Annotated in this window: 109 protein-coding genes (1 of these 109 cut by a window edge); 60 read left to right on the top strand and 49 right to left on the bottom strand. The window is 66.9% G+C overall.

All coding sequences use genetic code 11. From position 1 onward, the window contains the following. The 3 genes from AC5FRV_RS12250 to hmgA all read right to left on the bottom strand — a co-directional run. Positions 1-168: the 5' end (the start) of a hypothetical protein gene (locus AC5FRV_RS12250; protein ID WP_493561378.1), read on the bottom strand. It extends 228 nt beyond the left edge of the window; only the first 168 of its 396 coding nucleotides appear in the window; the start codon lies at positions 166-168; its stop codon lies beyond the left edge, outside the window. A gap of 66 nt (positions 169-234) precedes the next feature. After that, positions 235-360, bottom strand: coding sequence for a hypothetical protein (locus AC5FRV_RS12245; RefSeq protein ID WP_493561377.1), 126 nt, complete (start codon positions 358-360; stop codon positions 235-237). A 127-nt stretch (positions 361-487) separates the two neighbouring features. Then, positions 488-1,699: a hydroxymethylglutaryl-CoA reductase (NADPH) gene (gene hmgA, locus AC5FRV_RS12240; protein WP_493561376.1), complete on the bottom strand. Its 1,212-nt coding sequence runs from the start codon at positions 1,697-1,699 to the stop codon at positions 488-490. A gap of 219 nt (positions 1,700-1,918) precedes the next feature. On the opposite strand from hmgA, the gene nadA reads away from it, so the two are divergent. The 3 genes from nadA to nadC are packed head-to-tail and all read left to right on the top strand — an operon-like array spanning position 1,919 to position 5,418. Beyond that, positions 1,919-3,040 carry a quinolinate synthase NadA gene (gene nadA / locus AC5FRV_RS12235; protein WP_493561375.1) on the top strand — a complete coding sequence of 374 codons (1,122 nt, stop codon included), beginning with the start codon at positions 1,919-1,921 and terminating at the stop codon, positions 3,038-3,040. Positions 3,041-3,043: 3 nt separating this feature from the next. After that, positions 3,044-4,594 carry an L-aspartate oxidase gene (locus AC5FRV_RS12230; RefSeq protein ID WP_493561374.1) on the top strand — a complete coding sequence of 517 codons (1,551 nt, stop codon included), beginning with the start codon at positions 3,044-3,046 and terminating at the stop codon, positions 4,592-4,594. Next, positions 4,594-5,418, top strand: a complete 825-nt coding sequence (gene nadC, locus AC5FRV_RS12225) for a carboxylating nicotinate-nucleotide diphosphorylase (protein ID WP_493561373.1) — start codon at positions 4,594-4,596, stop codon at positions 5,416-5,418. Before AC5FRV_RS12230 ends, nadC begins: the two co-directional genes overlap by 1 nt. A gap of 38 nt (positions 5,419-5,456) precedes the next feature. On the opposite strand, the gene AC5FRV_RS12220 is transcribed toward nadC, so the two are convergent. From AC5FRV_RS12220 to AC5FRV_RS12210, 3 genes are all read right to left on the bottom strand, one after another. After that, positions 5,457-6,128: a DUF8127 domain-containing protein gene (locus tag AC5FRV_RS12220; RefSeq protein WP_493561372.1), complete on the bottom strand. Its 672-nt coding sequence runs from the start codon at positions 6,126-6,128 to the stop codon at positions 5,457-5,459. A gap of 133 nt (positions 6,129-6,261) precedes the next feature. Then, positions 6,262-8,238, bottom strand: coding sequence for a HEAT repeat domain-containing protein (locus AC5FRV_RS12215; RefSeq protein WP_493561371.1), 1,977 nt, complete (start codon positions 8,236-8,238; stop codon positions 6,262-6,264). Continuing rightward, on the bottom strand, positions 8,216-8,581 hold the full coding sequence (locus tag AC5FRV_RS12210; protein ID WP_493561370.1) for a hypothetical protein: 366 nt from the start codon (positions 8,579-8,581) through the stop codon (positions 8,216-8,218). Before AC5FRV_RS12210 ends, AC5FRV_RS12215 begins: the two co-directional genes overlap by 23 nt. Before the next feature lie 155 nt (positions 8,582-8,736). On the opposite strand from AC5FRV_RS12210, the gene AC5FRV_RS12205 reads away from it, so the two are divergent. Then, positions 8,737-9,384, top strand: a complete 648-nt coding sequence (locus AC5FRV_RS12205; RefSeq protein WP_493561369.1) for an RNA 2'-phosphotransferase — start codon at positions 8,737-8,739, stop codon at positions 9,382-9,384. Positions 9,385-9,540: 156 nt separating this feature from the next. Further along, entirely contained in the window at positions 9,541-10,392 is an 852-nt protein-coding gene (locus AC5FRV_RS12200) for a hypothetical protein (RefSeq protein WP_493561368.1), read from the top strand. A 686-nt stretch (positions 10,393-11,078) separates the two neighbouring features. On the opposite strand, the gene gpmI is transcribed toward AC5FRV_RS12200, so the two are convergent. Continuing rightward, the gene (gpmI, locus tag AC5FRV_RS12195; RefSeq protein WP_493561367.1) at positions 11,079-12,599 is read right to left on the bottom strand and encodes a 2,3-bisphosphoglycerate-independent phosphoglycerate mutase; all 1,521 of its coding nucleotides are present in this window, start codon (positions 12,597-12,599) and stop codon (positions 11,079-11,081) included. A 144-nt stretch (positions 12,600-12,743) separates the two neighbouring features. Here gpmI and AC5FRV_RS12190 point away from each other — a divergent pair, with 144 nt between their 5' ends. The 3 genes from AC5FRV_RS12190 to AC5FRV_RS12180 all read left to right on the top strand — a co-directional run bounded on the left by AC5FRV_RS12190 (position 12,744) and on the right by AC5FRV_RS12180 (position 15,188). Beyond that, positions 12,744-13,166: a DUF7522 family protein gene (locus tag AC5FRV_RS12190; protein WP_493561366.1), complete on the top strand. Its 423-nt coding sequence runs from the start codon at positions 12,744-12,746 to the stop codon at positions 13,164-13,166. A gap of 52 nt (positions 13,167-13,218) precedes the next feature. Further along, positions 13,219-14,466, top strand: coding sequence for a DNA double-strand break repair nuclease NurA (locus AC5FRV_RS12185; protein WP_493561365.1), 1,248 nt, complete (start codon positions 13,219-13,221; stop codon positions 14,464-14,466). Between the two features lie 578 nt (positions 14,467-15,044). Then, positions 15,045-15,188: a hypothetical protein gene (locus AC5FRV_RS12180; protein ID WP_493561364.1), complete on the top strand. Its 144-nt coding sequence runs from the start codon at positions 15,045-15,047 to the stop codon at positions 15,186-15,188. A gap of 39 nt (positions 15,189-15,227) precedes the next feature. On the opposite strand, the gene AC5FRV_RS12175 is transcribed toward AC5FRV_RS12180, so the two are convergent. The 4 genes from AC5FRV_RS12175 to AC5FRV_RS12160 form a co-directional block, all read right to left on the bottom strand. Next, complete coding sequence (locus AC5FRV_RS12175) at positions 15,228-16,136, bottom strand: hypothetical protein (protein WP_493561363.1); 909 nt, start codon at positions 16,134-16,136, stop codon at positions 15,228-15,230. After that, positions 16,133-17,110 (bottom strand): ATP-grasp domain-containing protein, encoded by a 978-nt coding sequence (locus AC5FRV_RS12170; protein ID WP_493561362.1) that lies wholly within the window; start codon positions 17,108-17,110, stop codon positions 16,133-16,135. Before AC5FRV_RS12170 ends, AC5FRV_RS12175 begins: the two co-directional genes overlap by 4 nt. A 61-nt stretch (positions 17,111-17,171) precedes the next feature. Further along, complete coding sequence (locus AC5FRV_RS12165) at positions 17,172-17,519, bottom strand: DUF7113 family protein (protein ID WP_493561361.1); 348 nt, start codon at positions 17,517-17,519, stop codon at positions 17,172-17,174. Positions 17,520-17,603: 84 nt separating this feature from the next. Then, positions 17,604-18,398: an endonuclease/exonuclease/phosphatase family protein gene (locus AC5FRV_RS12160; RefSeq protein WP_493561360.1), complete on the bottom strand. Its 795-nt coding sequence runs from the start codon at positions 18,396-18,398 to the stop codon at positions 17,604-17,606. A gap of 79 nt (positions 18,399-18,477) precedes the next feature. Between AC5FRV_RS12160 and AC5FRV_RS12155 the strand changes: the two genes are divergently transcribed. The 5 genes from AC5FRV_RS12155 to AC5FRV_RS12135 all read left to right on the top strand — a co-directional run bounded on the left by AC5FRV_RS12155 (position 18,478) and on the right by AC5FRV_RS12135 (position 22,273). Beyond that, complete coding sequence (locus AC5FRV_RS12155) at positions 18,478-20,349, top strand: ATP-binding protein (protein WP_493561359.1); 1,872 nt, start codon at positions 18,478-18,480, stop codon at positions 20,347-20,349. A gap of 83 nt (positions 20,350-20,432) precedes the next feature. Continuing rightward, a complete protein-coding gene (locus AC5FRV_RS12150; protein WP_493561358.1) occupies positions 20,433-20,675 on the top strand; it encodes a hypothetical protein in 243 nt (80 codons plus the stop codon). Positions 20,676-20,864: 189 nt separating this feature from the next. After that, entirely contained in the window at positions 20,865-21,137 is a 273-nt protein-coding gene (locus tag AC5FRV_RS12145) for a type II toxin-antitoxin system HicB family antitoxin (RefSeq protein WP_493561613.1), read from the top strand. 48 nt (positions 21,138-21,185) lie between these two features. Next, entirely contained in the window at positions 21,186-21,488 is a 303-nt protein-coding gene (locus AC5FRV_RS12140; protein ID WP_493561357.1) for a hypothetical protein, read from the top strand. Between the two features lie 356 nt (positions 21,489-21,844). Then, positions 21,845-22,273: a universal stress protein gene (locus AC5FRV_RS12135; RefSeq protein ID WP_493561356.1), complete on the top strand. Its 429-nt coding sequence runs from the start codon at positions 21,845-21,847 to the stop codon at positions 22,271-22,273. A gap of 30 nt (positions 22,274-22,303) precedes the next feature. Here the strand turns inward: AC5FRV_RS12135 and AC5FRV_RS12130 are convergent, their stop codons facing one another. The 3 genes from AC5FRV_RS12130 to deoC form a co-directional block, all read right to left on the bottom strand. Beyond that, positions 22,304-22,750: a universal stress protein gene (locus AC5FRV_RS12130; protein ID WP_493561355.1), complete on the bottom strand. Its 447-nt coding sequence runs from the start codon at positions 22,748-22,750 to the stop codon at positions 22,304-22,306. A gap of 63 nt (positions 22,751-22,813) precedes the next feature. Then, entirely contained in the window at positions 22,814-23,782 is a 969-nt protein-coding gene (locus AC5FRV_RS12125; protein WP_493561354.1) for an aldo/keto reductase, read from the bottom strand. An 86-nt stretch (positions 23,783-23,868) separates the two neighbouring features. Beyond that, on the bottom strand, positions 23,869-24,516 hold the full coding sequence (gene deoC / locus AC5FRV_RS12120) for a deoxyribose-phosphate aldolase (protein ID WP_493561353.1): 648 nt from the start codon (positions 24,514-24,516) through the stop codon (positions 23,869-23,871). Between the two features lie 751 nt (positions 24,517-25,267). Between deoC and AC5FRV_RS12115 the strand changes: the two genes are divergently transcribed. Next, positions 25,268-26,101: a DUF63 family protein gene (locus AC5FRV_RS12115; RefSeq protein ID WP_493561352.1), complete on the top strand. Its 834-nt coding sequence runs from the start codon at positions 25,268-25,270 to the stop codon at positions 26,099-26,101. Positions 26,102-26,185: 84 nt separating this feature from the next. On the opposite strand, the gene AC5FRV_RS12110 is transcribed toward AC5FRV_RS12115, so the two are convergent. Beyond that, the gene (locus tag AC5FRV_RS12110) at positions 26,186-26,365 is read right to left on the bottom strand and encodes a hypothetical protein (protein ID WP_493561351.1); all 180 of its coding nucleotides are present in this window, start codon (positions 26,363-26,365) and stop codon (positions 26,186-26,188) included. A 78-nt stretch (positions 26,366-26,443) separates the two neighbouring features. After that, positions 26,444-27,970 carry a hypothetical protein gene (locus tag AC5FRV_RS12105; RefSeq protein WP_493561350.1) on the bottom strand — a complete coding sequence of 509 codons (1,527 nt, stop codon included), beginning with the start codon at positions 27,968-27,970 and terminating at the stop codon, positions 26,444-26,446. 310 nt (positions 27,971-28,280) lie between these two features. On the opposite strand from AC5FRV_RS12105, the gene AC5FRV_RS12100 reads away from it, so the two are divergent. Both AC5FRV_RS12100 and AC5FRV_RS12095 read left to right on the top strand, forming a co-directional pair. Further along, a complete protein-coding gene (locus tag AC5FRV_RS12100; protein WP_493561349.1) occupies positions 28,281-29,006 on the top strand; it encodes a nucleoside phosphorylase in 726 nt (241 codons plus the stop codon). A 108-nt stretch (positions 29,007-29,114) separates the two neighbouring features. Continuing rightward, complete coding sequence (locus AC5FRV_RS12095) at positions 29,115-30,599, top strand: HPP family protein (protein WP_493561348.1); 1,485 nt, start codon at positions 29,115-29,117, stop codon at positions 30,597-30,599. A gap of 24 nt (positions 30,600-30,623) precedes the next feature. Here the strand turns inward: AC5FRV_RS12095 and AC5FRV_RS12090 are convergent, their stop codons facing one another. Continuing rightward, positions 30,624-31,808, bottom strand: a complete 1,185-nt coding sequence (locus AC5FRV_RS12090) for an NAD-binding protein (protein ID WP_493561347.1) — start codon at positions 31,806-31,808, stop codon at positions 30,624-30,626. Between the two features lie 115 nt (positions 31,809-31,923). Here AC5FRV_RS12090 and AC5FRV_RS12085 point away from each other — a divergent pair, with 115 nt between their 5' ends. The 4 genes from AC5FRV_RS12085 (at position 31,924) to surE (ending at position 36,215) form a co-directional block, all read left to right on the top strand. Next, entirely contained in the window at positions 31,924-33,159 is a 1,236-nt protein-coding gene (locus AC5FRV_RS12085) for a potassium channel family protein (protein WP_493561346.1), read from the top strand. Continuing rightward, entirely contained in the window at positions 33,156-35,021 is a 1,866-nt protein-coding gene (locus AC5FRV_RS12080; protein WP_493561345.1) for a cation:proton antiporter regulatory subunit, read from the top strand. The genes AC5FRV_RS12085 and AC5FRV_RS12080 overlap by 4 nt, the downstream gene beginning before the upstream one ends. 68 nt (positions 35,022-35,089) lie before the next feature. After that, on the top strand, positions 35,090-35,368 hold the full coding sequence (locus AC5FRV_RS12075) for a ubiquitin-like small modifier protein 1 (RefSeq protein ID WP_493561344.1): 279 nt from the start codon (positions 35,090-35,092) through the stop codon (positions 35,366-35,368). A 61-nt stretch (positions 35,369-35,429) separates the two neighbouring features. Continuing rightward, on the top strand, positions 35,430-36,215 hold the full coding sequence (gene surE, locus AC5FRV_RS12070) for a 5'/3'-nucleotidase SurE (RefSeq protein WP_493561343.1): 786 nt from the start codon (positions 35,430-35,432) through the stop codon (positions 36,213-36,215). A gap of 34 nt (positions 36,216-36,249) precedes the next feature. Here the strand turns inward: surE and AC5FRV_RS12065 are convergent, their stop codons facing one another. Further along, positions 36,250-37,155 carry a GNAT family N-acetyltransferase gene (locus AC5FRV_RS12065; protein ID WP_493561342.1) on the bottom strand — a complete coding sequence of 302 codons (906 nt, stop codon included), beginning with the start codon at positions 37,153-37,155 and terminating at the stop codon, positions 36,250-36,252. 120 nt (positions 37,156-37,275) lie between these two features. Continuing rightward, a complete protein-coding gene (gene gatD, locus AC5FRV_RS12060; RefSeq protein ID WP_493561341.1) occupies positions 37,276-38,532 on the bottom strand; it encodes a Glu-tRNA(Gln) amidotransferase subunit GatD in 1,257 nt (418 codons plus the stop codon). 272 nt (positions 38,533-38,804) lie between these two features. Here gatD and AC5FRV_RS12055 point away from each other — a divergent pair, with 272 nt between their 5' ends. Together AC5FRV_RS12055 and AC5FRV_RS12050 are read left to right on the top strand one after the other, a co-directional pair. Next, the gene (locus tag AC5FRV_RS12055; protein WP_493561340.1) at positions 38,805-41,129 is read left to right on the top strand and encodes a receiver/sensor box histidine kinase; all 2,325 of its coding nucleotides are present in this window, start codon (positions 38,805-38,807) and stop codon (positions 41,127-41,129) included. A gap of 128 nt (positions 41,130-41,257) precedes the next feature. Further along, positions 41,258-41,830 (top strand): DUF8526 domain-containing protein, encoded by a 573-nt coding sequence (locus AC5FRV_RS12050; protein WP_493561339.1) that lies wholly within the window; start codon positions 41,258-41,260, stop codon positions 41,828-41,830. Between the two features lie 29 nt (positions 41,831-41,859). Here the strand turns inward: AC5FRV_RS12050 and AC5FRV_RS12045 are convergent, their stop codons facing one another. Together AC5FRV_RS12045 and AC5FRV_RS12040 are read right to left on the bottom strand one after the other, a co-directional pair. Further along, positions 41,860-42,603, bottom strand: a complete 744-nt coding sequence (locus AC5FRV_RS12045; RefSeq protein WP_493561338.1) for an ArsR/SmtB family transcription factor — start codon at positions 42,601-42,603, stop codon at positions 41,860-41,862. 166 nt (positions 42,604-42,769) lie between these two features. Then, entirely contained in the window at positions 42,770-43,873 is a 1,104-nt protein-coding gene (locus AC5FRV_RS12040) for a hypothetical protein (protein ID WP_493561337.1), read from the bottom strand. 313 nt (positions 43,874-44,186) lie between these two features. On the opposite strand from AC5FRV_RS12040, the gene AC5FRV_RS12035 reads away from it, so the two are divergent. The 4 genes from AC5FRV_RS12035 to AC5FRV_RS12020 all read left to right on the top strand — a co-directional run bounded on the left by AC5FRV_RS12035 (position 44,187) and on the right by AC5FRV_RS12020 (position 47,943). Further along, positions 44,187-44,534, top strand: a complete 348-nt coding sequence (locus tag AC5FRV_RS12035) for a DUF5802 family protein (RefSeq protein ID WP_493561336.1) — start codon at positions 44,187-44,189, stop codon at positions 44,532-44,534. A 70-nt stretch (positions 44,535-44,604) separates the two neighbouring features. Continuing rightward, positions 44,605-45,498, top strand: a complete 894-nt coding sequence (locus AC5FRV_RS12030) for a Vms1/Ankzf1 family peptidyl-tRNA hydrolase (RefSeq protein WP_493561335.1) — start codon at positions 44,605-44,607, stop codon at positions 45,496-45,498. Between the two features lie 394 nt (positions 45,499-45,892). Next, positions 45,893-46,909: an N-acetyltransferase DgcN family protein gene (locus AC5FRV_RS12025; RefSeq protein WP_493561334.1), complete on the top strand. Its 1,017-nt coding sequence runs from the start codon at positions 45,893-45,895 to the stop codon at positions 46,907-46,909. Positions 46,910-46,911: 2 nt separating this feature from the next. Beyond that, positions 46,912-47,943: a dipeptide epimerase gene (locus tag AC5FRV_RS12020; RefSeq protein WP_493561612.1), complete on the top strand. Its 1,032-nt coding sequence runs from the start codon at positions 46,912-46,914 to the stop codon at positions 47,941-47,943. A 48-nt stretch (positions 47,944-47,991) separates the two neighbouring features. On the opposite strand, the gene AC5FRV_RS12015 is transcribed toward AC5FRV_RS12020, so the two are convergent. From AC5FRV_RS12015 to AC5FRV_RS12005, 3 genes are all read right to left on the bottom strand, one after another. Next, on the bottom strand, positions 47,992-48,903 hold the full coding sequence (locus AC5FRV_RS12015; RefSeq protein WP_493561333.1) for a dihydrodipicolinate synthase family protein: 912 nt from the start codon (positions 48,901-48,903) through the stop codon (positions 47,992-47,994). A gap of 120 nt (positions 48,904-49,023) precedes the next feature. Next, positions 49,024-50,835: a glutamate-cysteine ligase family protein gene (locus AC5FRV_RS12010; RefSeq protein ID WP_493561332.1), complete on the bottom strand. Its 1,812-nt coding sequence runs from the start codon at positions 50,833-50,835 to the stop codon at positions 49,024-49,026. Positions 50,836-50,904: 69 nt separating this feature from the next. Continuing rightward, entirely contained in the window at positions 50,905-51,417 is a 513-nt protein-coding gene (locus AC5FRV_RS12005) for a gamma carbonic anhydrase family protein (RefSeq protein ID WP_493561331.1), read from the bottom strand. 266 nt (positions 51,418-51,683) lie between these two features. On the opposite strand from AC5FRV_RS12005, the gene AC5FRV_RS12000 reads away from it, so the two are divergent. From AC5FRV_RS12000 to AC5FRV_RS11985, 4 genes are all read left to right on the top strand, one after another. Next, positions 51,684-52,322 carry a TasA family protein gene (locus tag AC5FRV_RS12000; RefSeq protein WP_493561330.1) on the top strand — a complete coding sequence of 213 codons (639 nt, stop codon included), beginning with the start codon at positions 51,684-51,686 and terminating at the stop codon, positions 52,320-52,322. Between the two features lie 88 nt (positions 52,323-52,410). Continuing rightward, on the top strand, positions 52,411-53,019 hold the full coding sequence (locus AC5FRV_RS11995; RefSeq protein WP_493561329.1) for a TasA family protein: 609 nt from the start codon (positions 52,411-52,413) through the stop codon (positions 53,017-53,019). Further along, positions 53,006-53,596: a signal peptidase I gene (locus AC5FRV_RS11990; RefSeq protein WP_493561328.1), complete on the top strand. Its 591-nt coding sequence runs from the start codon at positions 53,006-53,008 to the stop codon at positions 53,594-53,596. Before AC5FRV_RS11995 ends, AC5FRV_RS11990 begins: the two co-directional genes overlap by 14 nt. Beyond that, positions 53,593-54,450, top strand: coding sequence for a hypothetical protein (locus AC5FRV_RS11985; RefSeq protein ID WP_493561327.1), 858 nt, complete (start codon positions 53,593-53,595; stop codon positions 54,448-54,450). Before AC5FRV_RS11990 ends, AC5FRV_RS11985 begins: the two co-directional genes overlap by 4 nt. A 664-nt stretch (positions 54,451-55,114) precedes the next feature. Here AC5FRV_RS11985 and AC5FRV_RS11980 read toward each other — a convergent pair. Further along, positions 55,115-55,480: a DUF5658 family protein gene (locus tag AC5FRV_RS11980; RefSeq protein WP_493561326.1), complete on the bottom strand. Its 366-nt coding sequence runs from the start codon at positions 55,478-55,480 to the stop codon at positions 55,115-55,117. Between the two features lie 226 nt (positions 55,481-55,706). Beyond that, the gene (locus AC5FRV_RS11975) at positions 55,707-56,144 is read right to left on the bottom strand and encodes a universal stress protein (protein WP_493561325.1); all 438 of its coding nucleotides are present in this window, start codon (positions 56,142-56,144) and stop codon (positions 55,707-55,709) included. 270 nt (positions 56,145-56,414) lie between these two features. Between AC5FRV_RS11975 and thrS the strand changes: the two genes are divergently transcribed. The 7 genes from thrS (at position 56,415) to AC5FRV_RS11940 (ending at position 65,081) form a co-directional block, all read left to right on the top strand. Beyond that, positions 56,415-58,340, top strand: coding sequence for a threonine--tRNA ligase (gene thrS, locus AC5FRV_RS11970; protein WP_493561324.1), 1,926 nt, complete (start codon positions 56,415-56,417; stop codon positions 58,338-58,340). Between the two features lie 80 nt (positions 58,341-58,420). Then, complete coding sequence (locus AC5FRV_RS11965) at positions 58,421-60,328, top strand: SLC13 family permease (RefSeq protein ID WP_493561323.1); 1,908 nt, start codon at positions 58,421-58,423, stop codon at positions 60,326-60,328. An 81-nt stretch (positions 60,329-60,409) separates the two neighbouring features. After that, positions 60,410-60,616: a Sp36 family protein gene (sp36, locus tag AC5FRV_RS11960; RefSeq protein ID WP_493561322.1), complete on the top strand. Its 207-nt coding sequence runs from the start codon at positions 60,410-60,412 to the stop codon at positions 60,614-60,616. Further along, a complete protein-coding gene (locus AC5FRV_RS11955; RefSeq protein WP_493561321.1) occupies positions 60,609-61,631 on the top strand; it encodes a DUF7972 family membrane protein in 1,023 nt (340 codons plus the stop codon). The genes sp36 and AC5FRV_RS11955 overlap by 8 nt, the downstream gene beginning before the upstream one ends. A gap of 92 nt (positions 61,632-61,723) precedes the next feature. Next, the gene (locus AC5FRV_RS11950; protein ID WP_493561320.1) at positions 61,724-62,644 is read left to right on the top strand and encodes an ABC transporter ATP-binding protein; all 921 of its coding nucleotides are present in this window, start codon (positions 61,724-61,726) and stop codon (positions 62,642-62,644) included. Continuing rightward, positions 62,637-63,425: an ABC transporter permease subunit gene (locus AC5FRV_RS11945; protein WP_493561319.1), complete on the top strand. Its 789-nt coding sequence runs from the start codon at positions 62,637-62,639 to the stop codon at positions 63,423-63,425. The genes AC5FRV_RS11950 and AC5FRV_RS11945 overlap by 8 nt, the downstream gene beginning before the upstream one ends. A 66-nt stretch (positions 63,426-63,491) precedes the next feature. Further along, positions 63,492-65,081: a COG1361 S-layer family protein gene (locus AC5FRV_RS11940; RefSeq protein WP_493561318.1), complete on the top strand. Its 1,590-nt coding sequence runs from the start codon at positions 63,492-63,494 to the stop codon at positions 65,079-65,081. Here AC5FRV_RS11940 and AC5FRV_RS11935 read toward each other — a convergent pair. Next, a complete protein-coding gene (locus AC5FRV_RS11935) occupies positions 65,078-65,947 on the bottom strand; it encodes a PspA/IM30 family protein (protein ID WP_493561317.1) in 870 nt (289 codons plus the stop codon). The two genes, AC5FRV_RS11940 and AC5FRV_RS11935, sit on opposite strands and share 4 nt — an antisense overlap. Before the next feature lie 62 nt (positions 65,948-66,009). Here AC5FRV_RS11935 and AC5FRV_RS11930 point away from each other — a divergent pair, with 62 nt between their 5' ends. Further along, positions 66,010-66,585 (top strand): alpha/beta hydrolase, encoded by a 576-nt coding sequence (locus AC5FRV_RS11930; RefSeq protein WP_493561316.1) that lies wholly within the window; start codon positions 66,010-66,012, stop codon positions 66,583-66,585. A gap of 209 nt (positions 66,586-66,794) precedes the next feature. Here the strand turns inward: AC5FRV_RS11930 and AC5FRV_RS11925 are convergent, their stop codons facing one another. Next, entirely contained in the window at positions 66,795-67,772 is a 978-nt protein-coding gene (locus AC5FRV_RS11925; RefSeq protein WP_493561315.1) for a DUF4097 family beta strand repeat-containing protein, read from the bottom strand. 465 nt (positions 67,773-68,237) lie between these two features. Here AC5FRV_RS11925 and pyrG point away from each other — a divergent pair, with 465 nt between their 5' ends. The 6 genes from pyrG (at position 68,238) to AC5FRV_RS11895 (ending at position 75,281) form a co-directional block, all read left to right on the top strand. Next, complete coding sequence (pyrG, locus tag AC5FRV_RS11920) at positions 68,238-69,890, top strand: CTP synthase (RefSeq protein WP_493561314.1); 1,653 nt, start codon at positions 68,238-68,240, stop codon at positions 69,888-69,890. Between the two features lie 264 nt (positions 69,891-70,154). Further along, complete coding sequence (locus AC5FRV_RS11915; protein ID WP_493561313.1) at positions 70,155-71,957, top strand: endo-1,4-beta-xylanase; 1,803 nt, start codon at positions 70,155-70,157, stop codon at positions 71,955-71,957. Positions 71,958-72,080: 123 nt separating this feature from the next. Beyond that, entirely contained in the window at positions 72,081-73,343 is a 1,263-nt protein-coding gene (locus tag AC5FRV_RS11910; RefSeq protein ID WP_493561312.1) for a PKD domain-containing protein, read from the top strand. A 143-nt stretch (positions 73,344-73,486) separates the two neighbouring features. Beyond that, positions 73,487-73,924: a DUF5518 domain-containing protein gene (locus AC5FRV_RS11905; RefSeq protein ID WP_493561311.1), complete on the top strand. Its 438-nt coding sequence runs from the start codon at positions 73,487-73,489 to the stop codon at positions 73,922-73,924. A 122-nt stretch (positions 73,925-74,046) separates the two neighbouring features. Beyond that, the gene (gene guaA / locus AC5FRV_RS11900; protein WP_493561310.1) at positions 74,047-74,964 is read left to right on the top strand and encodes a glutamine-hydrolyzing GMP synthase; all 918 of its coding nucleotides are present in this window, start codon (positions 74,047-74,049) and stop codon (positions 74,962-74,964) included. Beyond that, complete coding sequence (locus AC5FRV_RS11895) at positions 74,961-75,281, top strand: DUF7126 family protein (RefSeq protein WP_493561309.1); 321 nt, start codon at positions 74,961-74,963, stop codon at positions 75,279-75,281. The genes guaA and AC5FRV_RS11895 overlap by 4 nt, the downstream gene beginning before the upstream one ends. A gap of 79 nt (positions 75,282-75,360) precedes the next feature. Here AC5FRV_RS11895 and AC5FRV_RS11890 read toward each other — a convergent pair whose 3' ends face one another. Beyond that, positions 75,361-75,996, bottom strand: coding sequence for a MogA/MoaB family molybdenum cofactor biosynthesis protein (locus AC5FRV_RS11890; protein WP_493561308.1), 636 nt, complete (start codon positions 75,994-75,996; stop codon positions 75,361-75,363). Positions 75,997-76,210: 214 nt separating this feature from the next. On the opposite strand from AC5FRV_RS11890, the gene AC5FRV_RS11885 reads away from it, so the two are divergent. The 3 genes from AC5FRV_RS11885 (at position 76,211) to AC5FRV_RS11875 (ending at position 77,651) form a co-directional block, all read left to right on the top strand. Then, positions 76,211-76,360, top strand: coding sequence for a hypothetical protein (locus AC5FRV_RS11885; RefSeq protein ID WP_493561307.1), 150 nt, complete (start codon positions 76,211-76,213; stop codon positions 76,358-76,360). 296 nt (positions 76,361-76,656) lie between these two features. Next, positions 76,657-76,950 (top strand): DUF7977 family protein, encoded by a 294-nt coding sequence (locus tag AC5FRV_RS11880; protein ID WP_493561306.1) that lies wholly within the window; start codon positions 76,657-76,659, stop codon positions 76,948-76,950. Positions 76,951-77,273: 323 nt separating this feature from the next. Continuing rightward, positions 77,274-77,651, top strand: a complete 378-nt coding sequence (locus tag AC5FRV_RS11875) for a hypothetical protein (RefSeq protein WP_493561305.1) — start codon at positions 77,274-77,276, stop codon at positions 77,649-77,651. A 177-nt stretch (positions 77,652-77,828) separates the two neighbouring features. Here AC5FRV_RS11875 and AC5FRV_RS11870 read toward each other — a convergent pair whose 3' ends face one another. Next, positions 77,829-78,392, bottom strand: a complete 564-nt coding sequence (locus AC5FRV_RS11870; protein WP_493561611.1) for an NUDIX hydrolase — start codon at positions 78,390-78,392, stop codon at positions 77,829-77,831. Between the two features lie 103 nt (positions 78,393-78,495). Then, positions 78,496-79,419, bottom strand: coding sequence for a diacylglycerol/lipid kinase family protein (locus tag AC5FRV_RS11865; RefSeq protein WP_493561304.1), 924 nt, complete (start codon positions 79,417-79,419; stop codon positions 78,496-78,498). A gap of 54 nt (positions 79,420-79,473) precedes the next feature. On the opposite strand from AC5FRV_RS11865, the gene AC5FRV_RS11860 reads away from it, so the two are divergent. Next, positions 79,474-80,157: a PHP-associated domain-containing protein gene (locus tag AC5FRV_RS11860; RefSeq protein ID WP_493561303.1), complete on the top strand. Its 684-nt coding sequence runs from the start codon at positions 79,474-79,476 to the stop codon at positions 80,155-80,157. 6 nt (positions 80,158-80,163) lie between these two features. On the opposite strand, the gene AC5FRV_RS11855 is transcribed toward AC5FRV_RS11860, so the two are convergent. Next, positions 80,164-81,087: a mechanosensitive ion channel family protein gene (locus tag AC5FRV_RS11855; RefSeq protein ID WP_493561302.1), complete on the bottom strand. Its 924-nt coding sequence runs from the start codon at positions 81,085-81,087 to the stop codon at positions 80,164-80,166. Positions 81,088-81,209: 122 nt separating this feature from the next. Between AC5FRV_RS11855 and AC5FRV_RS11850 the strand changes: the two genes are divergently transcribed. After that, the gene (locus tag AC5FRV_RS11850; protein ID WP_493561301.1) at positions 81,210-81,887 is read left to right on the top strand and encodes a DUF2270 domain-containing protein; all 678 of its coding nucleotides are present in this window, start codon (positions 81,210-81,212) and stop codon (positions 81,885-81,887) included. Between the two features lie 75 nt (positions 81,888-81,962). On the opposite strand, the gene AC5FRV_RS11845 is transcribed toward AC5FRV_RS11850, so the two are convergent. Beyond that, entirely contained in the window at positions 81,963-82,376 is a 414-nt protein-coding gene (locus tag AC5FRV_RS11845) for an Lrp/AsnC family transcriptional regulator (RefSeq protein WP_493561300.1), read from the bottom strand. A gap of 102 nt (positions 82,377-82,478) precedes the next feature. Between AC5FRV_RS11845 and carA the strand changes: the two genes are divergently transcribed. From carA to AC5FRV_RS11820, 5 genes are all read left to right on the top strand, one after another. Beyond that, on the top strand, positions 82,479-83,525 hold the full coding sequence (gene carA / locus AC5FRV_RS11840) for a glutamine-hydrolyzing carbamoyl-phosphate synthase small subunit (RefSeq protein WP_493561299.1): 1,047 nt from the start codon (positions 82,479-82,481) through the stop codon (positions 83,523-83,525). 74 nt (positions 83,526-83,599) lie between these two features. Beyond that, positions 83,600-84,466, top strand: coding sequence for an amidohydrolase family protein (locus tag AC5FRV_RS11835; protein ID WP_493561298.1), 867 nt, complete (start codon positions 83,600-83,602; stop codon positions 84,464-84,466). Positions 84,467-84,574: 108 nt separating this feature from the next. Continuing rightward, a complete protein-coding gene (locus tag AC5FRV_RS11830) occupies positions 84,575-86,257 on the top strand; it encodes an outer membrane protein assembly factor BamB family protein (RefSeq protein ID WP_493561297.1) in 1,683 nt (560 codons plus the stop codon). Between the two features lie 260 nt (positions 86,258-86,517). Continuing rightward, a complete protein-coding gene (locus AC5FRV_RS11825) occupies positions 86,518-86,754 on the top strand; it encodes a hypothetical protein (protein ID WP_493561296.1) in 237 nt (78 codons plus the stop codon). A gap of 121 nt (positions 86,755-86,875) precedes the next feature. After that, on the top strand, positions 86,876-87,994 hold the full coding sequence (locus AC5FRV_RS11820) for an ATP-binding protein (RefSeq protein WP_493561295.1): 1,119 nt from the start codon (positions 86,876-86,878) through the stop codon (positions 87,992-87,994). Between the two features lie 68 nt (positions 87,995-88,062). On the opposite strand, the gene AC5FRV_RS11815 is transcribed toward AC5FRV_RS11820, so the two are convergent. The 4 genes from AC5FRV_RS11815 to AC5FRV_RS11800 all read right to left on the bottom strand — a co-directional run bounded on the left by AC5FRV_RS11815 (position 88,063) and on the right by AC5FRV_RS11800 (position 94,504). Then, on the bottom strand, positions 88,063-89,994 hold the full coding sequence (locus tag AC5FRV_RS11815) for an RICIN domain-containing protein (RefSeq protein WP_493561294.1): 1,932 nt from the start codon (positions 89,992-89,994) through the stop codon (positions 88,063-88,065). A gap of 196 nt (positions 89,995-90,190) precedes the next feature. Continuing rightward, positions 90,191-93,436 (bottom strand): carbamoyl-phosphate synthase large subunit, encoded by a 3,246-nt coding sequence (gene carB / locus AC5FRV_RS11810; protein WP_493561293.1) that lies wholly within the window; start codon positions 93,434-93,436, stop codon positions 90,191-90,193. A gap of 116 nt (positions 93,437-93,552) precedes the next feature. After that, a complete protein-coding gene (locus tag AC5FRV_RS11805) occupies positions 93,553-94,176 on the bottom strand; it encodes a hypothetical protein (protein ID WP_493561292.1) in 624 nt (207 codons plus the stop codon). A 97-nt stretch (positions 94,177-94,273) separates the two neighbouring features. Then, on the bottom strand, positions 94,274-94,504 hold the full coding sequence (locus AC5FRV_RS11800; RefSeq protein ID WP_493561291.1) for a hypothetical protein: 231 nt from the start codon (positions 94,502-94,504) through the stop codon (positions 94,274-94,276). Between the two features lie 115 nt (positions 94,505-94,619). Here AC5FRV_RS11800 and AC5FRV_RS11795 point away from each other — a divergent pair, with 115 nt between their 5' ends. After that, on the top strand, positions 94,620-95,228 hold the full coding sequence (locus AC5FRV_RS11795) for a peptide-methionine (S)-S-oxide reductase MsrA (RefSeq protein ID WP_493561290.1): 609 nt from the start codon (positions 94,620-94,622) through the stop codon (positions 95,226-95,228). 46 nt (positions 95,229-95,274) lie between these two features. Here the strand turns inward: AC5FRV_RS11795 and AC5FRV_RS11790 are convergent, their stop codons facing one another. Continuing rightward, positions 95,275-95,805: a DUF5815 family protein gene (locus tag AC5FRV_RS11790; protein WP_493561289.1), complete on the bottom strand. Its 531-nt coding sequence runs from the start codon at positions 95,803-95,805 to the stop codon at positions 95,275-95,277. Positions 95,806-95,914: 109 nt separating this feature from the next. Between AC5FRV_RS11790 and AC5FRV_RS11785 the strand changes: the two genes are divergently transcribed. Then, the gene (locus AC5FRV_RS11785) at positions 95,915-96,568 is read left to right on the top strand and encodes a YIP1 family protein (protein ID WP_493561288.1); all 654 of its coding nucleotides are present in this window, start codon (positions 95,915-95,917) and stop codon (positions 96,566-96,568) included. Here AC5FRV_RS11785 and AC5FRV_RS11780 read toward each other — a convergent pair. The 4 genes from AC5FRV_RS11780 to AC5FRV_RS11765 all read right to left on the bottom strand — a co-directional run bounded on the left by AC5FRV_RS11780 (position 96,565) and on the right by AC5FRV_RS11765 (position 99,312). Further along, on the bottom strand, positions 96,565-97,185 hold the full coding sequence (locus AC5FRV_RS11780; protein WP_493561287.1) for a stage II sporulation protein M: 621 nt from the start codon (positions 97,183-97,185) through the stop codon (positions 96,565-96,567). The two genes, AC5FRV_RS11785 and AC5FRV_RS11780, sit on opposite strands and share 4 nt — an antisense overlap. Before the next feature lie 141 nt (positions 97,186-97,326). Then, positions 97,327-97,740, bottom strand: coding sequence for a DUF7124 domain-containing protein (locus AC5FRV_RS11775; RefSeq protein ID WP_493561286.1), 414 nt, complete (start codon positions 97,738-97,740; stop codon positions 97,327-97,329). Positions 97,741-97,782: 42 nt separating this feature from the next. Beyond that, positions 97,783-98,001 (bottom strand): hypothetical protein, encoded by a 219-nt coding sequence (locus tag AC5FRV_RS11770; protein WP_493561285.1) that lies wholly within the window; start codon positions 97,999-98,001, stop codon positions 97,783-97,785. Positions 98,002-98,049: 48 nt separating this feature from the next. Further along, positions 98,050-99,312, bottom strand: coding sequence for an NAD(P)/FAD-dependent oxidoreductase (locus AC5FRV_RS11765; RefSeq protein ID WP_493561284.1), 1,263 nt, complete (start codon positions 99,310-99,312; stop codon positions 98,050-98,052). Between the two features lie 125 nt (positions 99,313-99,437). Between AC5FRV_RS11765 and AC5FRV_RS11760 the strand changes: the two genes are divergently transcribed. After that, on the top strand, positions 99,438-100,022 hold the full coding sequence (locus AC5FRV_RS11760; protein ID WP_493561283.1) for a DUF6149 family protein: 585 nt from the start codon (positions 99,438-99,440) through the stop codon (positions 100,020-100,022). A gap of 71 nt (positions 100,023-100,093) precedes the next feature. Here the strand turns inward: AC5FRV_RS11760 and AC5FRV_RS11755 are convergent, their stop codons facing one another. Then, a complete protein-coding gene (locus AC5FRV_RS11755; RefSeq protein WP_493561282.1) occupies positions 100,094-100,846 on the bottom strand; it encodes a DUF2071 domain-containing protein in 753 nt (250 codons plus the stop codon). Positions 100,847-100,920: 74 nt separating this feature from the next. Then, a complete protein-coding gene (locus AC5FRV_RS11750) occupies positions 100,921-102,258 on the bottom strand; it encodes an NAD(P)/FAD-dependent oxidoreductase (protein ID WP_493561281.1) in 1,338 nt (445 codons plus the stop codon). A 117-nt stretch (positions 102,259-102,375) separates the two neighbouring features. Here AC5FRV_RS11750 and AC5FRV_RS11745 point away from each other — a divergent pair, with 117 nt between their 5' ends. Beyond that, on the top strand, positions 102,376-103,113 hold the full coding sequence (locus AC5FRV_RS11745) for a hypothetical protein (RefSeq protein WP_493561280.1): 738 nt from the start codon (positions 102,376-102,378) through the stop codon (positions 103,111-103,113). A 7-nt stretch (positions 103,114-103,120) separates the two neighbouring features. Here AC5FRV_RS11745 and AC5FRV_RS11740 read toward each other — a convergent pair whose 3' ends face one another. From AC5FRV_RS11740 to AC5FRV_RS11730, 3 genes are all read right to left on the bottom strand, one after another. Continuing rightward, complete coding sequence (locus AC5FRV_RS11740) at positions 103,121-103,324, bottom strand: hypothetical protein (protein ID WP_493561279.1); 204 nt, start codon at positions 103,322-103,324, stop codon at positions 103,121-103,123. Between the two features lie 99 nt (positions 103,325-103,423). Continuing rightward, positions 103,424-104,806, bottom strand: a complete 1,383-nt coding sequence (gene larC / locus AC5FRV_RS11735) for a nickel pincer cofactor biosynthesis protein LarC (protein WP_493561278.1) — start codon at positions 104,804-104,806, stop codon at positions 103,424-103,426. A gap of 377 nt (positions 104,807-105,183) precedes the next feature. Further along, positions 105,184-105,597: a universal stress protein gene (locus AC5FRV_RS11730; protein WP_493561277.1), complete on the bottom strand. Its 414-nt coding sequence runs from the start codon at positions 105,595-105,597 to the stop codon at positions 105,184-105,186. Positions 105,598-105,784: 187 nt separating this feature from the next. Between AC5FRV_RS11730 and AC5FRV_RS11725 the strand changes: the two genes are divergently transcribed. Both AC5FRV_RS11725 and AC5FRV_RS11720 read left to right on the top strand, forming a co-directional pair. Beyond that, complete coding sequence (locus AC5FRV_RS11725) at positions 105,785-108,010, top strand: CDC48 family AAA ATPase (RefSeq protein ID WP_493561276.1); 2,226 nt, start codon at positions 105,785-105,787, stop codon at positions 108,008-108,010. A 249-nt stretch (positions 108,011-108,259) separates the two neighbouring features. Beyond that, positions 108,260-108,958, top strand: coding sequence for a hypothetical protein (locus tag AC5FRV_RS11720; RefSeq protein ID WP_493561275.1), 699 nt, complete (start codon positions 108,260-108,262; stop codon positions 108,956-108,958). 13 nt (positions 108,959-108,971) lie between these two features. On the opposite strand, the gene AC5FRV_RS11715 is transcribed toward AC5FRV_RS11720, so the two are convergent. Further along, positions 108,972-109,994 carry an NAD(P)-dependent alcohol dehydrogenase gene (locus tag AC5FRV_RS11715; protein WP_493561274.1) on the bottom strand — a complete coding sequence of 341 codons (1,023 nt, stop codon included), beginning with the start codon at positions 109,992-109,994 and terminating at the stop codon, positions 108,972-108,974. Between the two features lie 69 nt (positions 109,995-110,063). Next, positions 110,064-110,359, bottom strand: a 296-nt coding sequence (locus AC5FRV_RS11710) for a zinc ribbon domain-containing protein (protein WP_493561273.1), incomplete at its 5' end; no start/stop codon positions are given.

The raw sequence follows: 110,359 nt of genomic DNA, 5'->3' as shown, positions 1-110,359 counted from the left end.
GTACGAGTAGAACCCGACGGCGGCCGAGACGGGGCTGAACAGCAGCAAAAAGAGCGGCACGATCCAGTGGAGACCGTACGTCACCGTCGCGATGAGCACGGCGGCGACGGTCGCCACGGGCAGGACGGTGCCGGCCGCCGCGAGCGAGGCGAACTCTCGGGGTTCCATGCCCGGGCGCTCGCAACGCGGGCCCAAAACAGTTAGCAGCGCTCCGGCGCGGTGGCCGTCGTCGCGTCAGACCAGGCCGAACGCCTTCGCTGCGGCGCCCAGCGCGGCGAGCGTGGTGGCGGCGAGCTTCGCGAGGGTCAACAGGCGGTGGGCGAGCGATACCGCGTCGTCGTCGGTTTCGTGGCTGTGCATGCTATCACCTGGAGACGTCCGCAGGTGCTGACCGGCGGACGCCATCACGAACTACCGGTGGCATCGGAATAAACCACAGCCAGCACCGGAGTGAAAGTAAAAGTTGTCGACGTGGCTGACTGTCTCGCTATCGGCCGAGCTCCTCGTGGGCGCTGGAGAGGTGCCGGGAGGCGAGCGCGGCGAGCAGGGAGAGTTCGCCGGCGAGGACGCCGGCGGTGATGACTTCGGCGAGCGCGTCGGCGTTGGAGCCCGGCGGATCGCCACTTCCGCCGTAGCCGAGCACGTCGAGGCCCGCAGCCTGCGTCGGGAGCGAGGTGCCGCCACCGACGGTGCCGACTTCCAGGGAGGCGATGGTGACCGAGGCGTACAGCCCATCCTCGCGGGCGTCGACGGTGGTGATGGCGTTGGAGCCCTCGACGACCTGGGCGGCGTCCTGGCCCGTCGCGAGGAACGCGGCGGCGACGACGTTGGCGGCGTGGGCGTTGAACCCCAGCGCGCCGGCCTTGGCCGACCCGACGAGGTTCTTCCGGGTGTTGGCCTCGGCGATGGCGTCCGTGGTCGTGCCGAACCGCTCCTCGACGTCGTCGTGCGGGATGAGGACGTCCGCGGCGACGGTGCGGCCCCGGCCCTCGACAGCGTTTATCGCGGCGGGCTTCTTGTCCGAACAGAGGTTGCCAGAGAGGGCGACGAGGTCCGCCGGCGTCTCGCTCTCGACGACGTCGCAGGCGGCCTCCGTGGCGATGGTGGCCATGTTCATCCCCATGGCGTCCTTGGTGTCGTAGGAGAAGCGCAGGAAGACGCTGTCCCCGACGACGTAGGGCGTGACGTCCTGCAACTCGCCGTGGCTGGTGGTGGACTCGGCGGCTTCGGCCAGCGCATCGACGTTCTCCCGGACCCAGGCCGAAACTTCGCCCGCCTCGGCGACGTCGTCGACTTTGAACACCGGGGCCCGGGTCATCCCGGACTTCAGGACGCGCGCCGTCGCGCCGCCCGCGTTCCTGATGGCGCTCACGCCCCGGTTGACCGAAGCGACGAGCGCCCCCTCCGTCGTGGCGAGCGGGAGGTAGTGCTCGCCCTCGGCCGCGCCGCCGTCGACGGGGAGCGGTCCGACGACGCCCATCGGCACCTGTGCCGCACCGATCATGTTCTCGATGGCGGAGTCGGCGTCGCTCGCTTCGAAGGTGTAGTCGCCGACGGGGTAGAGGTCGGCCTCGGTCTCGGCTTCGAGGAGCGTCCGCCGGGCCTTCGCCGCCGTCTCGGCGTCGGCGTGGTCTTCGAGTTCGTAGAGGCGCAACTCGCCCTCGCGCACGCGCTGGGCGAGAGACTCGTGGTCGGTCATGCAGGATGGGTCGGTGCGCTGGTTCCTAACAGTTGCCTTCCCATCGAGAACGTCTCCGGACGGGCGAATCGTTCACGCCTCCCGATAACACCGGCGATGGCGATTCGATTCCGAGTTCTGGCCGAGAATACCCACCGGTCCGAACTATTGAAGGCAAAATCTTTTCAATAGTGCGCTTCGTTGGTTTCGAGTACCAACAGGTGTCCCATCGTGCCCGAAATGGAAACAGCTCGCTTCGAGACTGACCTCAGTCTCTTCAAGTACGACAACCTCGAACAGCTCCCGGCGACCTACCGGGAACTCGGGGAGGACGAACGGACCGAGCGCATCGAGGCCGCGCTCGACGAACTCGGCGACGACGTCGTCATCCTCGGTCACAACTACCAGCGACGCGAGATCGTCGAGCACGCCGACTTCATCGGCGACTCCTACCAGCTGAGCAAGGAGGCGGCCGATTCCGACGCCGACTACGTGATCTTCGGCGGCGTGACGTTCATGGCCGAGTCCGCGGACATCATCACCGACGACGACCAGTCGGTGATCCTCCCGAGCATGGAGGCTTCCTGTCCGATGGCGGGCATGGCCGAAGCCCTCCAGGTCGACGCCGCGTGGGCGGAGATCACCGCCGAGACCGACGAACGCATCATCCCCATCACCTACATGAACAGCTACGCCGACCTCAAGGCCTTCTGCGCCGAGCAGGGCGGCCTGGTCTGCACGTCCTCGAACGCGCACAAGGCGTTCGAGTACGCCTTCGAGAAGGGGGACAAGGTCCTCTTCCTCCCCGACAAGCACCTCGGGGAGAACACGGCCCACCGGCTCGGTATCGAGGACGAGATCGTCGAGTGGGACCCCTGGGACCCCGAATCCAAGGACGCGAGCAAGGCCGTCGAGAACGACGTCATCCTCTGGGACGGCTACTGCCAGGTCCACGAGCGATTCAGAGTCGAACACATCGAACAGATCCGGGCGGACCACGAGGACGCGAAGGTCATCGTCCACCCCGAGTGTCGCCGCGAGGTCGTGGAGGCCGCCGACAAGGCTGGCTCGACGGCCACCATCTGCGAAACCGTGGAGAACGCCGACCCCGGCGACACGTGGGCCATCGGGACCGAGATCCACCTCACCCACCACCTCCAGCGCTGGCACCCGGAGGTGAACGTGCTGCCGCTCTGCGGCGAGGCGTGCATGGACTGCAACGCGATGCGCCAGATCGACCCGAACTACCTCACCTGGGTGCTGGAGGAACTGGTCGAGGGCCGCGAACGCAACGTCATCGAGGTCGCCCCGGAGGAGAAGGAACTCGCGCAGGTCGCCCTCGACCGGATGCTGGAGATCTGAGCCATGACCGACCAGAACTCCGCCGAAACGACGGACGTCCTCGTCGTCGGCTCCGGCATCGCCGGCCTCGCGAGCGCACTCGCTGCGGCCCGCGACGGCAGCGACGTCGTCGTCGCGACGAAGGCCAAGCGCCCGGAGGGCGCCTCCTCCTGGTGGGCCCAGGGCGGCATCGCCGTCACGCGCGACGACCCCGAGGGGTTCAAGCGGGACATCCTCGACGCCTCCGACGGCACCGCCGACCCCGACGCCGTGGACGTGCTCGTCGAGAACGCCAACGACGCCGTCCGTGACGTGCTCGTCGATACGTTGGATGTGTCCTTCGATGAGAACGGCGAGGACCTGGACTTCGCCCGCGAGGCAGCCCACAGCGACGACCGGATCCTCCACGTCGACGCCTCGACTGGCAAGCACATCCACGTCCCGTTCCTGAACTACTTGGACGACAACGACTCCGTCGACGTCCGGGACGACACCGCCGCGCTGGAACTGATCCGTCACGAAGGCCGCGTCCACGGCGCGATGCTGGAACACGACGGCGACGTGGAACCGGTCTACGCCGGGTCGACTATCCTCGCGACGGGCGGCATCGGCGACCTGTTCCCGCGCTCGACCAACCCCGCGAACTCCACCGGTGACGGCGTCGGGATGGCCGCGCTCGCGGGCGCGGACGTCGCGGACATGGAGTACGTGCAGTTCCACCCGACGGTCTATCCCGGTGAGGACGGGAATCCCGAGGACGGTCCCTTCCTCGTCAGCGAGGCGGTCCGCGGCGAAGGGGCGCTCCTTCGGAATGGCGACGGAGAGCGCTTCATGCCGGAGTATCACGACGACGCGGAACTCGCGCCCCGCGACGTCGTGGCGCGCGCAGTCGCGGCCGAACGCGACGCGACCGGCGAGGTGACGCTCGACGTCGCGCCGCTCGACTTCGAGTCGGAGTTCCCGGACCTCGCCGCGAAGTGCGAGGAGAGAGGCGTCGACTGGGAAGACGGCATCCCAGTCGGCCCGGCGGAGCACTTCCTCTGTGGCGGCGTCGCGGTCGACGACCGCGGCCGCACCTCGCTCGACCGCCTCTACGCCGTCGGCGAGTGCGCCCGCACGGGCGTCCACGGCGCGAACAGATTGGCGTCGACGAGCCTGCTGGAAGGGCTCGTCTGGGGACTGCGCGCCGGGGAGGACGCCGCAGGCGCCGAAGCCCAGGTCATCGAAGCACCGGAGTTGCTCGAACGCGACCCGGAGCTCCCCGACGACTTCGCCCGTCAGAAGTTCCACCGCCTTCGGCGGGTGATGGACGAGTACGTCGGCCTGGAACGCGACCCCGAGGATCTCCAGCGAGCCCTGGCCGTCCTTCGTCGTCTGAAGGGCGAGGTCGACGCCTACGTCCGGACGCGCACCTCGCGCTCGCTGTACGAACTCCGCCACGCGAGCGTCGTCGCGCTGCTGGTCACCCGCCACGCGCTGGAGAACGACGAGAGCCTGGGCACCCACCACCTCGTCGACGACGCGGCGGAGATAGTGAAGGAGAACGAACACACCGGGCCGACTGCCGACGACTGATGATCCCCGATTCCAAGATAGAGGGCTGGCTGCAGGAGGACCTGGGGCACCACGACGTGACCAACCAGGTGCCCGGCGAGACGACCGGTCGACTCGTCGCCAGGGAGGACGGCGTCGTCGCCGGACTTGACGCCGCCGTCGCAGTGTTCGATTACCTGGACGTCGACGCCGAGACGCCCGTCGACGACGGCGACCGTATCGAGGCCGGCGACGCCGTCCTGCGCGTCGAAGGATCCGCCCAGGACGTCCTCCGCGGCGAGCGCGTCGCAGTCAATATCGCGGGCCACGCCTCCGGCATCGCGACGAAGACCCGGGAGGCCGTCGACGCCGCGAGATCCGTCTGCGATCACGTTCGAATAGCGTGTACACGCAAGACGACGCCCGGACTCCGGGGGATCGAGAAGCGGGCCGTCGTCGCGGGCGGCGGCGACACCCACCGACTGGACCTCTCGCACATGGTGATGGTCAAGGACAACCACGTCGCCGAGATGGGGCTGGAAGCGGCCGTCGCCCACTTCCGCGAGCGAGTCTCCTTTGCGACCAAGATAGAGGTCGAAGTGGAGGAACCGGCGGACGCCCCGCGAGCCGCCGAGGCGGGGGCAGACATCGTCCTGCTGGACAACATGAGTCCTGACGTGACTGAGCGGGCGGTGGACCTGCTCCGCGAGGCCGACAACCTCGGGCGCGACGTACTCGCCGAGGCGAGCGGCGGGATTACCGTCGCGGACGTGCCAGACTACGCCGCGACGGGCGTCGACGTGATTTCGATGGGTAGCTTGACGCACTCCGCCGACACGCTGGATTACTCGTTCCGAACCGGATGAGTCGTCCCGTTCCTTCCCCACGGACCGACCGCGTTCGATCACCCGCGTAGTTCGTCTCGGAGGGCCCGAGCGAGCAGTCCGAACCCCGCGAGGAACCCGAAAAGTGAGGGAATGTAGCTACCCGGTTCCGAGTAGTCAGCCCGGTAAATCGCGTAGTAACTCCCTTCGTACCGGACGATTCGTCCGGTCGCGTCGAGGTCGCGGTGAACAGTCCCGGTACCGTCCGGTACGACTCGCTGGAGCGGTGGTTCGAGGTGGTCGACGTCCCGCGCGATGGCGTCGAGAACCTCTCGGGACGAAACCGGCCGGAGGCCGACAGTGACGTCGTCGTATCGACCCTCGTGTATCCGCTCGTAGAACCGCCCGTCAACGTACGTGTACCGTTCCCCGGGCGAATCGAAGACTCCTGGTGGATCGTCGTACGTGTAATTTCCGTCGACAAGTTCGCGTTCGAGCAGGCACAGCCGAGACCGCTCCCACCCGTAACAACCGAGACCTTCGAATCCCTCAACGAACGATCGATCCCTGTCGTGTTCGAATCCCCCGTCGGTCGGCCGGATCTCGACGGACTCGTAGCGATAGCTCGGTTGCCCATAGCCGCTCACGTACGCCAGGGCGGGCGACGTGACCAGCAGGATGGCGAGGCCGAATCGGAGGAACCGGTACTGTCGCTTTGTGGGGGACCACCCACGGCCCAGGACGCTACCCATAGATCTCTCTTGGCTGACAGTCCGAACGGCCCTCCCTCAACGTTTCGTTTCGAGCCACGGTGGACTACGACTGGGTTATGTCGTCGATGCTCGCGCCGGGCAACCCGTCAAATACATCTCGTGGTTCCCTCGACTACAGTCCGTCACCGCCCGATTCGTCGATCATCGAGACCACTTCGGTCAGTTTGTGATCTGCGCCATCCATCTTCGAGGCGGACTCGATATCTTCGGCGTACGAGGCTAACACCTGCGGATTCTTTCTCGCGATCTTGACGAAATACTGGGTCGCATTGTACCCGGGATCCGTGAGGAGATCGTCAACGAGGCGGTCGAGGAGAGGTTCGACGACTTGAACGCTTCCGGCGGCGGTTTCGACGATCAAAGTTGCTATTTCCGCTGTCGCCTGGTTCCGGTCATCACGGTCTGGGAGATCCGCAAGGGCACTGGTGTCGATCAGGCCCGGGCGGTCGTCGGCGACAACGCCAAGCGGCCAAGCGATGTCCGTACGTGGGAACGGATCCTCCAGCTGCTTGCGGTCGTACCCGGTGATGTTCACGAATCGGTCGAACTCCCACGACCGGTCCGGGTGCTTCGACTGAAGGTGTGACGCGAGCGTCTTACCGAGGTCAGGACTACACGTGGGGTCGTATTCGGCGAGACGTGCGAGTGCAACTGCGGCGTTGTGTCGGCGTTTGGAACGCGCGTCCTCGAAAGAGAGAACCAGGTCCGCGATACGGTCTGCGTGCGGACAGAGTATATCGGGAGCCCAAATCGCGAGCGAGAGTAGCCCCTCCGTGGCGACGCTACACTCGTACGAACGAACCTTGTCGAGCGTGGCCACGAACTCATCGACCAGCGGTTCTGCTGCGGATGGTCGTTCGACGGCGAGTGTGCTGACGAGTTTTACCCCTATTTCTCGGACGCCATCATCCTCGTTGCCGAGCAGTTCCCCGAAGGCGTCGGCTGCAGAGTCGAGTGCCGCTGGATTCTCTCCAGCCACCTGTTCGATAATGAGGCCGGTCACGTGTCCGTCGTATTCGCCTCTTCCGACAGCGTGGGCTGCGTCGGCGAGACGGTCTCCGACGAACGCAGAGCATTCGTTCGCGATCAGAGCCAGCGGGAAGACGCCTTTCGCGTCGTAGGGTTCGTCGTTATCGAGAGAAGCAAGCGTCAGGGCGGGGTCGGGCGCTTGCTCCGGATAGCGGTCGGCGAGTCGGGCGAGACTCGTTGCGGCCGTTCCACGCACGTCGAAGTCGAACGTGCCGAGCTGAGTGACCAGCACGTCGAATGTCTGGTCGACCAGCGCTGGTGACCGCTCTGTGACTGCTTGCAAGGCTTCGATCGCCCGTTGGCGCTGTTTCCGCTCACCAGTTAGCATGTCGACGAGCTCGGTCGCGACAGTTTCGCTGACGTCGTGGTCCTCAAATGCGACCAGTGCTTCGGCAGCACGGAGCCGTACTGGGTCGTCGTCGCCATCGATACGGTCGAGCAGCTCGGCTGTGTAGGGTCGGACCAGCGCCGGCTCGCCCCGTGCTAGGTCGACTATACAGTCAGCCGCCGCCCGACGGACGGTACCCTGATCGTCGTCGAGTCGGTCGAACAGTACTACGACAGCTGATTCGGGGTCGGGGTGATCGCAGACGAGTTCGGCCGAAATGTGATCGCTCGCCCGTCGGCGGACGACATCAGTATCGTCCTCTAGACACGTCGCGAAACCGACCGCCGCGAGTGTTCGGATCCGGTCACCGTCGTCGTACACCGCCGGCGATTCCCAGAGCCTGTCGTCGGGACGGTTCCACAGCACGCCCAGTACGGATTGGCGGATAGTGGAGTCAGGGTCCGTCAGTCTATCCAGTAGAACGTCGAGGTATGGTTTCGGTTGATCGTACTCGACGATGGCGAACGAAGCCATTCCCACCGCGGCGACGAGGTGACCTCGGACGAGCGGGTCGTCATCTCCTAGATGGGCCGCAAGTGGGGAGAGGTGACCATCGAGTGACTGGGCGTCTCCACATGCCTGTTCGAATAGCGTCCGCGCGGCGAGCCGTCGCTGCTCCCGGTCGCCATCTGTCAATCGGTCGAGCGACTCAGAAGGCGGCTGGGATGTCATATTCGCGGGTGAAGTAATCGAATACCGGGGCACCGTAGCTACCCTCGATACTGAATTCGTCCGTTTCGACGAGTCCAGATGGTTCCCGTTCGTAGTACCAACCAGTCGTCGTCATGGCCGTGTCGTAAACGTGGACGAGCAAAGCGCGTTCTATCCGGTCGTCGAGCTCGTGCAGCCTGTTCCGAACCGGAGCGATCCCACCTAACCCTGAAACCACCAGGTATTCGTCGTGAATCTGCTCTGGCTCGTCAAGTTCTTCTGCCGCCTGCAGATCGGTCCGGACGGCGTCGTGGTTCTCACCGGTCGTCGTCTCGACGACGACGTAGTTCTTGTCGGCACCCATACCATCGGGCCAGACAGTGCCGAGAGAAAAGTTTGCGGGGCTGTGGATACTCGCAGATGATTTGCCAGATCTGTGGACTGCGATTCTTCTCCACCAGCCACACTCAGTGGGCGGAAGCCTGGAACTTTTCGCCGCGAGGGGACGACGTGTCGATGATGACTGACTCCGTCTCTACCTGCGACAACCACGGTTACCACGAAGGGTCGACGTGCCCGTTCTGCGAGCGGTCCGGCGAACTCGTTCTCTCGGTCGACCGCCGACGCCGACTCTCCAAGTTCGTCTCGGGCGCGCTGAGACACTTCCCCGGCGACGTCAGAATCGAACTGGACGACGCGGGCTGGACCACCCGCGACGAACTGGTCGCCACCGTGGAGTCGAAGTACGACTGGGCGAACGCCGGCCATCTCGACGCCGTGGTCGCCACCGATCCGAAGGGGCGCTTCGAGCGCGACGAATGGAGAGGCGAGACCATGGTTCGCGCGGCGTACGGCCACTCCGTCGACGTCGACCTGGAGGCGGCGGACGGTTCCGTCCCGGACACACTCTACCACGGGACGGCGCCCCGCAACCTCGAGGCCATCCGCTCGGAGGGGCTCAGGCCGATGGGACGCCAGCAGGTCCACCTCTCCGGGAGTGTCGACGAGGCGCGCGAGGTGGGCGCGCGCCACGACGACGACCCCGTCGTCCTCGAAGTCGACGCAGCCGGCATGCGAAGTGACAGCCTCGACGGCGGTAGACGCGGGCAGTCGACGTACACCACCGAACACGTCCCGCCCTCGTACCTCCGGCGGATCGATCGGTAGCTCCAGCCCCTCGGAATCGGCCGTCGACCCTGTCGATCTTTTAGTCAGAATTCCGAGGAGTACCGGCAGGTCCTGACCCGGACCGGTAGTTTTATTCTCGACATGACGGTGGGTGCGAGTGAGTATTCGTCCGGCCGCGATACCCACCAGTGTGACATGCCGACGGCAGATTCCGACCCAGAAATCGCGGGCAGCGACCCCCTCACCGAGCACCCGGTGCGCGAGTACCTCGGCGAGGACGAGCGCGTCCGCGCGACGCTGACGAACACCCGGGTCGGTATCGAGCGCGTCGACGACGACGACGGAACCGAGCGGATCGAACCCGACGCCGACTACGGGGCAGTCTCGGTCCTGACCGACCGGCGAGCGGCGTTCGTCGTGGGCCAGTCCGGTGGCGACGAGGTGACGTCGATTCCGTACGTCGAGTTCGCGGACGTCGACACCCGGACCGAGATGCTGACGCGCACGCTCGTCGTGGAGACGGAGGCCGGCGCGACCTGGGAGTTCACCGTCCGGGAGTCCGACGCACTCGACGACGCCGTCGAGCACCTGCGAGCGGCCATCCCCGAGCAACTCCTCGCCCGGGCGAGGGAGCACCGCGACGCGGCCGAAGCGGCCGTCGAGGACGGCGACTGCCAGGCCCGCATCGACGCGCTGGAGGCGACGGTCGAGGCGTTCCGCCGTGCGACAACGGTCGTCGACGACCCGGACATCGCCACCGTGGCGACCCGAGACGAGGCCGAGTCCGCCATCGCTGACCTCGTCGAGGCCCACCTCGGACGCGCCCGGGACTGCCGGTCAGTCGGCAACTGGTCTGCGGAGGCCGGCGACGCCGCGGACGCGCTCGACCACTTCGAGGACGCCTGCGACTGCTTCGAGCGCGCCCTCGAACTCGCCGAGCGATACCCACCGGGCGACGCCGACGCCATCGCCGCCGAACACGAGCACCTTCTTGAGAAGTGCGACTCTGTTAAGATCTCCGCGAGCGTATCGAGCGCACTGGATTGAGTCGACATCACTTGCGTCGATTGCTCGAACCTCGACTATCTGTTTCAGAGGACGCGAGTGTAACGATCAGATGGATCTGTGAGAACGGGTGCTGGGGAGACCAGAGAGGGAAACACCTCGAAAGCCCTCGGCGCGCTGGAGTCGCGCGGACCACACTGCGCGCGCTCGTTCCTCGCGTGCTTGCGGGTCCGTGCTTCCTCCACCCCGCCTCGCCCTTTCAGTCCTCCAGGGGCCTCACAGCACCGCAGCCCTGCCCTCCCCCTTCCACGCGAGCGAAGCGAGTGTGGGCTCGAAAGACGAGGTGTGCCGAGTCTTTCGGTGGGTCGGCCGACGAGACGGCCTCCCGGCCAAGCGGTTGCGGGGCGGTCAGGACGCGTGTCGCTCGCCGGACGGCGAGCGACCGGGGAGGGGTGGCGGACTCAATCGTGAGTGCGTTTCATCGCACGAGCGAGGCTGTCCCTGGAGGAATGAAAGGGCGAGGTGGGCTCCGGGAACCCCGGACTGATAAGCACCGCAGCGCAGCGAGGAGCGCAGTCGGTCCGCGGGACCGGAGCACGCCGAGGGCTTTCTTCGTGTTCGTGTCGGTACTGTGTCAGTGCTCTCCGAGTCACCAGATCGTTACAGACACTCCCTGTACTGAACGGTCCCGGGATATAGCGAGACCGCCGATCCCACGCGTTCGCCAGTCACTCCAGCAGCGACGAACCGGTCATCGCCCCGGGCTGCTCGAGCTCCATCAGTTCAAGAATCGTCGGCGCCAAGTCGGCGAGGGCGCCGCCGTCGCGCGCGGTCCGCCCACCACTCGTCCCGTCGGGCGCAAGGTAGATCAGCGGGACAGGGTTGAGCGTGTGGGCGGTGTAGGGGTCGTCGACGGTGCCCATGTCGTCGGCGTTGCCGTGGTCGGCGGTGATCAGGGCGTGCCCGCCGGCGGACTGGATGGCGTCGACGAGTCGGCCGAGTTGCTCGTCCACTGCCTCCACGGCCTCGACGGCGGCGTCGAACTCGCCAGTGTGGCCCACCATGTCGGGGTTGGCGTAGTTGAGGACCAGGACGTCAGGGTCGTCCGATTCGATGACGTCGATGGCGGTGTCGGTCACGACTGGCGCGCTCATCTCGGGCCGGAGGTCGTAGGTCGGGACGTCCGGGCTCTCGACGATTTCGCGGCGCTCGCCGTCGAACTCGACCTCGCGGCCGCCGTTGAGGAAGTAGGTGACGTGGGCGTACTTCTCCGTCTCGGCGAGTCGGAGCTGGGTGTGGCCGGTGTCGGCGAGCACCTCGCCGAGGGTGTCTTCGGGCTGGTTCGGCGGGTAGGCGACGGGCAGGTCGAAGGTGGCGTCGTACTGGGTCATCGTGACGAGCCGAACGTCCGGCGGCGTCGTCGGGACGTCCCAGGCCTCGGATTCGATGTCCGCGAGCATCCGGGTGAGCTGACGGGCCCGGTCCGAGCGGAAGTTGAAGAAGACGGCGGCGTCGCCCTCCTGCATCCCCGGTTGGCCCTCGATAACCGTGGGTTCGACGAACTCGTCGGTGTCCCCGCGGGCGTAGGAGTCGGTGACGGCCTCGACACCCGAAGTCGCCCCGTAGTCGGCCTGGTGGTCGACGATGGCGCCGTAGGCCCGCATCGTCCGGTCCCAGTTCTGGTCGCGGTCCATCGCGTAGTAGCGCCCGGAGACGCTGGCGACGTGGCCGGTGCCGTGCTCGTCGATGTGGTCCTGGAGCGTCTGCAGGTACCCTTCGCCGCCCTTCGGCGAGGTGTCGCGGCCGTCGGTGAAGGCGTGGGTGAGGGCCTCCGTCCCGCGCCGGGCGGCGAGTTCGATCAGCGCGTGGAGGTGTTTCTGGTAGGAGTGGACGCCGCCGTCGGAGACGAGGCCCATGAAGTGGACGCGCCCGTCGTTCTCCTCTGCGTACTCGAAGGCAGAGAGCAGTCGCTCGTTCTCGAAGAAGGTGCCGTCCTCGATATCGTCGGTAATCCGCGTCGAGTCCTGCTTGACGACGCGGCCGGCGCCGATGTTGAGGTGGCCGACCTCGGAGTTGCCCATCTGGCCTTCGGGGAGACCAACCGCCCGGCCGTGCGTCGTGAGCGTTCCGTGGGCGCCGGCGTCCCAGTAGCGGTCGAAGTTCGGCGTCTCGGCGGCGGCGACAGCGTCCCGGACGGTCGAGTCGGGGTTGAGCCCCCAGCCGTCCAGGATGACGAGTCCGACGTGCATGGTCGAGGGGTCGCGTGCCCGCCGTAATATCCCTTCGATGACGCGAACGGAACCGTCGGACAGGCGGCGGAACGTCGGGTCCCAGCCCCACGATCCGCGTCGTGAGCGCCGCAGTTATAGGCCCGGCCGACGAACTACAGCGACATGAGCGACGGGACCGAACTGGACGATGACGACGAAACGGGCGGGAGCATCATCCGGCAGGAACTGGCCGACGAGATCGTCTCGTCCTCGCGCGCCGCGACGAGCGACACGCTCCGGTCGGTGACGTACTTCACCCGCGCGAACTACCAGCAGCTGTACCTCCGCGAGGACCTGGAACGCGACGCCGACCTCGACGAGTTCGTCGGCCACGAGTGGCGCGACTTCAAGGAGACCCAGAACGCCTACCAGACGACCGAACTCGGCCCCTATCACTTCACCGTCCGCGTCTTCGAGAACGGCTATCTCCTCCGGATCACCACCGAACGCCAGGGCGTCATCATCACGACCGACGGGCTGACGATGCGCGAGTACGAAGAAGTCGCGGAAGTGCTCGAACGACTGCTGCAGGAAGAATCCGGCTAAGCGTAGACGGCCGAGAAAACACTTAACCCGAACCCGAAGAAGGGTTCGAGCAATGACCCTGGACCCGGTCCACGTCGACGGCATCGCGCGACTCGCGGGCCGCATCACGCAGGGGGTCGACTCGACCGACCACCGGGACTTCGCCGGCACCGTGTGGAACGACCTGCTCGACCCGCTTCTTTCTGATGGAAAGCCCGTCCTCGAACCGGTGGAGGAGCAGGCCCGGATGCTGGTCGACGTCCAGGACGCGGCGCTTCAGGAGCCCCCGTTCCCAACCCAGCACGGACTGGACTCGGGGACCATCAACCCGACGACGTTCAAGAACGGCATCGTCCTCGACGTGGCCCAGGCGGCGATGGCGTCGGTGCCCTCCGACCTGGACCTCCACCGCGGCCGGACCATCGTCATGACCGCCCACTCGAACGACGTCTCGGTGGCGCTGGGCGAGGAGTGGACGATGCAGGACGAGGGGTACGCCCGCGAACGCATCCTCCAGGTCCCCCGCGTCGACCGGTACGAACAGGACGTCGTCCACGCGCTGGCGCTCTACCTCGCCGAGAGCGAGCACGCGCTGAAAGAGGCCGACCTGGTCGAGGACCTCCTCGTTCTCGACGGTCCCGTCTACCCCACCGGACTCCTCCAGTGGGCCGACCACGACCCGGAACTGGCCGAATTGCTCGTCAAGGACGACGTGCTCGACGTGGTGGCAAACTACGTCGCCCTCGTCGAGGAGTTCGTCGAGCGCGACGCCGCCCTGGCCGGGTTCGTCAAGTCGACGACGTCGAAGGCCATCACCCGCATCGTCCGGAAAGAGCAGGGCAACGCGCCGTGGGCCAACGACGCCGCGTTCTTCCGGCAGGTGCTCGAACGCCACGACGACGAGGGCGAGCGCATCACGGACGCGCTGACGTTCACCAGCTGGTTCCGCTCGCGCGTCGGGACGGACGAGGTGCTCTCGACCAGCGGCGACGCCCTCGGTATCGAACGCGAACTCGACGACGAGGCCTACGAGGTCACCTTCTTCGTCGTCTACGACCCCCGTGAGGACCTGCTGTACAGAGTGGAATCGCCCTACGGCATCACCCGCGACGAGGAGACGCGGGACGCCATCACCCGCCAGGTGCTCGCCGACGTCGCGGCCGAGCGCGGCCCGCCGCTGGCGGTACGCAAGGCCGACGAACTAGCCCGCATCGGGGGCGACGAGAAGGAAGCGCTCCGCGAGGAGATCGAACGACAGTTCGACAGCGAGCAACAGCGGGAATACAACGATAAGCGGTGGGGGGTGGCGTTCGAGGAGTAGGATGGTTCCGACCGCAGGGAGGAACCATCTCAATCGCGAACGGGGAGCGAAGCGACCCGTGAGCAGGGAGGCGCCGAGCGAAGCGAGGGGGCTCCGCAACGACGAGCGGGAGCGACTGAAAGGAGCGACACGCGAGGAGTAGGATGGTTCCGACCGCAGGGAGGAACCATCTCAATCGCGAACGGGGAGCGAAGCGACCCGTGAGCAGGGAGGCGCCGAGCGAAGCGAGGGGGCTCCGCAACGACGAGCGGGAGCGACTGAAAGGAGCGACACGCGAGGAGTAGGATGGTTCCGACCGCAGGGAGGAACCATCTCAATCGCGAACGGGGAGCGAAGCGACCCGTGAGCAGGCTGGGGCGCGACCGCAGGGAGGAACCATCTTCATAGCGAACGGCGAACGGAGTGAGCCGTGAGGAGGCTGGGACGCGACCGCAGGGAGGAACCATCTCAATTGCGAACGGGGAGCGAAGCGACACGCGAGCAGTCGCCGGACAAACGGCCACCCTGTGAAAAACGGCTAATATTAAGTATTATAGGAGTAATATTTTTACCCCTTCACATTCACATGTCGGATGGGCATGAGTTCAGACGAACCAGTCCACTTCGTCGAAGACCTGGAAGAGCGGACGAACGCGTCCATCGCGACGCCGACCACACTCGCCGTGGGCGAGGAGGGCGGTGGCGGTCCGATCACGATGGCGTGTTTCGAGACGGGTTGTTGAGGTATCGATCCCCGAACCGTCGCGACTCCCACCGGTCGCTCACACGAGGCCGGCGAGGGTCGCGGCGACGTATCCCATCATCACGAGGCCGAACAGCGTGACGGCCGTCGAGAGCGTCGCGTATAGCGCACCGACGCTCGGTTCGAGGTTCTTCAGGTCGCGGACGCCTCGGGTGTGGAGGTTCGTCGCGCCGAACCAGTCGACCAGCATCCAGTAGCCGTCGCCGCGGACGAAAGGGTTCAGCGAAAAGAGGAGCCGGACGTACTCGAAAATGGGGAGGACGGCGAGCAGGTACGACGCGGGGAAGACGAACAGCGAGAGCGCCGCGAGGACGAGACACTGCAGACAGTCCAGGAACGGCCCGGCGAGGTTGATCCAGACGCGGACGCTTCGCGGGCAGCGCCAGGCGTCGTTCGTTCGCGTCACGAACGCCGGGAAGACGCCGTTGAGGAGCGTCAGGTCCAGCGACGGGCGGAAGTACGGGCGGGCGGCGAAGTAGTGGCCCGCCTCGTGAACGAGCGCGAGTGCGACGAACACCGGGACGGCGAGGAGCAGGTCAGCGACGACGCCGCCGCCGAGGCTCGGTACCGTCCCGGTGCCGACAGGCATGCCGGTGATCAGGATCCGGTAGCCGACGTAGGCGGTGAGCAGGGCGAACGCGACGCCGAAAGCCAGGAGCCGCGGCCAGAGCGTGACACCGGGCGGTGTCTCGTGGCGGGTGACGGAGCCACCGGAGTGGAGAAAGTCGGCCTCGCGGAGGTGGTCGACGGCCGCGCGCTTCTTCTCGGAGAGGTCCGCGACCCGGCGCTCGCCCGCCGCGACGGCCCTGAGGTCGGCAAGCAACTCGCGGTCGACGCGCTTGTAGTTGCCGTCGTCGTCGCGCAACCACACCAGCCCCTCCGTCTCGCCCCACGTGAACCCGAACGTCCCCTCCGCGTCGTCGCTCATCGGTCGAGGAAGGCGGCGAGGTGGCCGGCGACGTCGGTGCCCGCCCGTTCGTCGAAGGCGGCGAACATCGGCGAGGGGTTCGCTTCGAGGACGGCGAACTCGCCGTCCCGTTCGATGACGTCGACGCCCGCGAAGCGCAGGTCGAGGACGTCGGCGGCGCGGACCGCGGCACGTTCGACGGCCGCCGGGACCGACGCCGAGTCCACCTCGTGCTCGCCGAGGCGGTAGTCGAGTTCCTCGCTCCGGATGTGGCCCGTCGCGACGACGTCGCCGCCGACGACGAACAGGCGGTAGTTCTCGCCCGCGACGCGTTCCTGGAACTGTACGGGGGCGTTGGCGAGGCGGTCGAGACGGTCCGAATCGAGGTCAGCCGGCGTTATCGACCGGGCGTGCCCGCCGCCGCCGACGGGTTTGTAGACGGCGTCGTCGACCCGCTCGACGAACGCCCTCGCGGCGTCGGGGTCGTTCGTCGCCAGCGTGTCGGGCACGGGGATCCCGGCGTCCTCGAACGCGGCGAGCTGGTACGGTTTGAGTCCGTGCACCGACTGGGCCGCGACCGGGTTGACGACCGGGACGCCGCGCGATTCGAGGTGCCTGAGGACCGACGTGACCAGGCCCCGGTACTCCCGGACCTGGTTGACCAGCGAGTACGGGCGGTCGGCCAGGTCGTCCTCGAACTCGGGACCGCGGGGGTCGAGGCCGATGCGTCGGAGGTACACCGACGTGATCCGTTCCGGATTAACTGGCTCACCGACGACGGTCCGGGTCCCCGATGGAGCGGTCTCGGAATCGAAGTTAGAATGGGAATCTGTCTCGGAGGGACCAGTTCCGGAACCGACCGACAGGGAAACCGGCTCCGCTCCGGGCCAGTCTCCCGAGTTCCACAGTTCCCACTCGGCGTCCCGGTCGTCGAGGGCCGCTCCGACCGAACGGACCTGTGGATCGTCCCGCGTTCCTAGAAGCGCGACCACCATGTATCGATCCGAACTGTCGGCCGTAAAATAAAAAGAGCTTTCGCTGGTTCTATCCCGCGCCTCACGCCGTGCCGCCGGCCGCTTCGAACCGTTCGACGGTAACGTCGACGTCCGCCGCTGGTACGCCGACCCGGGCGAACTGCGTCCGGACGTGTTCTTTCGCGGCGGCGACGGCCTGCTCGCGGTCCTCGAACCCCCGGGGCATCGGCGATTCGAAGGCGACGCGGACGTCTTCGTCGCCGAAGCGCTGGACGGCCCCCCCGGAGGCGACCGCGTAGAACTCGTCGCAGACCCAGACGAACGCGGCGTTCTCTTCCGGTGCACCCCGGAACGAGGGCGCGCGCTCGCCGTCCTCGTAGAGCGTCCCCGTCAGCGTCGTTCCACCGGCACTCCCACTGATCTGTAGCATCGTTTGTGCTATGGTACCAGGCGTAACAAGCGTTGCCCCGGTAGCTTTTTGCCAGACGCGTCGACCGACACCCGGCCGGACGGGTCAGCGACGAACGACGTCGGCCACCACGGGCAAGTGGTCCGACGGATAGCGGGTGTCGTCGCGGTCCGTGAGCGCGGCGTACCCGGTGACCGAGCAGTCAGACGGGACGAAGACGTGGTCGATCTTGCGCCCGGGGTCGAGTTCGTGGAAGTCGGTTCGCGTGGTTTCGGGCCCGTGACGGAACGTCGCGGTCTCGGCGGCGGGTTCCAGCTGGCGGCCGTCGCCCAGGTCCAGTCCGTCGAGTCGTGCGTGTGCGGGTTCGCCGGCGAGACAGTTCAGGTCGCCCGTCACCACCGGCGTCGTTCCGTCGGCGAGTTCCCGCACGCGTTCCGCGACGAGCGCCGCGCCCTCGCGTCTCGCCACCTCGCCCCTGTTGTCGAGGTGCGTGTTCACGTGGACGAGCGGACGCTCCGCCGTCGCGTCGTCGAGTCGCGTCCAGGTCGCGACGCGCGGATGGTTGCCGTCCCAGCCGCGGCTCCCCGGTTCGTCGGGTGTCTCCGAGAGCCAGAACGTCTCCGAATCTACGAGGGAGAACCGGTCGGTCCGAACGCCGATGGGCGCGTGTTCGCCCTCGCCGTCGGTCGCCAGCCGCGATTCGCCGACCCACTCGTAGCCGGGTAGCGCCTCCTCCAGATAGTCGAGCTGGTGGGCGAAGGGCTCCTGGAGGCCGATCACGTCGGGCGCGTGGTACCGGATCGTGTCGGCGACCAGATCGCGCCGGTTCGGCCAGGCGTCGTCCCCGTCGTCCGCCGTGTCGAGACGGACGTTGAACGTCATCACGCGCAGGGGATCCATACTCGTGGAATACGGTGCCACGAGGGTAAGCGTGTCGTCGGGGGAAACCGGTTTGTCCGGGGAGCGTGTGCACAGTCCTATGTCCGATCTCGGGGATTTCACGGAATTTGAGGGCGACGACGGCCGCGAGGGCGAACGGAGTGAGCCCTCGGAAGGGGCGAGCGGGGACGAAGGACCCGCGAGCCAGCGGACTGCGGCCGAGGACGCGCCGGGCGGACGAGAATCCGCTGACGACACCGCCACGGACGACTTCGAGGAGTTCGCCGTCGAAGCGACGGGGCAGGACCACGGCCTGGGCGTCCTCTCGGCCTCGGAGGGGCTGACCATCAGCGAGGACGAGATGGAGACCTGCCTGCGGGCCTACGTCACCGTCGGCAACCGCTCGGACGTCCGCATCGGCAAGTACCTGCTGGCGCCCTATCCGGACGGCGAACGGCTGTTCTGCCGGATCACCGGCCTGGAGTACGCCCAGGAGTTCCGCGCCGACGACGCTACCGAGATCCACGCCCGCCGGGCGATGCGTTCCGGCGGTATCGACGAACAGGACTTCAAGTTCATGGCCGAACTCGAACCCGTCGCCGTCCTCTACCAGGACGAGGACGGGCTCAAGCGCCGAATGACCGACCGCGTGCCGAAGCCCGAGACCGTGGTTCGGCAGGCCACCGACAAGAACGAGATCAAGACCGGGCTGAAGATTCCCGAGGACGGCGTGTTCCTGGGCCACCTCTCAGTCGGCGGCGAGAAGGTCCGGACCGCCGCCGAACCGCCGACCATCGACTACCGGCTGAAGGACGACTACTCGGAGGGCGACCCGCTCGTCTTCCGGCACACGCTCGTCGCGGGCGGCACGGGGTCGGGGAAGACCCACGCCTCGAAGAACGTCCTCCGGCAGTACCTCGCCGACGAGCGGACCTACCCCGTCGAGGGCGAGAACCGCGAGGCCGCCCCCTGCGTCGTCATGTTCGACCCGCAGGACGAGTACTCCCAGATGCACGACGACGGCGACCTGTCTCAGGAGTTCGCGCGTCGCTGCGAGCGCGAGGGCATCGCCTACGGCGGCCACGAGCAGACCACCGCGTTCGTCCCGAAGGTCGAGGGCGCGGACTACGCCGCGAGCCACCACCGCGCCGAGCAGGTCGAGTTCACCATCCCCTTCACGATGGTGTACGACAACCCCTGGCTCATCGCCGGCAGCCAGCTCAACGACAACCAGTACAACGCCCTCCAGTTCCTGCTCGACCGCTTCCGCCGCGAGTACGGCCCCGGCGGGACCTACGACCAGTTCCGCACGTTCCTCGACGACCCCGTCCTCAAGGAGGAACTCGACGAACAGGGACGGGTCCACGAGGCCACCTTCGACGCCATCAAGCGGCGCGCCTATGGCTTCGACGGCATCTTCGACCAGGACGCCCGGCCCATCACCGATCTGGTCGACCAGTTCGTCCGCCCCGGCCAGTTGAGTTGCGTCCCGACGTACCACGTCAACAACTCCCGGTCGAAGACCACCGTGGTCCTCGCGCTCGCCGCGATGCTCGTCGACGAGAAGCTCTCGAACAACCCGAACTTCCAGCGCATCAAGGACACGCCCCTGGTCGTCGGGATGGACGAGGCCCACAACTTCCTCACCGGCGCCGACAACGTCCAGGCCCGCCAGGTCATCGGGAAGTTCACCGAGGCCGCGAAACAGGGCCGGAAAGAACGGCTGGGGCTGTTCCTCATCACCCAGGACCCCCAGGACATCGCCGACCCGGTGTTCAAACAGATCAACTCGACGGTCGTCCTCAACCTCGGCGACGAGGACGCCATCTCGGCGGTGAACATCCCGACGAACCTCGAATCGAAGGTCCCCTACATGGAGAAGGGCCAGATGGTCGTCTACTCGCCCGACAACTCCGAACCCGTGGAGATTCAGGGGCTGCCGTACTGCCTGACCCGACACGGACGGGACTAGGGATCAATCGTTCTCTGAAGACTCCACTGGACGCGAAACGAAACCCGCGGTACTAACTCCCCACCCGATCCCAAGGTCATCTAATGCCGAATGGAAAGCCAGGAGACCGGCCAGATACAGACGTTATCGTCCACGGGACCGACGTTTACGACGATCAAGAGATCAACGAGATGATCCGGGAGATCGACCGGCGTACTGACGGGTTCTACGAGCACACCGAGATCGATCTGTATTCAGATTGGGAGAGCGAGTTCTCTGGGGAAGAAAAACAGCTCAAAGAGCGCCTGGCCGAAATACTCGACAATCTGGACGAGAGCGGAGGATAGATCGTCTTCCTACCGTGCTGATTTCTGGGTGAAAGGTGGATGGAGACTACCGACATCGTACGTCGGCCCCTTTCACAGTTCGTTCTTCGAATTCACGAACCAACCCTCGACCTACAGTCACGACGCTGTCACCTGAGCCAGCGGCGCAATCGTCCGAATCCTTATCAGACAGTTCGCACTAGAACGACTATAGCGAGTTCCAAACGCTCGGGTGAGGACGGGGTGGTGCAGGAGATCCGCCTCACGAAGGAGGGCGGCTGGTGGGTAGCCATAGACGTCGAAGCCGGGGTAACTACCCAGGGCGAGACGCGGACCGAAGCCCTGGAAAATCTCGACGATGCGGTCGCTCTGCGGAAGGGCGAAATCGGCCGTGAGCCGACCAACGAGGAACTCCGGACGCTCGGTATCGAACCCGCGGACAACACGACCGGTGACGAGGAACCACCGGACGTGTTGGCTTAAACGAAGGTTCCCCGGCACTTTTTCACCTCATATCGCAATCCCCACCACATGACCGACGAGCGAGACCCGGAGGCCACGCTGCAGCAGTGGAAAGAGGAGATGCAGGGCGAGCACGAGGACGCCATCAGGAACCCCGACCCGGAGGAGGACCACCGCATCGAGGGCGTAACGCAGGTCAACTATCGGATGTACTACGACTACGACGCGGAGAGCGGCGAACTCGTCCGCGCCCGGGAGGAACAGGTTGACGAACTGACCGACCCGGAGCTCCGGTCGTGTTCGTGTGGCGTCCGGGGGATGACGCCCGAGGAGGCACGCGACCACGTCGCAACGGCGCGGGAGCAGGCGTGACCGAGGCCCGTCGGCGAGCACGCGACAGTTATTCGAGGGCACTCACGAGAACCAGACGGCGAGCGGCGCGCTCGCGAGTCGGGAAGACAGGCGGACAATCGGACCGCGGCGAGTCGGAGACTCGCTCCGCGGTCTTGGTTGATGCAGACCGTAACGAGGGAGTACCTCGCTCGACTCCGCCTGTGGCAGACACCTCGGTGAACCCGTGGATATAACTTGCGATAATAATTTTTATTCCGAGCCGAGTCATCTTTTCACGGTGCGGCCAGTGCCGTCGTCCAGGTACTGGACGGTCGGAGCGTCGAGCGGTCTGACAGAGGGGAACTTTCAATGCGACCTGCGTGCGATACGTTCGCATGACAAAACGCATCCTGGTTCCGGTCGACGGCTCGGAGCAGGCTCACCAGGCCTCGGACTTCGTCGTCGGCGAGTTCCCCGACGCGACGCTCGTGCTGTTACACGTGATCAACCCCGCAGAGGCCGGCTACAGCGCCCAGGCGTCGATCCCGTCCTTCTCCGAGGAGTGGTACGAGCGGGAGAAAGAACAGGCCGAGTCGCTGTTCGACGAGATCGAGGCCGAGGCAGAGAGCGCCGGGTTGGCAGTCGAGCGCGTCGTCGAGGTCGGCAAGCCGACGCGAACCATCGTCGAGTACGCCCGCGAGCACGGCATCGACCAGATCGTGATGGGAAGCCACGGCCGTTCGGGGATGTCCCGCATTCTGCTGGGCAGCGTCGCGGAGAACGTCGTCAGGCGCTCGCCGGTTCCGGTCACGGTGACGCGCTGAGTCGCGAATCGGCCGGCCCGCGTGGGCCCATCAGTCGGCGTGGCGAACGATGTGGACGTCGTAGCCAGGGTCCTCCGAGACCGGCGCGCCGACGCTCGACACCGGCGTCGAGACCCGGCCAGCGTTCTCGCTGCCGACGAAGACGATGGAGGCGTCGACCTCGTGGGCGACTTCCCGGATCGTCCGGACGACGTCGGTCGTCACCGACGCCATCGAACTCACGTCTTCGGGGATCTCACAGCGGAACTCCGCGGCGGGCGCGACGGCCGTGACCTGACCGCGCAGTCGCTGGCCGATGGCCTCGGGGTCGTACGGATCCCCCTCGTCTATCCAGCCACGCTCGATGGCGTAATCGGGTTCTTCGGGGACGATACTGAGCGCGAGGACGGACTCGTCGGTGTACTCGGAGAACTCCGCGGCCCGGTGCAGGGCCGCCGTCGAGAGGTCGGATCCGTCGAAGGGGACGAGCAGAACCATACGTTGGGCGTGCAGCGGGTTCCGCTTAACTGTTGGCCGTTGCCGGACCGCGCTCGGTGCCGACTACTCGTGGCCCGCGACCGGCAGCGGTTCGTACGGTTCTTCGAGATACTCGAGGTCGCTGTCGGACAGGTCCAGGTCGACTGCTTCGGCGGCGTCCTCCAGGTGCTCGACGCTCGTGATGCCGACGATGGGCGCGTCGACGGCGTCCTGGTGGAGCAGCCACGACAGCGAAATTTGCGCCATCGAGACGCCCTGGTCCTCGGCCAGTTCCTGGATCCGCTCGTTGATCGCCTCGCCGCCGCCCTGCAGGTACGGCATCCCCGCCAGGTACTCGTCCGTCTCGCCGCGGGTCGTCGACCCGGCCTCCTCGTGGGGACGCGCGGCGACGCCGCGGGCCAGCGGGGACCACGGGATCAGGCCGACGTTCTCGCGCTCGCAGAGCGGGGCCATCTCCCGTTCCTCCTCGCGATAGACGACGTTGTAGTGGTTCTGCATGGTCGAGAACTGTTCGAGCCCCTCCCGCTCTGCGACGCGCAGGGCCTCCTGGAACTGGTGGGCCCACATCGACGAGGCCCCGAGGTGCCGGACCTGCCCCCGACGGACGGCGTCGTCGAGCGCCCGGAGCGTCGTCTCGATGGGCGTGTCGTAGTCCCAGCGGTGGATCTGGTAGAGGTCCACGGTGTCCATCCCCAGTCGGTCCAGCGAGTCCGCCAGTTCCTGCTCGATGGCCTTCCGCGAGAGGCCCTGCCGGTTGGGCGCGTCGGCCATCTCGCCGAACACCTTCGTCGCGACGACCTGTTCGTCGCGGTCGTACTCCGCGAGGACGTCGCCGAGTATCTCCTCGGACTCGCCCGTCGAGTAGACGTTCGCCGTGTCGAAGAAGTTGATACCCAGTTCGATGGCGCGCTCGACGAGTTCCGCGCCCGCCTCGGGGTCGAGCATCCACTCCCGGCCGGTGCCGAAGCTCATGCAGCCGAGACAGATGCGGCTGACGTCCATGCCCGTGTCACCGAGTGTCGTATACTCCATGGGATTACTCCGCTTCCTGGCCCCAAAAACGTCGTGGCTCCCCCGCTATCGCCCTCAGTACGGCACTATTTGCTCAGTACGCCGCGTCACCGGGCTCCGTCCGACTGCGCCTCGCACCACTCGCGGGCGATGACGTCACCGCTAGAGGCGCCGATGCGCGTCGCGCCGGCGTCGAACATGGCCGCCGCCTCGTCCCACGAGCCGATCCCGCCGCTGGCCTTGACCGGGAGGTGTGTCGCCAGCCGCTCGACGTCCGCGACCGTCGCGCCACCCTCCGAGAAGCCCGTCGCCGTCTTGAGGAACGCGGCGTCGGCCTCGGCGACGAGTTTCCCCACCCGGTCGAGCTCCTCGTCGGTCAGCAGCGGCGCCTCGACGATGACCTTCACCGGCACCGGCACGCTGGCGACGACCTCCGCGACGTGCTCGCGGACTGCCTCGTCCTCCCTCGACTGCAGTCGGCCGACGTTGCAGACCATATCTATCTCCTCGGCCCCGTCGCTCCAGGCCTGGCGCGCCTCTTCGCAGACCGCGTCGGTGGCTCCCTGCCCGTGTGGAAAGTCTATCACCGTCACCAGGGGCACGTTGGCGTAGTCTGCCGCCTCGGCGACGTAACACGGCGGGATACACGCCCGCATGCCGTATTCGAGCGCGTCGTCCAGGACTTCCTCGACGTCGCTCCACGCCGTCTCCGGCCCCAGCACCGTGTGTTCGATCCGCGCGGGCACGTCGTCCATGCTCGGTGAGTGGTCGGGTACCACCGTAAACGTCCCGCCCGTGAGTTTCGTGGACTCCGGACCGCGCGTGAGTGTTTCTGTTCCGTTCGATATTGCTTCTGTAACATGTGGTTCTGTTATTTGAGTGCAGGAGGGAACTGTGGGAACAACAAGAGCCCGAAAGCCCTCGGCGCGCTCCGGTCCCGGGGCTCGCTGCGCCCCTCACTCCGTTCCGGTGCTCGCTTCGCCCGGGTTCCCGGAGCCCCCCTCGCCCTTTCAGTCCTCCGAGGCCGGCACACCACAGCAGCCCTGCCCTCCCCCTGGTCGGCCGACGAGACGGCCTCCCGGCCGACCGCCGGGCGGTTGCGGGCCGGTCAGGAAGCGTGTCGCGCCGCGAGGGTGGCGCGTCAGCGCCACCTCACTGCGAACGGCGCCAGCCGTGAGCAAGGCGCGACCGGGGAGGTCTGGTGGTCCTAATCGTGAGCGCGTTTCATCGCGCGAGCACGGCGGTCCCTGGAGGACTGAAAGGGCGAGACGCGGTCGGCGAAGCACGACCCCGCAAGCACCCACGGCGCGCAGCGGGGTCGCGCGAGTCGAGCGCGCCGAGGGCTTTCGAGATGTGTGCGCCGTCGTTGGTGCCAGGGCTCACTGAGACACCCCGAATCGAAACAGACACTCCCTCTCAAACGGTTCACGGATGACGGATAGCGACTGTCCGACGGCCGTCGGACGGGCCGGAAGGTTTTCCCCGGCGGGGAACACCGTCAGGGACATGCTCGTGCTTCCGTCCGGGATGGCGTTGCCGCCGTTGCCCTACCTCCTGGCCCTCGTGGGCGGGTGCGTCCTCGTTTCGGCGCTACTGTTCGCCGTCGAACCCCCGATCGACCAGAAACTCGCGCTCGCGATGGCGCCGTGGATCGCCATCGGCGGCGCGCTCCACGCGTTCTACCAGCTCGGCGCGTTCACGCCGACGTACGCGCCGCTGTTCGGCGCGCCGTCTGTCTACCTGACGACGTTCGTCGTGACGGGGTTCGTCTGGCTCGTCCTCTCGGTGGTCGGCATCGTCCGCGGGAAAGACGACGACATCCACCGGAACATGGGATTTGCCGGTACCGGCGTGCTGACGGTGTTGTTCGTGCTGGTCGCCTACCAGGGGATGGGGCTGGGCGCGTTCGACCCGGTGTGGCCCGCCATCTCCATCGTCGTCGCGCTGGCGCTCACTGTCGTCACGATATTCCTCATCAGTATCTGGCGGACGCCCGTGTTCTTCCGGACGCGCTACGTCGGACCGGTCGTCGTCTTCGCCCACGCCCTGGACGGCGTCTCGACGGCCGTGGGCGCGGACGTCATCGGCGTCCACGAACGGACGCCGATTCCGCGAGCGATCATGGAGTTCGCCGGCCAGTTGCCGACCGCAGAGATCATCGGTGTGGGCTGGCTCTTCGTCGCCGTCAAGCTCGTCGTCTCCGCCGCCGTCGTCGTCGCGTTCAACCGCTACGTCGACGAGGACCCTGTCGAGGCGACGCTCGTGCTCCTGGCCGTCATCGGCGTCGGTCTGGGCCCGGCGATGAACAACCTCTTCCTGTTTCTGGCCGGCGTCGCCTGACGGCTGGCCAGCGTCGCCTGACGGCTGACCGGCGCCACCTGAGGTCCGGCCGACGTCACCCGAATTCGCCGCGCTACCGGGCGCTCACTGGGCCGGCTCTCGAAGACTCACTTCCTTCAGATTGACTTCGGCGTATCCCTCCGAGGCGGCCTCCTCTCGCGCGCGTTCGATGGCGTCGCCGGGTCGCTTCAGGTCCCCGTCGACGGTGTACGTCACCACGTCGGTCCGGTCGTCGACCCAGAGCTGGACGTCGAGCTTTGGCATCGACTGGACGTACTCCGGCAACGAAAAAATGCGTTCGGGTGACCCGGATCGGAGGGTCCTCAGCGTGCCGCTCGTCGATTACGCCAGCGCCCCGAAGATACCGCCGCCGTCCGAATCGTTCCCGTCGGTGTCGTTCCCGTCCGTGTCGTTCCCGTCCGTGTCGTTCGCGCTCTCGTTGTCGTCGCCGCCGAAGATGCCGAAGATACCGCCGTCGTCCGACTCGTTGCCGTCGGTGGCGTTCGCACCGGTCGTGTCGTTCACGTCGGTGTCGTTGGCGTCGTCACCGACGCCGATCCCGTCGGTGCCGTTCTCGTCGGACTCGTCGAGACCCGCGTCCGTCTCGTTGGCGTCGTCGCCGACACCGACGCCGTCAGTGTCGTTCTCCTCGGTCTCGTCGAAGTCGACGCCCGCGTCGGACTCGTTCTCGTCTTCGGCGAGCCCGGCGGTGTCGTTCGCCTCGTCAGACTCCTGCGAGGCGTTCTCGACCGACATCGTGTCGGCGTCGAGCGTCTCGATGGTGGCGCTGTCGATTGTGACGTTGTCGAGCGTCTGGGCCGCGCTATCTTCGCCGTCCTCGCTGGCGTTCGTGCCGGCGGACTCGTTCTCGGCGGACTCGTCGAGACCTGCCTCGGTCTCGTTGGCGTCGCCGAGCGTGTCCTCGCCCTCCTCGGCCTGCCCGCCAGTGAGAGTGTCGACGTTCATCTGCTCGACGGTGAGGTCACCGACGGAGACGTTCTCGACGACCAGTTCACCGCTGTTCTCGGTGTCGTCGTCGCCGACGTCGACGCCGTCGGTGCCGTTGGCTTCGGACTCGTCGAGACCGGCGTCAGTGGCGTTCGCGCCGGTGTCGTTGGCGCTGACATCGACCGAGTCGTTCTCGGTGTCGTTCAGGCCGGCGGCGTCACTGTCGTTCTCCTCGTCCTCGAACTGGCTGCTGATGAAGTCGACGAAGCCGTCGGCGTCCCGGGCGTCGCCTTCCTGCTCGGAGACGTTCAGGTTCTCGACGGTGAAGCTCTCGACGTGCATCTCCTCGATGGTGACGCTGTCGACGTCACCGACGTCGGTCTCGTCGCCAGTCTGAGCGCTGTCGTTCGTCCCGGCGTCCGTGACGACGGTGTCGTTCGCGCCGACGCCCATCGCGTCCGTCGCGTTCGACTCGTTCTCGCCGTCGGACTCGTTGAGATCGAGGCCCTCGTCGGACTCGTTGACCCCGTCAGAACCGTTCAGCCCCTCGGTCTCGTTGAGCACTTCCTCACCCGCTTCCTCGTCGGACGCTCCGACGGAGAGGCCCTGGGCGGAGGCGTTCTCCAGCGAGAGGGTGTCGAACGATACGTTGTGGAGCACGACGGTGCCGTCGTCACCGAGCGTCCGCTCGGAGGCGTTCCCGTCGCTCTGGTTCTCGACCGTCATCTGGTCGATGTGGAGCTCCTCGATGGTCACGTTGTCCACCGACGAGTTCTGCAGCTCCAGCGTGTCGACCTGGGCGTTTGTGACGGTCACTTTCGACGCCTGCGCGTCGTCCGATGCTGTCGCGGCCAACGCTGCGGTGGGCACCGCAGCCATCACGGCGACCGCGACCAGCACGGCTGTTAGTTTGCGTAGCATGCACTGCGAGGGAGGGCCTGAGACCGGATAAACCGGCAAAACCGTTCGAGAAATCAGCGTTGGGATACTTCTCGCCGGAAATCGATAGGATGGGCCTGTCTCGCGCCGGCGTGAGACACCGTGACAGTCAAACGACAGGCCGGACGAGACTAGTGTCGTCTTAGCGGTCACCAGACGGTTCATTGACACCGCCTTAGCAGCAGAAACCGCAGTACGGCGAGCGTATTCGAAAGGCTGATACGGGACCAGATCGCCCGGCGATACCGGCGAAGCATCGACGTTTAAAGGCGTGCCCGCCCTCGCATTCGTCATGGCGAAACAACCGCACCTGCTCGTGGAGTCGGGCGAACTGGCAGACGTCGCGCTCGTGCCGGGGGACCCGGGGCGGGTCGACCGGATCGCGGCCCAGTGCGACGACTCGACGGTCGTCGCCGAGAACCGCGAGTACCGCGTCGTCAACGCGACCTACGAGGGACGAGAGCTGACGATCTGCTCGACCGGCATCGGGTCGCCGTCTGCGGCGATTGCCGTCGAGGAACTGGAGGCTGTCGGGGTCGACACCGTCCTGCGCGTCGGTACGACCGGCGCCCTCCAGGCGGGTATCGAGATCGGCGACATGGTCGTCGCGACGGGCGCCGCCAAGGACGAGGGGACGACGAAGCGCTACGAGGACGCGACGGTGCCAGCCGTCTCGGATTACGAGGTTCTCTCCGCACTGGTCGACGGCGCCGAGGCCAACGACGAGGACGTCCACGTCGGCCCCATCGCGACGGACGACGCGTTCTACGCCGAGACCGAGGAGTACGTCGAGGAGTGGGAGTCCGCCGGCCTGCTCGCCGTCGAGATGGAGGCCGCCGCGCTCTTTACCCTCGCACGACGGAAAGGGATGCGCGCCGGCGCTATCTGTACCGTCGACGGCAACCTCGTCGAAGGGACCCAGAAGGGCGAGACCGACGCCGAGGAACTGCCCCCGAAGGCGAAGAACAACGTCGAGCGAGCCATCGGCATCGCGCTGGACGCGACGACCGAACTCTGAACGGCGCCGTCTCCGTCAGGTACTGAGCGGCCATCCGACACCGGCCGACCGGCCGCCGCGCCGCCGGTCCACGGGACTTTTATCGCCCGTCCGACCAACAGGGAGCCAATGCGTGACCGGCTGTGGGACCGATGGACGTCGTTCGCGCGCCGGGCCCGTCGGTTCGAACGGCGAGAGCTGCGGGAGTTCCGGGCCTGGGTCGAGCGAACGTCCAACCTCGTCCGCCTGTCCGCGCTGGTGTTCGTTCCGCTGCTCGTCGCCACGGTGACGTACCTCTCGAACACCCTCGAGACGCTCTCCTTTCTCCTGTTCCCGCCACTCGCGTCGGGGACCTACACGCTCTTCTCGAACCCGCGGGGGAAGTACGCCTCACCGGTGCGATTCGTCACGGGGCTGACGGTGGGTGCGGGCTGTGGCTGGGGCGCGCTCTGGCTCGCCACCGCGGTCGGCATCGTCGCACCGACCACCGGAAACGGCGTCAGCGTCGTCGCCGCGGCTGTCGCGGTGTTCCTGGCGGGCGCGATCACCTGGGCCTCCGACGTCGAAGAGCCGGCGGCGTACTCGACGGCGCTGCTGGGCCTGCTCGTCCCGCTCGATACCCAGCTCGCATTCGTCACCAGCGTCGGACTCACGTCGACGCTCGTGGCCGTCGTCTTCTGGATCTGGCGCACGGAGTTCTACGAGAAGCGCGCGACGATCCTCTACCAGTCGACGAGCGGCGACGACCACGTCCTCGTGCCGATGCGGGGCGACCACGCACACGCCACGGCCATGCTCGGCGCCCGCCTCGCCGCGGCCCACGACGCCGGCAAGGTCGTCCTCCTCGACGTGGTCGAAGACGAGGCCGCGGCCGCGGCCGAGCGAGCGATCCTCGACCGCCACGACGACGTCACCCTCGCGACGGACCGCCCGAACAGCGACGAGAGGGCCTCGGCAGCCGGCGACACCGAGCCCGACCCAGAGCGCGCCGTCGCCGAGACGGCCGAGACCCTCGAAGACAGGGCCGCCGAGATCGCGTCCGTCGTCGACGTGCCCTGTGAGGTCGTCGTCGCGGTCGACCGCGGGGACGCTGCCGCGACGATCCTCCAGGCCGCCCGGGCGACCGGCTGTGACCTCCTCGCCGTCCCGTACCGGGAGCGTGGGGGGAGCCTCGCGCCGTTCGTCCATGATCTGTTCGCCAGCGAAATCGACGTGCTGGTCCACCGGTCGAACGACGGCCGGACCGACTGGCGCCGGACGATGGTTCCGGTCCGACAGACGAGCCACGTCGCCCACAGCATGGTCGAGTTCTCCCTGCGGCTGGCTCGTGACGCGGGGTCCGTGAGCGTCTGTCACTCCGTCGGCGGCAGCGGGAATCTCCGCCACGCCGAGGAGATGCTCGCCGACCTGGTCGAACCGTTCCGCGGGCCCATCGAGACCCGCATCTCCCGCTCGCCGATCCTGGAGTTCCTCGGAGAGAACGCCCACCACTACGACATCGTTTTCGTCGGCGCGAGTCGGGACCGGAGCGCCGCCTCCCGCTTCGTCTCGCCGCCGACGTTCGAACGGCTGGGCGACCTCGACACCGACGTCGCCATCGTCGACCGCGGCTAGCGGCGGTCTCCAGACGGAGCTTGGTCAGACCTCGTCGTCGACGATGCGGTCGGCGACCGCCTCGGAGTCGTCATCGCCCAGCGCCGACTCGGCGAGGAGGTGGCCGCCGAGCACCGCGGGGCTGATAACCGAATCCGCGCCCGCTCGCTTGAGCTTCCGGACGTTCTCGCGGTCGGTCGCCGCGGCGACGATGCGGACCTCCGGGTTGAGTTCGCGGGCCGTCAGAATGGCCAGCGCGTCCTGGGCGTCGTCGTTCGTCGCGGTGACGACGGCGCGCGCCCGTTCGATACCGGCACGCAGTTGCGGTTCCTCGTCGCTGGGGTCGGCGGTGAGCACCGCGACGTCGCGTTGCTGGAGCGTCGCGGCCGTCGCCGAGTCGGGCGTGACGACGACGAACTCCACGACGCCGGTGAGTTCTTCGAGGATCGGTTCCGTCAGTTCGCCGTAGCCGAGGACGAGCACGTGGTCCTCGAGCAGGTCGAGTTGCGTGTCTGTCATGGTGCCGAGTGCCCTGGTGATGCGGTCCTGGATGGCCGGGCCGAGCACGGACCCGAGCGCGAGCGCGAAACTCGCGGTGCCGACGACGATGGCTGAGAGGGTGAACAGCTTCGCCGACTGCGCTTCCCTCACCGGCGCCATGTCACCGTAGCCGACGGTGCTGGACGTGACAACGGCGAAGTACAGCGCGTCGGTCAGCGTCGAGAGGTTGGTGAAGTCCTCTCTGAGCGCGTAGGCGCCGGCGGTGATATACACCTGCGCCCCCAGCAGCGCCGCGATGGCCGCCTGCTGTGCCGTCGAGAGCTCCAGTTCCCTGTCGAAGAGCCGCCGGTTGATCAGCACCGTCGGAATCGACAGGAGGGAGAGGACGATGAGCGGCAACTCGACGGGCACCGAACCGACGCCGGGAACGTTCACGCTCCCCTGCAAGAGCCCCTGGATGGCGGCCATCGGAAGGAACAACAGGGTCGCGTACCAGGCGACGCGGAGCCGACGCCGGAGGCCGTAGGTGCTCACGAGCAGGAGGAACCCCGTCAGCGCCCCGGTGAAGCCGACGGTCCGCTCGATTGCCTCCGGAATGAACGGGTCCAGCGGTCCCGACACGCCCGGCGCGCTGATATTGGCCACGCCGGTCGCGAACGAGAGGATCGCGACCAGCGTCGGCAACAGCAGCGTCGCACGGACGCCGAACCAGTCGCGTACCCTGTCCATGCACACCTCCTTGCCGTCGGTCACTGTAAAACCCGCTGTCCGGCAGACGGCGTTCACGCGCCGGCCGTCGTGCACTCGCCGGAAACGATAAGCGGCGCCAGCAGAGTGAACAATTATGGCTTCCCTCCCGGTCGAGATTCTCCTCGGCATCTACCTGGGGCTGCTCGTCGGGATCATCCCGGCGCTCGTCTCGTGGGGGCTCGCGTTCACCTTCAAGTACTTCGCCGGCGTCACCATCCCCTCCTTCGGTGTGGCGGTGCTGGCTATCGCGCTGGCGGGCGTCAACGGCGGCCTGCTCGCGTTCGCGGACAAGTCGATCACCTCGGCGCCCAACGCCGAGCGGGTCGTGACCGCCATTCTGGTCGTCACGATGGCGTCGATGTACGCCCACGCGAAGGGCGACCAGATGGGGGCGGAGCTCCCGCGCCGACTCTCGCTGGACAAACTCCGGGAGAAGACGCTCTCGGCGGACGTCGTCGAGTTCGTCGGCGGCCGCGGCGAAGTCCACGTCCGCGTCGTCGGCGAAGTCGCCGACATGGAGGGGTACCCGCCCCTCTCGGAGGAACTTCGGGCCGAGATCCGCGGCGAGGAGTTCACCTTCCCGGCCGACCTGCGGATCTCGGAGCTCGAAGAACGGTTCGAAGAGCGCCTGACGAAGACGTTCGACCTGGGCGACGCCGCCGTCTCCATCGACGAACGGGGGCGGGCGTCGGTCGTCGCCGCGCCGCCGTTCTCGGGCCTGTCGAAGCGCATCGACGACGGCGACCACGCCGTCTCCGTCGACGCGCTGTTGCCGACGGGGCTCGCCCGCGGCGACGAACTGACGGTGATCACGCCGGACGCACAGGCGCGCGGAACCGTCCTGAGCGCCCGGTCGAACGACGCCGAGGCGCCGGCGGTCGATCAGACCGCGGACCCCGTCGACCCGGACGCTGGAGAGGACGACGACCTCCCCGCCAAACCCGTCCGGGCACCGACGACCGACGGTGGCGAGGGGCGGCTCACCGTCGGCGTCACGCGAACGGACGCCCAGCCCCTGCTGCGCGCCAGCGAGGCGAAGGTCGTCGTCGAGTCCCGGGGCACCCGGCGAGAGTACGAACTCGTCTCGCTGCTCCGACGTGCCGACCAGCGGTTCCGCCGCCTGACGGTGGCGGCCAACGGCGCCCTCGCCGGTGCCTCGCTCGGTGACGCAGCGATCCGTGACACGTACGGCGTCGCCGTCCTGGCGGTCCGGAACGGCGGCGACTGGCAGATCGCTCCCGGCGACGAGACGACGCTCGCCGCCGGCGACGAACTGTACGCCGTCGGCTCCCGCGACGGCCTCGACGCGTTCGCGGAGGCGGTCGCATGAGTATCCCGTCGGCCGGAGCATTCACGTCGGCCGGAACAGTCGCTCAGTTAGGCGGGCCGACCACCGAGGGGGTCACGGTGACGGTCGCCGGCGTCATCGGCGTCGCGGTCGTGGCCGGCGCGGTCGCGGGAGCCGTCGCACTCGCGTACCGCTGGTACGTCCGCGAACGCGTGCCCGCCGGGCTCTCGCTGCTCGCCGGCCTCGCCGTCGTCGCGGTGTCGCTCAGCACGACGACGTTGCTGGCCGAGGAGATCGCGCCGGACGGCCGGGACATCGCGCTCGCGACGGCGCTCGTTCACGTCGCCGCGTTCCTGACCAGCGGACTCGCCGCCACCGCCGGCACCCGCGTCGGCGACAGGCTCGGTGTCGATCTGTTCGCAACGACCGGCGTCAGCGACGTCGACGCCGACGTCAGCGAAATCGTCCAGACCGTCGGTCGCGTCACGACGGTCCAGTTACCCGAGGAGGTCGCCGACATCGTCGGCTACGACCCCGTCTCCGAGGAGACCAAGGAGACCCTCGCGGAACGGCGGTTCCTCTTCCCACGTCGGCTCTCGAAGGCCGAACTCCGCGAGCGCCTCGTCGCGCGGCTCAGAACCGACTACGGCGTCGGCCACGTCGACGTCGAGTTCGACGACGACGGCTCGGTCGAGTTCCTCGCCGTCGGTACGCGGGCTGCCGGCATCGGCCCGACGCTCCCGCCGGCGACCAACGCCGTCGCCATCCGTGCCGACCCGGCCCACGCCGCCAGCGCCGGCGACCTCGTCCAGGTCTGGGAGACCGACCCGCTGAAACGCGTTCTGACGGGCGAGCTCCGCGGCGTCGCGGGCGACGTCGTGACGGTGGCCATCGACGCCGCCGACACGCCGAAGCTGAACCCGACCGACCGGTACAAGCTCGTGACCCTGCCCGTCCAGGACCGCCCCGACCGCGAGTTCGCGTCGCTGCTCCGCTCGGCCGACGAGACGCTCGCCACCGTCACCGTCGAGGCTCGCAGCGACCTCGACGGCGTGACGGTCGACGCCCTCGACGTCACCGTCGCCGCCATCACCCGAGAGGACGAACGCCCCGAACCGTTGCCGGCCAGGAACCGGACGCTCCAGCCCGGCGACGTGGTCTACGCCATCGCGACGCCCGAGAACCTCCGGAAAGTCGAGAACGCCGGACGAGGGCCAGGGGGCGGCGTTCCGGACACCGTGGCGGGGAGGTCTGAACCCGTCGAGACAGCCGACGACTCGGACGAGTCACCCGACGAGGAGCAGGCCGAGACGGCTCCGGAAGAAGCCCCGGACCCCGCCGCGGAACTGGACGACGGGGACCACATGGACGACGGAACCGGCGATACCGAGGTCGACGAGCCGGACGCGCCGTCGACCGAGCGGTCGAACGGCGAGGGCGACGAGTCGATCCTCGACGGCGACGCGTTCGCGGACACCGACGACCTCCCCGGGATGGACCGGGAACTGGATGCACCCGACCTATCCGTCGACCAGGAAGCGACGACTGGCGACGAACAGGTCGACGACGGTGGCGCCGACGCGACGGATGACGAGGCCGACGAACCGACCGCCGACGAGACCGACGAACCCATCGTCGACGACCAGTCAAACGCCGAAGCCGTCGAGGAACACGACGACGCCGTCCCCTTCACCCCCCTCGACGTGGGGGAGGACGACCCGCTCGCCGACCCGCTGCTCGGTGGGGACGGCGTCAACGACGATTCCGACGACGGTGACACCGGTTCCGACGAAGACCGTGACGCCGCTCTCGACGATGTCGTCGAAGACAGCGACGACGCTACTGACGACGAGAACGGGATTTCCGACGGGGCGACCGACGGTGACGACGACCGTGACAGCTGACGGCGGCCGCGAGCGCTGACGCACCGGGCCCCGCAACCCTCTTTGTTCCCGGGGACGGCCACTCCGACATGGAGTGGACGCTGTTCGCAACGCTCGCCGAGACGGCGGGCGACTCGGAAGTCACCGTCAACGTCGACGCCCCGGCGACTGTCGGCGACGCGCTGGATGCGCTGGTGGCGGCCCACCCCGGTCTCCAAGACGAGGTGCTCGACGAAGAGGGGGCAGTCCGGGACCACATCCGCCTCCTCCACGAGGGCAAAGACCCGTTCGTCGAGGGTGAGGGACTGGAGACCACCGTCGAAGACGGCGACGAACTCGCGCTCTTTCCACCGGTCAGCGGGGGATAGGTCCGCGCGAATTATGCGCGAACCGATAGGTTCCTCGGAGTAGGTGGCGAATCGGTACGCTATGGCTGCGGATCGGCGCGTCCTGCTGACGAACGACGACGGCATCGACAGCCCCGGCCTCGCCGCGCTTTACGACGAACTCACGGAGATCGCGTCGGTGACGGTCGTCGCGCCCGCCGAAGACAACAGCGGCGTCGGCCGTGCGAACTCTCGCGAGGCCAGCGTCCGTGACCACGAGTGGGGGTACGTCATCGAGGGAACGCCCGCCGACTGCGTCGCCTTCGGACTCCGAGGACTCGACGAGACGCCGGACGTCGTCGTCGCGGGCCCCAACCCCGGCCCGAACGTCGGGATGCACCGACTGGGGCGGTCGGGGACCGTCGGTGGCGCCGCCGAAGCCGCCCACCTCGGAACGCCGGGCGTCGCCGTCTCGGCCTACGACGTGACCGTCGGCCACGTTCACGAACCGGACCGGGAGACGTTCGCCACGACCACGGGGTTCACGGCTTCACTCGTCGCGGACCTGCTCGACGCCGACGCGCTCGAACCGACCGACTACCTGAACGTCCACGTGCCCACGAACCCCACCGAGCCTCCGCGGACGCGCGTTACGCGTCCAGTCGACGACTTCGACGCCACCGTCGAGCGCGACGGCGACCAGCTCTCGTTCGTAGACCGCGTCTACGACCCGCTCCGAGACGACGTCGAGAGCGGCCTCCCGCCCGACGAGGGCGAGACGGATCGCCGGGCCCTCCGTGACCAAGACGTCAGCATCTCGCCACTCACCGTCGGCTTCGACTCGGTCGAACGGGAGGTCCTTCTCGACGTTCTCGACGACGGCGACTAACGATAACGGCACGAGGAAACCAGTACTCACTCCGCTACGTCAGGTCCGCCTCCAGCACGAAGTCGCAGTGCTCGCTGAATCCGACGCGAGCGGCGGCCGCCTCCGCGACGTGGCGGGGCGACTCGGGAATCAGGACTCTGGTCGCGTCGGCTCCCAGATCGTGGGCGTCCGCGCTGATGGCGTCGAACAGTCGCCTCGCGGCCGGCAGGTGGGCCCACGCGCCGACGGCGTACTCCGCCAGCGTCTCGGTGGCGTCGTCCCCAGTGGGTCGCTCCGTGGTCCGGACCCGCACCGCCATCCCGCGCGTGCCGCCGTCTTTCACGGCGAAGACGCGCTCGTCGTCGGCCAGGGCGTGGAGTCGCTCGCGAGAAAGTTCGGAGAGCGTCCAGGAGTGCTCGCTGTCGAGTGCCAGGCCGCCCAGTACGTCCCGCGCATCGCTCCGGGCCCAGTAGCTCCAGGCCGCCGCCCCGTCGTCGACGACCTGAGGGTCCTGCTCCGCGGACTGTGGCTCCGGCTCCGGTTCCGCCCACCGAAAGCTCGTCCGCGGTTCGAACCCCGCCGCCATCGACTGGCCCAGGCCCGCGTCGTTCCACCCGAACACCATGTTGCGCGCGACGGTCGCGCCGCCGTCACTGGCCCACTCGAAGAGGTCCCTGACCATCCGCAGGCCGTGGCCCTCGCCGCGATGGTCGGGATGAACGCGTATCCCCTCCAGCCACGCCTCGTAGTCGGAGAGGAACTTCCCCTGGCAGATACCGGCGACGTCGCCGTCGACTTCGACGACGACGGTTCGCCACTCCGGGCCGTTGGCGTCGACCCAGTCCTGAAACACGTCGGGGATGTAGTCGCCCCGCCCCTGGTCTGCCCAGGTGTCCCGAGTGAACGCTGCGACGGCGTCGTAATCGTCGTGGGTGGCCTGCCGGACGACGGCTTCGGTCATGTCCACCAATTCGGGCGGCGGTCCCTTGAATCACAGTTCGAGAAGAAAGAGGAACCCTGGACTACGGAACTCCCTCCCGACGAGTAAATCCGAGAAAACTGGGAGAGAGGTACTTCGAGGCTACGTCCAGGGAACGGACCGCGTCGTCATCTCGCCGGCGAGCGAGCGCCCCATCGTGTCGGCGACGTCTTCGGCGTTCGCCAGCGCCCACATCAGTTTGACCTTCGCCGTTCCGGGCAGCATATCCTCGCCCTCGACGACGCCGGCGTCGAGCAGGTCACGACCGGTGTCGTACACGCGGTCGCAGACCCGCCCCTCCAAACATTGACTGGTCATGACAACGTGAGTACCGTCGTCGGTCAGGTCCTCGATGGTGTCGATCCAGTCCGTGTTGACGTGGCCCAGGCCGGTGCCCTCGATGACGACGCCCGCGTTGTCGGAACACTGTTCGAGGAAGGCAGGATCGGTGCCGGGCGTGAACTTCACGAGGTCGACGTCGGTGGCCAGGTCGTCGTTCAGGTCGAGGTCCGTCTCGCCCCGCTGGGCGTGCTCGCGGCGGAACGAAACCTCGTTCGGTTCGTCGCTCCCACCGTAGTCGACCCGGCCGAGGGGTTCGGACCCGACCGTCTCGAAGGCGTCGCGCCGGGAGGTGTGGTTCTTGCGCACGCGCACGCCGCGGTGGAGGGCGCAGACGTCGTCGGACTCGCTGGCGTGCATGCAGACCAGCACCTCGGCGCAGTCGCCGAGTGCGGCCTCGACCGAACAGACGGCGTTCATCACGTTGTCGGAGGACGGGCGGTCCGCCGAGCGCTGGCTGCCGGTGAAGACGATGGGGACCGGCGTGTCGAGCATGAAGGCCAGCGCGCCCGCAGAGAACTGCATCGTGTCGGTGCCGTGCATCACGACGACGCCGTCTGCGCCGGCCTCGATCTCCTCGTGGACGGCGCGGGCCAGGTCCTGCCAGACGGCGGGGGTCATGTTCTCCGAGAGGATGTTGGCGACGACGCGACCGCGGTAGTTGGCCATCCCGGCGAGGTCGGGCACCGCCCGGAGGACGTCCTCGGCGTCGAACTGGGCCGTGACGGCACCGGTTCGATAGTCGACGGTCGAGGCGATAGTACCCCCCGTCGAGATCAGGGAGACCGTCGGCAGGTCCTCGTCGAACTCGACGGTGGACTCGCTCTGTTCGTCCTGTGCCCCCTCGACGTCGTACACGTCCGATTCGAGCACGTCGACGCTCGCGGCGTCGCGGTCGACGCCGACGTTGTAGCCACCCTCGAGTTTGAGGACGAGCTGGTCGGGCGTGCTGGAGGGCAAGAGGACGCCCTCGAAGGTCTGGTCCGCGCGGTCGACGCGCACCCGGTCGCCTGCGTTCATGCCCCGGGATACCGCCCCGCCGGACTTGAATCCACTCGTTCGTCGGCCGACGGCGCGGTCGGACTCGCTTCGGGCGCAGCCGGCCGGGTCGCACCGCGAGGACGGAACGACGGAACCGGCAAGGGAGAACGGAACCGAGGAACCGAACGGGGCGAACGAGTCGGCGACAGGTACACCGGTCGGAGCGGGCACGTCACCGACCCGCCGATTAAATTTCACAGTTAGTTGTCAGTCCAAAACAATTATTACCGGATTTCGTGTGCTGGACAGTAATGGAACAGTCGACAGTTGACCGGATCCGCGTCCTCCACGTCGAGGACGACGGGGACTTCGCGGAGATGGTGGCGACCTGCATCGAACGCGAGAACGACCGCCTCGTCGTGGAGACGGCGACGAGTGCCGGCGACGGGCTCGACCGGCTCGAGGATGGCGGTGTCGACTGCATCGTCTCGGACTACGACATGGGTCAGCGAAACGGTATCGAGTTCCTCGAGGCCGTCCGTGAGGACCACCCCGAACTCCCCTTCATCCTGTTCACGGGCAAGGGGAGCGAGGAGGTGGCGAGCGACGCGATCTCGGCTGGCGTCACCGACTACCTCCAGAAGGAGACCGGGGCGGACCAGTACGCGATACTGGCGAACCGGGTGGTCAACGCCGTCGAGCGAGCGCGGGCCGAGCAGGCCAAGCGTCGCCACCTGGATGCCATCGAAGCGGCCCAGGAGGGGATCAGCATCGTCGCCGAATCCGGCGAGTACGTCTACGTCAACCAGGCGTACGCGGACATCTACGGGTACGAGCCCGAGGAGATGCTCGGGGAGTCGTTCACCATCACGTACCCGGACGAGGACATCGAACTCGTTCAGGCGGACGTCATCCCCGACCTGGAGAAGACCGGCGTCTGGTCCGGCGAGACGACCGGCGTGCGCGCCGACGGCACCACCTTCGTCGAAGACCACACGCTCGCGAAGACGAAGGACGGCGAACTCATCTGCAGCGTCTGGGACAAGTCCGAGCGCAAGTCCCGCGAGCGGGCCATCGAGGGGCTTCACTGCACCGTCCGCTCGTTCATGCAGGCGACGTCGTTCGCGGACGTGGCCGAGACCGCCACGGAAGCAGTGCGGGACATCCTCGGCCTGCCCGCGGCCGCAGTCTACCGCTACGACGAGGACGAGGACTGTCTGACGCCGACCATCTGGACCGAGGAGACCGAGGCGATACTCGGCGAACCCCCGGCGTTCCCGCGAGGAGAAGGGATCGCGTGGCAGGTGTTCGAAGACGGCGAACGGCGGGTGTACGACGACGTGTCCACGGCCGAGGACCGTCTGAACGAGGACACGCCGATGCGGAGCGAGATGATCCTCCCGCTCGGCGACCACGGCGTCCTCCTCGTCGGCGTGGACGACGCCGACGCGTTCGAGACGACGGACGTTCCCCTCGCCCAGACTCTCGCCGTTCACGCGACGACGGCGCTGGACGGCATCGCGTCGGAACGCGACCTCCGCGAGGAACGCGAGTTCGTCGACCAGGCGCTGAACGCGCTCGCGGACGTCTTCTACGTGCTCGACACTGACGGGATGTTCCGCCGGTGGAACGACCGGCTCGCGGCGGCGACCGGCTACGAAGACGGCGCCATCGGCGACCTCGAACTGTCGGACCTCTTTCCCGAGGACGACTCCGAGCGGGTCCGGGCGGCCATCGCCACGGCGCTGTCGGAGGGGCACGCGACCATCGAGGCGGACCTCGTGACGGCGGATGGAGACCGAGTCCCCTACGAGTTCACCGGCGCGCGACTCACGGACACCAGCGGCGACGTGACCGGCGTGGTCGGGATGGGACGCGACATCTCCGAACGGACGGAACGCGAACGCCGACTTGAACGGCAGAACGAGCGGCTCTCGGAGTTCGCGAGCATCGTCAGCCACGACCTCCGGAACCCGCTGAGCGTCGCACGCGGTCGCATGGAGATGGTCCAGGAGGAGTGCGACAGCGAGCACGTCGACCCGGTGGTGGGCGCACACGACCGGATGGAGACGATGATAGACGAGATTCTGACGCTCGCACGCGAGGGTGACGCGGCCACGGAACCCGAGTTCGTCCCGCTCGCCGACGTGGCAGCGGACTGCTGGCGGAACGTGGAGACGGACGAGGCGAGCCTCTCGGTCCAGACGGACCTGACGATCCGTGCCGACCGGTGCCAGCTCCAGCAACTCATGGAGAACCTGTTCCACAACGCGGTCGAACACGGTTCGGCGAGCCGTCACGAGTCGCAGACGAGTGACGGCACCGTGAAGTATAGCTCCACGAGCCCTCCTTCGCACGCTCCAGAGGACACCGTGGAACACGACGGGGAGGGCGTGACGGTGACGGTCGGTGACGCCGACGACGGATTCTACGTCGCCGACGACGGCCAGGGAATTCCAGAGCCCGACCGTGACGGGGTGTTCGAAGCCGGTCGTTCAAGCGTCCCTGGTGGCACCGGGCTCGGGTTGCGGATCGTCGAACAGATCGCCGACGGCCACGGCTGGACGGTCGACGTCCACGAGAGCGAGGGCGGCGGCGCTCGGATCGTCCTGTCCGGCGTCGAAACGCGAGCGTGACGTCGGCTCCGGCTCGTCGACGCTGTTCGACGGAGAACACGGGCTTCCAATAGCAGACAGCGAACGGCCTGACCGCGCCGCGATCGGACGGGGAAAGGACCTTGAACGCTCGGTCCGGAGACACGACTATGGCCGAACGGACGGACGAACTCACCCGGAACGGGGACGGCGGCGGGAAGCGCGCCGACGAGGACGTCGTCGGCATCGATAGCGACGAGTTCGGCGTCGACGCTGACGGCACCGTCGCCAGCCCGGACGAACACGGGACGGAGTTCGGGGTCGGTGCGTCGACGTCGACACCGGCCGAGACCACTGACGCAGCGTCCTCACGCGTCGGTCGCGTCAAGCGTCGCGCCAGCAGCGTCTTCTCGCCGACGACCTTCGTCCTGCAACTCGGGGCGGCGCTCGTCGGCGTCTTCGTCCTCGGGAACCTGATCCCACTGGTCCCCTTCGCCGGTTTTCTCGGCATCTTCCTGATGGCCGGCCTCGTGGGGACGCTCTCGGCGAAGCCGCGCTACCTCGAGGCGGCGGCCGCCGGTGGTGCGAGCGGTGCGCTGGCGCTCTTTCTCGGGGCGATGGGGCTCTCCGTCGTCACGGGCGGGATGGTGCCCATCGCCGGTGCCGCCGTCGGCGCCCTGGCGGCGGTCGGCGGCTTCTACGCGGGGCGTGACCTGCGGGACGGCGTGACCAGGGACCTGTAGTCCGCGAAGCGTGGGTCCGGACCCGGCGCTCACTCGCACAGACGCCAGGTCCCGCCGGACTGCTCGACGATTCCCTCGCTGGCGAGCCACTCCAGGGCCTCCTCGACGAACTCTGGGTGGGCCTCGACGTCGCGGCTGATCGTCCGGACGTCACGGTCACCGGTCGCGAGCGCGCCGATGACGGCCGCGTAGAGGCGGCCGTCGTCGGTGCCGTCCTCGACAGCCTCGTCGATGTTCTCCCGGACCTCCGAGAGACTGCCCTGGACCCACCGCTGGGCCAGCGAGAGCTCGTTTTCGAGCTGTTTGAGTCGCTCGAGTTCCCTGGCGTGCCGTTTCAACGCCTCCGTATCGGCGTCGACGTCCTCACCGGCATCGTCGCCGGCGTCGTCGACGCTCGTCGCGCCATCGGCGCCGTCCCCGTCGGTACTGTCCCCGTCAGCGCCGTCGACTTCGATGCTGACGTAGCGACAGGAACTCACGTCGAAGCCCGGGTTCGCGGGGTAGGCGCTCTTCGCGCCGAACTCGTGAGGCGAGACCTGGACCTCGAGGCGGAGATTCCGTGCGATAGAGAAGTACTTGCGCCGCCGGTCGTCGGTGCGACTCTCGACCAGGCCGGCGTCGTCGAGCTTGCCGAGGTGGTCGATGACCGCCTTCGGACTGACGCCCAGGTACTCGCTGATCTCGGTCACGTAACAGGGTTTGTGCGCGAGCAACCTGAGAATGCGACGGCGGTTCGCGTTCCCGAGCAAGTCGAGCAACTCGGCGGAGTCCATTCACCTGAGGATAGTGTCCCAGGACGGAAAAGCGTGTCTCCTCAGACGCGCCGGCGGCCGGCGTCGTCCCGCCGTCGTCTACTGGTTGGTTCGGATGGTGCGAACCGGCCGTCGAAACGGACCAGGTGCGGTCGGATCAGTCGCCGTCGGACCGGGCGTCGTTCGTCTAGAGGCCGAGGAGGTCCCCGACGAGACCGTTGCCGGTACCGTTTCCACCGGCTTCGTTACCGGTGCCGCCGTTGTCGTTCCCGTTTCGGTCCCCGTTCCCGTTTCCGTCCCCGTTCCCGGAGGAGTCGTCGCCGTCGTCACCGGAGTCGGGATCGGCGGCGTCACCAGTGCCAGATCCCGTGTTCCCATTTCCCGGAACGTCACCGCTGGTTCCGGACCCGTTCACGTCGTCGGAGTCGCCGTCAGCGCCGGCGCCGTCGGAACTACTGTTCCCGCTATTCGAGGCGTCACCGGACCCCGTACCGTCGGACCCGGTGCCCACACCCCTGTCGCTAGGGTTTGCGTTCCCACCCCCCGTCGAGCTGCCAGTGGCATTCGTCACGTTCAGGTCGCCGTTCCCGAGACTCACGTTCCCGGTCAGGTTGCCGGCGTCGGTACCGTTCCCGCTGCCGGGGACGACGTCAGGACCGTTCCCGCGCTCACCTGGCAGGCCACGGTCGGCCGGTGGGCCCTGCCCTCCGGCGACGACGTCACGGGCGACGCCCGCAGTCTCCGGGCCGGTCATGTTCCTGGCCTCGGTGCGGAGCGTGTCGAGCCGGGTGTCGTTGATCCCCGCCCTCTCGGCGGCCCGGTCGGTCTCGTCGACGCTCGTCCGGAGCGCCGCGATGCGCCCGGAGAGCTGGCTCGACTGGGCGACGTAGGCACTCCGTGAGAGTGACCCGTTCTCGTATCGCTCCGTGAGGGTCTGGTTCCGCTCCCGGAGACGGTCGAGTCGCTGTTCGAGCGATCCCGCCCGCCGTTCGGCCATCCGGGCCTGTTTCGACTCGTTCGCACGCTCGAACCCGGCCGTCCACATGCCTGATTCGACCGTGTCGTTCGCTTCCGAAGCGCTACTCTGCATAAACGCCGTCATCTGGGTTCCGAACGCGGCCGGCTCGTCGCCACTCCCTCTGTCGGTGGCGTTCGCCTCCGTGGCCGTCTCGTTCGGTTCCTCGACCTGTGCCGCGGGGTCCGCCGTCGTCGCCGCGACGGTGGGGAGCGCTGCACCGGCAACGCCCACCAGGACGACGACTGCGACCACCGCTACCTCCCGAGTGTTCATACTCGATTCATTCTATACCAGACACCTATAAAACGACAGTCACTGTTCTCACCGTTCAGCCCGTCCTCCGGCTCCGTTCGAACCGTTCACCGAGGGGGTGAAACGCCGCCAGGAGTTCGAAGAGCGTTTATCGACGGATTTCAGTCGCTCTGGTCCGCGACGCCGGCTCCCAGCGAGTACATCACGTCTCGCAGATACGTTCACCCTTCGACAGCGCCGACCCGGCCCGGCGACCGACCGGTCGGATTGCCCGACGACAAAACGCTATGGGCGAGTGCTTATGTGTGTTAATGTCTAACACCCAGTGAACAGCATGTTCGAACGATTCTCCCGAGGCTACTACCTCGGGCGGCTGTACGTTCAGCCCCATCCCGAGGGCGAACCGGCGATCTCCCGCGAACAACACGAACAGGTCAACCGCGAACTGTACGCGACCGGCGAAGGCGTCGAGCGGACGGACCATCCGCTCGTCATGAAACTCGACACTCACCACCTCGCCGTCCGGGGGGACGAGTCCGTCCCCGCGGACACGCTCGCGGTCCCGCGCGACCTGCTCGAGGACACCTCCGTTCGCAACCCGCCGGCGCTCCACGAGGTACTCCTGGCGAAAGCCGACCGTGCGGAGCAGTTGCTCCCGGTCGCCGAAGGAACGGCAGTGTAGGGCCGACCGACCCGCGGCCACGGTCGCTCTCCTGCAAGATTTTTACCGTCACACGCCGCCTTTCGAGTCGATGATCGACAGGTTGCTCGGCCGGGCGAGCCTGAAAGCGCGGGTCGAGACGCTGGAGGAAGAGAAGCGTCACCTCGAACGCGAACGCGACGCCGAGTCCGAGCGCCGCGCCGAGGCCGTGAGCGACCGCCAGGCGGCCCAGCAGCGCGTCAACCACCTGGAGGACCGTATAACCGAACTCGAAGACCGCGTCGAGCGGCTCAAGCGCGACGATTCGACCGCCGATTTCCGCCGCCAGGAGGCGGGCGCCGGAGACCGTCGCGACGAAATCCTGGACCGACTCGAATCCGTCGAGACCGGTCCCGAGGGCGTGTTCACCGCCTTCGTCGACGCGGAACACGACCTCCCACCGGCCGTCCGCGACGCCTTCGGCGACCGCGCCGGGCTGGTCGCCCGCGCCACACCCTGCCTGGCCGTCACCGACGACGCCGGGCTGCTGGGCGCCTGTCTGTCCGTTCCCGTCCCACCCGAGCCCTTCGCCTCGTGGGACGACCACGTCACCCTCCAGCGCGAGTGGTTCGAACCCACCGGCGAGTTCGCCCTCGCCCTCGTCCGCTCGGATCTCTTCGCCCTCGGCGAGTACCGGGGCCGCGAGCGCACCGCCTTCCACGGCTTCGACGCCGACCTGAAGAGCCAGCACTCCAAGGGCGGGTTCTCCCAGGCCCGCTTCGAACGCCTCCGCGACGCCCAGATCGATTCCCACCTGGAGCGCTGCAAGGCCGCGCTCGAAGAGCGCGACGCCGAGCGCCTCTTCGTCGTCGGCGAGCGCAGCCTGCTCTCCCAGTTCGACGACGTCGCCGACGTGACGCAAAGTGTGGACGCGACCGGCGACCCGGAGTCCGCGCTTGGGGACGCCCTCCACGAGTTCTGGACCCTTCAGTTGCGCACGTTGTAGTTCGATTTGTCCGGTCTTCGACTGCGAGAACGAACGAGTACGACAGCCCGAAAGCCCCCGCTCTCTCGGGTCGGGGGACCGCGACTGCGCTCCTCGGCCTTCGGCCTGCGGTGCTTGTCGGGTCCGCCTTCCCCGAGACAGCGGCCCCTTTCATTCCCACCCGTTTCTCCTGGCTAATCGGCCGAACCGGGTGGACTGAAAGGGGCGTGCGGTTCGAGGAACCCCGGCGAAGCAAGCACCGCAGCCCGGAGGGCGAGGAGCACAGCGAGCCGCGGGACTCGAACCGCGCGGGGCTTTCAAGTTGTTCTCGGTACCGTTCATCGTCGCGATTCACCTCTCCCGAACTGGGTCTCACCGACGAACATTTAGGAGGCGGGCGGTCGATTTCACAGGTATGAGAGTCGCCGTACTCGCCCACGAATCGTTTCCCGACCGGGCAAAGACAGCCGTGGGGATCCTGCGCTACGGCGACCACGACGTCCGGGCGCTGCTGGACCGGGATACCACTGGCGACCGGGTCAGCGACCACGTCCCGGACCTCCCCGACGTCCCGATCGTGGCCTCGCTCGACGACGTCGAGGACGACCTGGACGCGCTGATCGTCGGCGTCGCGCCCATCGGGGGCGAGTTCGACCCGTCCTGGCGCGACGACGTTCGCCGGGCGCTGGAACGGGGGTGCGACGTCATCGCGGGTCTACACGACTTCCTTGCCGACGACGAGGAGTTCGCCACGCTGGCCGCCGAACACGGCGCAGCACTCCGGGACGTCCGCCGCCCGCCCGACGACCTCACGGTCTCGGAGGGACGGGCGAGCGAGGTCGACGCGCGCGTCATCGAGACCGTCGGAACTGACTGCTCGACGGGGAAGATGACCGCCGCCTTCGAGGTGCGCGACGCGGCGCGCGAGCGCGGCATCGACGCCGCCGTCGTCCCGACGGGCCAGACCGGCGTGATGATAGCCGGCTGGGGGATGGTCGTCGACCGGGTGATATCGGACTTCGCGGCCGGCGCAGTCGAGCAGATGGTCCGCGAGGCCGCCGACGACCACGATCTGCTCGTCGTCGAGGGCCAGGGGGCCATCGCCCACCCCGCCTACTCCGGCGTGACGACGAGCATCCTCCACGGCGCGATGCCCGACGCCCTCGTCCTCTGCCACGTCGCCGGCCAGGAGACAGTCCACGGCTACGAGTCCTTCGAGATTCCCGACCCAGCGAGCTACGCCACCCTCTACGAGGCGATGGCCGCGCCGGTCCGGCCGGCGGACGTGCTCGCCGGCATGGTCAACACGAGCGGTCTCGACGATGGGCCGGCCCACGAAGCAGTCGATTCGTTCGCCGACGAACTTACCGCACCGGCGACGGACCCCGTCAGGTTCGGCGTCGGCGACGACGTGCTCGACGCGCTGCTGTGACCATGGACACGTCCTTCAACTACCACGAGCTACCGGTCGAGGACCCGTTCACCATCGCCCGCGGGACGACCGGCACCACCGACGCGTTCGTCGTTCGACTCGAACGCGAGAGAATCGTCGGCGTCGGCGGTGGCACGCCCAGCGCCTATTACGGCGAGTCCCCCGACTCCGTCGCCGACGTGCTTCCCGACCTCCTCACCGTCGTCGAGGACGTCGACGACCCCCACGCCGGCCAGCGAATCGCCGACCGACTCTCGCGTCGGGCACCCGACGCCCCCGCCGCGCGGGCCGCCGTCTCGACAGCGCTGGCCGACCTCGCTGCGCGCGACCTGGAGGTTCCCCTGTATCGCCAGTGGGGACTGGACCCCGAGATCGCGCCGCCCACGTCCTACACCGTCGGTATCGCCGACCCCGGAGAGATGGCCGACCGGGCCAGTGCGGCCGTCGAGGCGGGGTTCGATCACCTGAAAGTCAAACTCGGCACCGACGACGACCGCGCCCGCTTCGACGCCGTCCGGGACGCCGCACCCGACGCGGAGATTCGGGTCGACGCGAACGAGGGCTGGGACGCTGACGAGGCCATAGCGAAGGCCGACTGGCTCGCCGCGGCGGATGTCGAGTTCCTCGAACAGCCCGTGCCCGCGAGCGACCTCGACGGCCTCCGTCGCGTCTCCGCCGAGACGTCGCTCCCGGTGTGTGCCGACGAGGCCTGCGTCACCGCGAGCGACGTCCCGCGAGTCGCCGACGCCTGCGACCTCGTCACGGTGAAGCTGATGAAGTGCGGCGGCCTCCGCCCGGCACTCGAACAAATCCACGCCGCACGCGCGCACGGCCTGGAAGTGATGCTCGGCTGCATGGTCGAGTCGAACGCCTCCATCGCCCCAGCCTGCCACCTCGCGCCGCTGGTCGACTACGCCGACCTCGACGGGGCGCTCCTGCTGGCCGAGGACGTTTGCGAGGGCATTCCCGTCGAGAACGGCGCGTTCGACCTCGGTGCCGTGGCCGTGGGGACGGGCGCGCGGCTGGTCGAGTGACAGGAAATCGGCAAAATCGTGGGCGGTCTGCCGCGGTCTTCGACGGGTTCAGATCAGGTCGAGCGTACGGAGCGTCCGTTCGAGCTGGACCTCCTCCTGTTCGTCCATCCGCCAGAGGGGGCGTCGCATCGGGCCGGGGTCGAAGTCGACCTCGGGGTGCAGGTCGAGCGCGGACTTGACGCCGCCGAGGTACGGGCCGCGGTCGATGGCCTTCCAGATGTCGAAGACGGTGCTCTGGAGTTCCCGGGCGCGGTTCTCCTCGCCGCTGACGTAGGACTCGTACAGGTCGACGGTGAGCTCAGGGAAGACGTTGGAGACGGCGCTGACGAGTCCGGTACAGCCGATCTCGAGTTCGGCGAACAGCAGCGAGTCCAGCCCGGCGAGGTAGGTCAGCTCGGGGTTCTGGTCGATGGCCTGTCCGAGCCAGGCGACGTCGCCGCTCGAGTCCTTGACGCCGACGATGCCGTCGAGGTCGGCCAGCCGGTCCAGCGTCTCCAGTTCGAGCTTGTTCCCCATCCGCGCGGGGAAGTGGTAGATGTACACCGGGATGTCGATGGCGGCGGTGACCTCCTCGTAGTGCTCGATGATCGCCGTGCTGTCGATAGGGTAGTAGTACGGGATGCCGACGACCGCGGCGTCGGCGCCGTTGGCCTCGGCGTCCCGGGCGTAGGAGACGGTGTTCCGGGTGCTCGGGGCGCTCACGCCGGCGATGACCGGTACTTCGTCACCCACCTCGTCGACGACGGCCTCGATGACGGCCGCCCGCTCGTCGGGCTTGAGCATCGGGAACTCGCCGTTGGTCCCCAGCGGGAAGACGCCGTGGACGCCCCGGTCGACGACGAACCGGGCGTGTGCGGCGGTCGCGTCGAGTGCCAGCTCTTCCTCGTCGGTAAACGCGGTAATCGTCGGCGGGATCACGCCGTGAATCGAAACGTCATGCGTCGGGCCGTTGGTCGTCATCTGTCGAAGCCTTCGAAAACGGGTGATATGAATCTATCGTCACGTTGGCAGCTTGGGGATCCGACGCACAGTCGCGTGGTGGCCACTCTCAGGGGATCTAGCCCGTATCGCGAGAACGAGTTACGACGAGAGCCAGTCGGCGAAGGAGTCCTCGCCCTGGCTCAGTTCGAAGTAGTCCCGCTGCATCTCGCAGATAGCGTCCTCCAGGGAGTGGCCGTCGTCGAGGTGCTCGCGGACGCGACCGATCTTCCACGAACTCGGCGTCTCGCCCGCGGTCCAGCGGCGTTCCAGCGGGTCGAGGAACTCGTCGGCCCGGCGTTCGGGCACGTCCTGTGCGTCGAGACCCGCGCGTGCGAGGGAGAATATCTCGTCGTAGATGACGTCGTGGTCGGTGGTCCGCTCGCCGTCTTCGGTCACCCACGCCAGTTCCGCGTCGAGGCCGTTTCGGGCCGCGTCGTAGAACGAGCGACGCGCGTCCTGCCAGGGGAGCTCGGCCAGCGGATGGCCGGTCGCGACCAGCCCCCGGACGAGGCCGGCGACCAGCACCTGCGTGCCGATGAGGTCCTCGACAGTCGGCTGGGTCGGGATCGGTCGGTACTCGATGCGGAGCGACTCCTGGTCGCCCGCACCGTCGACCGGGTCGCCGCCGACGACGCACCGGAGCCAGCGCCAGTAGGTCCCCCGCTTGTGGTCGAACTCCCAGTGCTCGTCGTGGACGCCCTGGCGGGGTTCGTCGGTGATCCACTCCCGGAGGAACGGGGCGAAGCAGTCGTCCGCGACGACGCGGTCGACGACGTCCTCGCTCGTCTCGATGTCCCTCGGCACCCTGACTTTCGGATTCTCGCTGGTGTTGACGGACTGCTCGAACGCCGCGATGCGGAGTTCGTGGTGGGTCTCGTCGAGCAGTTCGTACGGATCGTCGACCCGATTGTACAGGTCTGCGGGGAGGAGTGGCGAGTTCGCCGTCAGCGCCAGCACCGGTCCGAGCGTGCGGATGGCGGCGTTGTAGTAGTCCGGGAACTCGCCGGCGGTCGGCACCTGCAGGTGGGGCTGGATCGAGGTGGTGAGCGACTCGAAGAGGATGGAAGGGAAGGCGTGCTCCGCGCCGGGCACGGAGAACGATATCTCGCCACCAGCGTGGGCCAAGGCCTCGTTGTCCAGCGCGACGTAGCGGGGATACTGGCGCATGTTCTCTGCGAACACGACGCCGTCACGCTGCTCTACGTCGGTGAAGTAGTCGAGGGTGCCACCCTCGGGCGGGATGGTCCACATCGCGTCGAGCACCATGTCGCGGTTCTCGGCGAGCGCGGCGTCCCGGGCCTTCTTGACGCGCATCTCGACCGACGTCGTCTGGACCTCCAGCCCCGTCGCGCCGAACTGGTCGGGGTCGGTGTTGATCTCCGCGTTGTGGACGCCGAGTTCCTTCGCGGCCGGCCCCTCGAACACCGACTCGGGGAGCGCAGCCAGTTTTCCCTCCCATTCTTCGGGGTCCATGTACGGTTCGTCGACGTCGTCGGGTTCTTCGTCAAGTGCGTCGTCATCTGCGGACTCGTCGCCGTCCACCGCACCGGCGTCGGCCGCTCCGGGGTCTGGCACGGGATCAGCTGGTTCCAGCGACGGATCGAGCGCGGCGCTCGCACTGCTGCTCAGGTCGGCGTCGAGGTCTGCTCCGTCGGCGTCCGCCTCGTCGGCCTCGTCAGTGCCTGCCTCCGCTATCGCGTCGCCGTCTTCGGGGTCGTCCTCGACCGGTTCGGGCTTCTCGTGTATCGCGTAGACTTCGACTTCGAGGCCGACGGCGAAGTCCTCGTTGTCGAATCGCCCCGCCGCGATGGCCTCCCGTAACGCCGCGGCCTGCTCGTCGACGCGCGCGGTGAACTCCGCGTCCGTCTCGTCGGCGAGCGACCGGCGAACCAGGTCGACGACGTCGTCCATGCGCAGTGTATTGACGAGGGGTTGGTTTATACTGTCGGTTGCCACACCCCCGACGGCGCCGCCCGACCCTCACTCGAAGAGGTCCTCGTGACGCGCCGCGAGGTTGGCGTAGTCACCCGACGAGAACGCCTCGAACACCGAATCCGGGTCGATGTTCGTCTCCGATAGCGGCGTCACGGATGCGGGCATCCCCCTGACGAACGACTCCGGCGGGACGTCGTAGCCCGGCGGCACCACCGTCCCCATCGCCACGATGGACCCCGCGCCGATGGTCGCGTCGCTGACGGTGGAGTTGAACCCCACGAGCGCCCCGTCCTCGACGGTGGAGTCGTTGAGCGTCGCGCCGTGGCCGACCATCACTCGCTCGCCCACGTTCGAGACGTGCACCACCGCGTTGTCGCCGATGGCCGTCTCCCGGCCGATGTCGACCGGCCCGACGTCACCGCGCAACACGACGCCCGGCCAGACGTTCGCGTTCGGACCGACGCGCACGTCGCCCACGACCGTCGCCTCGGCGCTGACGTGGGCGTACCCGTGGATCTCAGGCTCGCTCCCTTCGAAGCGGTATTCCCGACTGTCCATGTGTGAATAAACGTGTCGCGAAGCTATAAGGTGTCGCAACGAGACGAGATGTTTATTTTTTACGTGCTTCTGTACCCCGGAAATTCGGGAGGCTAAGAACCCTTCGCCGGTATCGACCCCTGAAACCGAAGGGACTATTATAGGTAAGCGACTGTATATTTGAGACAGACCGAGGCCCGATCGGTAAACAATCGAACACATCCGATCTGGACTTGGTGGGCCTGGTGGGCCCAGTAGCGCGGTCGAAGCGCGGTAGAAGGATCACAATGAACGGGAAGGACATCGAACTCTCACGACGCAGAGTACTGGGTGGTATAGCAACGGTCGGTGCAGCCAGCGCGGCCGCTGGGGCAGGGACGTTTGCGTACTTCAGTGACACCGAAACGAGCGACGGCAATACGATCAATGCCGGGACTCTAGATCTCGGGTCATCTACGGGGGGCACTATCAGCCTCTCAAACGCGGTTCCGGGTGACACAACATCAGTCACCGTCACCTCGACGTATTCCGGATCCGTCGACGCCGAAGTGGACGTCGATTTTTCCGTCGCCGAGGACACCATCACCGAAAACTCCGAGCCCACGTCGAACAGCACCGAACTCAATGCCACTGAGTTCGCGGAATACCTCGAGGTCACGGAAGCGTCGGTTGACATCGGTAGCACCCCGCACGAAGAAGACCTCCTTTCGAGTGTGAGCGACACAAATGGAAACTCGTTGACGGACCTCGCTGACCTGGTGTCGGCAGCATCATTTGACTCGGTGACTGGGAACAACGTCACAGATGGAGAAGACGTATCGGTCACTCTCAGTTTGACTTTCGACGAGAACGCTGGAAACGACGCACAAGCAGATGGCGTGGATATCACTATCGACCTGATCGCCGAGCAGTCGGGCCGGGACTGACTGAATACGTATTGGTCCACACGACTTAGAGCGGGTCGTTAAACGAACGTAACGGTCGCCGAGATACACGATAGAGGATCGTATAGTAATGGTGAAAGACGGGTACCAAATCACGCGAAGGCACCTCCTCGGTGGCCTTGCCACGGTCGCCGGCGCGAGCGCCGCGAGCGGGGCTGGAACGATGGCCTACTTCAGCGACACCGAAACCAGTTCTGACAACACCATCAGCGCGGGGACCCTCGAACTCGATTTTGACAGCAACGGTACCTTCGCGTTCAACACGGCGCTCGCTCCCACGCAGACGACGGAGGAATCGGTCACACTCGTCAAGGGCGGAAGCATCACTGGTTCGCTCGACGTCGACGTCTCCTACTCCGAGAGTGACGGGAACAACAACGACGAGGACGTGAGCGCTCAGGACGTGGCCGAAAGCCTCGAAGTCGAGACGCTCGACTACGGCGGGGACATAAGGGATCAGATCGATTCGAGTGCCGACCCGCCGACGCTTCACGACCTCGCGAACAACGAGCACGGGGCCGACGAGTCCACCCCGAACGACCTGATCAACCTGGCCGACCCCGGCAGTGGCACGCCGTTCACCGTCGGCCTCCGACTCAAGGACGTCGGCAACGAGTTCCAGAGCGACGGCGTCAGCATCACCTTCGACTTCTACCTGAACCAGAATGACGGACAGTAACCCCAGCGATTCGGCGGGCGTCGACTGGCGCCGGATAGCAAATCTCGTGGGGCTGGCCGTTCTCGCCATCGTCGTCTTCCTCTTCGTCGCCGCGGCGGTGCCACAGATAGTCGGCGCTGACGAGAGCTACGTCGTCCTCTCGGACAGCATGTCGCCAGCCATCGAAGCGGGCGCCGTCGTGTTCGTAGGAGAGGTGCCTGCGGACGACATCGGCGAGGGGGACGTGATCACCATCGAGCGAGCGGGCGCAACTGGGGATTCCTCCCGCGTGACCCACCGCGTCGTTGAGGTGGTCGAACGGGACGGCGAGCGCCGGTTCCGGACCAAGGGCGACGCCAACGAGGACCCCGACCCGGGGCTCGTCGCGCCGTCGGAAGTCGTCGGCGTCGTGCAGTTCCACGTCCCCTACATGGGCTACGTCACGTCGTTCGCCCAGACCCGGCTGGGCATCCTCGCGCTCGTCGTCGTCCCGGCCGTCCTCCTGGTAGTCTCCGAAGTCTGGGACCTCCTGACCGCGACGGCGACCACGAGAGAGGAGGACGAGGACGCACCGCCGAGAGGTGACGACGGGTCGTGACTGGGCCTACCCGACCGTTCCGCGATGAGCCCGAAGAAGTCGAGGAGTCGAACGACGACAGGCGGTTGCTGGCCCTGTTGGCGCTCGCGTTGCTCGTCATTCTCGGCGCCGGTATCGGTACCATCGCGTTTCCTGGGACCGGACCCGACGAGGAACCGACGCCCACGCCGGCGCCCGTCACGATCACGCCGACGACGGCGACACCGACGCCGACCCCCGGCGCCGGCCCGCCCGCGGCGACGGTCACACCCGCGGCGACGGCCACGCCCACCGCGACGCCGACGGCGGTCGACACAGCGACGCCGACCGAGACGCGGCGCGACGACCGTGACGAGGCGGACGGCAACGACGACGATGACGACGACCGGGATAGCGACGACGACAGCCCGTCGCGCGTCGACCTGACCGCGGACGGAAGCACTGTCCTGGTGGCGGCATCGGAGCTGGCCCCGGGCCACAGCGGACAGAACGCGGTCACCTTCGAAAACGCGGGCGACGCGAGCGGACGCCTGCTGGTGAACGACACCGTCGTCGTCGACCACGAAAACGGGCTCCTGGACCCTGAGAAGGCCGTCGGCGACGACGCGACCACGGGCGAGCTCTCCGGCGCGCTCGAAGTTCGGCTCTTCGTGACCTACGCTGACGGAACCACCGAGTATCTGTTCGGTTCGGCGAGCCAATACGTGACCTTGCAGTCCCTCGACGGAGCGGACCGGTCGAGCACCGAGACGCTCGGAGCCGGCGAGCAGGCGACCGTCACGTTCGAGTGGCGACTCCCGACGTCGACCGACAACGAGGTCCAGAGCGACGGCGTCGAGTTCGACGTCGACTTCGTCCTGCGACAGACCGCTTGAGTGAGTTTGGGGTTCGGTGTGGTTAGACTTGATTCAGTTGTTCTTTATCGAGATTGTTGCGACGGAATCCGTGTTGCGTACGTGTGTGAAGTGAGTGGATGGTTCTCGGTGGAGTTGATGAAACGAATACCCACAGCAACAACTCGAAAGCCCTCGGCGCGCTCGACTCGCGCGGACCACGCTGCGCTCCTCACTTCGTTGCGGTCCTTACGGGTCCGTGCTTCGCCGACCGCGCCTCGCCCTTTCAGTCCTCCAGGCTCCGCACCGCAGCCCTGCCCTTCCCCTGGTCGCGAGGGCCTCGCTGTTGCTCGGCCACTCGCTCCCGGCCGTGCTATGCGGCCAGGAAGCGTATCGCTCGCCGGACGGCGAGCGACCGGGGAGGAATGGCGGAGTCAATCGCGAGCGCGTTTTATCGCGCGAGCGATGCAGAACCTGGTGGACTGAAAGGGCGAGGCGGGCTCCGGGAACCCCGGACCGACAAGCACCGGAACGGAGTGAGGAGCGCAGTCGGTCCGCGGGACTGGAGCGCGCCGAGGGCTTTCGACGTAGTGTCTCCCCTACTCAGTGGCAATCGCTAACTCACCAAATCGCTCAGTCTTTCACCTGTACTGACCGTTTCCAGGAGTCAGAGAAAGTCGAGATAACAACGCGTCAGGCCGTTTCCTCAGCCGAACAACAGCCCCAGATTCATCCCGGTCACGACGACGCCGAACACCGTCAACACCGCCGGCGGGCCGTAGAACAGCACCGGGTCGTCGTCGAGGACGCCGCCCCAGAGGGAGATACCGATACAGGCGTAGAGGACGAGGAGTTTCAGGCCGAGGAAACCGCCGCCGCCGAACGTCTCGATGGCCAGTCTGATCACCGGGTTTGCCTCGGTAAGCGTCGCGGTGAAATACACCATCGCGATCGTCGTCACCACGTCACCGACGCCGTAGGTGGCGGTGGCGACGAGCCACATGCGGGAGAATCCGTCGACGCTGAAGGAGGAGCCTTCGAGCGTGAGCCAGTTCGCACGTGCTGTCGACATCTGTGTCACCAGTTGGCCACGAGACATATATAGATAGGCATCTCAGTATCAATACTGATATTGTAAAGGTAAGACAGCTGTCGTAATTGGCGACGTGGAGCTGCCGTCCCGTGATTAGTAAACGAAGTTTGAGCTCGGCACTCGGCAGAGATTCCAAAATATCGATATCATTGTTCCAGTACCACCGGCCCGGCATCACCGAATCGGAAGGCCAAATGCACCGGGATCAGTCGATGCGGACCACGAGCACGGGCGCTTCGGAAGACTTCACCACGCGCTCGGTGACGCTACCCAGGTTCGCCACGCGGTCCCGCCCGGTCCGTCCGTGGGTTCCCATCGCGACGACGTCGGCGTCTATCTCCTCGGTGTAGTCGATGATCGTCTTGTGCGGAATGCCGTCGCGCATCTCGGTGACGACGTCGACGCCCGCCTCCTCGGCCGCGACGGAGGCGTCGTCGAGTGCGAGTTCGCCCTCCTCCTCGAGGGACTGGATGACGTCGTCCTGGGTGTCCTTGTCCGCCGCGAGGTATCGTCGCCGGTCGACGACGTAGAGCACGTGGAGCGTCGCGTCGTTGTCGCGCGCGAGTGAGACGGCGTGGTCGATGGTCTCCCGGGATCCCTTGCTCCCGTCCGTCGTCAGCAACACCGTGTCGTAGCGCACCATATCTGAATGGGAGTTCGTCACAGTGGTTGATAGCTCTGGTGCCGGCTCCCAGGAGCCGAGGTCCGGCGGGCCCTCACTTCGTTCGGCCCCGCCCTGCTCACGGCTCGCTTCGCTCACCGTTCGCTCGTTCGGTCGCCCCTCCCTGCGGTCGGGCCGACCCGCTGCTCGCGTGTCGCTAACGCTCCCGCTCGCTCGTTCGGCGGGCCCTCACTTCGTTCGGCCCCGCCCTCTCTCAATACACTTATCCCGACGTGCCGATTTATCCCGGGCATGAGCACGGTCACGGTCACGCTGCCCGACGGCTCCACCCTCGACATGGAGGACGGGGCCACCGTCGAAGACGCCGCCTTCGAAATCGGCCCCGGCCTCGGTCGCGACACGGTCGCCGGCGTCGTCGACGGCGAACTCGTCGACAAACACACGCCGTTGCACGAGGACATCTCCCTGGAGATCGTGACAGACCAGTCCGACGAGTACGTCGACGTCCTGCGACACTCGGCGGCCCACGTCTTCGCCCAGGCGCTCCAGCGAGAGTTCCCCGAGGCGAAACTCACCCTCGGACCGTGGACCGACGACGGCTTCTACTACGACGTCACCGGGGTCGACCTCGACGAGGACGACCTCGAAGACATCCAGGACGAGGCCCAGACCATCATCGAGGAGGACCTGTCCATCGAGCGCGTCATGCTCGACCGCGAGGAGGCTCTCGACCGCTACGAGGACAACGAGTACAAACAGGAGATCCTGGAGACCGAAGCCGCCGGTGAGGACCCGGTCTCCTTCTACGAACAGGGCGAGTTCTACGACCTCTGTCAGGGCCCCCACGTCGAGTCGACCGGCGAGATCGGCGGCTTCGGCCTCCTGGAGATTTCGGCCTCGTACTGGCGCGGCGACGAGACCAACGACACCCTCACGCGGGTGTACGGGACGGCGTTCCCGACCGAGAGCGAACTCGAAGACTACCTCGAACGCCGCCAGGAAGCCCAGGAGCGCGACCACCGGAAGATCGGCCGGGAGATGGACCTCTTCTCGGTTCCGGAGCACTCCCCCGGCTGTGCGCACTACCACCCCAACGGGATGGCCATCCGGCGAGAACTGGAAGAGTACGTCCGCACCAAGAACGACGAGCTGGGCTACGACGAGGTGTGGACGCCGGAACTCAACAAGGCCGAACTGTGGAAGCCGACGGGCCACTACGACGCGTTCAAGGAGGAAGGGGAGATGTTCGCCTGGGAGCAGGACGACACCGAGTACGGCCTGAAGCCGATGAACTGCGCGAACCACGCGTACATCTACGCCAACCAGACCCGCTCCTACCGTGACCTCCCCATCCGCTTCTCCGAGTTCGGCACGGTCTACCGCAACGAACAGTCCGGCGAACTCTCCGGGCTCCTCCGGGTGCGCGGGCTCACCCAGGACGACGGCCACGCCTTCGTCCGCCGCGACCAGATCGAGGAGGAGATCACCGAGACCCTCTCCATCATCGAGGATATCTACGGCCACTTCGGCCTCGAAATCCTCTACAAACTGGAGACGAAGGGCGACAACGCCGTCGGGAGCGACGAGATCTGGGACGAGGCGACGACCGCCCTCCGGAACGCCCTCGAATCGCAGGATCTGGACTACGACGTCGAGGAGGGCGAGGCGGCCTTCTACGGCCCGAAGATCGGGCTCGACGCCCGGGACGCGCTCGGCCGGGAGTGGACCATCGGCACCGTCCAGGCCGACTTCAACATCCCCGAACGTCTCGATCTGTCCTACATCGGGAAGGACAACGAGGAGCACCGCCCGGTGATGATCCACCGCGCCCTGCTGGGATCGTTCGAGCGCTTCATGGGCGTCCTCATCGAGCACTTCAACGGCAACTTCCCGCCGTGGCTCGCGCCCGAGCAGGTCCGCATCCTGCCGGTCTCGGACGACAACATCCCCTACTGCGAGGAACTCGCCGACGAACTCGGGCAGTTCCGCGTCGAGATCGAGGACCGCTCGTGGACCGTCGGCAAGAAGATCCAGCAGGCCCACGACGATAGGGTTCCGTACATGTTGATCATCGGTGACGACGAGGAGGAAGCGGGCGAGATATCCGTTCGCGACCGGAAGGAGCGCGAGGAGAAGAACGTCTCGCTGGCCGAGTTCAGGGAGCACCTCGAAACGGAGGTCGACCAGAAGCGGACCGCCGTGACGTTCCTGGTGTAGGTCCGCCCGACGGCGACGCGATCACCGGATCGAATCGGCACGTACCACGCATTTATCTGGCCTGAGCGTCGTTCCCGTCTATGGCCGCGCTCTCCGTCGACGTCCTCGTCGTCTTCGCCCTCGTTCTCGCCGCGCTCGCGCTGTTCGTCAGCGAAGTGGTCCCGCCGGACGTGACCGCGATCGGCGTGCTCGTCTCGCTGGCCGTCCTCGCGCCCTTCACGGGGGTTTCCGCGAGTAAGGCCATCGAAGGGTTCGCCAGCCCCGCGGTCGTCACCATCATGGCGATGTACATCCTCAGCGCCGGCATCGAGGAGACCGGTATCGTCGAGCGGCTCGGATCCATCATGGCCGACGTCACCGGCGGCGACGAGGGATTGCTCACCGGCGCGACCGTCGCGACGACCGGGATCAGCGCCGGGTTCGTAAACAACACACCGATCGTCGCCGTCTTCATCCCGCTCGTCACCGGCCTCTCGGAGCGATACGGCATCTCGCCGTCGAAGCTCCTCATGCCGCTGTCCTTCGCCGCGATGCTCGGCGGGACGCTCACCCTCGTCGGCACGTCGACGAACCTGCTCGCCAGCGAGTACGCGCGGGAGTTTTTCGACGAACCACTGGGGATGTTCACGGTCACCCCCGTCGGGGCCCTGGTGCTCGTCGTCGGCGTCGTCTACCTCCTGACGGTCGGCCGCCGACTCGTTCCGGAACGGATCCCTGCGGCCGCCGACTTCACCCAGGAGTTCGACATGGACCGGCACCTCTCCCAGCTGGTCGTCCGCGATGACTCGGCGCTCGTGGGTCGGACCGTGAGCGAGGCGCTCGACGACGACCGCGCCGTCCCGGACGGGGGTAGGGTCGCGCACGCGGAATCGGAGAGAACGCCGGAGACAGAGTCCGTCGCGGACGACCTCGACGTCGACGTCCTCCAGGTCGACCGGAACGGGGAGTCCTTCCTCGCGCCGGCCTCGGACGTCACGATACTGGCCGGCGACGTGCTCACCGTCAGAGGAAATCCCCAGGCGGTCAATCGATTCGCCGAGGCGTTCCGGCTCCGACAACTCACCAGGGAGACAGTCACCGAGGACGATCTCTCGGACGGTCCCGGCGACGGGTTCCTCGTCGAGGCCGTGATTCCACCCGACGGCTCGTCGGCCGGCCGGTCGCTGGCCGACCTCCGACTCCGGGAACGCTTCGACACGACCGTGCTGTCGGTCCGGCGCGGAAGGGCGATTCTCCGCGAGGAACTCGACGCAGTGGAACTCTCGCCCGGCGACACGCTGTTGCTCCAGACGACGACCGAGTCCATCCGGTACCTCCAGGAGGCGGGCTACCTCCTCGTCACCGAGGGGCCGCCGGAGGCCGCCGTGTCGTCGGACGCCACCGAGACGCCACGGCTCGATCCGAAGGCCCCCATCGCGCTGGCGACGCTGCTCGGCGTGGTGACCGTCGCGGGCCTCGAACTGGTCCCCATCTACATCGCCGCGCTCGGCGGCGTCGTCGCCATGGTCGCCAGCGGCGTGCTGAGCGCGAACCGGGCCTACGACGCCGTCGGCTGGAACGTCGTCTTCCTGCTCGCCGGCCTGCTCCCGCTCGGTGTCGCCATGCAGGCCACGGGCGGAGCGGCACTCCTCGGCGGCCTCCTCGTCGGCCTCGGCGACGTGCTGCCGCCCATCGCCCTGCTCGCGGCGGTCTACCTCCTGACGGGCCTCCTGTCGAGCGTCATCACCCCCGTCGCGACCGTCGTCCTGCTGACGCCCGTCGCGGTCGACACCGCCAGCCGGCTCGACGTCGCCGGCATGCCGTTCCTGCTGATCGTGATGTTCGCCGCGAGCACGGCCTTCATCACCCCCATCGGCTACCAGACGAACCTGATGGTGTACGGCCCCGGCGGGTACAGGTTCACCGACTTCCTGCGGGTCGGGCTCCCACTGCAACTGATCCTGATGGTCGTGACCACACTCGCCGTGGCGGTGACGTGGCCGCTCTGAACGGTCGCCGTCTCCGACTGGCGCGCGACGGATATGGTACAGGCCAAACAGGTTTCCGGTAGCCTGTCGAACGTCCCGGTAATGACGTCGCCCGCCGAGTGGGAGTACCGGACGTTCGAACCCCCTCGCAAGGAAACCAGGAAGGAGGCAGAGGATCCGGTCGAACGACTGAACGAACTGGGCGCAGACGGCTGGGAACTGGCGTCGACCGTCGACTACGTCGGCGGCGGGACGAAGTACCTCGTCCTGAAGCGTCCCGTCGACGCGGCGGAGGACGAGGATGAGTGACGGCGAGCGAGAGGACGTCAGCACTGCCGACACGATGCGGGGCCGGTCCGGCGAGAGCAGCCTGAAGATCAGGCTCTTGCTCCGGACGAACCGGTTCGTGGTGACCGGCGCCCTCGCCGCGTTCGTCTTCGCCTCCTTCATGCTGTTCGCCGTGCTCCTCGACCCCTCGCTCCAGTCCGAGATACGGTCGACGGACACGATAGAGACCATCTTCTCGGCGATGATCGGCGTCCTCGTCACCGGGACGACGCTGGTCGTCAGCATCAACCAGCTCGTCCTCTCACAGGAGACGGGGCCGCTGGGCGACCAGCGACAGCGAATGAGCGACGCGATGGACTATCGGACCTACGCGAAGGACCTGCTCGGCGACGTCGTCCCCGCCGACCCGTCGGCGTTTCTGGCGGCGCTCGTCGCAGAGGCCGAACGACGTTCAGAGGTACTCGACCGGATCGTGGCCGACGACGACGAGGAACTGGAACGCCAGGTCGGCGAGTTCGTCGACAGCGTCCACGGGAACGCCCAGCACGTCGAAGACCAGCTAGAGGGGGCGCAGTTCGGGACGTTCGACGTGCTGTTCGCCGCACTCAACTTCAACTACTCCTGGAAGATATACCAGGTCGAACGGATGACCGAGACCTTCGACGACGTCCTCGGCGACGACCAGCGTGAGGCGTTCGAGGACCTGCACACGGCGCTCTCGATGTTCGGCCCCGCGCGCGAACACGTCAAGACGCTGTACTTCCAGTGGGCACTCGTCGAACTCTCGCAGTACATCCTCTACGCCGCGGTTCCCGCACTCGCCATCGCCGGCGGAATGCTCGCGTTCGTCGGCGCCGAGACGTTCGGCCCGGCGACGTTCCTGACCGTCCCCGTCGTCACCTGGGTCGTCGGCCTCGCCTTCACGATTACGCTCGTCCCGTTCCTGCTGTTCACCGCCTACATCCTCCGGATCGCGACGGTCGCCAAACGCACCCTCGCCATCGGGCCGCTCGTCCTCCGGGAATCAGAGCGGTGACCACTCGCGGTGAGCGGACGCACGTGGTTCGACTGCCACCGCCGACGAGAACCGACACAACTCCTAAGACCGGCCCCCACGCGTTCTCGCCTATGACGGCCATCGACGTCCAGGGGCTGACGAAGACCTACGGCGAGACCGTCGCCAACGACGACCTCTCCTTCGCCGTCGAGGACGGCGAGATATTCGGCTTCCTGGGCCCCAACGGCGCGGGCAAGACCACCTGCATCCGGATGCTGATGGGATTCCAGTCGCCCACCGACGGCACGGCCACGGTCCTCGGTGCCGACGTCCGCGACGCCGAGGCGCTTCGCGAGGCCCGGGCCGACGTCGGCTACCTGCCGGCCCATCCGAGTTTCGACGGCGACGTGACCGGAGGCGCGTTCCTCGACTTCCAGGCGGACCTGAAGGGCGACGCCCGACGGGCCGAACTCCTGGAGCTGTTCGACCCGCCGCTCGACCGGAAAATTCGGGAGTACTCGACCGGGAACGCGCAGATGCTCGCCATCGTCCAGGCGTTCATGCACGACCCGGACCTGGTCGTGATGGACGAACCGACGTCGGGGCTAGACCCTCTCAAGCAGGAACGCTTCAACGAGTTCGTCCGGGCGGAGCGTGACCGCGGACTGACGGTGTTCTTTTCCTCGCACGTCCTCGCGGAGGTGCGTCGGATCTGCGACCGCGTCGGCATCATCCGTGACGGCCACCTCGTCGCCCTGGAGGACGTCGCCGACCTGCTGGGTCGCGGCGGCAAGCGCGTCCGCGTCCAGACCGCCGAACGGGTCGACCCCCAGGACTTCGCGTTCGAAGGCGTCCTGGACCTGTCGCTGCACGGCGACAGCGCACACTTCACCTTCGCCGGCGACTACGACGACCTGGTCGACCACCTCGACGACCTCACCGTCGTCGACCTGACGGTGGACGAACCGCCCCTCGAAGACGTCTTCATGCACTTCTACGGGGATTCGGCGTCGTCGACGATTGACACCGAATCGGAGGAACGCCGTGTTTGAGATAACCCGCTACGAGAGCCGTCGGCAGGTCCGCGGCACGCTCACGATGGCGGTGGGACTGGGCGCGTTCGCCGCGCTCATCGTCGGTATCTTTCCGTCTATCGAGGCCTCCGGCGTGGACTTTCAGGACTACATCGAGAGCCTCCCCGAGGCGTTCCAGGCGAGTTTCGGCGTCGAGTCGTTCGGCACCATCGAGGGCTTTCTCGCCGTCGAATTCTACCAGTTCGTCTGGGTCCTGCTGCTGGCGCTGTACGTCGCCTACGCGGCGGGCGACGCCGTCGCCGGCGACGTCGAGTCCGGGAAACTCGACCTGCTGCTTGCAACCTCCGTCTCCCGGTCGCGGCTGCTCGTCGAGCGGTTCCTCGCCCTCATGACTCCCGTGGTCGTGCTCAACCTGCTCGTGCCCCTCGTCGTGTTCGGGAGCGTCCTCGCCATCGGCGAGTCCCTCGACCCGGTGTCGCTCGCCCTCGTTCACCTGCTGTCGGTGCCGTACCTGTTCGTGGCCGCGAACGTCGGGCTCCTCTGCTCGGTCGTGTTCTCCCGTGGCGACGTCGCCCAGCGTGTCGCCATCGCCGCCGTCTTCATGCTGTTCGTCCTCGAATCAGTCACCGCCGGCACGAACTTCGAGTGGCTTGCGTCGCTCAGTCCGACGCGGTACTACGACCCGACCGAGATTCTCGTCGAGGAGTCAGTCGACGTCGCCGGCGCAGTCGTGTTGCTGGCGGCCGGACTGGGGCTGTTCGCCGTCACTCGCGGGCTCTTCCTCCGGCGCGACGTGTGACAGACGGCCAACACTTATCACGGGCCCGGACCCATTCGAAAGTATGGACAGGAGCCGGGATACCCGATGAGACGGGCCGTCCTCGTCTCCGTTATCACCTGCCTGATACTCCTGTCGGGAGCCGCCGCGGCCGCCGTCTCTGGCAGCCCCCAATTGACCGTCCAGTTCGTGGACGGGACGCTCGCCCCCGGCGAGGAGACGACCCTCGACGTCGTGGTTCTCAACGAGGGCGAGGTCGATTCGAGTTCGGTGACCAACCCCGCACTGACGAGCGAAGTCACGACCGCCCGCGGGGTGACGGTCAGGGTCGGCGACGGGGACGCGCCGTTCGAGGTGACGACCGGCCGCCAGGCCGTCGGTAACGTTCCCGAGGGCGTTTCGAACCCGATTTCGTTCTCGGTCGCCGTTCCGGCGGACGCCGAAGCGGGGACGTATCGCCTCCCCGTTACTGTCCGGTACAGCTACACGGACTACATCTCCGAGACGTCGGGCACCCGGACCCAGAGCAGCGTCTCCCGGACGTTCCGCGTCCCGGTGACCGTCGAGGAGCGGGCCCGGTTCGCGGTGGTCGACGTCGCGTCCGACGCCAGCGTCGGGTCCGCCGGCACCGCCACCGTCACCGTCGAGAACGTCGGGTCGGCGACTGCCCGGTCGACCCGCCTCTCACTCGCCTCGGCGAACCCGGCGCTGACTGTCGGGGGCGGTGAGAGCGCGTCCCGGTTCGCTGGCACCGTCGAACCCGGAGAGCGCCGGAACCTCAGCTACGACGTCGCGGTGGCCGACGGCGCCGAGGACGGCGAGCAGGCCCTCGCGCTCCGGGCCGACTACCGCGACGACACCGGTCGGGAACGGACTGCAGGCCCGACGTGGTTCGGCCTGGAGCCCGCCGAACCGGTCCGCGCCGACCTCTCGCTCTCCGAGCCGTCCGTGCGGGCCGGGTCGGAGGCCGCCGTGCGTGGCACCGTCTCCGTCAGCGGCGGGCAGACGGCCAGGGAGGCCGTCGTCGTCGTGACGTCGCCGCCCGCGGGCGTCGCAGTGGCCGAGACGCGCGTTCCGGTTGGCGACCTCCGTCCCGGCGACGAGGCCGACTTCGAGATTCCAGTGACGGTTCCGCCCGACGCGAGAGAGGGGCAACGGTCGATGGGGCTCGCGCTGGAGTACGAGTCGGGCGACGGGAGCGCCGAGCGTCGAACCGCCGGGTCGCGCGTCGTCACGGTGCCCGTCACCGACGCGGACGTCGTCGCCCTCCGGGGCGTCAACGCGAGCGTGCTGGTCGACAGCGACGACCGGCTCGAAGTGGCCGTCGAGAACGTCGGCGACCGGGAACTGCGCGAGGTCGAGGCGTCGCTGGCCCCCCGGCCGCCGTTCTCGAGCGCGTCGCCGACCGCATTCGTCGGTCGTCTCGGTCCCGGGGAGTCGAAGACCGTCGGGTTTCACCTGTCGGTGTCGGACGACGCCGTCGAGAGCACGCAGGCGCTTCCCGTGAACGTGACCGCGGAGACGGCCGACGGCGACCGGCTCCACGCGGGCACCCACCGGGTCGCCGTGGACGTGACGCGGGAGGGCCCGACGTCGAGTGACCCGGTGATACTGGCGGTCGGCGTGGTCGTCGTCGCGGCGGCGCTGGGCGTCGGCTGGTACTGGCTCCGGGACTAGGACTGCTCGTCGTCCTTCAGTTCCTCTAGCTCGGCCTCGACCTCGCTGTCGTCGACGTCGGGCGTCTCGACGTCCTCGGTCGTCCCCTCGCCGTTGCCGGCGAGTTCCGCCTCCAGGTCCGCTTCCTCCGCTTCATCCGCCCCCTCCGCCGCTTCGGGCTCGCCGTCACTCTTGCCCATCTCGCTCTTGAGCGTCTCGAGTTCGGCGTCGACCTCGCCCGAGGAGGCCATCTCCTCGAGTTCGCGGTCGATCTGGTCCTGGTCGCTCAGGGCGTCCTCGAACACGCCGGAGTCCTGCAGTTCGTCCATCGCCTGGGAGCGGGCCTCCATCTCTTCGGTCTGTTCCTCGGCCCGCTCGATGGCGCGGCCGACGTCGGCCATCTCGTCGCCGGCGCCGGTCATCGCCTCGTTGACCCGCTTCGAGGCCTCCGCGGCCTCGTAGCGAGCCTTCATCGTCTCCTTCTTGGTGCGGAACTGCTCGATGCGCTGCTGGAGTTCGTCCTTCTGCTCGACGAGCGAGTCCTGCTGGGACTGGAGCTGGGCGATCTGGCCCTCGAGCTCCTCGATCTGGCTCATCTTCTGTTTCTTCTTCTCCAGGGCACGCCGGGCCAGGTCCTCCCGGTCCTGTTCGACGGCCTGCCTGGCCTGGTCGTTGTGCTTCTCGACGTTCTCCTCGAGTCGGCGCTTCTGGATCTCCAGGCGCTTCTTCTGGGTCGTCAGGTCCGCGATCCCCTGCTTGACGTCCTGGAGTTCGTCCCGGAGCTGCTCGTAGGAGTAATCCAGCGTCTCGTTGGGGTCTTCGGCCCTGTTGAGCACGGCGTTTATCTTCGACCGAATGACGTACGACGTGCGCGAGAGGATTCCCATACCTCGGTCTTGGGGCTGACTGACTTAAAAAACTTACATGCGAGTATCACGTGCGCTCGCGTATGGACGCGATCGCGGTCCCCGGCGCGCGGGATGTCCGGGCCACGCTCGACGGTGAGGAGGACGCCGACGCCGTGGTCGTGGCCTGCCCACCGCATCCACAGTTCGGCGGGTCCCGCACGGACCAGCGTCTCCGGGCCGTCAGCGACGCGCTGGTCGACCGTGGGTTCGCCTGTCTCCGGTTCGACTACGGCCCCTGGGACGAGGGGCGCGGCGAACGCCGGGACGCCGTCAACGCCCTGGCGTGGGCCGACGAGCGGTTCGCGGCCGTCGGCCTGTTCGGCTACAGTTTCGGGGCCGGAATCGCGCTCCGGGCCGCTGGAGGCGCGGACCTGGCGCCCGCCGCAGTCAGCGCGCTCGCTCCGCAAGCCGACGCCGTCGACGCCCTGGAGACCGTCCCCTGTCCAGCCCAGATCTGCTTCGGGGAACGCGACGACACAGTAAACTCGACGCCGGTCGCCGAGCGCGCCCGAGCACTGGGAATGCAGGTGCGGGCACTCCCCGGCGACCACCACTTCGTCGGCCAGACGGACCGCGTCGCGGCGGCGGTCGCGGATTTCTTCGCCGACCTGTTCTGACCAGTAGTCAACCAGAAAACATATTACACGTGCTGAAAAACTGCCAGTTGCGTCGGCGGTTCCCCGCTGACGCGCCCACATCGATAGCCCCACCCTGGCCGGCGCGGCACTCCCCCGTGCCTGCCGTCGGCCCTTCGAAGCCTTTTGCGTGAGTCCGTCCGGATACTACCCACTCCGCGCCGGTCGCTGTAGCGGCTGGAGTGAAGCCGTCAGTCCAGCGACTGCAATGTCACGTCCCCGTCGTCGGTGGTTATCCGCAACGTGTGGGTTCCCCCGCCGAACGTAGTTTCGACCCGGTCGACGTCGCCTTCGACGCCGAGCCGTTCGTCGAGCCCGGACGTGTCGACGTCGCCGCCGTCCGTCTCGATAACCAGTCGGGCGTCCAGGTCCGACCCGAGCCGTGCGGTCACGTCTCCGTCGTCGACCTCGATACGGGCGTCGTCGCGGATCGCCGGCACGTCCACCGTGACGTCACCGTCGTCGCCGGTGACCGCGTCGAGCGCACCGGTCGAGCGTGCGTCGACGTCGCCGTCGCCGGTCTCCACCGAAACCGCCCCGTCGACGTCCGACACGTCGGCGTCGCCGTCGTCGAGGTCGATAGTCACGTCACCGCCCACCTGTTCGGCGGTCACGCCGCCGTCGTCGCCGGACACCGTGAGGCCCCCGCCGATGGCCCGGTAGGTGTGGTCGCCGTCGTCCGCCGTCACGGTGACGTCGCCGTTCCTGTTCCGTACGTCGACGTCGCCGTCCTCGACGTCGAGCGTGAGGTCTCCGCCAGTCCCGTCGACGGTCACGTCCCCATCGTCACCGGTGACCTCCGTGACGGCGACGTCCGACGGAACGGAGAGGTGAAGGTGGAGCCACGTCGCCTTGACGAATCGACCGTCACGCTCGTCGACGACCGACACCTCGAACTGTTCGTCCGTCGCCTCGGTCGCCACGCGAACGTTGTCGAAGGCGTCGTCGTTTCCGAGCCCATCGTGTTTCTCCGCTCGAACCCGGAGCGATTCCGCGTCGCCCTCCTCCACGGTCAGGTCACCGAGCGAGTTACTGACGACGACGTCTGCGCCTGCCGGGACGTCGAACTCGTGGGCCTCCGTCGTCGACGACGCGTCGACGCCCACGCAGCCGGCAGTTCCGGTGACTGCGAGGGCCGCCGTCGCACCGAGGAATCGGCGTCGCCTCACGTCTGCTCACCTCCCCTCCGGGTGCATTCGTCGAACTGTCGAACCAGTTGAGGCAACGAAACGGTCGTGATCATACGACGACCTGCGAACCGTGTGACGGTAAAAGCGGGTCGACGGTGAACCGACCGGAAGTTCTGGACAAGAATTATATAGGTGGTCGGGAAGACTGACCTCGGTCACATTCGCCGTTCGCCATTAGCTGTCCCCGACCGAAGGGAGGGGACAGCCTGCTCGCGGGTCACTGCGTTCCCCGCTCGTAATAAGCTGGTTCCTCACTACGTTCGGCGCCAACCTGCTCACGGCTCGCTACGCTCGCCGTTCGCAATAAGCTGGAACCTCGCTTCGCTCGGCGCCAACCTGCTCGCGTGTCGCTGGCGCTCCCGCTCGCAATAAGCTGGTTCCTCACTACGTTCGGAACCAGCCTCTTCCCGAAATTGTTTTGAGCAACCCAACCCCACCGTCGGTATGCCAAAGGATTCTGCGACGAACTACGACCCCGACCTGGGTCGGAAGTTCATCTTCGTCACTGGCGGCGTCATGTCGGGTCTCGGCAAGGGAATCACGGCCGCGAGCACCGGCCGGCTCCTGAAGAACGCCGGCTTCGACGTGACCGCGGTGAAGATCGATCCCTATCTCAACGTCGACGCGGGAACGATGAACCCGTACCAGCACGGCGAGGTATACGTCCTCAAAGACGGCGGCGAGGTCGACCTCGACCTGGGGAACTACGAGCGCTTCCTCGACATCGACATGACCTTCGACCACAACGTCACCACGGGGAAGGTCTACCAGCAGGTCATCGAGGCCGAGCGCGCGGGCGACTACCTGGGCAAGACCGTCCAGATCATCCCGCACGTCACCGACGACATCAAGCGACGCATCCGCGAGGCCGCGGCCGGGACCGACGTCTGCATCGTCGAGGTCGGTGGGACCGTCGGCGACATCGAGGGGATGCCCTACCTCGAAGCGCTCCGGCAGTTCTCCCACGAGGAGGACGAGGACGACATCCTGTTCACCCACGTCACGCTCGTCCCCTACTCGATGAACGGCGAGCAGAAAACCAAGCCGACCCAGCACAGCGTCAAGGAACTGCGCTCTATCGGTCTCCAGCCCGACATCCTGGTCGGTCGCTCCGAAGACCGTCTGGATCCGGACGTCAAGGAGAAGATCGCGCTGTTCTGCGACGTGCCGACGGACGCCGTCTTCTCCAACCCGGACGTCGAAGACATCTACCACGTGCCGCTGATGGTCGAGGAGGAGGGCCTCGACGAGTACGTGATGGAGCGACTCGAACTCGCCGACGAGGCGCTCCCCGAGAGCGAGCGGGATAACGAGTGGCGCGAACTCGTCACCCAGGAGACCGACGGGACGGTCGACGTCGCCCTCGTCGGCAAGTACGGCCTCGAAGACGCCTACATCTCCATCCACGAGTCGCTCAAGCACGCCGGCCTCGATACCGGCGTCGACGTCAACGTCGAGTGGATCCACTCGGAGGAACTCGCCGACGGCTACAACGGCGAACTCGACGAGATGGACGGACTGGTCGTCCCCGGCGGCTTCGGCGCCCGCGGGACGGAGGGCAAGATAGAGGCCATCCGCTACGCCCGCGAGAACGACCTGCCCTTCCTCGGCCTCTGTCTGGGCTTCCAGATGGCCGTCGTCGAGTACGCCCGCAACGTACTGGGCCTCACCGGCGCCCACTCCGCGGAACTCGACGAGGAGACCGACCACGCCGTCATCGACATCCTCCCCGAGCAGAAGGACCTCGACGACATGGGCGGGACGATGCGACTTGGCTCGCACGTCACGGAGATCGAACCCGGAACCGTCGCCAACGAGATCTACGACGACACGTCCTGTACGGAACGCCACCGTCACCGATACGAGGTCAACCCCGAGTACATCGACGACCTCGAGGAGGCGGGCCTGGTGTTCTCCGGTACGTCCGGTCGCCGGATGGAGATCCTCGAACTACCCGACCACTCCTACTTCTTCGGGACGCAGTTCCACCCCGAGTTCCGCTCGCGCCCCGGCCGCGCCAGCCCGCCGTTCGTCGGCTTCGTCGAGTCCATGCTCGCCGAGGACGAAGCCGTCGCGACGACGGACGCCCGCAACTGACTGCCGGCAGCGACCCCGACGGTCCGTTTCGACCGCCGACGTCTCGCCGCTGTCACTGACACCGACGAACCGACCGGCACGGCGCTTCCCCCGGAGTTCGGAACCAGTCTGGTCCGCGATTCGACTTAGCGAGTGTTTAATCTCTGTCGTATATAGTAAAAATATAACATGCCTCGGCAGGAATTTTCAGCCAACCCACTGCGTCGTCCGGCCTCCGGGTGCGAACCCGGGTCGGACGCCAGCGGGCAGCGAGAGAGATTACCGATGACAGAGGACACACACCAGCGAGACGGGGACGTATCGGACGACGACCTGCGCGACGGAATCGACCGGCGCGACTACATGCGAGCGGTCGGCGCCAGTACGGTAGTGGGCCTGCTCGGCGGCGGCGCCGCTGGGACGGCGACGGCCCAGAGCGGATTCGACGAGACGGCGGCCGACCAGCGGATCCGGGACAACCAGACCGGACCGCTGACCGTCGACGTCGTCGACGCGAACGGGGACCCGGTCTCCGGGGCGACGGTCGACGTCGAGATGACGGACCACGACTTCACCTTCGGCACCGCCATCGGCGCCGAAGTACTCATCGACCAGTTCAGCGAGGGCGAGCCGTTCCGCGAAAACCTGGAGGAGCTGTTCAATACGGCCGTGCTCGGCAACGCCCACAAGTGGGCCTTCTGGGAGGACGACCGACAGCGGGCCGACGACGCCGTCGACTGGCTCGAAGAGAAGGGCCTCGACATCCGCGGACACACCTGCGTCTACGGCGTCGACTACGCGGTTCCGGACGACGTCATGCAGGCGGTAGAGAACGACGACGGTGCGACGGTCCGGGAGCGCTCGATGCAGCACCTCCGTGACATCATCACCTACTACGGCGACCGGATCCAGGAGTGGGACGTCGTCAACGAGGTGGTCCACCGGGGGCTGCTTCAGGGCGCGGTGTATCCCGACCGGATGAACACGGACGACTTCGACGCCGGCCAGATCCAGCCCTGGACGTCGCCGCTGCTGGCGGAGTGGTTCGGCGAGGCGGAGTCGGTCATCGACGAGAACGGCCTGGACGTCGACGTCGTCACGAACGACTACAACACGCTGACGTGGGACGTGGAGAAGTACGTCGAGGAGGTCCAGTTCCTCCTCGACCAGGGCGTCGGCGTGGACGCCATCGGCCACCAGGGCCACATCGGAGCCACCGACCACAACGACCAGCCCTGGACCTACGCACGGATCAACGAGGTGTTCGAGCGGTACGCCGATTTCCCGGCGCCCCAGCGCATCACCGAGTTCGACATGTACGGTGACAGCTGGTCCGACCAGCAACAGCGCGCCGACATCTTCCGGCGGTTCCTCAAGACCGCCTACGGCCACCCCGACGTCGACGAGTTCATGATCTGGGGGATGTGGGACGAGTCTCACTGGCAGAACGAGGCCCCCTTCTTCGAAGCGGACTGGTCGGAGAAGCCGCCCCTCGACGTCTGGCGCAATCTCGTCTTCGACGAGTGGTGGACCGACGACTCGGGCACCACGGACGGCAGCGGCAGCTACTCGACGGGCGCCTTCCTCGGCGAACACGAGATAACCGTCACGACCGGCAGCGACTCCGTCACCCGGACGGTGTCTGTCACGAGCAACGCGGGCACGTCCGTCACGGTTTCCGTCGACGGGAACGAGACCGAGACGGAGACAGAGACGGACACTGAGACCGAGACGGAAACTGAAACGGACACCGAAACTGAGACAGAAACCGAGACGGAAACTGAAACGGATACCGAGACTGAGACGGATACCGACGATGGGGGACCCTCCGGCGACCTGATCGCCTCCATCGATCCCGGCGCAACGTCCGGGTCGGTCGGCGATCTGATGCAGTTCTGGATCACCGACGAGACGGGCAATAGCACCTGGATAACTGACCTCCAGTGGGAGCTGGGCGACGGGTCGACCGGCACCGGCTGGTACGCCGACAACCGCTACGGGTCGGCCGGCACCTACACCGTCACCCTCACCGCCACCGATAGCGCGGGCAGTACGTCCACCGACGAGGTGACCGTCCAGATCTCCTGATCGTATCGGGGTCGAATCGAGAACTCGACGCGCGGTTCGATCCCATGGACACGCGGCGGCGGATCACGTTGAACCATCACTAAAATTTATAGGCTTGGTGTGAGGTTTTTGACAGGCAATACCATGCCCAGCGATCGTACGCGGTTCGACAGCGGTACCGCACGCGCAGCCAGCGAGACTCGAGCCTCAGGCGGACGGGAGAAGTCGCGCCGCACCTTCCTCAGGTGTCTCGGGACCGGCCTGGTCGCCGCGGCAGGTGCCGGGGCGAGCGGCTCGGTGGCGGCCCAGTCCAGCGGCCCCGAGGTGACCACCCTCGACATGCGAGTGACCGACGACCCGTCGCTCCCCGTGGTCGACGAACTGTTCGTGTTCGCCCACGGGTGGAACAGCGCTAGCGCCGGCCCCAACATGACCGCGACCGTGGTGGACGGCCTCGCCGCAGCGGGCTACGAACCCAACGCGGCCGTCGCCCTCGTGTACCAGGCGGACGCGTCGGGCCCCAGCGGCGCCATCGAACAGTCGGCGGCCGCCGCCGCGGAGTTCGCGCCGGTCGTCGAGGCGGCCATCGACGCGGGCGCCGGATCGGTCCGGCTCGCCTCCCACTCGCTGGGCGGGCGGGTCGTCCTCGGAACGCTCTCCGAACTCGGCCCTGGCTACGTCGTCGACACCGTCGCACCCATGGGCGCCGCGGCCAACGGCTCGACGGTCACGGAGGGCGGCCAGTGGTACGACGGCGTCGCCGAGAACGCCCGCGAGGTCCGGAACTACCACTCCCGGAACGACCAAGTCATCGGGGACGGCTTCGGCTCGGGCGGGACGAACGGCAATCCGGGCGACACCGCGCTCGGCGCCGAGGGCGTCCCGGACCCATCGGCGGCGCCGGACACGTACACCGACGTCGACGTCACGAACTCCGTCAGCGGCCACGGCGGATACATGAGCAGCCCGGCGGTCACGGGCGACCTCGCGGAGGCGATTATCCAGGACGACGGCGAAAACACGCCCACTGAGACCCCCGACACGGAGACTCCCGAAACGGAGACTCCCGACACAGAGACACCGGATACGGAGACTCCCGACACAGAGACACCGGATACGGAAACTCCCGACACGGAGACGCCGTCCTCCGGTGACCTGATCGCGGCGATCGATCCGGGGGCGACGTCCGGGTCGGTCGGCGACCTGATGCAGTTCTGGATCGCCGACGAGACCGGCAACAGCACGTGGATCACCGACCTGCAGTGGGAGCTAGGCGACGGGTCGACCGGCACCGGCTGGTACGCCGACAACCGCTACGGGTCGGCCGGCACCTACACGGTCACCCTCACCGCCACCGATAGCGCGGGCAATACGTCCACCGACGAGGTGACCGTCCAGATCTCCTGATCGGACCGAGGCCGAATCGAGAACTCGACGCAGGGACCAGAACCATGGGACTCGCGTCAGTAATGGAAGCGACCACGCATTTTTCACTCATTGTCGATAGGACGAAATTATATAACACGTCCGTCTCGATTGACACACAGGATATGACCCTCCCGTCCAGAATTGTCACCTGGCTATTTGACGAGGACGTAACTGTTGCGACGGTACTGGGATTTCTCTCTATTCCATTCACGGTAGCTGTCTCTCTAAATACGGGGCCATCACACTACGATTTCAGCGTCGTGGCAGACGCCGCGTTGGTTGCGGGCCTGTACTACAGCAACCGATCGACCAGCGCCAAGCGCGCCGGGTTTCGAACCGGTGTCATTGGCAGTCTCCCCGCCGCCTGGAACACCGTCGGTATCGTCGCATCTGGGTGGGCGATATCCCCCGGATACGCAGCCCTTGGGGCCGGATTCTCGTTGTTCCTGTTTCTCTTCACCCTCGCTTTCTGTGGCGTCGCCGGTGTCGTTAGTGCGCTGATCGGCAACGCCATCGGTCGCCTGCCGCTGTTTCGTCGCATCGGTCCAGAGGCAGTCTAACCAGGGTACCGCTCCCGGCGGACGTGGTTCCGAAACCGTTTTGCCGCCGCCACTGAGAGCAACAGTATGCGTACATTCCTCCAGCTTTCGTTCTCGGCGACCACCGCGGAGGGGAGCCACTGATGGTCGACGTCGACGAGTTCATCGACGAGAAGATTACGGAGATAAGCGACGCGGTCGGCGACGCGAACGCCGTCATCGCCCTGTCCGGCGGCGTCGACTCCTCGACGGCCGCCGCGCTGGCCTACGAGGCCATCGGCGACCAGCTGACGCCCGTCTACGTGGACACCGGTCTCATGCGAAAGGGCGAGACCGAGGAGATCCGCGAGACGTTCGACTACATGGACTCGCTGCGCATCGTCGACGCCAAAGACCGCTTCCTCGAGGTCCTCGGTGGCGTCACCGACCCCGAGGCGAAGCGCCACGCCATCGGCGAGCAGTTCATCCGCGAGTTCGAGACGGTCGCGAAAGACGTCGACGCCGACTACCTCGTCCAGGGGACCATCTACCCCGACCGCATCGAGAGCGAGGGGACGATCAAGTCCCACCACAACGTCGGTGGCCTCCCGGAGGTCGTCGACTTCGACGGCATCGTCGAACCGATGCGGGACCTCTACAAGGACGAGGTCCGCGAGGTTGCCCGCGAACTCGACCTCGAGGAGATCATCTCCGAGCGAATGCCGTTCCCCGGCCCCGGCCTCGCGGTCCGTATCCTCGGCGAGGTCACCGAGGAGAAACTGGAAGTCGCCCGCGAGGCGAACCACGTCGTCGAGGAGGAACTGGAAGAGCACGACCCCTGGCAGGCGCTCGCGGCCGTCATCGGCAAGGCCACCGGCGTCAAGGGCGACAACCGCGTCCACGGCTGGGTCATCGCCGTCCGCTCCGTCGAATCGCGGGACGGCATGACCGCCCGCGCCCAGGAGGTCGACTGGGACACCCTCCAGCGCATCCAGAGCCGCATCACCGGTGAGAACGAGAACGTCTCGCGCGTCCTCTACGACGTCACCCACAAGCCCCCGGCGACGATCGAGTACGAATGACGCTCCGAGTCACGCTCGTCGGCGCCGACGAGGGCGCCATCGCCGACGCCCTCGAAGCCGAGGGTCACGACGTCCAGATCGCACCGATCGGCAACCGCCCCGGCCTGGAGGAGGCCGGCATCCACGACGCCGACGTCTACCTCCTGACCGACCTCGAACAGGCCACGTCCATCGCCGTCGCCAAGGACCTCGAGGACGACCTCCGCGTCGTCGTGTACGCCGAGGGCTCGCTCCCCGACTTCGCCAGCCGACAGACGGACCTCGTCGTGGACCCGAACCTGCTGGGTCCCGACGCCGTCGCGGAAGAACTGGAGTAACGCCGGCCGACGGCGTTTTTCGCCGGTCGATCCGCCTCGCTTTCTCGCCGTTCGGATCGTCGCGTTGCACCCCGCCGGACTACGCGTCCGACGTGTCGTCACCGCTCGCCAGCGTGGCCAGCCGCTCGGCCTGCTCGACGACGATTTCACTGACGCCGAGCCGGGCGGCGTCCGGGTCACCGGGGAGACAGAAGACAGGCGTCGTCTCCGCGATGCCGGCCGTCGCCCGCGTCCCGATGGCGTCGGTGCCCACCGACTCCGCGTACCGCCGTCGGAACAGTTCGCCGAAGCCCGGCAGCCCCTTGTCGATGAGCGGGTGAACTGCGTCGATAGTGACCGCGCGGGGACCCACACCGGTTCCGCCCGTCGTCACCACGACGGTGACGTCCTCCCGCCGGACGAGCGTGTCGACGGTCTGCTGGACCGAGTCGTGGGCGGTGCGCAGGACTTCCCGGGTGGCGACGTCGTGGCCGGCGGCTTCGAAGGCGTCGACGACGGCTTCGCCGCCCGGGTCGTCGTCGTGCGTGCGCGTGTCCGAGACGCTGACGACTGCCGCCGAAATCGCCGTCGTCTCCTCGTGATCCGCGGTGGCGGCCGCGGGTTCTTCGGACGAATCGGGCTCGTCCGGGTCGGCGTCGCCCTGGCCGTCGACGCTGGCGTCGTCGTCGGTCGTCGATCGACCCCGGTTCGTGTCGCGGGACTGGAAATCGACCATGGAGAATCGTGAACGCCCGCCCGGAAAAGCCTCCTGTGTCTGTCGCACTGTCGAGGAAGGGCGTCGGTATCCTACTGACAGTATCGTCGCACCCTGCAGCAGTCGTCCGCCGTACGACAGTCTCGGGACTTCGTCTCACGAGTGAATTAACATGATGATAAGCTGGTTAATGGCGTATCAAAACGATTATTGTGTTAGTATTTCACGAACAGTTATGGGTGAACGGTTTCACTTCGTCTGTCACGAGTGTACCGAGGAAGGGGTGTACGAGGACCGCGACGAGGCTCTCGACGTGAAGAACGACCACGTCGCAGCGACCGACCATCGGGTCAGCATGGAGAACATCTCTGAGCGGCCCGCCTGATAGTGGTGGTCGTAACTTTGTACCGACGTTCGACGGCACCGGCCACGTCGAACGCCGACGGACTCGCGCTGCTCGACCGTCGAGCCCAGTCTCACTCCGTTCGTCTATCGAGCCCGGCCTCACTCAGTTCGGCCGGACGCCGGGACGAGCGTACAACCACCTCGATGAACCGCTAGGGTTTTCCAGCAGCTACCCCCACGTGGGCGTATGCAACGAGGCCAGCGGGTCTGGCGCGCTCGGCCACAGTTCGTGCCTCGGATTACGACGGAGAATCCGGGCCGCGGGGTGACGGCCCGATGACGGGTGACCGGCGGGAAGATGGCGACGGCAACGACGGGTACGTCCACCGGCCCAGCGGCGAACCGGCCGCGCCCGACGCGGACCGACGGTTCGACTGGCGAGGCTGGGTTCTCGTCGCCACCGTCGCGTTCTCGTTCCTCGTGGTTCCGGGACTGATCCTGCTCTTGCCGGGGTACGCCTCGTCGTTCGGCCTCTCCTTGCGGGACGCCTATCTCGTGTTGCCGCTGTTGCCAGCGTTCCTCCTCGGCGGCGTGGCCGTCTGGTCGGCAGTGCGTTCGCGAGGCGCCTGAGCGACGCCGCCAGTTCGCACTGGCGGAGCCGTTGGGAACGGTCCGACCACAGAGTGACTCGTCTCGTCCCGTCAGCTCCGCCCCCATTCCGATCGTGCAATTTTGCAGATCCCTATTCGAAACGACTTAAAAAATAACGTCAGATTATCAACGAGTGCGAGTGCCTAAATCCGCGAGCTCAGACGCCGTCGTCGCCGACGTCGAATAACGACACGCGTTAAAATCTGTAATCCGAATGGAAAGATGTTAAGTGCCGTTTTGCAAAGACCATTGACCCCCTGAATGCGAACGTGCCGAACGATAACTACACCAGACGACGAATCGTGAAGACAGTGACCGCCGCCGCAGCCACCGTCAGCCTCGCGGGCTGTGGCGAACCGGGCGGTGACGACGGCGACGGGACCGAAACTGACGCGGGCGCCGGCGAAGAGACCGAGACGGAAGCCGGCATGGGCGAAGAGACCGAGACAACCATGGACGAGGAGACGGAGGACGAAGTCGGCCTCGGCGAAGAGAACGAGAGCACGGGAGACGAAAACGACACCCTGGGCGAGGAAAACGAGTCCATGGACGAGAACGAAACCCTCGGCGAGGAGAACGAGACAATGGGAGACGAAAACGAATCCATGGACGAGAACGAAACCCTCGGCGAGGAAAACGAGACCATGGGAGACGAAAACGAGACGAACGAGTCGAGCTAACCTCGCGATCCGCTCTGCCCGAACTGCCCTCCCAGGCACCGAAACCCGCCAGTTTTTCGCGGATCGACGCTCCGCCGGGAGCCGTCAGTACGGCCTCCGGATCGACCGTGTCAGCCGTCGCTCGTCGCCAGCGCTCGGGCCCGCGACGGGAATCGATGACCGGTCGTTACCGGAGAATCACTCGCTCGTGTCCCGGCGAGCGGCGATCTCGAACCAGGGACACAGGCGGAGTTGCCGGTAGTACTTCGGGTTCTCGTTGAAATACTCGTAGGGGACCCACATGAGGCCAGCGACCTCCTCGGGGTCCGGGTCGAGGGTGGTGTCGTGCAACGTGGCCTGGAGGACGGCACAGACCTCCCACTCGAGGCCCGCATTCTCGTAGTAGCGCTTGTACTCGAACCTGTCGGTGACCCGGAGGTCGTCGTACTGGTCGGGAGTGATGCCGAGCTCCTCCTCGAGTCGCTCGCGCGTGGCCGCTTCCTGACTCTGTCCCTCGACGGGGTGGGAGGCGACGGTACCGTCCCAGTGCGTGTCCCAGAGGCGCTTGCCGAACGCGCGCTGGGCCAGCAGGATGTTGTCGTCCTCGTCGAACAGCAGCGCGGTGAACGCCCGGTGCCGGATACCGTCGCCGGTGTGGGCGTCGAGTCGGTTGACCGTTCCCTGCGGTTCGTCGTTCTCGTCGACCGCTACCACGTCCTGGAGGGCGTTGGCGTGGGCTTCCTCAGTGCTGTCCTCGCTCATGAGTGTCTCATCGGAGACGGGGGTCATACTCCCTTCGACTGCGTTCCGACTCATGACGGTCACCTCTCACGTCGGCCACTTAGCCCTCTGGGTACCACGCGGGTTACCTCGATCCCTGGGGCGACGGATCGTAGGCATCCCCGACGGGGAGCCAGAGCGTCCGTTCCCAGACGTCGAAGGTGAGCTGGGACTCGGTGAGGATCTCTCCGTCGACGCTGATGTCGTCGGGTTCGCCCGACAGCTCGATTTCGAGCCGGCGCGTCTCGAACCGACTGACGTGTTCCGCGTCGTTGCCCAGCGCCGCCTGGAGCGACTCCTCGATGAGGTCCAGCGTCGACGTGTCCTCTATCACGGCCACCTCGAGCAGGCCGTCCTCGACGTTTCCCTGTGTGCGGCCGGTGCGCGGGAAACCGCGGCCGTTGCCGACGAACACGATCTTGGCCTCACACGACAGTGGTTCGCTGTCGTCCGGTTCTATCCGGAGTCGCAGGTTGTCGAACTCCCGGAGCGTCTCCGCCGTCGTCATCGCGTAGGCCAGGGTTCCCCACCGCTCCTTGGCTTCGGGTTCGGTGTCCGCGCTGGCCTCGGCCGTCAACCCGGCGACGACGGAGTTCAGAAACGGCGTCTCGTTGACGAGGCCGACGTCTATCCGGCGCCGGTCGCCGTGGTCGATCACGTCGAAGCCGTGTTCGATGCCGGTTACGCCGACGTTTCCCGCGAAGTTGTTGCCGGTTCCGACCGGGACGACGCCGAAGAGCGTGTCCTCGAACGCGTCGGCCCGGGCCAGGCCGCGGACTGTGCGGGTCAGCGTCCCGTCGCCACCGGCGGCAGCGACGACGTCTGCCTCCGCAGCAGCGGTCGCCGCCTTCTCGACGATGTCCTCGGCCGACTCGGTCTCGCGGACTTCGTAGCCCCGTTCGTCGGCGAGCCGGCGAATCTGGTCGCCGTGACTGGCGTCGCCGGACGCGGGGTTGTGGACGAGTATCCGACGGGGCGTTCCCGGTGGGTCGTCGACCGGAGAGGTCACGTCTCTACCCAGGCAGTCCGAACGCAAAAGTGTGTCTGCGCCGTCATGATATCCGTGTACGTCGTCGACCTCCACACCCACACCCGGTTCTTCCACGGCTTCCGGTCGCGAGCGACGCCGTTCGACCCGCTCGGGGCCAGATTGCTCGACGGAGTCGCTCACCGTCGCGACGTCGACGGACTCGGGATCACCAACCACGACTACTGTTATCGGCCCGACTCCGCCCGGTCAGTCGTCGTCCCCGGCATCGAGATAACGACGACCGAGGGCCACCTCCTGGTCGTGGGGCCCGACCCGCCCGAGGCGACCGTCCCGGAGCGGCTGACGCCGGTCGAGGCCGTCGAACTGGCCCACCAGCACGACTGCGCCGCGATCATGGCCCACCCGTTCCGGAACAGCATGTTGCCGGGGAGCAGCGCCGACTTCGACGCCGTCGAGGTCAACGGCAAGCACACCGGCGACGTCGAGCGGGTCGAATCGCTCGCCCGGCAGCGCGAACTCCCGCTCGTCGGCGGGAGCGACGCGCACTACCCCATAGAAGTCGGCCGCGCGGTCACCCTCGTCGACGCCGAGCGGCTGACCCCCCGGAGCGTCGTCGAAGCCATCCGCGACGGACGCGTGGAACCGGCGGTGCGGAACCACCTCACCGACCGGGTGCTTCGCAACCTCTATCGGCGAGTTCACCGGCTCAAGGGCCACGTCGTGGAGAAGACACCAGGCCAGTCGGGGTCGCAGTGACTCCCGTCAATCGGGATCGCGGTGGTCCTCGTCGGTCGACCGATACGCGGTCTCGTCACTGTCGGCTGGGCCCCCCTCGTCGACGGCGACCGGGTCGACCCCGACTTCACCCGATAGCTCCTGGAGGCTCGACTGGCTGAGGCCGACGCCGTTCTCCTGACATCGCTGGACGACGCGCCGGAGAAAGGTCGTCCGGATCCGGTAGCGCTGTGACCGCTTCTCGATGGGGAAGAACGCTCTGGCGGTGACGACGACCTCGGACTCGAGGAGGTCGGTCACCCGGACGGTCGGAGCTGGCACGTCGACGAGTTCGTCGTACTCCGCCGCGACCGTCTCGATAGTGGCGACGGCCTCGTCGATCTCGTCGTGCTGGACCGCGAACTCGTAAGAGAAGCCGACGGGATTGTGGGAGGTGAGGTTGCGGACGACGGTCGTCGAGAGCTCGCTGTTCGGGACGACGATTATCTCGTTGTCGAGCGTCCGAACCCGGGTCACTCGCAGGTCGATGCCGGTGATGATCCCCTCCTCGTCCTCCCACCGGATCCGGTCGCCGATGTTGACGTCGGGGTCCTGGACGAGGAAGGCCCCGGCGACGAAGTTCCCGAGCACGTCCTGGGCGCCGAGGCCGACGGCCAGCGTCACGCCGCCCGCGATGAGCGCCGAGCCGGCGAACGCTCCCCGAAAGTCGGCGGCGCTGGCCCCGACGACGACGGCGAGCAACACCACGGCGAGGCGGAGGAAACTCAGCACGCCGTCGGCCATCGTCTCGTCGAACTTCGAGCGCTGGAGCGCCACCCGGCCGACAGTCTCGACGAGCGCCCGTCCGACGACGTAGAGACCGAGTGCGATGACGGCGAACTCGACGATGTTCTGGAGCAGGTTCGCGTAGGTCGCCAGGACGTCCACGAGGAAGTCGGGGCCGAACTGCATGCCCTAACTTGTCGCTACAGGGGCAAGAACCTCTGTCCGATGCACGCCGAACGGTGGCCCGGCCACAGTCAAGTTATTTTCCTGTCATCTTTGGTCGTGGCGTTCCAACGGGGAACCGAAGCATGGTTACAGACGATTCGGAGGCGACGACGGCGAACCCCGACAGCGCGGCGGCCGACAGAATACCCGAGGGAGAGTCCGCAGTGGCGAGCCTGACTGGCGAGTTCTACCGGGGGGAAGTCGACCGGATGGCGACCTGGCGTGGCCGCCTCGACCAGACCACGAACTGGGCCGTCGTGGTCGTCGGTGCGATACTGACGTGGGCCTTCTCCAGTGCAGACAATCCCCACTACGTGATACTCATCGGCGTGTTCGGCGTCACGGCGTTTCTCACGATGGAAGCGGTGCGGTACCGGGAGTACGACATCTGGCGGAATCGAGTACGGGTCCTCCAGCAGGACCTGTTCGCGCAGATGTACTCGCCCGACCCGACGGCCGAGTCGGACTGGCGCACGGAACTCGGCGACGAACTCCGCAATCCCAGGTTCGAGATGAGCTTCCAGCAGGCACTCACCCACCGACTCCGGCGATCCTACCTCGCACTCCTGCTGATCCTGCTCGCGGCCTGGATCGCGCGTATCACCGTCTTCGAGGCGTCGGAGCCGTGGCGACAGACCGCGTCGATCCTGACGATACCGGGCGAAGTCGTCACTGCGGTCGTCGTGGTGTTTTACGTCGCCGTCATCGCCGTCGCCGCCTACTCTGCCCGTGGTGGCCGCGTCCAGGAGTTCCAGGAATAGGAGCGACCGTCGCCGGCCGGCTCCGGGGTTCGTCCAGGCCGTCCGACGCGCCCACCCTGCGGCCGACCGCGTCTGTCACCCGAGCTGTTCGTCGAGAATCAGCCTCGTCTTGGTACTCACGACGTCGTCGAGCTCCCGGGCCTGGGTTATCAGCTCGTTGACGCCCTCCGTGTCGGCGCAGTCGACCACGAGGACGATGTCGTCCTCGCCGGAAACCTGCCAGACGAAGTCTACTTCGGGCCACTCGGCCACCCGGTCGCAGACCGCCTGGGTGTCGACGTTGACGTCGACGCCGATTTCGATCATCGCTTTGACGTTCCCGGTCTGCGTAGCGATCGTGAAGCGTTCGATCACGCCCTGGTCCATCAACCGCTCGACGCGGTTGCGGACGGTGCCCTCCGAGGTTCCCACGATGTCGGCGATCTCCGTGTACGGGGTGCGCGAGTCCCGGCGGAGGATATCCAGGATCTCCCGATCGAGGTCGTCCATCGAGGTCGAATACTACCGGGGGTCCGTACTTGAGGATTGCGAAATTCGTAACTCGGCTTCGAAAGCAACCCTTATACGCCGCAACTCTGTACGTATCTCGTAATGGCTGACGCATACGTCGCGCTGGAGGGCGAACGCGTCGTGGAGGCACGCTCGCGCGCACCCGGCCAGGCGCGTGGCGAAGTCGTGTTCACGACCGCGTACACGGGCTACGAAGAGAGCCTGACCGACCCGTCCTACGAGGAACAAATTCTCACGTTCTCGTACCCGCTGATCGGCAACTACGGCGTCCGGGAGGAGCGCTTCGAGTCCGACCGCGTCCACCCGCGCGCCGCCGTCGCCCGGGAACTGACCGACGACGTCGCCGAGTGGCTCGAATCGGAGGACGTCCCCGCCGTCGACCACCTCGACACCCGCGACATCGTCACCGAGATTCGCGACGAAGGAGCGATGAAGTGCGGCATCTCTGCCGGCCCGGACGCGAGCGAGGAGGAGGCCCTCGAACAGCTCCGCCAGTGCAAGCACATGTCCGACCACACGACCATCGGCGAACAGGTCAGCGTCGACGAGGTCGAGGTCCACAACGAAGACGGCGACGGTGCGACCGTCGCGCTCGTCGACTGCGGCGCGAAGGGGTCGATCATCTCCTCGCTCGTCGAGCGCGAGGCCACCGTCCACGTCTTCCCCTATGACGCCACCCGGGACGACGTCGAGGCGGTCGACCCGGACCTGCTGTTCGTCTCGAACGGTCCCGGCGACCCGGTGAACTTCGAGGCCGCCGGCGAACTCGTCGAACAGAAAGTGGGCGAGGTTCCCCTCGCCGGCATCTGTCTCGGCCAGCAGGTCGTCGCCAACGCGCTCGGCGGCGAGACCGAGAAGATGGAGTTCGGCCACCGCGGCGTCAACCAGCCGGTCCGCGATCTGCGCTCCGGTCGCGTCGTCATGACCACCCAGAACCACGGCTACACCGTGGCCGACCCCGGCGAGAAGCTCGACGTCACACAGGTCAACGTCAACGACGACACGCCGGAGGGCCTGGAGAACGACGACCTGGACATCATCACGCGACAGTACCACCCCGAGGCGAATCCGGGGCCCAACGACTCGCTCGATTTCTTCGACGACGTCCTGGCGCTGGCGGAGGACTGAAAGTTCGTCTTTTCGCGGGCCGACTGTCTCCTTCTTGCGTACACTTTTCACGGCACGTGACCCACGTGTACCGTATGCGCCTCGTCGACACACACACCCACGCGTGGGGTCACGACACCGCCGAGTTGCCCTGGTACAGCGCCGACATGCCGCCGGAGTGGGAGGGCCCCTACACCCACACCGACCTGACCGCCGACATGGACGCCGCCGACGTCGACGAGGGCGTCCTCTTGCCCACGTCCATCTACGGCCGCGGCGAGCGGGCCAACGAGTACACGCTGCGGGCAATCGAGGCCCACCCCGACCGCCTCTGGGGCGTCGGCGTGGCGGAGTACTTCGGCGACGAGGCGGACCAGCGACGCCACGTCCGGCGGGTGACGGGCCACGAGCGTATGCTCGGCGTCCGCTTCCACGCTTGCTTCGAGTACGGGCCGACGCCGGGCGAGATGAACCGCGACGCGGACTGGGTTGCCGACGACGCACTCGACCCGCTGTACGACGAACTCGCCGCCCAGGACGGGGCCGTCTTCGTCCTCCCGAAGCCCGAGCAGCTCTCACTGCTGGCCGACGTCGCCGACGCCCACCCGGACCTCCCCATCGTCGTCGAGCACATGGCGTGGCCGGACGAGGACACCGACCCCGACGAAGCGCCGTGGACCGACTTCGCGGCACTGGCCGAGCGCGACAACGCCTACGTCAAGGTGAGTTCGATCCCCCGCACGTCGGGGGAGCCCTGGCCGTACGCGAACGTCGAGGGGTACGTCACGAACCTCCTGGAGTGGTTCGGCCCGGAGCGACTCATGCTCGGTTCGGACTACCCGTGGCTCGACAGTACGTCCACGATGGAGGAGTGTCTCTCCTGGGTCGAGGAAGTTGACTACCTCTCCGCCCGCGACGCGGCGTACCTCTCTCACCGGACCTTCGACGACCTCCGGGCCTAATTCTCGTATTAAGCGCCTTATCATCCGATTAGGAAAAGGCCCGGTACGCCAACGCGTGCCCGACGACCGGGTCCCCGCGCTCGACCAATGCCCGGTCGCAGATTCACTATGAGACGGTACGCACGGACCTCCATCATGGTCACAGTCGCGCTCGCCGTTCTGGCGTCGGCAGTCGTCGCCGGGCTTCCCGCGAGCGCGCTCGCACAGACTGACGAACCGGAAGACGGAGCGACAGCGGCGAACGCCACCGCCGACGACGGGACCTGGCCGACCGACCGCGCCGACGCCGGCCGGACCGGCGCGACGACGGCCGACGGGCCCGAACCCTACGGAACCGTCCGGTGGGACGACTCGTTCAGCGGGAAACCCCCCGCCGCACCGACCGTCGTCGGCGACACGGCGTACTTCGGCGCGGTGACGGCGAGCGACATCGACAGGCGCGCCGGGGCCGTGGCGGCCTACGACGTCGCGAACGGAGACATCCGCTGGCAGCGGACCGGCCTGGGTGGTCTGGAGAGCGCACCGTCCGTCGTCGACGGGACGGCGTACGTCGCGACCGCGGCCGTGCGCGACAACGTCCCGTACGAGAGCGAAGCCGACGGCGCTGGCGGACTCTACGCCCTCGACGCGGAGTCGGGCGAGACCCAGTGGGTGCGCAACGACTCGCAGATATGGACCAGTGGACCGGTGCACGCCGACGGGACACTGTACGCGACCAGAGTTTCAGAGCCGAACGACACCAGTTCGCTCGTCGCGCTGGACCCCGACTCCGGAGCGACGCTCGGATCCGTCGAGGGCGACCGGATCCTCGGCGCCGCCGACGGAATCGTGTACGGCGTCGACGACGGCGAACTGTTCGCCGCTCGGCCCGCCAGCGGAGAGAAGACCTGGAGCACCGACGCACCCGTCCTCGGACCGGCCGCGGTCACCGACGACGCGATATACGCAGTCGGCGAGGGAGTGAACGGATCGGTCGACGTCGCCGCGTACGCGACGGCCGACGGCTCGACGCTGTGGAACGTCTCGATCAGGGCCGACACGGCCGAAGTGTACCCGCCCGCGGTCGCCGACGGTGGCGTGTACGTCACCGCCGGCCACGAGGGCGAACTCGTCCGCCTCGACGCCGCCACCGGGACGGAGGCGTGGCGGTTCGAGCCGACCGAGGGCCGCCTGACCGGCGGCCCGACGGTCGCGAACGACACGGTGTACGTCGGTGGGTCCGGGATATCCGAACTGGACGAACCCGGCGAGCGCTACCGGCCGCCGAGCGTCGCGGTGTACGCGGTCGACGCGGACACCGGGGCCCAGCAGTGGGGGTACGTGACCGACGCCTGGGGTAACTCCCCGTACCACCGAACGCTCGCCCCGTCGGTCACCGACGACGCCCTGTACCTGCCGTCGCACAGCGGCGACCCCATGCCGGGCGCCGCCAGTGCGGACCTGCAAGTGCTGGCGGCGTCCGCCGACCCGCCTGACGAGGCCAAAGCGCCCTCCGACGGCCACTACGAGGAGGACACGTCGCCGGACGCGGTGATCTCGACGACCGAATCGAACCCTGCCGAGGAGTTCGGCGAGAACAAGACCGTCGTCCTGAACGCCAGCGAATCATCGGTCAATCGCGGGACCCTCACCGCCTACGAGTGGGACGTCGACGACGACGGCACCTTCGAGGCGTCCGGCGAGGCGGTCACGGTGACCGTCGAACCGTGCCAGACGCGGACGGTCACGCTCCGGGTGACCACCGACGGCGGAGAGACGGCCACCGAATCGGTGACCCTCACGAACGGCTGACGGCACGCTCGCCCGTCGACCGACCCTCGCACCGCCGTTTTTTGCCGTCGAGTGGACCGACGGGCGAACCGCCCTGTCGGGAGCGTCTGACGCACTCGCCGGGTGGTAAGCGCTCACTCACCGTCTCTCGGTCGACTGATCTGCGGATGGCTGCCCGGTAGCTCCGGCTGGTTACCAGAACGGCCAGGTTACCCGTCGCTTGCGGGCGCTTTGCCCTCCACAACGGGAAAGAATATCCCCGGACCTGAGAGTGAAATCCCATGGACCTGGAGGCGATACCGCGACCAGACCGCGACGCACTCGATCAACTCGCGGGATTCACAGGACTCGGCTGGACGACGTCGATACTCGGTTTTCTCAGCACCGCGATGGGGTACGGGAACGCCCTCGTCAGTCGGTTCGTCACCGACTCTCGCTCGTTACTGTACGTCGGCGTCGTCTTCTTTCTGGCGACGCTCGGCCTCGACAGGCTCGCCAACGCGGCGCGTGAGAACTGACGCGCCGGTCCGGTCGACGGCGGTGAACGAGTGGCGTTCGGCCATCCCGTCGTCGAGCGATACGTTCCAAAGTACGGGCAGGGGGTACATTTTTACTCGGTCGGTGGGTCGATAATAATGCGTGACGACATCTGAACGGACCAAGGAGGCACTCGGACTGCTCGTCGTCTTCGGATCCGGCCTCGGGTTGGTCGCACTCCACGTCGTCCACGTGTTCCGTGACGACGAGAACTTCGTCACCTTCCTCTCCGGGATCTTCATTCCGATGATCCTCTCGCTGGGGCTGGTCGCGGGCGGAATCTGGCTCTGGCAGTCTGAGGTGTCCGGGTGGGCGGTCCTCCGCGTCGGAGTCTGGTGTCTCGTCGGCAGCGCCGTCCTGGGGGCCGGCGCGATGTTGATCGTCATCTACCAGCAGGCGAAAGGAGTCGTGCTGGACGACGTGCTGTTCGTCGTCGGCGACGCCGTCTCGATCGGTTCCGTCGCCGGGTTCGTCGTCGGAATCTACGACACGAGACAGCGGTGGGCTCGCGAGGCGGTCGCCGTCGAGCGCGACCGGTCGTCACGACTGAGCAGGCAACTCTCCGTCGTGAACCGGATCCTCCGCCACGACATCCGCAACGGGGCCAACGTGATCAGCGGACGCGCCGAACTCATCGCGCAGAACGGACGGGCGGACGGTGAACACGTCGACGCCATCAAGGACCGGGCCGACGCGCTCGCCGCGCTCGGCGAACACGCCAAGTCCATCGAACAGATGCTCCGCGAGGAGTCCACGGAGCGACAGGCCGTCGACCTGAAGCCCGTCGTCGAATCCGTCGGAGACCGCGTGCAGCAGTCCTACGACGCCGTCGATGCGGAAGTCGCGACGCCGGAACGCGCTCGCGTCACCGCGCACCCGCTCGTCGACCTGGCGGTCGAACACGTCGTCGAGAACGCGGTCGAACACAACGACGCCGAGCGCCCGTCCGTAGAGATAGACGCCAATCGCGTCACCCGCGACGGCGAGGCGTTCGTGGAAGTTCGCGTCGCCGACGACGGTCCGGGCATCCCGGCGGCCGAAGTGAACGTGCTGGAACGGGGGTACGAGACCCCGCTCGAACACGGCAGCGGCCTCGGCCTCTGGATCGTCAACTGGATCGTGACCGAGTCCGGCGGCGAGGTCTCCTTCGGCGAGAACGAACCGCGCGGGAGCGTCGTGACGTTGCGCTTCGAGGCCGAGACCGACGCAGAGACGTCCTGACGCGCCGCTCGCGTCTCGTCTCATCGCGCTCAGAAAACGGAGTCCGAAGGAAGCCGATCAGGCCGCGCTCACGCGCAGTTGCCGTCCCAGCCGGGGTCGAACCCGGACTCGTCGATGTACCCCCAGTCGTCGTGGTCGACCTCGGAGTTGGTGCCGTCCGAGTAGTCGATGAGGCCCTGGGCGTTGTAGTTCATCGCACTCGGGTACTCCTCGACGGTGTATCGCGTGCTGTCGATGCCGTCGAACACGTCGGTCAGCCCCAGCGAGTGGCCGAGTTCGTGCATGAAGACGTAGTCCTGGCTGACCGGCGAGATGATGCTGAAGGCGCCGTTGCCGCCGTAGCCAGCGGCGTCACCGAGGTCCCGGTCGGTGACGACCGCGTAGTGGTAGCCGGCACACTGGTAGCGCTCGTTCGCGTAGTTCCCGTAGTACTCCCCGGGCTGGAACGTCCCCAGCTGGTCGACCTGCTCGTCCCTGACGAAGTGGACGGCGATGCCGTTCTCGCCGTCCGGGTTCTCGACGGGCGCGTTCGCGTGGGCTTCGCGCACGTTCGCCAGTTCCTCGTCGGTCATGGGGAACTCGTCGTCGATCCAGTCGATCTCGACGTAGACGTCGTAGTGGAGCGGGTCCGCGTCGGGGAGCAGCGCGTTCTCGTTGACTTCCGGCCCGTCCGGCAGCCCGTCGTCGTCGGTGTCCGGGTCCTCGGGGTCGGTCCCGAGTTCGCTCTCCTCGCAGTCGGTCAATCCGTCGCCGTCCGAGTCGACGCCGGTCCCGTCGCAGTCGGTGGCCTGTTCGTCGTCCCCGTCCGAGCCGTCGTCGGCCTCCGTCTCCGTCACAGTCTCGGTGTCGGTTTCGGTTTCGGTCTCTGTCTCAGTTTCCGTGTCAGTCTCGGTCTCAGTTTCCGACTCGGTGTCGGTTTCCGTCTCAGTTTCCGTATCGGTGGCAGTCTCCGTTTCGGTCTCAGTTTCCGTTTCGGACTCCGTCTCGGTCTCTGTCTCCGTTTCGGACTCCGTCTCAGTCTCTGTCTCCGTGTCGGACTCCGTCTCAGTCTCTGTCTCCGTGTCGGACTCCGTCTCAGTCTCTGTCTCCGTGTCGGTTTCCGTCTCGTTCCCGTCCATCTCGGTTTCTGTCTCCGTGCCGTCCTCCGTTTCGGTGTCGTTCGTTTCCGTCTGCGTTTCGGTGTCCCCGGCCTCAGTCTCGGTGTCGTCCGTCTGGGTCTCTGTACTGTTCGTCTCCGTCTCGGTTTCCGTCTCCGTCTCGGTTTCCGTCTCCGTCTCGGTGTCTTCGGGCTCGTCGTCGGCGAGTCGGAACAGCTGGTTGTCGCCACCGTGGTATGCCCACTGCTGGACGCTCGTACCGTTCCGCTCGGAGCCGAAGGGGACGTCGAGAACCTTGCCGCTGTTGACGTTCTCGATGGCGTACTGGCCGTCGTCTATCTCGTGGAATCGCCAGCGCTGATTGTCACCGCCGTGCCAGGCCCACTGGAGCACGGTCGCGCCGTTCCTTTGTGACCAGGCGGCGGCGTCGAGGACCTTTCCGGAGTGCACCGCCTCGATCCGGTACTCGCCGTCGCCGACGTGTTCGACGCTCCAGCGCTGGTTGTCGCCGTCGTTGGCGACCCACTGGACGACGTCGGTTCCGTTGCGTTCGGCTTCTCCCTCGACGTCCAGTACCCTGTCGCTCGCGACGGACTCGATGCGGTAGACGCCCTCGTCGACCCGGACTGTCGAGTCGTCCGGAAGTTCTGCGTCGGCGCCGTTCGGCCCGTCGCTCGTATCCTCTCGCGCGTCGTGGTCATCCCATCCCCATCCATCGGAGTCGTTGGCGCCCCAGCCGAAGCCGCCGTCGCCACTGCCCCACGTGAAGCCGTTGGCGCCGGCCTCCGCGTGGTCGACCTGTGCCGGGCCGCCGTGTGTCTGTGCGACCGCCGGTGCCGTCAGCGTCAGTACCGCGGCCGCCAGGGCCACGATAGTCCGCCAGCTAGTGAATGTACCAGGCATACACCGGCCGTTCGATACGTCAGTTGTAAACTATTTACACAGTAACGATCGAAAAATCAACGTTAAGTTACGTGCAGTATGTAACGAGATGCTAAACGCTCGCCGTGCTCGCGAGAACAGTCACGGCTCCAAACGGGACGTCCGCGCCGAGAAAAGTGGACGGCGAGACGGGTAAACCAGCCGCCCGCTCGTGTCCTCAGCGGCCCCACTCGCGCTGATTCTTGGGGCGGGCCTTCACGTCCTGCACCGAGAGGGGCTGGTCGTTGGCGTTGATGGCCTCCAGCGCGGCCTCGCCGGACTCCAGGGTCGAGAAGTAGGTGACCGTGTTCTCGACGCAGGCTTCGAGCACCTCGCGGTCACGGGAGAGCACGAGGTCGACGTCGCCGTCCTGGATGGCCTTGATGATCGCGTCCGTGTCCTCGAAGTCGTCGAAGTCGCGCACGTCGAAGTGCTCCTCGAAGCCGAGCACCGGCAGGTCGACGATGGCGGTTCCCTCGAGGGGAATCGGCTTGCCGACGCACTGCTGGGCCTTCTGGTAGGCCTTGCCGAAGGAGCCAGCGGTGCCCATCACCTCGCCGGTGGACTTCATCTCTGGCCCGAGGCGGGGGTCCGAGCCCTTCAGGCGGTCGAACGGGAGGACGACCTCCTTGACCGAGACCTGTTCGGGGATCTGCTCCTCGTAGTCGAGTTCGTCGAGGCTGGCCCCGGACATGACCTTCGCCGCTATCTTGGCGATTGGGACGCCCGTGGTCTTCGCGATGAAGGGAACGGTGCGCGAGGAACGCGGGTTCGCCTCCAGCACGTAGACCTCGCCGTCGCGGACCGCGAGCTGGACGTTGAGCAGGCCGACGGTGTCGAGCGCGTCGGCGATCTCCTCGGTGATCTCGCGGATGCGCGGCATGACGGCCTCGATCTCGTCGGAGCGAGGCGGGATCATGCAGGCGGAGTCGCCGGAGTGGACGCCGGCGGTCTCGACGTGTTCCATCACGCCGCCGATGAGCACGTCGTCCTCGTCGGCGACGGCGTCGACGTCCAGTTCGACGGCGTCGGAGAGGAACTCGTCCACGAGGATTGGCTTGTCCGGGGAGACGCGGACGGCCTCCTCGATGTAGGTCTTCAGGTCGTCGTCGTTGTAGACGACGTCCATCGCGCGACCACCGAGCACGTAGCTCGGGCGGACGAGGACGGGGTAGCCGATGTCGTGGGCCAGTTCCAGGGCCTCCTCCTCGGAGAAGGCGGTCCCGCCCTGGGCCTGGGCGATGCCCAGGTCGTCCATCAGACTGTTGAACCGCTCGCGGTCCTCGGCCAGGTCCATCGCGTCGACGGACGTGCCCATGATCTCACAGTCGAGGTCGCGGCGGTCGAGTTCCTGTTCGAGCGGGTGACCGATGTCGACGGAGGTCTGGCCACCGAACTGGACCATCACGCCGTCGGCGTCGGTCGCTTCGACGACGTCTGCGACCTCTTCGGCGGTGATGGGCTCGAAGAAGAGGCCGTCGGAGGTGTCGTAGTCCGTCGAGACGGTCTCGGGATTGTTGTTGACGACGTGGGCGTCGATGCCGGCCTCTTCGAGCGCGCGGACGGCGTGGACCGAACAGTAGTCGAACTCCACGCCCTGTCCGATGCGGATGGGGCCGCCGCCGACCACGACGACGCTCTCGACGTCGGGGTCGATCTGTAGCTCGTTGCGGTCGATGCCCGAGACCGGGTCCCGCGTCGAGTAGTAGTACGGCGTCGTCGCCTCGAACTCGCCGGCGCAGGTGTCGACGAGCTTGAAGTCGCGGTCGACGGTCTCAGCTTCGACGGCGTCGACGGTGACCCCGCCGCCGTCTGTCGCGGCCTCGACCCCGTTCTCGCTCTTCTCGGCCAGGTTCTCCTCCGGGACCCAGGAGGCGTGGGTGTCGTTGAACTCGCCGCCGGCCATGGCGGTGATCTCCTGGTCGGTGAAGCCGGCCTCGGCGGCCGTCGGGAAGTCGCCCTCCTGGGCGGCCTCGGCTGCTTCCTCGATGCGAGCGAAGCGCTCGACGTACCACCGCTCGATGTCGGTTAACTCGACGATCTCGTCGATAGTGTAGCCGCGGGCGAACGCCTCGAAGATGGCGTAGGGGCGGTCCGGCGTCGGACGAATCAGGTACTCTGCTTCGAGTTCGTCGTCGCTCAGTTCGCCCCAGTCGACGGCCGGGTCGTACTCGGAGGAACGCAGCGCCTTGAGCATCGACTCCTCGAAGGTTCGCCCGATGGCCATCGCCTCGCCCGTCGACTTCATCGCCGTCGTGAGCTCGAACTCGACGTCGGCGAACTTGTCGATGGGCCAGCGCGGAACCTTGGTGACGACGTAGTCGATGGCCGGTTCGAATGCGGCCGTCGTCTGGCCGGTGATCTCGTTGGTAATCTCGTGGAGGCGCTTGCCCATCGCGACCTTGGCGGTGACGCGAGCGATGGGGTAGCCCGTCGCCTTGGAGGCCAGCGCCGAGGAGCGGGAGACGCGCGGGTTCACCTCGACGACGCGGTACTCGCCGCCGGGTGTCCCGTCGTCGCGCCAGGCATGCTGGATGTTACAGCCGCCCTCGATGCCGAGTTCGCGGATGACCTTCAGCGCCGAGTCGCGCATCTGCTGGTGGCCCTCGTCGGGGATGACCTGCGAGGGCGTGACGACCGTCGACTCCCCGGTGTGGATCCCCATCGGGTCGATGTTCTCCATGTTGCAGATGATGATACACGAGTCGTCGGCGTCGCGCATCACCTCGTACTCCAGTTCGACCCAGCCGGAGATGGACTCGGTGACCAGGACCTCGCTGTTGCGCGAGAGGCGCAGCCCCTTGCGGACGCGCTCGACGAGTTCGTCCATGTCGTCGACGACGCCCGACCCCGACCCGCCCAGGGTGTAGGTCGTGCGCGAGATGACGGGGAGTCCACCGACTTCGTCGACGGCGTCCTCGACGCGCCCGCGGAACGCCTCCTCGTCGAAGTCGGTGACCGACTCGTCCTCGTCCAGCGAGATGGTCGTCGAACGGGCGACCGGCTCGCCGATGTTCTGCATGCGCTGGCGGAACAGGTCGCGGTCCTCCGTCGCGTAGATGGTGTCCAGTGGCGTCCCCATCACGTCGACGTCGTACTCTTCGAGGACGCCCTCCTCGGCGAGCTCGGCTGTGACGTTCAGGCCCGTCTGGCCACCGAGACCGGCGATGACGCCGTCCGGATTCTCCTTCCGGATGATCTCCGAGATGGCCTCGGTGTTGATCGGTTCGAGGTACACCTTGTCGGCCATCTCCGGGTCGGTCATGATCGTCGCCGGGTTCGAGTTCACCAGGACGACCCGTGCACCCTCTTCCTGCAGGGCACGGCACGCCTGTGCGCCGGAGTAGTCGAACTCGGCGGCCTGTCCGATCTGGATCGGGCCGCTCCCGATGAGCAGTATCGTGCGGTCCTCGTCCTCTGTCATTACCGGAGGGAGTTCGCTCATCGTAATAAGCCCGGCGAAAGGTTACGAACCCCGAAGGGAAATTTCGAAGATCGTAATGTGGGTGCGTGCCACTGTTCGTGACCGCGTCCACGTCGTCAGATAAGCGACAGGCCCATGACAGTGCCGATAGCCGCCCAGAGCACGAGCGCGTATACGGCATCGAGCCACAGGAACTCAAGTGCGTTGATCAGTTTCGAGACGCCGACCACCGGGTAGCCCAGGAACTTGAGCGGACTCGACGTCTGGCTGGACCGCCGCCAGAGCGCGTCGGTCGGGTCCTGATTCGGGAACGCGTGGGCCGCCGTCGCGAATCCGATCCAGAACGGGATGAGCCAGAGATTTCCGTCCTGGCTCAACAGCCCGAACTCGATGAGACCGCCCGTGACGGCGAAGACGGCCCCCGCCAGGAGGCTCGTCAGCACGAACGGGTAGATGACGACCTTGAACAGGTCGGGGAACCGTTCGACGCCCTCGTAGTTGACGATCCACTCCGCCGTCTCCCCTTCGCCGGCGGATTCCCCGTCGTCGAGCACGCGCGCCACGTCGGCGAGCGCCTCCTCGTCGAGATCCGCGTCGTCCACGTCGAGGTCGTCGTCGAAGGCCACCCGGGCTTCGGGGACGCCGTACGTCCCGTCGAACCTGTCCTGGACGAGGCCGTTGATCAACATCCCCGGAAACGTTACCACGTTGAATATCAAACCGATGAGTCCGAATACCATCTTTCCACCCGCGCCAACGTGGGATTAACGCCTTTTTAGGTGTTTCGGCCCGGACTCGTCGGCCCGGGAAACTCGGGCCGGTCGAGGAACCGGCCGTTCAGACGCCCCCGTCGTCGAACTGGTACCGGTACGGGCGGTCGCGGATTATCTCGACTTCTCCCGTCTCGGCACGGCGGCCCAGTATCGTCGCCACCTCGTGGGCGCTGTCGAACTCCTCACCTTGGTCCTCGAGGATCCCGAGAATCTCGCGGGCCGTCAGTGGTTCGTCCGCGCCGGCACCCCCCACGACCGACCGGATGCGTTCGAACTCCCTGTGACGGAGCGACATATGTCAACGGAACGTGACGCACCGATATATAACGCCGTCAGACGAGCGTCAGACGTATCGCCATCCGTCGATTTTTCTCCGGGAACCCTTTCCACCTGGCTCCCCAAGTGGGACCGTGATCCGCGAATACGACGCGAACGCTCCCGGCGACGGCGAAACGGCGACGGCGACGTTCGCGCTCGGCTGCTTCTGGGGACCGGACGCCCGGTTCGGTGCGCTGGACGGGGTCGTCCGAACGCGCGTGGGCTACGCCGGCGGGACGAAACGCGACCCCACGTATCGCGACCTCGGCGACCACACGGAGGCGTTCCAGGTGGACTACGACCCGGCCCGGGTCACGTTCACGGACCTGCTCGCCGTCGCCTTCGAGAACCACGACCCGCGACGCCAGACGGGCAAACACCAGTACCAGAACGTCGTGTTCCACGCCTCGGAGGGCCAACGGGAGTCCATCGGGTCGTTCCTCGAAACCGCGCGATTCGACGCCGACGCTGTCGAGACCCGGATCGAACGACTGGACGGGTTCACCCTCGCTGAGCGCTACCACCAGAAGTACAACCTCAAATCGCGCGACTCGCTCCTCGAACGATTCGAGGACGCCGGGTACGACGAGGAGGCGATCCGCGAATCGCCAGCGGCGGCGAAACTGAACGGCGTCGCTGGCGGTCACGACTTCGACGACGAGGAACTGGAATCGCTGCTGGGCTCGGCCACGTCGGTATAGCTCAGAAGCTCTGCGTCCCGTCCGCCCCCAGTCCGCGGCGGCCTCCTCAGATAGCCGTGTCGTGTTCGGTCTCCAGGTTCCGCTCGGCGCGGTACTGCTCGACGAACGCGTCGACGTCGAACTCCAGCATGTGAGCCTCGAACTCGTCCATCACCGCCTCGTCCTCGGCGTGGCTGATGGCGTGCTCCATCAGTTCGACCAGCAACTCGACGACGATTTCGTGCAACCGGCGCGAGTCGAACTGGGTCGCCCACACCAGCGCGTACCCGACGGTGCCGTCCTCGGCCACGTCGGCGGCGACGACCCGCTCGGGGAACTCCTCCATCACGCTCCCCATCGCGTGCGCGGTGGTGAACTCCTCGAACTCGTCGGCGGGTTCGACCGTCTCCTGGAGCACCTCAACCAGGAACTCCGGCACCCACCGCGAGAGCGGGTGCATGTCCATCACGACGGCGTGGGTCTCGCCGCACTCGCAGTCGAACTCCCGCAGCCCCATGTCAAGGTCACGGACCGGCTTTCGCGCCCCGCAGGGCAGTTCCAGCACCTTGCCACCGCCCGGTGCCTCCGAGTCACTCATTGGTCGAGATTGCGCGTTCGCGGGGTTAAAAGGCGCGACTTCGACTTCGAACTCGGAATCTCGTAGTAAGCTTCTTACAATTCACAGTTGGAATCACGACTGGAAACCTATGTTCGAAAACGTCGGTACCCTCCTGACGAATCCCGGCCGGTTCTTCGACGGCCTCGCGGACGGCCCGTCACTCAAAGAACCCGCAATCATCGTACTCGTCACGGCGCTAATCAGTACGCTCGGCATCGCCGGGATATTTCTCGCCTTCACCGAGGCAGTCCCGTCGGACCTCCAGATATTCATCTTCATCGTGGTGCTCTTCGTTGCCGCGTTCTCCTTCGCGGGCCCCTTCATCGGGTGGCTGCTGTACGCGCTCGCCTTCCAGGTTATCACGTACTTCTTCGACGGCGAGGGTGATTTCCGGGACACGTTCGCGCTCACAGGCTGGGGATACACGCCCCGGATCATCTACGGAGTCATCTCGGTCGCGATAACGATTTACGTGACCCAGGCCGCCCAGCCGCCAGCGGATCCGTCGGGATTCACGGCCTACTCCACGCGTATCAGTAACCACCCACTCAATCAGCTCAGTATCGGTCTCAGCGTCCTCTTCACCCTCTGGAGCGCGTACATCTGGATTCCCGCTGTCCAGCGGGCGAGAAACGTCACTCGAAACCAGGCTATCATCGCCGTGGCTATTCCCGTCCTCTTCGGTATTCTCATCGCCGTCGGTAGCTTCTTCATCAACGCCGCATCCCAGGGAGGCGTCTAGAGCGGTCCCAGTACGGCCTCTGCGATCGGTTCGGTGAGAGAGGCTTCTATCCACGCGGCGACGACGATGGCGACCGCGGCGACCAGGAAGAGAACGGCGATTTCGAATAGTTCCTGCCTCGTGATCGCGCCGTCGTCGATTCCCCGGAGGTAGTTCACCAGTCGATGCGTAACGCGGAAGGTCGTGCCGGCGACGAGGAAGAAGGCGCCAAGTTCGAGCCAGCCGTGGGGGAGAATGAGAGCGACGGCTTCGAGCAGCGCGCCGTCGGCGGCGGCCCCGGCGACGACGAGACCGATGATGAACCCGTTGAACAGCAGGACGGCTCCGGATAGAGTACCGAACGAGACGAACCCGAGCGTCAGGATGGCGAGCACCCGGAGGTTGTTCACCGCGACGAACCCGAAGGTAATCTGGTCCGGGAACATCGGTTCCAGTCCTTCGGCGACGTCCTGGAGGCCACTCAGATCCGTCACGGCCATCGCGACTGCGCCGAGGACGCCGCCGAGCGCGAAGACCAGTAGCGCGGCCAGGAAGTAGCGACCGAACCAGCGACGGAACTGCGCCTGTGCGAACCGACGGCCGGGATCGAACGAACGTACCCTGTGAGAGATGCCCATATGCCGAAACTTCCGTCACTGGCACTTAATCGTTGACGGACAGGTTCCGGAATTTAGGGGCGAACCACCGTTGGAAAACAGCGGGGAATCTCGTTCCCGACGCTCCGGGACGAATACCCAGCCAGCCTCATCGTCGTCAGGTCAAGGCCAGTCGTCGCGCTGCTCTTCCTCGGGCAGCGCGTCGGGCGACTCGGACTCGCCCAGTTGCCAGTCGGCCGCCTCGGCGGCGTCCTCGACGGCGAGGTACTCCCAGCCCGCCTCCTCGGCGAGGTCGGCGTCGGCGTCCTCGGTGCCGACGAGGACGTGGCGGTCGGTGTCGAACTGGGCCATCACGTTGGCGAGGCTCTCCTCGCGGCTCCGCGGGCCGGAGAAGAAGTCCTGGCGGATGCGGTGTTTCCGGCAGAAGTTCGTCACGACGTAGGTCGGCTGCTCGGACACGACGCCCACGTACTCGGACCACTGGCGGGCGTCGGTGAACACCTCGTCGGGGTGGGCCAGTTCCTTCAGCGCCGCCAGCTCGAACGCGAGTGTCATGTCGCCACTGCCGCCGTTCATACGCGGAACTGCGCCGTCACCGGAAAAAAGACCGTCGGTCCGCTACCGCTGGTTCCGCTGTGCGTCCTCGAGTTCGTTCGCGTGTTCGTTCGCCCGCTGGAGCTCGCGAACCGCCTCGCCGTCGCTCTGGCCGTGTGAGTAGTTGACCGACGCGTCGAGCAGTGAGAATGCGCTCGGGTCTGATCTGGAGTCCTCGCCGTCCTGATCACCGCGCCACCCACGTACCCACGTTCTGAGTCGGACCCACGCAGTTCTGATCACGGAAAAACGTTCGCACTCAACGACAAAAACTCCCGAAGGTCGTCCGTCCTACTCGGCCGTCGCGGGAACGTCTTCGAGGAGTTTGTCCATGTCGACGTCCTGCTCGGTGAGCAAGTCCTTCTTGTCGGCGACCTGGTGCTCCTCGCGGATGAGCTTCTTGAACTTGGACTGCTGGGAGAGGTCGCCGATGAGCACGCCGCCGATGAGTTTGCCGTCCTTGAAAGTGAGGCGACGCCACTCGCGCTCGCCGTACTTCGCCTCGGCCTCCTCGTCGCCGAGCGTCGGGTGGCCAAAGGAGAGGAACGGGAAGTCGAAGTGCGTGATGGAGTAGGTGGACACCCAGCGGAACGCCTCCTCCTCGGTGTCGTCGTCGACGTCGGCGACCATGTTGGTGCCGGCGATGGAACCTTGCTCCTTGGCCGAGCCCCAGGCGCCGTTCTGGGCGCGCTCGTCGAGGATGGTGTCCCAGAACTGCGTGATGTCGCCGGCGGCGTAGACGTCCTCGTCGTTGGTCCGCATGTACTCGTCGACGACGACGCCGTTGTCGGTTTCGATGCCGCTACCGCGCAGGAACTCCGTGTTGAAGTGCAGGCCGATAGCGACGCCGGCGAAGTCACCGTCGTAGCGCTCGCCGTTGGGGTCGACCGCAGCGACGATCTGGCCGTCGTCGTCCGTCTCGAAGTGGTCGACGCCGGAGTCGAACTGGGGCGTGACGCCCTTCTCGCGCATGGCGTCGTGGAGGATTTCGGCGCCGTCGAGCGAGAGCGCGTAGCGCCACCAGCGGTTGCCGCGCATCAGGAAGTTCGCCTCGATTTCCTGGGCGCCGCAGATGGCCGCCAGGTCAATTCCCAGCAGGCCGGCGCCGACGATGATCCCCTTGTCGGCCTCCTCGGCGTGCTCGCGGATGGCCCGTGCGTCCTGGAACGTCCAGAAGTGGTGGAGGCCGTCGGCGTCGGAGTTGTCGACGGGCAACTGGGCGGGCGTGCCGCCGGTCGCGATCAGCAGTTTGTCGTACTCGTAGACGTCGCCGCTGTGGGTGCGTATCTCGTGTGCGTCGGTGTCGACGTCGGTGACGTGCGTGTTGAGTTCGAGGCCGATGTCTCGCTCGTCGTACCAGTCCGGTTCGTGGATGGAGATCGGCGCTTCCGGCAATTTGCCCTTAGCGAACTCCTTGATGAGAATACGATTGTAGAGAGTTTCACCCTCGTCAGTGATGACCGTGACGTCGGCGTCCGGGTCCGCTTCCCGGATCGTTTCGGCCGCGGACGACCCCGCAATGCCATCACCGATTATCACGTGCGACGTGCTCATGACCGGACGATTAGATACCGGGCTTAATGTGGATTGCTATCTCCGTCGAATTTGCGAGGCAGCGCCACGGTCCGCCGTCGACGGGTATCGGGAGGTTGAAGGACGTCGCGGGCGAATACCCGCCGATGAAACTCCGCCAGAACGTCCGTCACTGGGCGTCGAAACAGGCGCTGACGATGCCGGTCGTCGGCGAGAAAGTGAGCGACTGGCTGGTGGACCTGCACACCCGCGTGTTCCTGGACCGGGCCGAGGAGGGTCGCACCGAGGAACGCCGCGAACACCTCGACGCGTTCTTCGAGGTGACGATGGACGTCTACGTCACTGCGCTCCAGGCGGGCTTCGAGGAGGCCCAGGCCCGCGAGATTACGCACGTACTGGCGAACTTCGACTTCTACAACCACGGCTGGACGGAGATGATGGAGTTCCCCGTCGACGAACTCGACGTCCACTACCGCCGCTACGCCGACTTCTTCGAGGCCCACGGCATCACCATCGACGCGCCGATGGGCGAGTTCCGCCCTACGGAGGGCATCGCCGAGGCTCCCTCGACGCCGGAGAAACTCGACGAACCCGAACACCCCTACGCCGAGGGTGGGTTCGCCGACGACGTGTACGTGGAGACTGGCGACGGCGAACTCGTGGTCGGCGGCGGTCAGGAACCAGACGACGTCGACCCGAGCGACGCCCCCGGCGTCCGCGACGACGACTGAGTTTCTTCCTTCGCCGTTTCTCCTGTCCTCGCTCCCCTGAACCCCCCGCCGTTCCGTGAACCGCCGTTCTCCTAGTCGGCGGTCTCGACACCGTCCGGTTCCGGCCAGCAGATAGGGTCTCGCTGTCGCCACTCGTGGTCGATGTCGCGCATGAGCAACGCGCAGTCGAACTCGACGCCGGAGAACCGGCTGTCGTCCTCGAAGTAACTCGACGCGACGCGTTCGACGGCCATCGGCGTCACCTCCCACTCGAAGGTCGCCAGTTCGATGCCGTCGTACTCGTCGCCCGAACCGCTCGGGGAATAGCCCAGCGACCCGCGCCGGAAGAACTCGGAGGCCTCGTCGACGGAGGCGAACACCGAGTCTCCAGGGAGTGCGTCGGTCACTGACCCGGCGACGTGAACGCGGGCCGCCCCGTCGTCGCTCTCCATCGTCACCTCGTAGCGGTCGTCGCGCTCGTCAACGGTGAAGGTCGCGCGGTGGTGTTCGCTGCTGAACACGCGCCCGCCGAAGAGCGTCGTCAGCGTCGAGGAGGTGTCCCGCCGGGGGACGTAGACGCCCGTCTTCGTCTCCCCGTCCTCGTCGTCCCACTCGACTGCGATTCGGTGGGCGGCGTTCTCGGACTTCGTCCCGACGTACGCCGGAAACCCGCGCGGCCGGACGTCCGTCAGCCGGATCAGGCAGATGCCGCCGACGCCGTACCCGCCGACCGTCATCGGGCGGAACGGTTCGGGCAACGCCGCCTGGAGTTCCGCCGGGTCCACGCGGAAGTTGACGAGGATGCGGCGGTCGATGACGCCCCGCACCGCGGGGAGACTGAACATACCAGTTAGTTACGGGTCATCGGGCTTAACGTGTACGGCGGGTGCCACGTCGTTCAGCTTCTCCCGGCAGGCAGCTACTGCTCGGGGGCAGGCGCCGTCCTGGTCCCCTTCTGGGCGATCCGATCTGCAACTTCGTAGCCCGCGACGACGCCGCCGTTGAGGCTGCGTTCGGGGTACTGGGCCTCGGAGGCCATCCCCGCGTAGTAGACGCCCTCGGCCACCTCCTCGGAGAGGTCGTAGGGGACGACCATGTCGAGATACCCCCTCTCGTAGATGGGCGCCGTCCGGGGGTTCCGGGCCGTCTCGATCCAGTTCACCGACTCGCGGTCGAAGTCGGGGAACAGGTCCTCGATGCCGGCGAGCCACGTCTCCTCGACGCCGTCGTCGTTGGCCTGCCACAGCGGGTCGTCCATCGACTGGACGTAGCTGACGGCGTACAGCAGGTGTTCGCCACCGTACCGCTGGGGCTCGACGAAGTTCGTGTGCTCGATGAGCGCGCCGAAGGGCGCATCGTCGGCGACGTTGAGCCAGTAGGTGTCGGTCAGCGACTCGTCCATGCTGATGACCGAACAGACCGTGCCCTGGAAGTCGATGTCGCAGGGGTAGCCCGTCAGCGATTCGAGGACGGTGGGCATCGCCGCGACGACGACGCCGTCGACGTCGTGGTCCTCGACACCGTCGGCGGTTTCGACCGACATTCCCTGGACAGCGCCGCCGACATCCAGGTCCTTTACGCGCGCGCCCGTGGTGACGTTTTCCCGGCCCACGTCTTCGACGAGGGCGTCGAGCAGCGTGCCGAATCCGCCGTCGAGGTAGCCCAGAATCTCGCCCTTCAGGATGTCGCGTTCGCCGCGGAACTTGATCCGGCCCAAAAGCCACGCGGCGCTGACGTCCGCTTTGCGCTCGCCGAACTTGGCGTCGAGCAGCGGTTCGAAGAAGGTCCGGTAGACGTTCTCGGTCGTGTGTTCCTTCGCGAACTCGAGGGCCGAGACGTCCTCGAAGTCCTCCAGGCGCTCGTAGGTGTCGAACTTCGGGATCCCCCCGCGGACGTCGACGTCGAGGGTGAGCATCCCCAGCCTGAACTTGTCGTAGAGGCTCCAGTGCGGGAAGGCGAGAATCTCCCAGGGGGCGTCCATCGAGTGGACCGTCCCGTCGACGTAGTAGGCGTTCTTCCCGATGCGCCACTCCACGTCGTCGCCCAGCCCCAGGTCTTCGGCCAGGTCGACGATGGTCTGTTCGGACTTCGAGAGGTGGTGGTAGAACTTCTCGATCGGGTCCCCGGCAGTCTCGTAGACGGCGGCGAGCCCCCCGACCTGGTCGCTCGCCTCGAACACCTGCACGTCGAGCCCGTGGGACTGGAGTCTGCGAGCGGCCGCGAGTCCGGCGATTCCGCCACCGACGACGCCTATCATGTCAGCCAGTTCGACGGGGCTGTGCAAACCGTTTGGGTTTGCGACCGGCGTCTGGAGTCCGGGACGACAGCTCCCGCCGACCACAGTGGTAAGTACGGTCACGCCCAACTCCCGCGAGTGATAGTCGTCGGGACCGACAACTTCGAACTCTACCACGGGGTCGTCACCGAGCTCCGCGACCGCGGCGTGGAGTTCACGACGATAGAACCCGGCGCCGACCTCCCCGAAGGCGCGACGGTCCTCGTTACCGCAGACGACGAGCGCTGGGCACCGGACGGCGTGGACCTCGTCCGGGCACCGCCCGACGACCCGCGGCGGGCCGTCGAGGAGATCGTCACCATCCTCCGCGGGAACGAAGGGCGAACCATCGTCGGCATCGACCCCGGCGAGCGCCCCGGCATCGCCGTGCTCTCGGGCGACACCGTCGTCGCTGCGTTCCAGGTACCCGCGGCGAAAGCGGCCGTTGAAGTCCGGCGCGAGGTCGAGGACGCCGTCGATCCAGTTGTTCGGATCGGCGACGGCGCGCGACTCGTCGGGACGCGGATAATCGACGACCTCGAAGACGTCCCCGTGGAACTCGTCGACGAGACCGGGACGACGCCGTACCTCGGTACCGGGGCGCGCGGGATGGGCGACGTGCTCGCCGCTGTCAACATCGCCCGCATGGAGGGCGAAGAGATCGAGACCCGGGACGTGACGCCCACCGCCGGCGAACTCCAGCGGATCAAGGACCGCTCGCGGGAGGCAAGCGAGACGAACCGCGCCATCGACGAGGAACTGGCCCGCAAGGTCGCCGTCGGCGAACTGAGCGTCGAGGAAGCGCTGGCCGAACACCGGGGCGACGACGACACCTGAGCTGCCGTCAGGTCAACAGCCGCCGGACGCCGTCGAGCGCGGCGACGACGAACGCGACGACGGTCAGGAAGACCAGCGGCCAACCGAACGTCGCTGCGACCGCCGACTCCAGGTAGACGGCGACCGACTGATTGACCGTCAGCACGGCCGCGACGACGAGGAACGCTCTGGCTGACAGCGGGAGCGCGGTGAACCGCGACGCGATGTCCATAGGTGTACTACCCGGGCAGGGCCACCTAACGTCACCGCCGGTCGGCTGTGACACCCCGTGTCGATCCCTGCACGCTCCGCCCCCGACGTTTGCCGCGACCTACTCACCCTTCAGGTCCCGGACGACGTCCTCGGCCCGCCGGAGGACGTCCCGGACGGCCATCCCGGTCTCGTCGGCGACCGCCGCGGCGTCGTCGTACTCCGCGCTGACGTCGAACACCACGCCGTCGTCGTCACTCGCTATCTTCACGTCGACCGGGTAGGCCTCGCCCTCGACGGTAATCGCGACGGTCTCTATCTCACGGTGGGCGATCCACCGGTGGTCGGCGCCGTGCTCGCGGACGCCGAGCGTCCCCGTCTCCTCGGCCAGTCGGCGGGCGACGCGCTGGGCGTCCCCGGGCTTGCAGATGACCTTCACGAGGTGGCCGGGACGGGCCTTCTTCATCGTCGCCGGCAGTATCGAGACGTCGCGTGCGCCCGCGTCTTTCAGCGAGCGCTGAAGGTCGCCGAGCACTTCGGGGGCGACGTCGTCGACGTTCGTCTCCAGGACGGTGATCTCGTCGCGGACGAGCGGCCCGTCGGACTCGCCGACCAGTGCCCGGAGGACGTTCGGGCGGTCCTCGAAGGAGTACCCTCCGGCGCCGTATCCCGAGGTCTGGACGTCCATCGGGGGAAGCTCCTCCACCCCCTCGGCGAAGTGAGCGAGGACGGCCGCGCCGGTGGGGGTGAGTAGTTCCGCCTCCACGGGGCCGCCCCGGAGCGACCAGTCGGCCTGTTCGGCGATCTCGACGACCGCCGGCGCGGGGATCGGGTAGGTGCCGTGGCTCATCTCGACCTCGCCGCTGCCGGCCGACAGCGGCGTCGTCACGACGCGGTCGATGGCGAGGTCGTCGACCAGGAGGCAGGCGCCGACGACGTCGGCGATGGCGTCGTCCGCGCCGACCTCGTGGAAGTGCGTCTCCTCGAGGTCGGTCCCGTGGACGGCCGCCTCGGCGGTGCCCAGGATCTCGAAGACCGCCAGTGCGTCGCTGGTGACGTCGTCCGGCAGGTCCATCCCCTCGACGAGTTTGACGACCTCGCGGTAACTCCGGTGGGGGCCGTGGCCCTCCGCGTGCGTGTGGTCTGTATCTCCGTGGTGATGGTCATCGGCGTCGTGCGAGTGGTCGGCTTCGCCGTGTGAGTGGTCGTCGTCCGAATGGTCGTGATCGTGGTCGTGACCGCCGTCAGCGTGATCGTGCCCGGAATCCGGTTCACCGTGACCGTGGTCGCCTCTTTCGTCACGTTCCTCGGCCTCCCGGTCCACGAGCACGTCGACCGTCGTGGCTCCGATCCCGTTTCGTGTCGCCGCTCCCACCTCGTAGCGGACGTCGATGGCGGCCTCGACGGGGGCGAAGACGGTGTCGTCTGCGCCCGCCGCGACCAGCGCGGCGAGTACCATGTCCCCGCTCGCGCCCATTCGGCCGTCGAAGGCCAGCGTTCTCATTACCAGAGAGTGGGCCCCGATTACTCAAAAACTTCCGGACCTGTGACGAAGAAATCGTTCAATAACCGAGAACAATACGAAGACCACCGCAAACAACCTGAAAGTCCCGGCCGGTTCGACTCGCGCGGCTCGCTGTCGTCCGAAAATCGGAGATTTCGTGATGAGACGAACCATGCGAACGGGCGCTTCGCGCCCGTGAGCAGATGACGAGAGAGCTTCGCTCTCTCGAACCACGCGCGCTCACTCCGTTCGCGTGCTTACTTCGCCGGGGCTCGCGTACCGGACCGCCCCTTTCCTTCCCGCCCGCGTCGCTCGTCGTGGGCGAACGAGTACGTTTCCAGGTCAGATTGCAGAAACTAGTTCGGCTGGGTCCGACGCTACGTTCGCCGGACGACGTGGACGTCGAACTCGTCCCCGTCGCCGTCGATGGGGACGACGACCTGGCCGTCGTCGGCCGTGCCGACGAAGACCACGGTGGCGTCGACGTCCAGCGCAGTCTGGCGCACCTCCTCGGAGAGGCCGCCTGCGGGGGAGTACGCGCTCTCGTTCTCGAAGTGTACCTCGGCGTCGTCGGTCGCCTCCTCGATCTTGCGCCGGAGGTCGCTGGCGACGGTGTCGGTCGCGAAGTCCTCTGAGGGGTCGACCCAGCGGCGACGTTCAGCGTATTCGTCGCCGGTCGGAACGTAACTTACGGCGACGACGTCGCGGTCGACCGCCGCGCCGTAGGTGACCGCACGGTCGAGGGCTGCGTGTGCGCGCGCGGAGCCGTCGAACGGGACGAGAAAGACCATAGCACTGGTATTTTCGCCCAGGCATATCAACCCGACGACCACGTCTGCGAGGGGGACCGAACGGCCCGAAACTGACCCATGGTAACTACTCGCATAAGTACCTGCCGACACGCGTTCCCGCCGCCGGTAGCAAAAAACCTATCTCCGGCCACCACCGACTCATGAACATCCCCGCAGACTGATTACCATGAACGAGGTTCAACTAGAGGTTGCGAAGGCGTACCCGAACGATTCGGGACGTGGTATCGCGCGCCTCGACCCCGACACGCTCTTGCATCTCAAGCTCTCGCCGGGCGACATCATCGAGATCGAGGGCAGTGACACGACCGCGGCGAAGGTATGGCGCGCTGACCGACAGGACTGGAACACGGACACCGTCCGCATCGACGGGTTCACCCGCCAGAACGCCGACGTCGGCATCGGCGAGCGCGTCGAGATCCGCAAGGCCGAGGCCGAGAAGGCCGACACGCTGGTGCTCGCGCCGCCGGAGGAGGCGAGCGTCCAGTTCGGCTCCGACGCGGCCGGGATGGTCAAGCGGCAGATCCTGAAGCGGCCGGTCGTCGAGCGCGACATCGTCCCCGTGATGAGCTCGACGAACCACCCCTTCATGCGCTCGCCGGGCCAGGCTATCCCGCTGATCGCCGTCGAGACCGAACCGGAGGGCGTCGTCCTCATCACCGAGGACACCGACGTCGAACTCCGCGAAGAGCCTATCTCGGGCTTCGAGAAGACCGGCGGCGGCATCACCTACGAGGACATCGGTGGCCTCCAGTCGGAGATCCAGCGGGTCCGCGAGATGGTCGAGTTGCCGATGAAACACCCCCAGATCTTCAAGAAGCTGGGGATCGAGCCGCCACAGGGCGTCCTCCTGCACGGCCCGCCCGGAACGGGGAAGACGCTGCTCGCGAAAGCCGTGGCCAACGAGACCTCCGCCAGTTTCTTCTCTATCGCCGGCCCGGAGATCATCTCGAAGTACTACGGCGAGTCCGAACAGCAACTGCGTGAGATATTCGAGGACGCGAGCGAGGAGTCACCCTCTATCATCTTCATCGACGAACTCGACTCCATCGCGCCCAAGCGCGAGGACGTCACTGGCGAGGTCGAACGCCGCGTCGTCGCCCAGTTGCTGACGATGATGGACGGCCTCGAGAGCAGAGGTCAGGTCATCGTCATCGCGGCGACCAACCGCGTCGACTCCGTCGACCCCGCACTCCGTCGCCCGGGTCGCTTCGACCGCGAGATCGAGATCGGTGTGCCCGACGAGGTGGGCCGCGAGGAGATCCTCCAGATCCACACCCGCGGCATGCCGCTGTCGGACGACGTCGCCCTCTCGAACCTGGCGACCGAGACCCACGGCTTCGTCGGCGCCGACATCGAGTCCCTGACGAAGGAGGCCGCGATGAAGGCCCTGCGGCGCTACCTCCCCGAGATCGACCTGGACGAGGAGGACATCCCGCCGAGCCTCATCGACCGGATGATCATCAAGCGCGAGGACTTCCGCGGCGCGCTCAACGAGGTGAGCCCGAGCGCCATGCGCGAGGTCCTCGTCGAACTGCCGAAGATATCCTGGGACGACGTCGGCGGCCTCGACGACGCGAAGGGGCAGGTTCAGGAGGCCGTCGAGTGGCCGATGAACAGCCCCGAGAAGTTCGAGCGCATGGGCGTGACGCCGCCCTCGGGCGTCCTGCTGTACGGCCCACCCGGCACCGGGAAGACGCTGATGGCGAAGGCCGTCGCCAACGAGACCGACGCCAACTTCATTTCGGTGCGTGGCCCGCAGCTGCTGTCGAAGTGGGTCGGCGAGTCGGAGAAGGCCATCCGGCAGACCTTCCGGAAGGCCCGGCAGGTCGCTCCGACGGTGATCTTCTTCGACGAACTCGACTCGCTGGCCCCCGGCCGGGGCGGCGACGTCGGCTCGAACGTCTCCGAGCGGGTCGTCAACCAGCTCCTGACCGAGCTGGACGGGCTCGAAGACATGGAGGACGTCATGGTCATCGGCGCGACCAACCGACCCGACATGATCGACCCCGCGCTCATCCGCTCGGGCCGGTTCGACCGCCTCGTGATGATCGGCGAGCCCAACACCGAGGGCCGCGAGCAGATCCTCAAGATCCACACCGACGACACGCCGCTGTCGCCGGACGTGAGCCTCCGCGAACTCGCGGAGATGACGGGCGGCTACGTCGGCTCCGACCTGGAGTCCATCGGCCGCGAGGCCGCCATCGAGGCGCTCCGCGAGGACGACGACGCCGAGGCCGTCGACATGAAACACTTCCGCGCGGCGATGGAGAACGTCCGACCGACCATCACCGAGGAGATCCGCGACTACTACGAGCAGATGCAGGACGAGTTCAAGGGCGGCGGGCCCGAGCCGACCACGCAGGCCGGCGGCGGCCGCATCGGCTTCCAGTAACCCGACCCCCGCGTCCGTAGCTCGTCGCCGTTCGACGGTTTTCCGTTTCGAGTTCCTCCGGGTTTGTCTCCACTCGCTTTCCAGTTTCGACGCCGGTTCCGCAGGTAGAAACCCGTCGCGCCCGTTAGTGGAACTACTCGCTTCCATGCATTGCTCACGACGGACAGTCCCCAGCTCGCCGACCAGACCGGTGTCACACGGATACAAAGACGCGATGCATACTGCCGGGACCAGCGACCAGACCTGCCGATGACCGACTACGACACGGTCGACTTCCTCTACGACGAGCGGGTCGACACCGGAGCGTCCATGGAGCGGATCTGGGCGTCGCTCAGGGAACGGTCCAGACACAGCTGTGACCTCGACGCGGAACGGGACGCGCCGGCTGATTCCTGGCGTGAGTTACGCTGGAATCAGCTGACCGACGTGGCTATCCGACCGTTCGGCCCGGACAGGGACGACGAGGAAAAGCCCGTTCCCGACCTGCCCCACGTCGAGGTGAGGTACGACCCCGAACCGTTCCGGAAGGCCATCGCCTCGCGCGAGGAGGCGGTCCTCGCCGAGACGGCGGTCGACCTGCTCGAACTGCTCCAGCACGTCTACGTGGGCGCGCCCGACGACCTGCGCTTCGTCTACGGAGTCTCCGCGCCCCACAAGCAGCGCCTCGTCGAAGACGACGTCCCGCCCCCAGCGACGCCCGAGAGTCTCGACGAGGACCGCATCCAGTACGCCTCCTGGATGATGGGGTTCCCGCCGTCGCTCGCCGACACGTACGGGCAGGAAACCCTGCTCTCCGCACCGGCCTGGCAGACGGCGGAACTCGGCGATGGCGGCGTCGCCCTGCTCACGACTGAGAACCCGACCAACGTCTGCAAACCCGAGACGCGGGCCATCGACCAGCACCTCGACCTGGACCCGCCGCCGGAGACCGAGGAGTGCGACTACTGAGAGGCGGCGAGCCTCAGAGCGTGATCATCCCTTTCACCATCTCGGGATTGCTCGCCCGCTCGAAGGCCTCGCGCACGTCTTCGAGCGGTGACTCGAAGTCGACGAACCCCTCGACGTCGACCGCCTCGTCGGCCAGCAGGTCGATGGCGGCCGGGTAGGTGTTCGCGTAGCGGTAGGAGCCAAGCACGTCGAGTTCGCTGTCGATGAGGTCCAGGACGTCCAGCGGGACGTCCGCCTCGGCGGCGAGGCCGACCAGCACCACGGTACCCCCGCGGCGGGCGACGTCGATGGTCGACGCGATAGCGGACTTCGCACCGGAGGCTTCGATGACCACGTCGGCGCCGTCGCCCGAGTGCTCGCGGACGGCGGCGGCCAGGTCGGTCTCCGTGGGGTCGACGGCCAGGTCCGCGCCGCGCTCGCGGGCCAGTTCCCGCTTCTTCGCGACCGGGTCGGCGACCACGACATCCGACGCGCCGACGGCGCGGGCGACTTCCATCATCACTAGCCCGATGGGCCCGGCACCGGTGATACAGACCGTGTCGCCGGGACCGACGTCGCCCCGGCGGCAGGCGTGGACGCCGACGCTGAGCGGTTCACAGAGCGCACCCTCGCGGAGTGAGACGTGCTCGGGCAATTCGTAGGCGAAGTCCGCCGGCCAGGCGACGTACTCGGCGAACGCGCCGTCGATGGGGGGCGTCCCCATGAACGTCACGTCCGGGCAGAGGTGGTACTCGCCGCGCTTGCAGTGGGCACAGCGACGGCAGGGAACGCCGGGTTCGATGGCGACGCGGTCACCAGATTCGAGATCGTCGACTGCCTTGCCCACGGCCGCTATCTCGCCGGCGCTCTCGTGACCGAGCACCAGCGGGTCCTCGACGACCTTGTCGCCGATGTGGCCGTGTTCGTAGTAGTGGACGTCCGAACCGCAGATGCCCACCTCGCGCATCCGGATCAACACCTCGTCGGCGGCAGGCGTCGGTTCCGCGCGCTCTTCGAGGGCGAACTCGCCGGGTTCGGTGAGGACGGCGACTTGCATGTGTGGTGGCAAGCGGGCGAGGCGCAAATGCCTGTGGGGGTCCGACCAGCGGGCGAAACGACCAAGTCATCAACCCACGACTGAGGTCGTGGGCTTGTCCGTGGACTCCCGGTCTGACGACGAACCGTCGTCGGCGGTGTACTCGCCGTTCCCGTTCACCATCCCGGACTTGAGGGCGAGATGACCGTCGCCCAACCCATCGGGACGTTTGCCCGATGGTACAGTTAGCAACTTCAGACCGATGTTCTTCGCCGCGTTGTAGTCGCCATCCACCGAGTAGCCACACTCGGTGCACTCGAACCAGCCAGTCTCGCTATCGCGGTTCGCACTGGACTGGTGCCCGCACTTCGAGCACGTCTGACTCG

It is taken from the genome of Halomicrobium sp. HArcel3, from assembly GCF_058933135.1.
This window is presented reverse-complemented; position numbering and strand designations above follow the sequence as displayed.

Excerpts from the sequence above, each read along its gene's own strand:
- AC5FRV_RS12245 (WP_493561377.1), bottom strand. The coding sequence starts at position 360 with ATGCACAGCCACGAAACCGACGACGACGCGGTATCGCTCGCCCACCGC.
- hmgA (WP_493561376.1), bottom strand. The coding sequence starts at position 1,699 with ATGACCGACCACGAGTCTCTCGCCCAGCGCGTGCGCGAGGGCGAGTTG.
- nadA (WP_493561375.1), top strand. The coding sequence starts at position 1,919 with ATGGAAACAGCTCGCTTCGAGACTGACCTCAGTCTCTTCAAGTACGAC.
- AC5FRV_RS12230 (WP_493561374.1), top strand. The coding sequence starts at position 3,044 with ATGACCGACCAGAACTCCGCCGAAACGACGGACGTCCTCGTCGTCGGC.
- nadC (WP_493561373.1), top strand. The coding sequence starts at position 4,594 with ATGATCCCCGATTCCAAGATAGAGGGCTGGCTGCAGGAGGACCTGGGG.
- AC5FRV_RS12220 (WP_493561372.1), bottom strand. The coding sequence starts at position 6,128 with ATGGGTAGCGTCCTGGGCCGTGGGTGGTCCCCCACAAAGCGACAGTAC.
- AC5FRV_RS12215 (WP_493561371.1), bottom strand. The coding sequence starts at position 8,238 with ATGACATCCCAGCCGCCTTCTGAGTCGCTCGACCGATTGACAGATGGC.
- AC5FRV_RS12210 (WP_493561370.1), bottom strand. The coding sequence starts at position 8,581 with ATGGGTGCCGACAAGAACTACGTCGTCGTCGAGACGACGACCGGTGAG.
- AC5FRV_RS12205 (WP_493561369.1), top strand. The coding sequence starts at position 8,737 with ATGACTGACTCCGTCTCTACCTGCGACAACCACGGTTACCACGAAGGG.
- AC5FRV_RS12200 (WP_493561368.1), top strand. The coding sequence starts at position 9,541 with ATGCCGACGGCAGATTCCGACCCAGAAATCGCGGGCAGCGACCCCCTC.
- gpmI (WP_493561367.1), bottom strand. The coding sequence starts at position 12,599 with ATGCACGTCGGACTCGTCATCCTGGACGGCTGGGGGCTCAACCCCGAC.
- AC5FRV_RS12190 (WP_493561366.1), top strand. The coding sequence starts at position 12,744 with ATGAGCGACGGGACCGAACTGGACGATGACGACGAAACGGGCGGGAGC.
- AC5FRV_RS12185 (WP_493561365.1), top strand. The coding sequence starts at position 13,219 with ATGACCCTGGACCCGGTCCACGTCGACGGCATCGCGCGACTCGCGGGC.
- AC5FRV_RS12180 (WP_493561364.1), top strand. The coding sequence starts at position 15,045 with ATGAGTTCAGACGAACCAGTCCACTTCGTCGAAGACCTGGAAGAGCGG.
- AC5FRV_RS12175 (WP_493561363.1), bottom strand. The coding sequence starts at position 16,136 with ATGAGCGACGACGCGGAGGGGACGTTCGGGTTCACGTGGGGCGAGACG.
- AC5FRV_RS12170 (WP_493561362.1), bottom strand. The coding sequence starts at position 17,110 with ATGGTGGTCGCGCTTCTAGGAACGCGGGACGATCCACAGGTCCGTTCG.
- AC5FRV_RS12165 (WP_493561361.1), bottom strand. The coding sequence starts at position 17,519 with ATGCTACAGATCAGTGGGAGTGCCGGTGGAACGACGCTGACGGGGACG.
- AC5FRV_RS12160 (WP_493561360.1), bottom strand. The coding sequence starts at position 18,398 with ATGGATCCCCTGCGCGTGATGACGTTCAACGTCCGTCTCGACACGGCG.
- AC5FRV_RS12155 (WP_493561359.1), top strand. The coding sequence starts at position 18,478 with ATGTCCGATCTCGGGGATTTCACGGAATTTGAGGGCGACGACGGCCGC.
- AC5FRV_RS12150 (WP_493561358.1), top strand. The coding sequence starts at position 20,433 with ATGCCGAATGGAAAGCCAGGAGACCGGCCAGATACAGACGTTATCGTC.
- AC5FRV_RS12140 (WP_493561357.1), top strand. The coding sequence starts at position 21,186 with ATGACCGACGAGCGAGACCCGGAGGCCACGCTGCAGCAGTGGAAAGAG.
- AC5FRV_RS12135 (WP_493561356.1), top strand. The coding sequence starts at position 21,845 with ATGACAAAACGCATCCTGGTTCCGGTCGACGGCTCGGAGCAGGCTCAC.
- AC5FRV_RS12130 (WP_493561355.1), bottom strand. The coding sequence starts at position 22,750 with ATGGTTCTGCTCGTCCCCTTCGACGGATCCGACCTCTCGACGGCGGCC.
- AC5FRV_RS12125 (WP_493561354.1), bottom strand. The coding sequence starts at position 23,782 with ATGGAGTATACGACACTCGGTGACACGGGCATGGACGTCAGCCGCATC.
- deoC (WP_493561353.1), bottom strand. The coding sequence starts at position 24,516 with ATGGACGACGTGCCCGCGCGGATCGAACACACGGTGCTGGGGCCGGAG.
- AC5FRV_RS12115 (WP_493561352.1), top strand. The coding sequence starts at position 25,268 with ATGCTCGTGCTTCCGTCCGGGATGGCGTTGCCGCCGTTGCCCTACCTC.
- AC5FRV_RS12110 (WP_493561351.1), bottom strand. The coding sequence starts at position 26,365 with ATGCCAAAGCTCGACGTCCAGCTCTGGGTCGACGACCGGACCGACGTG.
- AC5FRV_RS12105 (WP_493561350.1), bottom strand. The coding sequence starts at position 27,970 with ATGCTACGCAAACTAACAGCCGTGCTGGTCGCGGTCGCCGTGATGGCT.
- AC5FRV_RS12100 (WP_493561349.1), top strand. The coding sequence starts at position 28,281 with ATGGCGAAACAACCGCACCTGCTCGTGGAGTCGGGCGAACTGGCAGAC.
- AC5FRV_RS12095 (WP_493561348.1), top strand. The coding sequence starts at position 29,115 with ATGCGTGACCGGCTGTGGGACCGATGGACGTCGTTCGCGCGCCGGGCC.
- AC5FRV_RS12090 (WP_493561347.1), bottom strand. The coding sequence starts at position 31,808 with ATGGACAGGGTACGCGACTGGTTCGGCGTCCGTGCGACGCTGCTGTTG.
- AC5FRV_RS12085 (WP_493561346.1), top strand. The coding sequence starts at position 31,924 with ATGGCTTCCCTCCCGGTCGAGATTCTCCTCGGCATCTACCTGGGGCTG.
- AC5FRV_RS12080 (WP_493561345.1), top strand. The coding sequence starts at position 33,156 with ATGAGTATCCCGTCGGCCGGAGCATTCACGTCGGCCGGAACAGTCGCT.
- AC5FRV_RS12075 (WP_493561344.1), top strand. The coding sequence starts at position 35,090 with ATGGAGTGGACGCTGTTCGCAACGCTCGCCGAGACGGCGGGCGACTCG.
- surE (WP_493561343.1), top strand. The coding sequence starts at position 35,430 with ATGGCTGCGGATCGGCGCGTCCTGCTGACGAACGACGACGGCATCGAC.
- AC5FRV_RS12065 (WP_493561342.1), bottom strand. The coding sequence starts at position 37,155 with ATGACCGAAGCCGTCGTCCGGCAGGCCACCCACGACGATTACGACGCC.
- gatD (WP_493561341.1), bottom strand. The coding sequence starts at position 38,532 with ATGAACGCAGGCGACCGGGTGCGCGTCGACCGCGCGGACCAGACCTTC.
- AC5FRV_RS12055 (WP_493561340.1), top strand. The coding sequence starts at position 38,805 with ATGGAACAGTCGACAGTTGACCGGATCCGCGTCCTCCACGTCGAGGAC.
- AC5FRV_RS12050 (WP_493561339.1), top strand. The coding sequence starts at position 41,258 with ATGGCCGAACGGACGGACGAACTCACCCGGAACGGGGACGGCGGCGGG.
- AC5FRV_RS12045 (WP_493561338.1), bottom strand. The coding sequence starts at position 42,603 with ATGGACTCCGCCGAGTTGCTCGACTTGCTCGGGAACGCGAACCGCCGT.
- AC5FRV_RS12040 (WP_493561337.1), bottom strand. The coding sequence starts at position 43,873 with ATGAACACTCGGGAGGTAGCGGTGGTCGCAGTCGTCGTCCTGGTGGGC.
- AC5FRV_RS12035 (WP_493561336.1), top strand. The coding sequence starts at position 44,187 with ATGTTCGAACGATTCTCCCGAGGCTACTACCTCGGGCGGCTGTACGTT.
- AC5FRV_RS12030 (WP_493561335.1), top strand. The coding sequence starts at position 44,605 with ATGATCGACAGGTTGCTCGGCCGGGCGAGCCTGAAAGCGCGGGTCGAG.
- AC5FRV_RS12025 (WP_493561334.1), top strand. The coding sequence starts at position 45,893 with ATGAGAGTCGCCGTACTCGCCCACGAATCGTTTCCCGACCGGGCAAAG.
- AC5FRV_RS12020 (WP_493561612.1), top strand. The coding sequence starts at position 46,912 with ATGGACACGTCCTTCAACTACCACGAGCTACCGGTCGAGGACCCGTTC.
- AC5FRV_RS12015 (WP_493561333.1), bottom strand. The coding sequence starts at position 48,903 with ATGACGACCAACGGCCCGACGCATGACGTTTCGATTCACGGCGTGATC.
- AC5FRV_RS12010 (WP_493561332.1), bottom strand. The coding sequence starts at position 50,835 with ATGGACGACGTCGTCGACCTGGTTCGCCGGTCGCTCGCCGACGAGACG.
- AC5FRV_RS12005 (WP_493561331.1), bottom strand. The coding sequence starts at position 51,417 with ATGGACAGTCGGGAATACCGCTTCGAAGGGAGCGAGCCTGAGATCCAC.
- AC5FRV_RS12000 (WP_493561330.1), top strand. The coding sequence starts at position 51,684 with ATGAACGGGAAGGACATCGAACTCTCACGACGCAGAGTACTGGGTGGT.
- AC5FRV_RS11995 (WP_493561329.1), top strand. The coding sequence starts at position 52,411 with ATGGTGAAAGACGGGTACCAAATCACGCGAAGGCACCTCCTCGGTGGC.
- AC5FRV_RS11990 (WP_493561328.1), top strand. The coding sequence starts at position 53,006 with ATGACGGACAGTAACCCCAGCGATTCGGCGGGCGTCGACTGGCGCCGG.
- AC5FRV_RS11980 (WP_493561326.1), bottom strand. The coding sequence starts at position 55,480 with ATGTCGACAGCACGTGCGAACTGGCTCACGCTCGAAGGCTCCTCCTTC.
- AC5FRV_RS11975 (WP_493561325.1), bottom strand. The coding sequence starts at position 56,144 with ATGGTGCGCTACGACACGGTGTTGCTGACGACGGACGGGAGCAAGGGA.
- thrS (WP_493561324.1), top strand. The coding sequence starts at position 56,415 with ATGAGCACGGTCACGGTCACGCTGCCCGACGGCTCCACCCTCGACATG.
- AC5FRV_RS11965 (WP_493561323.1), top strand. The coding sequence starts at position 58,421 with ATGGCCGCGCTCTCCGTCGACGTCCTCGTCGTCTTCGCCCTCGTTCTC.
- sp36 (WP_493561322.1), top strand. The coding sequence starts at position 60,410 with ATGACGTCGCCCGCCGAGTGGGAGTACCGGACGTTCGAACCCCCTCGC.
- AC5FRV_RS11955 (WP_493561321.1), top strand. The coding sequence starts at position 60,609 with ATGAGTGACGGCGAGCGAGAGGACGTCAGCACTGCCGACACGATGCGG.
- AC5FRV_RS11950 (WP_493561320.1), top strand. The coding sequence starts at position 61,724 with ATGACGGCCATCGACGTCCAGGGGCTGACGAAGACCTACGGCGAGACC.
- AC5FRV_RS11940 (WP_493561318.1), top strand. The coding sequence starts at position 63,492 with ATGAGACGGGCCGTCCTCGTCTCCGTTATCACCTGCCTGATACTCCTG.
- AC5FRV_RS11935 (WP_493561317.1), bottom strand. The coding sequence starts at position 65,947 with ATGGGAATCCTCTCGCGCACGTCGTACGTCATTCGGTCGAAGATAAAC.
- AC5FRV_RS11930 (WP_493561316.1), top strand. The coding sequence starts at position 66,010 with ATGGACGCGATCGCGGTCCCCGGCGCGCGGGATGTCCGGGCCACGCTC.
- pyrG (WP_493561314.1), top strand. The coding sequence starts at position 68,238 with ATGCCAAAGGATTCTGCGACGAACTACGACCCCGACCTGGGTCGGAAG.
- AC5FRV_RS11915 (WP_493561313.1), top strand. The coding sequence starts at position 70,155 with ATGACAGAGGACACACACCAGCGAGACGGGGACGTATCGGACGACGAC.
- AC5FRV_RS11910 (WP_493561312.1), top strand. The coding sequence starts at position 72,081 with ATGCCCAGCGATCGTACGCGGTTCGACAGCGGTACCGCACGCGCAGCC.
- AC5FRV_RS11905 (WP_493561311.1), top strand. The coding sequence starts at position 73,487 with ATGACCCTCCCGTCCAGAATTGTCACCTGGCTATTTGACGAGGACGTA.
- guaA (WP_493561310.1), top strand. The coding sequence starts at position 74,047 with ATGGTCGACGTCGACGAGTTCATCGACGAGAAGATTACGGAGATAAGC.
- AC5FRV_RS11895 (WP_493561309.1), top strand. The coding sequence starts at position 74,961 with ATGACGCTCCGAGTCACGCTCGTCGGCGCCGACGAGGGCGCCATCGCC.
- AC5FRV_RS11890 (WP_493561308.1), bottom strand. The coding sequence starts at position 75,996 with ATGGTCGATTTCCAGTCCCGCGACACGAACCGGGGTCGATCGACGACC.
- AC5FRV_RS11885 (WP_493561307.1), top strand. The coding sequence starts at position 76,211 with ATGGGTGAACGGTTTCACTTCGTCTGTCACGAGTGTACCGAGGAAGGG.
- AC5FRV_RS11880 (WP_493561306.1), top strand. The coding sequence starts at position 76,657 with ATGACGGGTGACCGGCGGGAAGATGGCGACGGCAACGACGGGTACGTC.
- AC5FRV_RS11870 (WP_493561611.1), bottom strand. The coding sequence starts at position 78,392 with ATGAGCGAGGACAGCACTGAGGAAGCCCACGCCAACGCCCTCCAGGAC.
- AC5FRV_RS11855 (WP_493561302.1), bottom strand. The coding sequence starts at position 81,087 with ATGCAGTTCGGCCCCGACTTCCTCGTGGACGTCCTGGCGACCTACGCG.
- AC5FRV_RS11850 (WP_493561301.1), top strand. The coding sequence starts at position 81,210 with ATGGTTACAGACGATTCGGAGGCGACGACGGCGAACCCCGACAGCGCG.
- AC5FRV_RS11845 (WP_493561300.1), bottom strand. The coding sequence starts at position 82,376 with ATGGACGACCTCGATCGGGAGATCCTGGATATCCTCCGCCGGGACTCG.
- carA (WP_493561299.1), top strand. The coding sequence starts at position 82,479 with ATGGCTGACGCATACGTCGCGCTGGAGGGCGAACGCGTCGTGGAGGCA.
- AC5FRV_RS11835 (WP_493561298.1), top strand. The coding sequence starts at position 83,600 with ATGCGCCTCGTCGACACACACACCCACGCGTGGGGTCACGACACCGCC.
- AC5FRV_RS11830 (WP_493561297.1), top strand. The coding sequence starts at position 84,575 with ATGAGACGGTACGCACGGACCTCCATCATGGTCACAGTCGCGCTCGCC.
- AC5FRV_RS11825 (WP_493561296.1), top strand. The coding sequence starts at position 86,518 with ATGGACCTGGAGGCGATACCGCGACCAGACCGCGACGCACTCGATCAA.
- AC5FRV_RS11815 (WP_493561294.1), bottom strand. The coding sequence starts at position 89,994 with ATGCCTGGTACATTCACTAGCTGGCGGACTATCGTGGCCCTGGCGGCC.
- carB (WP_493561293.1), bottom strand. The coding sequence starts at position 93,436 with ATGACAGAGGACGAGGACCGCACGATACTGCTCATCGGGAGCGGCCCG.
- AC5FRV_RS11805 (WP_493561292.1), bottom strand. The coding sequence starts at position 94,176 with ATGGTATTCGGACTCATCGGTTTGATATTCAACGTGGTAACGTTTCCG.
- AC5FRV_RS11800 (WP_493561291.1), bottom strand. The coding sequence starts at position 94,504 with ATGTCGCTCCGTCACAGGGAGTTCGAACGCATCCGGTCGGTCGTGGGG.
- AC5FRV_RS11790 (WP_493561289.1), bottom strand. The coding sequence starts at position 95,805 with ATGAGTGACTCGGAGGCACCGGGCGGTGGCAAGGTGCTGGAACTGCCC.
- AC5FRV_RS11785 (WP_493561288.1), top strand. The coding sequence starts at position 95,915 with ATGTTCGAAAACGTCGGTACCCTCCTGACGAATCCCGGCCGGTTCTTC.
- AC5FRV_RS11780 (WP_493561287.1), bottom strand. The coding sequence starts at position 97,185 with ATGGGCATCTCTCACAGGGTACGTTCGTTCGATCCCGGCCGTCGGTTC.
- AC5FRV_RS11775 (WP_493561286.1), bottom strand. The coding sequence starts at position 97,740 with ATGAACGGCGGCAGTGGCGACATGACACTCGCGTTCGAGCTGGCGGCG.
- AC5FRV_RS11765 (WP_493561284.1), bottom strand. The coding sequence starts at position 99,312 with ATGAGCACGTCGCACGTGATAATCGGTGATGGCATTGCGGGGTCGTCC.
- AC5FRV_RS11760 (WP_493561283.1), top strand. The coding sequence starts at position 99,438 with ATGAAACTCCGCCAGAACGTCCGTCACTGGGCGTCGAAACAGGCGCTG.
- AC5FRV_RS11755 (WP_493561282.1), bottom strand. The coding sequence starts at position 100,846 with ATGTTCAGTCTCCCCGCGGTGCGGGGCGTCATCGACCGCCGCATCCTC.
- AC5FRV_RS11750 (WP_493561281.1), bottom strand. The coding sequence starts at position 102,258 with ATGATAGGCGTCGTCGGTGGCGGAATCGCCGGACTCGCGGCCGCTCGC.
- AC5FRV_RS11740 (WP_493561279.1), bottom strand. The coding sequence starts at position 103,324 with ATGGACATCGCGTCGCGGTTCACCGCGCTCCCGCTGTCAGCCAGAGCG.
- larC (WP_493561278.1), bottom strand. The coding sequence starts at position 104,806 with ATGAGAACGCTGGCCTTCGACGGCCGAATGGGCGCGAGCGGGGACATG.
- AC5FRV_RS11730 (WP_493561277.1), bottom strand. The coding sequence starts at position 105,597 with ATGGTCTTTCTCGTCCCGTTCGACGGCTCCGCGCGCGCACACGCAGCC.
- AC5FRV_RS11725 (WP_493561276.1), top strand. The coding sequence starts at position 105,785 with ATGAACGAGGTTCAACTAGAGGTTGCGAAGGCGTACCCGAACGATTCG.
- AC5FRV_RS11720 (WP_493561275.1), top strand. The coding sequence starts at position 108,260 with ATGACCGACTACGACACGGTCGACTTCCTCTACGACGAGCGGGTCGAC.
- AC5FRV_RS11715 (WP_493561274.1), bottom strand. The coding sequence starts at position 109,994 with ATGCAAGTCGCCGTCCTCACCGAACCCGGCGAGTTCGCCCTCGAAGAG.